Origin of the sequence: Ilyomonas limi, assembly GCF_005233845.1 — a bacterium.
In the GTDB taxonomy this organism is placed as follows: domain Bacteria; phylum Bacteroidota; class Bacteroidia; order Chitinophagales; family Chitinophagaceae; genus Ilyomonas; species Ilyomonas limi.
The window spans coordinates 57672-173014 of the sequence record NZ_SZQL01000013.1 but is presented as its reverse complement, the minus strand read 5'-3'; the positions used below and the strand labels follow the sequence as shown (position 1 = coordinate 173014).

The window sequence follows — 115343 nt, the reverse complement described above, 5'->3', positions numbered from 1 at the left end:
CAGGAGGATACCTATTTGAAACTTGCAGAAAGGCTCATAGATATACGAGGAACAGTAACCGGTACAGATGATAACTCAGACCGCCAACCTTTCCGCGATATGGATCATGTGGTTGGTCATGCGGTAAGAGCCAATTATTTATTTGCCGGTGCGGCTGATGTGTATGCCGAAGATGGCGATAAAACATTGCTTACTGCACTCAATACATTGTGGGATGATGTAACGCATCATAAGATGTATATAACTGGTGGTTGCGGTGCTTTGTACGATGGCGTTTCGGTAAACGGTACTTCCTATAACCCGGATACGGTGCAAAGAATTCATCAGGCATATGGTCAGCAATACCAATTACCTAACTTAACCGCCCACAACGAAACCTGCGCAAACATTGGTAATTTATTATGGAACTATCGCATGTTGAATATAACTGGCGAAGCGAAGTATGCCGATGTGATGGAACTGGAATTGTATAATAGCATTTTAAGTGGCGTGAGTTTAGGCGGAACAAAATTCTTTTACACCAATCCACTGACGTCATCTGCTGATTATCCATATCATTTGAGATGGGAGGGGGGACGGCAGCCTTATATTGCTTTATCCAACTGCTGCCCGCCCAATGCGGTACGCACCATTGCAGAGGCTGGCAGTTATATGTATAGCTTATCAGATGCTGGTTTGTATGTGCATTTATACAGTGCCAACAATTTAAATGCAAAGCTGAAAGATGGCAGTGTGCTTCGGCTTGAACAACAAACCGGTTATCCATGGAATGGCAATGTTGTTATTAATATACAACAGGCGCCTGCAAAGGCATTCAATATTTATTTGCGCATTCCCGGTTGGTGTCATCACGCATCTATAAAAATTAATGGTAAGATGGTGTATGATAATGTGAAAGGAAGTATGTATAAAGCCTTAAATAAACAATGGAAAGCAGGTGATAAGATCGAACTGGTAATGGATATGCCTGTGCAACTCATCGAAGCTAATCCGCTGGTGGAAGCCACACGCAACCAGGTTGCTGTAAAGCGCGGTCCTGTTGTGTATTGCCTGGAGTCTGCAGACATCAATAATGATGAAAATGTTTTTGATGTTGCCATTCCTGTTAACATACGGTTTTCACTTCAATCAAAACAGATTGATAACAATCATATGATGGCATTAACAGGAACAGCGCAGTTGATGCAGCACGGCAACTGGAACGGGGCATTGTATCATGAAATAAATAATAAAACAGCGCCTGTAAATATTACATTGATTCCTTATTATGCCTGGGCAAACAGAGGTAAAACCGATATGGCTGTTTGGATGCCTGTAATAAGATAGAGTTGAAAAGAATTATTGGATTATAAGTGTTCGATGGTATTAATTACACAATCATTAATGAAACTTTTTAGCGTTTTTATTCCCTTTTCAGTTTATACCATCCTTTCTACTGAAGGGAGAACCCCAAAGCCACCTGCCAATAAATTGCTGCAATACTAAATATAGTAAAAATGCTTCTGTAGCATACTGAGCTAAAGGCATAGTTGGCAGGAAGGATTCAAAGGTTGATTTCTTTAGGATTTATAACTCCAAAATGGTTCAATCATATAAATAATTCACATTAATGAAAGGAAGCTTTATTGCAATATTACTTATCTGTTTCAACTTACCTGTATTTGCGCAATTGGTTGATAAAACACCTGCGGCGATCCCTGCCGTACCAACCATCTATGACAGGAAACCGTATGAAGATCCATTGGTGAGTGGCATCAACAGGGATAAATCGAGAGCCACTGCTTATTCATTTACAAACACAGAAGATGCTTTAACATGTAACCGCGATAAAACATCCCGCTATATGAACTTGAACGGCGAATGGGATTTCTCTTTTGCATTAAAGCCGGATGATGCACCCTACAATTTTTATAAAAGCCGTGTGCATGGATGGAAGAAAATTATAGTACCTTCCAACTGGGAGATGCAAGGCTATGATAAACCGATTTACAAAAGCGCCGTCTATCCTTTTCGTCCGGTAAACCCGCCAAATGTGCCTAAAGATTATAACGGTGTTGGCTGCTATCAACGCACCTTTAATTTGCCTGCATCCTGGAAGAATATGAATGTTACACTGCATTTTGGCGGCGTAAGTTCTGCCTATAAGCTATGGATTAATGGAAAATTTGCGGGTTATGCTGAAGATAGTTTCTTACCTTCTGAATTTAATATCACGCCTTATCTGCAGGATGGTGAAAATGTTATTTCGGTTTGGGTGATACGCTGGAGCGATGGCAGTTTCCTGGAAGACCAGGATCAATGGCGATTAAGCGGCATTCATCGCGAAGTATATTTGCTGGCTGAACCAACGTTACGCATTGCCGATTTCTTTTATCAAACAAAACCTGGTAAAGCATATAAAAATTGGACATTAAGCATTCGTCCGCGCATTGATAACTATACCGGCAAAGAAGTGAATGGTTATGTGTTGAAAGTACAGTTGTATGATGATGATAAACAAACTGTTTTATCCAGCTCATTATCCGTTACTGTTGATTCTATCGTGAATGAAATTTATCCGCGCCTGGATAATGTGAAGTTTGGTTTATTGCAAACAACAATCATCAACCCAAAAAAATGGAGCACCGAAGAACCCAATTTATATACATTGGTTTTATCGCTGCAAGATGCTGCAGGTAATGTGCTCGAAGCAAAATCGTGCAGGCTGGGCTTTCGTTCTATTGAATTTTCAAAGGAGAACAGCAAACTGCTTATTAATGGAAAGCTCACGTATTTATATGGTGTTAATCATCCCGATCATCATCCCACAAAAGGCAAAGCAATAAGCAGAGAAGATATGTTGCAGGATGTAAAAACCATCAAACAGTTCAACTTCAACTGTATTCGTTTCAGCCATTACCCACCTGATCCTTATATACTTGATTTGTGTGATGAATTTGGTATTATGACGATTGACGAAGCCAACTTAGAAACGCATGGTTTGGGTGGTAAACTGAGCAATGATCCAATGTGGACAGGCGCTTATCTGGAACGTATTACACGCATGGCATTGCGTGATAAAAATCATCCTTCCATTATTTTCTGGAGTTTGGGAAATGAGGCCGGTCGCGGACCCAATCATGCGGCAATGGCTGGCTGGATACATGACTTTGATATAACCAGACCGGTGCATTACGAACCGGCAATGGGCAGCCCTAAAGATTCCGGTTATATAGATCCTTCAGATCCGTGTTATCCGAAATCAAATGACCATTCGCATCGTTTACAAAACCCACTCGATCAGTATTACGTGGATGTGGTGAGTCGCATGTATCCAGCATTATACACAGCGCCTTTGTTAATTAATCAGCCGAATGGCGATAAACGCCCTATCTTTTTTTGCGAGTATGCACATGCTATGGGCAACAGCGTTGGCAACATCAAAGAGTTCTGGGATCAGTGGCGCAGTTTGCCAAGAGTAATTGGCGGTTGTATATGGGAATTTAAAGATCAGGCATTGGTGAAAAGAGATAGTTTGGGCAGAGCCTATTATGCGTATGGTGGAGATTTTGGTGGAAAATATCACGACAACTTCACTATAAAAGGCTTGGTTGCGGCGGATGGCAGACCCAAATCGGGCATGTATGAATGTAAGCGTGTTTTCCAGGGAATAGATGCCGATTGGAAAGACAGCACGAAAGGCTTAATTCATTTGATAAACCGTTATGCCGTGATGAACGCAAATGAATTGGTGCCACATCTTATTATCCAAAAAGATGGAAGAGTGATTGTAGATAAAGAGCTAAAGCGTATTGATTTGCCTGCCGGAAAAGACAGTGTACTTGATGTGGCAACCCACATTCCAAAGCTGGATGAACAGGCGGAATATTTTGTTGAACTGCATTTTCTGTTAGCAGCAAATAAGCCTTGGGCAAGTGCCGGTTTTGAAGTGGCTGATGTGCAATTACCATTGAATCATCCGCATTATACCATTAACAAAATACCTGCTGGAAAAATAGATTTGAAGCAGAACGACAGGAGTTATATAATTAACGGTAAAGACTTTACTATACAATTCAGCAAAAGCAACGGTGCTTTATCATCGTACATTCAAAATGATGTACAACAAATTTTTCAACCATTATTACCACATTTTACAAGACCATTAACCGACAATGACAGAAGAGGCTGGAAGCCGCAAAAGCTGTTAAAACAATGGTACGATGCAAAGCCGGAATTGATGAATATGAAAGCGGAGCAGACATCCGGTAATCTTATAAAAATTACAAGTAACTACAACACCATTAAAGATGCTGCTTCGGTAAGAGTTGTGTATTCCATTACAGGCAATGGTATAATAAAAGTGAATTACACACTTAATGCCAATGATAGTTTACCCAACATTCCGAAAGTGGGTATGCAATGTGGCATCAGTCATGCCGATACAACGATACAATGGTACGGCAGAGGTTTGTATGAAAATTATATTGATAAAAATTATGGATTTAATGTGGGTGTTTATCAATTGCCTTTATCGGAATTTGATGAACCGTATGTGGTGCCGCAGGAGAATGGCAACAGAACAGATGTACGCTGGATGTATTTAAAAGATTCGGTAGCTAATAGTGGTTTGTTGATTGTTGCTGACAGTTTGCTTAGCATGAGTGCATGGCGATATACAGAAGGAAACATGAACAATGCAAAGCATACGATTGATCTGAAAGATCCTGGTTTTATTACGCTGAATATTGATTTGATACAGATGGGCGTTGGCGGCAATGATAGCTGGAGCCAGGTGGCAGCACCGTTGGAACAATATCAGATTAAAACAGAAGATTATCAGTATAGTTTTTATATACAACCATACAGCGCTATTAAAGGCAGAGAATTACCTATTCAACAAATAAAGTTTTGATATAGTCTTATTTACATAAAAATATAACATTTATAATGCTGTTGTAATTTCTTCAGGCGTCAAAAAAGATAAATAAGCATTGCATTAAAAATACGCGATAGAAATGAACATGTCCGTAATGAAATGAATAAGCGTGTTTTATTATATGCAGAGGCGCACTTGACGTATATAATTAACGAAAACGTTTACGTAAATAAAGTGTAAGAAGTTGATTTATTTCTGCCAAAATCTGCATAGCATTGCTTTATAAGATGAACTACTGAATTGTAACTATCATCTTTTAGTACATATTCATTCACTGTAATAAGGTCAGGTTGAATAGCTATTGCCGGGGCCTTGATATATGAAAACACTAACAACGATGTTATGCCTTTCGCGCTTCATTGATTGGAATAATTCCTCTTTTAAAAATGATGGAACGGCTGGTATGTGAATAAAATTAAGTTGCTGCCTTTTAACAGGTGTATGTAACAATAAACTTTGGAGTTAATTAATAGAAATACAGCAGTAATGCTATAAGTGCTTTACTAACCATATCATTTCCTATTCATATACAAAAGTAAACATACCGTATGTGTAAAAAGCGACTCTTGCAAAACATATTGCTTATTAGTATGCTAATAACCTTTCTTCAACTACACGCGCAAACCCAGGTTATTTCGGGTAAGGTGCTGGATGATTCTACTCATCAGCCTTTGCCGGGTGTAACCATTAAAGTAGAGAATGAGCAATCATCCACTGCCACTAATGAACAGGGTAAGTTTACCATTGCTGTTCCATCGGATGGCGCTACGCTCCAGTATTCTTCTGTAGGATATGCCAGCGGAGAAATAAATGCGACGACCAACAGCCCGGTAATCATATATATGAAAAGAACCACTGCAAAGCTGGAAGATGTAGTGGTGGTGGGGTATGGTACCCAAAACAGGAGAGCAGTTACCGGCTCTATAGCCACTGTAAAATATGATGATTTTAAAGACCGCACCAACAGCAATATCACGCAATCATTAGCCGGTCAGCTTCCTGGTGTGAGTATCACACAGGCACAAGGTGCACCTGGTTCGTCGCCCATTATAAAAATTCGTGGAACCAGCTCCATTACTGCAGGTACCAACCCTTTGTATGTGGTAGATGGCGTGCCGCTTGAAAATTTTAATCTGAATTACATTAACCCGCAGGATATTGCATCGGTAGATATTTTAAAAGATGCTTCTTCTGCTGCCATTTATGGTTCGAGGGGCGCAAATGGGGTTGTAATTGTAACTACCAAACTGGGTAAAAGCGGGCAATCCGTTGTAGGTGCTACTATCGAATATGGTACGCAGGAAGTAGCACAGCGGGTAAATATGATGGATGCGCAACAGTTCATTCATTATTATGTGGATGCTCATAATAATGCCTGGGTTGCTTTGGATCCGACTACACATTCAGTAGCCGATCCAAATGATGTCAGAACTTCAGCTTACAAAATCCCTGAAGATTTTATCAATAATCCCCAACAATTTGGTAAGGGTACCAATTGGCAGGACGTAATGTTTCGCACGGCTCCTTTGAAAAATGCAATGGTGTCTGTATCCGGTGGTTCAGAAAAAACACAGTTCCTGGTATCTGCGGGCTACTTAGACCAGGATGCCGTTTTAGATGCTAACTACTATAAACGCCTTACGGTGCGTACGAATCTAAGACACAAAATATCTGATCATTTTACTGCGGGTACCAACCTTTCGCTGAGCGGCATATTCGACAGAACCAATGGCACTGCGGGTAAAAGCGATGTGGTAAGCCTGGGCTTGCAAAGCGATCCTGTTTTTCCGGTATATACAGAAACAGGAAGCCTCGGTTTCAGAGATCCTACTTCCACCTGGTACCGGTTTATACCATACAGCGATTTAATTGAGTGGCATCCTTATTCTCTAACAAGAGAAATTGCTCAGAAAAATAAATCGTTTAACACGCTGGCTACCGGTTATCTTGAATATAACATTGTTAATGGTTTAAAATTTAAAACCAGTATCAGTGCTAATTTGAATAACAGTAAGTACGACTCTTATGCCAATGCAGGCTTAGGATATGGTTATTCTTCTGTGCCGCCGGCCCAGGGTGTAACAATAACAAATTATAGCCTCAACTGGTTATCTGAAAATTTGCTTACTTATGATAAAAAGTTTGATCTGCATACGTTCAACGTATTATTAGGTTATACTGCACAGCATGAACGTACAGAATATAGCTCTTTAACTTCCAATAATTTTCCTAACGATTTAGTACCTACATTAAATGCGGGCACAGTTAGTTCCGGTACTTCAACAGCCAGTGAATGGGCATTGCTATCTTATCTTGCCAGGATTAATTATAATTACGCCAACAAATATTTCTTATCAGCCGCCATTCGCCGCGATGGTAGCTCCAGGTTCGGGCTTAATCATCAATTCGGGTATTTCCCGTCTGCATCTGCAGGCTGGTTAGTATCCAGTGAGAAATTTATGGATGATGTACATTTTATCAGCAATCTTAAACTAAGAGCCAGTTATGGTGTTGCCGGTAACAATCAGATTCCTAACTATGGTCCCATCAGCTTACTTACCGCATCCAACTATGTAAGTGGCAGTAACTTAAGCAGCGGACTTACAGTTGCCAATATCAGCAACCCCGATTTGCGCTGGGAAAAAACAAACCAGTTTGATGTGGGTGTTGAAATGGGACTCTTCAAGAACAGGATTTATGTAACTGCAGACTATTATAATTCCATTACTAATAATTTGTTATTAAATGTTCCGGTGCCTGATATTACTGGTTTTTCTACCCAGCTAACGAATATAGGAAGGGTAAGAAACAGAGGATTCGAATTTAGTTTTACTTCCAAAAATCTGGTCAATAAGTTTGAATGGACTACCGATTTCAACCTCTCTCTTAACAGGAATAAAGTATTGCAATTAGGACCCGGCAATGCGCCCTTATTATTTACTGATTATGTGGTGCAGGTGAAAACAGAGGTAGGCCAGCCGGTATCTAATTTTTACGGTTATATTTTCGATGGAGTATATAAAAATCAGGCACAAATTGATGCCTCGCCACATGTGGAAGGTACTACGCCCGGTGAGCCTGTTGTGCGCGATGTGAACCATGATAAAGTAATTGATGCTAACGACCAAACTACATTGGGTAATGCGCAAGCCAATTTCAATGCAGGCATCGTCAATACGTTTAATTACAAAGGCTGCGAGTTTTCGTTTATGTTTCAGGGATCATTTGGTGGAGAAATTACCAACCAGCTCACCCGCTATCTCGGTATCTGGAACGGCGGCCGTAATGCGTATGCAGGTGTTGCCAATTACTGGCGTTCTGAAAGCGATCCTGGCGATGGCATTCATTTCAAACCTTCTATTAACCCAACTGCTATGGAGCAAGGTTTTTCGAGCTATTGGGTAGAAGATGCTACATGGGTGCGTTTAAAAAATATAAGATTAAGCTATGCACTTCCGCAACAGTGGCTTAACAAGCTACCTGTAAAGGGTATAAGAGTGTATGTAAATGCTGAAAATGTATATCTGTGGAGTAAGTACACCAACTACGATCCGGAAAATACGACTTACCCCGCAACGGTTCCTTCTTCCACCTCCACCAATGCATTGCCTACAGGTGCTTTCTATGGAGTGGATTATGGCTCTTACCCGGTACCACGCGTTGTTACATTTGGAGCAAAGCTCAATTTTTAATTAGTAAAAGAGTAATGATAATGAAAGCTAAAAATATAGTACAGATTATTATAGCAGCGGTATGCACCTTAGCATTTAGTTGCAAAAAATCGTTTCTTGACCTTAGTCCTATATCTAATGCCAATGCCAACAATTTTTATAAAACAAAGGCAGATTTTGAGAATGCCATTCATGCTGCTTATGCAACATTGTATGTGATTTACGATCCCGAAGAAGCCGTGTCGTATGGAGAGATACGCTCGGATAATGCAACGCTATATGCCGTAGCAGGTACACAGGCAGATAAATGGGCAATAAGAGATCATACAGAAACGCCAAGCAACACGATGGTGTATCAGTATTGGCGGGACTATTACAAAGCTTTATTTAATATCAATAATGTGTTGGAAAAGATTGATGTTGCGGGCCTGGACGAGGCTTATACCAACAGTGTAAAAGCAGAGATGCTATTTTTACGTGGTTTGTATTATTACAATATGGTGCAGCTTTGGGGAGAAGTACCCATCGTTACAAAAGTAGTAAGTGCAGAAGAAAGCTATAAAATATTACGCTCGCCCGTTGCCGATGTATATGCGCAGATAGTATCCGATTTAAAGTTTGCAGTAGATCATCTTCCGCAGGCAGATGCTGTACCGGCGCCTGGTCGTGCTTCAAAAGGTGCTGCCGAAACAGTGCTGGGCAAAGTATATCTATCCATGGGTGATAAAACGAATGCTGCTGCCGTATTAATGGATGTGTATAACAGTCAGCAATACGAACTATTGCCAGACTATTCCTCCTTATGGGGACCTACCGTTAAAAACACGAAAGAATCCATCTTTGAGATACAGTTTATAGGCGGCTCTGCCAGTACGCCTTACAGTCCTTACTGGACAGCATTTGCGCCTGTTACCAATGGCGTAATTACTGCGTATGGCGGTGGTATCAACCAGGTGACTGATGATTTGTATAATGAGTATGAAACCGGTGACCCCAGGCGGGATGCATCTATAGACACCGGATATACCAATGCAAGCGGCGATTTTGTAGCTATTAAATTCCCTAAAAAATGGGAAGATCGTGGCGCGCCTACCAGTGGCACGCAGGAATTGAGTAGAAATAATTTTATGGTGTTGCGTTATGCAGATGTGTTGTTATTGTTAACCGAAGCCACCGGCGATCCGCAATATATGAACCAGGTTCGAGCCCGCGCAGGTTTAGCTTTATATGGTACAGCCGGTTATCCTTCTGCAACTTATCCCACGTTAGATGCAGCGCTCGAACATGAAAGGAGAGTAGAGCTTGCGTTGGAGTTTCACCGGTATTTCGATCTGATGAGAACAGGCAGAGCCGTAGCTGTACTAACAGCAAAGGGCAAACTGGTTACTCAAGACAGGTTGTTATTTCCTATACCGCAATATGTCATTACTCAAAATCCGGCCATCACTCAAAATGAAGGGTATTAGTAAATAAATACGTGCGATTATCCATATAAATTATTCTAAAAATTAACTATTAAAAATGCGCTCTTTTTATCAACCCACTTTGGGTATTATTATCGGTAACAGGGATTTTTTTCCTGATAGATTAGTAGCTGAAGCAAGGGCAGAGTTGATTGACTTTTTAAAGCAGTTACAAATAAAGCCGGTCATGCTTAGTGATGCAGACACGAAGTTGGGCGGCGTAGAAACCTTTGCCGAAGCACAAAAATGTGCCGCTTTATTTCGTGACCATGCCCGTGAAATTGATGGTGTACTGGTAGTGCTTCCCAATTTTGGCGACGAAAAAGGAGTAGCAGAAACATTGAAGCTTGCCAACCTCAATGTGCCGGTATTGATTCAGGCATATCCTGATAATCTGAATAAACTGGATGTAGTAAACCGCCGCGATTCCTGGTGTGGTAAGATTTCTGTTTGCAATAACTTATATCAATATGGCATTAAATATTCGCTTACTACAAAGCATGTAACATCGTTAAACGACGAAACTTTTAAAAAAGACCTGCTTGATTTTGTAGCTGTTTGTAAGGTAGTAAATGGATTAAGAAGTGTGCGTATTGGCGCAGTAGGTGCCAGGCCTACTGCATTTAATACTGTTAGGTATAGTGAGAAAATATTACAGCGTAATGGCATATCTGTAACGACGGTTGACCTTTCAGAGATTTTGGGCAATGCTAATAAGCTTACCGCAAATGATCAATCGGTAAAAGATAAATTGGAAAAAATTCATGCCTATACATCAACAGGTAAAACGCCGGGTGATAAGCTAATTCAAATTGCAAAACTGGATGTAGTGCTGAGGGAATTTATGGAGGCTAATGCGCTGGATTGCACCGCTATTCAATGCTGGACTTCCTTACAACAAAACTATGGCTGTAATGTATGTACCAGCATGAGCATGATGAGCGAGAATATGCTGCCAAGCGCCTGCGAAGTAGATGTTACAGGTACACTCAGTATGTATGCTATGCAATTGGCCAGCGGCTCTCCCAGTGCTTTGGTTGATTGGAACAACAACTATGCAGACGATGATACCAAGTGCGTTTTATTTCATTGCGGCAACTGGGCTAAATCTTTTCTGCCCGATATACAAATAAGTACGGCGCCTATATTGGGTACTACCGTTGGTACAGAAAACACCTATGGTGCGTTGGACGGGCGCACACCTGCCATGCCACTCACTTACGGGCGCATCAGTACAGATGATTGTAAAGGCATTATTAAAGCTTATGTGGGTGAGGGTGAATTAACAAATGATGAATTAAAAACTTTTGGCAACCGTGCCGTAGCACAAATAAACAATTTACAGGGATTGATGAAATACGTATGCCGTAATGGTTTTGAGCACCATGTGGTAATGAACGCCAGTAAAACTGCCGGTATTCTTAAAGAAGCGCTTGAGAACTATTTAGGCTGGGAAACCTATGTGCACGAATGACTTTTATACAAACTCTAAAGGAGATGATTTTGAATAACAATATACAAGCTACAGGTGTTCGAAACCTGAATGTTGTGTTTGAAAGTAAAGTAATCTCCGTCATTGCGAGCGGAGCGAAGCAATCAGTGGCTGGTAGTATAATCAAGATAAACCATTAGTATTTGCTAACTGCGTAAATCTTGTTATAAAATTCAAACCAAGCTATTAATAATGGTTTACAGCATAGCACAGATTGCTTCACTCCACCCGCAATGACGAGGGATTTGAACACTGATGGTATACAAACTCCTAAAGGAGTTCAATTGGAACAGCCTGATGTGAACCATCAGGAAAAAGTGATAATAAAATGACAACAAAAGAGCTTAAACAAAAATCTATTGAGTATCGTAAGAAAATACTCCAATACATTGTAAAAGCAAAAGCAGGACATACGGGCGGTAGCCTTTCCTGTACCGATATTTTAAATGTTTTGTACAATGAAATCATGAATGTATCACCGCAAAATTTTACTTCGCCAGACCGCGACAGGTATATCCAGAGTAAAGGACACACGGTAGAAGCATTGTTTGTGGTATTGGCAGATAAAGGCTTTTTCCCGGAAGAAGATTTGAATACGTTATGCCAATACAAATCCCATTATATCGGGCATCCAACACGCAAAGTAAATGGGGTGGAACAAAACACAGGTGCATTAGGGCATGGCTTGCCCATTGCCGTGGGTACCGCAATTGCCGCCAAATTGGATAATAAAGATTTCAGAGTATTTACCTTATTAGGTGATGGCGAAATGCCCGAAGGCAGCAACTGGGAGGCTGCTTTAAGTGCCGCACATTATAAGCTGGATAATCTTTGTGCTATCGTGGATAAAAACAATTTGCAGATAACCGCTACTACGGCAGATGTATGTAATACGGATCCGCTGGATGAGAAATGGAAAAGTTTTGGCTGGGCTGTAAAAGAGGTGGATGGCAATGATGTGGAAGCGTTGAAAAACGTTTTAAGTAATCTTCCGTTTGAAGCAGGCAAGCCGAGTTTTTTAATTGCGCATACTACCAAAGGAAAAGGTGTAAGCTACATGGAAAATACTTTAAAATGGCATCATGGTGTTCCTTCCAATGAAGAGTACAAGCAGGCAATACGGGAATTAGAAGAATCATTATTAACTATTTAAAGATGATGTAATAAAGTCCCTTTTTAAGAGGGATTTAGGGAGGCTCTTATGGCAGAACAAGTAAACGCATTACCTTATAAAGCTAATCTGGATATTTATTCCGAAACATTGCAACGGCTGGCGGAAACAGACAGCAATATTATTGCTGTAACCAGCGATAGTCGTGGCTCCGGCAAACTGGTGCCCTTTGGAAAAAAATTTCCTGCACAAATTATTGAAGTAGGCATTGCAGAGCAAAACCTGGTGGGTGTAGCGGCTGGTCTTGCTTCCTGCGGAAAAAAGGTGTTTGCCACCTCCCCGGCTTGTTTTCTTACGGCAAGGGCATTAGAGCAAATTAAGAACGATGTGGCATATAGCAACAATCCTGTAAATGTCGTTGGTATCAGCGCCGGCGTAAGTTATGGCGCTTTGGGCACTACGCATCACAGCCTGCACGATTATGCGGCTTTGAGAGCCATCAACAATATTATCATCGTAGCACCCGCAGATAATTATGAAACAGAACAGGCAATAGAAGTGGCTGCCAAAACAAATGCACCGGTGTATTTGCGCTTTGGCAAAAAGCCTATGCCTCCTTTGAAGGAAACAACTGGTGAAGTGTTTCAGTTTGGTAAAGGGCGTGTAATAACGGAAGGAACGGATGTGGCAATAGTAGCATGTGGCGAAACTGTTTATCCTGCATTGGAAGCTGCACATCTGTTGAAAGAGAAGAACATTACAGCTACCGTTATCAGTATGCATACCATCCGGCCATTGGATACGGATTTGCTGGCGCATGTTGCCCAACAATGTAAAGCGGTGGTTACTGTGGAGGAACATAGTGTATATGGTGGATTAGGAGAGGCCTGCGCTGCTTATTTATTGCAACAGGGTATTTGCAAACCTTTTAAAATCATAGGCATTCCCGATGAATATACCGTTACAGGTTCTCAGGCAGACATTTTTAATCATTATGGAATAAATAAAGAGGGCATCGCAGCACAGGCAATGAAGCTATTGCAATGATTAATGAAAGTCTCATAATTTATAATATAAACATATTTATCTGTTCAATGTACAACCGCAAAGAACACCGGGAATACAAAGAAAAACTACGTGTACGCTGTGGTTAAAAAACAAGCTGTACTTTTCTCATGACGCATACTTACAACATATCACCTGTTTACTCAGTAAAACAAAAAACATTTTTTGTTATTTGTAAAGTATGCCTGTTTATTTTGTTGCCATCCATCTGTTATTGCCAGCAAAAAATTGAGCAATGGAACAGGTTTGAAACATCTTTTACCTACAACTGTAAAACAAACCCTTTTACAGATGTGAAAATCACTGCAACATTTATACACCAGGATACAACACTTACAGTAGAAGGATTTTATGATGGTAATAACCGGTTTGCCATACGTTTCATGCCCGAAAAAACAGGAGCCTGGCATTATGTTACTGCAAGTAATATAAAATCATTAGATAATCAAAAAGGGCAGTTTGAATGTGTAAAAGCCGACAGCAACAATCATGGCATTGTACGGGTTAGCAATACGTATCATTTTAAATATGCTGATGGAACGCCGTTTTATCCGGTAGGCACTACTGCTTATGCCTGGAATCACATGGGTAAACAATTGCAACAAATCACATTGCAATCCTTAAAAGGATCTGGTTTTAATAAATTACGCATGTGCGTCTTTCCAAAGAATTATGACCTCGTAAAAGAAGAACCCGAAATCTTTCCTTTTAATGCAACAGGTGCTGAAAAAAATGCGGAAGGGAATCAACGAAGGAAATGGGACTTCTCTACTTTTAATGTTGCTTTTTTTCAAACATTAGAAAAACAAATTGATTCATTAAATGCTATCGGTATTCAGGCAGATCTTATTCTTTTTCATCCTTATGATAAAGGTCGCTGGGGTTTCGATTCGCTTCCGATGGATGTAAACAAGCGGTATCTTGAATATGTTATGGCAAGGCTTGGTTCATTCAAAAATGTATGGTGGTCTGTTGCTAACGAATGGGATTTGGTTAAGTACAAAACGCATGACCAATGGCTTGATCTGGCTAAATACATTTATGAAAACGATCCCTATCATCACCTTAGCTCTATACATGGCAGCACTGCAAAATATATTGAGTATTGGCTGCCTTATTTTACACATGCCAGTATTCAGGATGAAGCATCCGTAATGCACTGGGGTGCTGCAAGCATCCTGCGCAATGCCTATCAAAAGCCAGTGATATATGATGAAGTAGGTTATGAAGGAAACCTGTTGCAACGTTGGGGACGTTACAGCGGTGAAGAAATGACATACCTGATGTGGATGGGTGCCATTGGCGGCACGTATGTTACACATGGAGAAGCGTATATGTTTCATGATGCGGGCGATACTATTTTTTGGGCAAAAGGCGGAACGTTTAAAGGCACCAGTTGGAAGCGGGCTGCATTTCTTAGAAAAATATTGGAAGCAGGTCCTGGTCCATTAGAGCCTGCAGATATCAGCAGAGATATGCAAACGGCAACGGCCGGTGCAGGGTATTACCTGGTTTATTTTGGAAAAGAAATGAATAAAGATTGGTTTTTTAACCTGCCTGCAAAAAACGGTTCTTACGCAAGGCCAGTTGCAGGCAATCAGTATAAAGTAGAAATTATTGATACCTGGGATATGACTGTTACGCCTTATCCGAAACTATTTACGACAGGTGCAGAAGACGATTATCGTTTTTATGACAAAGACATGCAAAAACTGCAATTGCCCATGAAACCCTATTTGGCTTTGCGCATCACCCAAATACATTAAACATGAAGAACCGCCTTTATATCATTACATGCTTACTGCTGTGTAGCGTATTGTTGGTGCAGTGTGGCAGAAAAAACAATAGCAATAATAAGCAACAGAAAATAGCAGTAGTGATCTCTACCTTAAATAATCCATGGTTTGTTTTCCTGGGAGAGCAGGCTTCAGCAAAAGCACAATCACTGGGTTATGAAACCAGATTGTTCGATTCTCAAAATAATACGGCATTGGAGAGCGATCATTTTGATAACATTATTGTAGAAGGATTTGATGCTATCCTGTTTAATTCTACCGATGCGGATGGTTCGGTTGCCAATGTTCAGAAAGCCAAAACAGCCGGCATCCCTGTATTTTGCATGGACAGGGAGATCAATTCACTCAATGCAGCCACTTCGCAGATATTGTCTGATAGTTATTCCGGCGCTGTATCTATAGGAAAATGTTTTGTGCAGCAGCTTAACAAAAAAGGTAATTATGTGGAACTACTTGGTTTAGTTGGCGATAATAATACATGGGCAAGATCAAAAGGTTTTCATAGTGTGGTAGATAATTATCCCGGTTTAAAGTTAGTTGCCCAGCAAAGTGCCGATTTTGACCGCAACAAAGCCATGGAAGTGATGGAATCTACATTGCAGGCACACCCGGATATTGATGGCATTTTTTGTGGTAACGACGCAATGGCTATGGGCGCTTACCAGGCGTTGCTTTCTGCGGGCAAAGCAGATAAAGTAAAAGTGTTTGGCTTTGATGGTGCTGCTGATGTAATTAATGCCATCAAAGAAAATAAGGTATGTGCCACCGGTATGCAGTTTCCGCTAATCATGGCGCAAACAGCAGCAACATTTGCAGATGAATACATAAAAGGCAAGAGAGACTTTCCCCGGAAAGTACCTGTTGCGGTAGAACTGGTTACAAAAAAGAATGTGGATGACTACATTGCTTATGGCAAAAAATGATAAAAAAGTGGCAATGAATAAGTGGATAAGATATGGTTTATTGGTGCTTGTTATTGCATTGCTGGGATATAATTCTATCTATATCAAAAAACTAAGCGATATAAAGCAGGATACAAGCGGAAAGTTCGGCGTAAAAGCGTTTGTGCAAAAGCTTTGGAAGGAAAAGCTGCCTGCAAAATTGCAAACTGCAGTTACTATAGATACGCTGCAAACTGCCATTCAATCAAATCCTGCAACAGCATTTGAAAAATATACACATGCACTGGCGTTAGGCAATTATCGGTATGCTTTAATAAAAACTATCGCCATTGTTAATGCCGTGAATGAAGATAATGTTGCTATCACTCTTTCAGCTGCGACACCTGTTAAAGCTACATTAGTTACTGAATTTGTATATGGTAATGCTTTGCGCGATGCTTCAGGTTTGATTAGCCTGAAAGATTTTCCCAACACCACAGATTTGAATAGTATTTCGGAAGAACTAAATAAAATTATCAGGCAACAAGTAGTGCCTTCTTTCAAATCTTCTTTACAACCGGGCAATAAAATAGAATGTATAGGCGCAGTGCAATTAAATAAAGAACATATTCATTTTAATGACCTGGAAATAATACCGGTAAGTGTAAAAGTTATATCGTAATGCTGATAGCTAAAAACATAACCAAGAAATTTTCCGGTGTAACGGCACTCAATAATATTTGCCTGGAATTGCACCCTGGCAAGGTAAACGCCATCATCGGCGAAAACGGTGCAGGCAAATCTACCTTAATGAAAATATTCTCTGGCGTACACACGCAATACGAAGGAGACATTATTTATAACGGTAATAAAGTACAGTTTGCCAGTACTAAAGATGCTGAAGAGGCAGGCATTGCCATTATCCATCAGGAATTAAACCTGGTGCCACATTTAAGCATTACGGAGAATATTTTTCTTGGCAGGGAAATAACCAATGCTTTCGGTATACTGAATAAAAAGAACATGTGCGAGCAAACAAAATTGTTGTTGAAGAAGGTAAACCTAAACCTACATCCTGATACACTTATTTATAAATTAAAAGTAGGGCAGCAGCAATTGGTGGAGATAGCAAAGGCGCTGCATACCAATGCCGAAGTGATTATAATGGACGAACCCACTTCAGCCATTACCGACAAAGAGGTAGATAATCTTTTTGCTATTATTGATGAACTCACTGCGAACAATAAAACCATCGCTTATATTTCTCATAAATTAAATGAACTTTTTCAGAAAGCGGATAGATATACAGTTTTAAGAGATGGTGCTACAATAGGTGCCGGTGAAATGAAAGATATTACACATGATGAATTGGTGGAGAAGATGGCTGGCAGAAAAATAATGATTGAAAGAAATACAATGAATGCAGCCAGTAACGAGCCATTACTTCAGCTAAAGAATATTTGTCTGCAAAACCCTGAAAACAGTGGTGATAATGTAGTGCATAATGTATCCTTAACGCTGCATAAAGGAGAAGTCATTGGTGTGTATGGGTTAATGGGAGCAGGGCGCACAGAATTAATGGAAACTATTTTTGGTTTGCATCCTTCACTAAGTTCAGGTGAGTTGTACATGGAATCAAAAAGTAAAAAATTTAAATCACCGGCAGATGCCATCAAAGCCGGTATTATGCTCATTCCCGAAGATCGTAAGTCGCAAGGACTTTGCCTTGACCTGACTGTTCGTGATAATATATGCATCACCGTGTTAGACAAGCTACAGCAATGGGACATTTTCTTAAATAAAAGAAAAGAAACAGCGCTTTCCAAAGCGTATATTCAGCAATTATCCATAAAAACAGCTTCGCAGGAAACACAGGTTCGTAATCTTAGTGGCGGTAATCAGCAAAAAATTGTTTTGGCAAAATGGCTTGCTAAAACCCCAAAAGTATTATTGTTGGATGAGCCTACCCGTGGTATTGATGTGGGTGCCAAATCGGAAATATACAAGTTAATAAAGGAGATGGCTGCCAAAGGGTTAGGCGTAATAGTGGTTTCTTCCGAAATACCCGAAATACTGGCTTTGGCTAATCGTGTGCTGGTAATGTGCGAAGGCAAACTTACCGCCGATATGCCTGTCGCGGAAGCTACAGAATCAAACATGCTTACATACGCTCTTCATCGTAATTAAATTATTAAAATGCTGGCAATAAGTTCTTCCTATTCTTTAAACACTCAACGCCTTAAACGATTTCAATCGCTGATAGCATTATTGTTATTATGTGTGATATTAACTGTGCTATCAGACAAGTTTTTTTCTTCGGAAAACGGCTTAAATGTCTTACGCCAGACTGCGGTGAATATCTGCATAGCTACCGGCATGACGCTGGTTATTCTTACCGGCGGCATTGACCTTTCCGTGGGGTCTATACTCGCGCTGTGCGGAGCGGCGACGGCGGGCTTGCTTAAAAACGGTATGGTGTTACCATCATTAGACATCTTTATAGGCTTTACTGTTTTAGGTGCTATACTGGCTGCCATGCTCATTGGCTGGTTAATAGGATTATTCAACGGCTTTGTTATCACCAAATTCAATGTACCACCTTTTGTAGCAACTTTAGCTATGCTTACCATTGCACGCGGCTTTACTATGTTGTACACGCAAGGGCAGCCTATCAGCAATTTGGGGCAGCAGTTTGTGTACATAGGCGCCGGCTCTTTTTTAGGAATACCTGTTCCGGTATGGATTGCGGCACTGGTGGTGTTGATAGCTGCTTTCATCACACAAAAAACAAAACTCGGGCGCTATATCTATGCTATTGGCGGCAATGAAACGGCTGCAAAATTCTCCGGCATTAACGTTTCAAAAGTGAAGATGGTGGTGTATGCAATGGCTGGTGCAATGGCAGCTATCGGCGGTATCATTGTTACATCACGCTTAGATTCTGCGCAGCCAAATGCAGGTATCAGTTATGAGTTGGATGCGATTGCCGCCGTAGTGATTGGCGGTACTTCTTTAAGTGGCGGGCGTGGCACCGTTTGGGGCACTGTAATGGGCGCCATTATTATTGGTGTGTTGAACAATGGATTGGTATTGCTCAATGTATCGCCTTTCTGGCAACAGGTGGTTAAAGGGGCGGTTATATTGCTTGCTGTAATTATTGATAAGTTAGGCGATAAGAAGGAATAAGGATTGTCTTTATGGATTTTGGAATAAACTGCTTGTCAAAAAGCCAAATGCACGTATGCCTTTATACAAGATGTCTATAAAATATAAATGTCAACGAATAAATATATATTAGCCATAGACCAGGGAACCAGCTCTACCAAATCCATCATATTTGATGAGAAAGGGAAAGCCGTTGCCAAAGGTGTTGAGCCACTGAACACCCGCTATCTGGAGCATGGTTTTGTAGAACAGGATCCTGAAGAAATTTATCAGAATGTATTATCATCGCTAAAAAAATGTTTACAGGATTTTACTGCCAAAGGAAATGTAGTGGAATCCATTCAGGCAGCTGGCATTTCCAATCAAAGAGAAACGTTTGTAGTGTGGGATCAAAACGGCGAACCGCTGCACCCGGCAGTAGTTTGGCAATGCAAGCGCTCTGTAAAGGTTTGTGAAACCCTGCAACAAAAAGGGTTAGCAGATACGGTGCAGCAAAAAACAGGGTTAATTATTGATCCCTATTTTTCAGCTACCAAATTAATATGGCTTTTTCAAAATGAACCACAGGTAAAAAAGGCTATCAAAAATGGCGAAGCTTATTTTGGCACGATAGATACCTGGCTCTTGCATAAATTTACAAATGGCGCATCGTATGCCACTGATCATACCAATGCCTCACGTACTTTATTTTTTAATATTCATTCGCTCACCTGGGATAAAGAACTTATAGCTGCATTTGGATTAACTGGCATTCATTTACCGGAAGTAAAACCTTCTGCTGCATCATTCGGTACCTCCACATTTAATGGATTATTTCAACAGCCCATACCAATTACCGCAATGATAGGCGATTCCCATGCAGCCGCATTTGGTGAAGGTTGTTTTGACTCCGGCACTGCCAAAGCTACAATGGGCACAGGTTGCAGCATATTAATGAATATTGGTGATAAACCGCTGGCTTCTCAAAACGGAATGGTTACTACTATTAACTGGAGTATTGAAGGAAACATTAATTATGCTTTAGAGGGTGTGATTGTTAGCTGCGGCGCCACTATAGAGTGGCTGAAAAATGAATTGCAATTATTCAGCAACAGCAGCGAAACAGAAGTGATGGCAGGTGCAGTAGACGACAATAGCGGTGTTTATCTTATCCCTGCATTTAGTGGGTTGGGCTCGCCATATTGGCAAATGGAAAGAAGAGCTTCCATTACTGGAATGAGCTTTGGTACCACAAAACAACATATCGTTAGGGCCGCTTTAGAATCAGTGGCATATCAAATTAAAGATGTGATTGCTGCTATGCAAAAAGATACTGGTATTAATTTAAAAGAATTGATGGTGCACGGTGGTCTTACAGCCAATCAGTTTATAATACAATTTCTTGCTGATGTTTTAAATAAGCCTGTTCATATTAGTACGATGCCTGATATTTCTGCATTGGGCGCTGCTTATATGGCTGGGCTTCAGATAGGTGTGTATGATAATATGGATGCTTTACGTACGTTGGCTAATACCAAAAAGCAATACGCACCCCATGATACTTTTTTGGCAGAAAGATCTTACAAAGGTTGGTTAAATGCAATCATGAATAATGTTTGATACCCTTACTATTTTTTATTCAAACATTAAGATATTGATGTTATCTGGTTCGTATAAAAATACTCTTAATAATCGCAATACACGTGCTTGTTGTAATGTGCTGTATGGTGTATGTGAAGAAAAAAAGTCTGGTAGGCTACCCGATAAAAACAACATGGAAGAGCAAAACAGTAAAACACTAATAACATTTTGGTTCGATAAGCAATAACACTATGAAATTAATATCTTATTTTTTACACAGGCAGGCACAATTAAAATTCTGGATAATTGTATGTGTTTTAATTGCAAATAAATGTATAGCGCAGCCAATAGTATCTGTGCAACAGCCGTCTTTTAAAACAGATACATTCAACATCTTGAGCTATGGTGCGAAAGCTGATGGACTGATACTCAACACTAAAAGTATTAATGATGCAATAACGGCATGCAATAAAAATGGTGGCGGAGTGGTGCTGGTGCCAAAAGGATTTTGGTTAACGGGCCCATTGGTTTTATTATCCAATGTAAACCTCCATGTTGCTAAAGATGCATTGTTGCAATTCACCTCCGATAAAGATCAGTACGAATTAGTAGCAGGCAATTATGAAGGGTTGCCTGCATACAGAAATCAGTCGCCGCTTTCAGCAAACGGCGCAGAAAACATTGCTATTACAGGTGAAGGTATTGTGGATGGAAATGGAGGCGCCTGGCGTGCTGTAAACCATAAAAAACTTTCCGAGATGGAATGGAAAAAACTAATTGCATCGGGCGGTATTGTAAATGCAGATAGCACACAATGGTATCCTTCAAAAAATTATTTACAGGGTTCACAAACAAAAAACGCTGGGGTTATCGTCTCCGGAAAAACGGCTGCGGATTATGCAGATATTAAAGACTTCTTAAGACCTAATTTACTGGTATTTACCAAGTGCAAAAAGGTGTTGCTCGAAGGCATTACCTTTCAAAACTCCCCGGCGTGGTGCTTGCATCCTTTAATGTGCGAAGATCTGACAGTAAGAAATGTATATGTAAAAAATCCCTGGTATGCGCAAAACGGCGACGGTATTGATGTGGAAAGTTGCAGTAATGTATTGATTGAGAGTAGTACATTTGACGTAGGTGACGATGGCATTTGTGTAAAATCGGGTCGTGATGAAGAAGGCAGAAAAAGAGGCATGCCCACGAAAAATATGGAAGTTAGAAATTGTGTGGTGTATCATGCACATGGTGGTTTTGTTATTGGCAGCGAAATGAGTGGTGGTGCAAAAGATATTTATGTGCATGATTGCACATTTATTGGTACTGATATAGGCTTACGGTTTAAAACAACAAGAGGGCGCGGCGGTGTGGTAGAAAATATTTATGCTTCCAATATCAACATGAAAGATATTGTAAATCAAGCCATACTTTTCGACATGTATTATGCCGGCGACCCATCAATGAAAGACGGTATTCCGCAGGTGGAAACGAAGCCCGTAACAGCAGCTACCCCTGTTTTTAAAGATTTTTATATTGATAATGTTGTTTGTAATGGTGTTTCAAAAGCTGTATTTATTAGAGGGTTGCCTGAAATGCATATCTCCAATATTAACCTCACCAACCTGGTTATGCAGGCAGACAAAGGCATTGATTGCAACGAAGCATCTAACATCCATTTTAAAAATGTTCAGTTAGTAACAAAAGAAACTTCTCCGGTTATTAATGTATTTAATAGCGATACTGTCCTATTTGATAGTATAAGCTACAATAACAATGCAGCCGTATTGTTAAAGCTATCCGGTGGAAAAACAAAGAATATTCATCTTATAAATACGGATACAAACAATGCTCAAAAAACGGTAACGTTTAATGCCGGTGCAAAAGAATCCGCATTAATAAAATAAAGGCTATTTCTTCCTCTTTTTTGACGATTCTCTTATCAGCAATTCCGGTTGTAAAATTTTTCTTTCAAAATCAACAATAGGTCTTCTAGCTTCAATAGTTTTTATTAAAAGCTCTGTTGCAATTCTTCCCATTTCAAATGCAGGTTGCCGTATAACAGAAAGGGAGGGCACAAGCAGATCTGTAAGATCAAGATTGCTGAATCCTATTAATCCAAGCTCGTCGGGGATTTTTATTTTTTTTGCCGTGCAGTAGCGCACAAAATTCGTGGTGAGTTTATCTGAGGCTGCAAAGAATGCATCAGGTGTATTGCTCAACTGCATTGCTTCGTTCATGCTCTGTTCAACTTCTTCGTATATCATTCCGCCATGCCTGCAATATTTAATGAGCGAATTATCCACAGCACATCCGGCATCGGTCAACGCTTTTTTATAACCTGCAAGCCTTTCCTGTGTTATGGATAAATGTTCAGCATTTGCAAGCATGGCAATACGTTTAAAACCACATTTGATTAATTCTGTAGTTGCATCATAAGCACCTTTGAAATTATCAATAGAAATTTTATGTGTTTTTATTTCTTCGACCACGCGATCAAAGAAAACGACAGGAAAACCATTTTTATATAGCTTAGTTATATGATCATAATTACTCGTTTCAGTAGATACTGTAATCAGGCAACCATCAACGGAGTGGGAAGCTAAAAAATTGATATTGTTCAATTCGCGTTCATAGCTTTCCAGGCTTTGCGTAATGATAACGTTATACCCTTTAATGAATGCAACCGACTCAATACCATTAATTATCTGCGAGAAAAAACTGTTCGCAATTTCTGCAATGATGACACCGATGGAACGGGTTCTTTTTTCTCTTAAACTTACAGCTATAGGATTCGGACGATAATTAATACTTTCGGCATAGTCCCTTACCATTTTTTTTGTTGCCTCGCTTATTTCATGACTGTCGTGCAAAGCGCGGCTTATGGTGGAAACTGATAACCCCAATGCTTTAGATATATCTTTCAATTTGGCAGCTTCATACTTCATTTAATAAAATTATTGATTTTATAACTCATAAGGCTTTGTTACATGGATACAAGGTGAAGTGTATTAAATAATCAAGAGAACAGCAAGACATTAAAGTATAAAAAAAACAACCGTTCTAAAAATTGACAAAAATGGATTTGCAATTCCCGGTCATATCTTTCCGCTAATGGTAAAAACAAAAGGGCTTTTAGAACGTCATGGACATACAGAGGTAGCAGTAGATCTGGCCCGTTTGGCAGGTTTGAAATCTTCTGCTGTATTGATTGAAGTTTTAAGTGAGGATGACTTTATAGCTCGTATGCCAGGATTAAGGGGGTTAGCTGATCGTTTAATGTAAGGCTGGTAGTATCAAAAATATACTTGAGTATATGACCACCTCGGAGAGCTAAGACATTATTTGTAGTACTTAATCTTACTGATTATTTTTTATAAATGAGAATAAAAATGATTGTTGTTTAAAGCGGTTGGATATTGGTCAACAGCTTTCTTATTTCCGTTCATCAGGCTACTCTTGATGGTTGCTTTTCAGTAGTCCCTGTTTTCTTTTCATTTAACAGTTTAAAGATAGTGGATTAAATGAATATATTGCTTACATCTTTAGCTTGTGCTAATTCCTTACTGTCTTTGAATTTTTGATGGATGTGTTACCAAAGCCATACCTGCCGCTTTGTGCCCGTTCCCGGCTGTAAAATTGCAACCACTATTCAATATGTGTTTGTAATTTTTAGGATGAGCTGTATATTTTTTATTCTAAACTTCGCAAACATAAAATATGCTAGATAATATGGTTCTGTTTTGAAGTAGTTATCGAGTTAAGATTAAAATAAGTGCGGAATGGGTTTTTAAAAGTAAATATGAAAGGATATATTGTTATTAGTAAAATAAGGAACAAAAATGAGATTCGAACGAACTTAATTCAGCTGAAAATACAATTAAAAAGAAAGACCGTTGAAAATCAACGGTCTTAAACAATTTCTGTGATCCCGCTGGGACTCGAACCCAGGGCCCCAACATTAAAAGTGTTGTGCTCTACCAACTGAGCTACGAGATCAAATCACCCGTTTTGGGGAGTGCAAAAATAGTAGAATAAAAATGCCTACCAAATTTTTTGCCTATAATTTCCGTTCTGCATATCCTTTTATGCTGCAAACATTTTTGAATGCTTATTTTTGAGCCATTAATTGCAGAGGGATATGTCGTACTTTACAGATAAAGTTGTGGTCGTTACAGGTGGCTCTGAAGGTATTGGCAGGGCACTGGTAGAAGCGTTGCTAAAACTGGGCGCTAAGGTATCTACCTGTGGTAGAAATTTTGACAAGCTGTATCAGTTGCAAACGCATTGCGCCGGTAAGCCGCTGTTTATTAAAAAAACCGATGTGAGCAGCGAACTGGAGTGCAAAAGCTTCATTAATGATACCCTTAAAGTATATAACCGTATAGATATGCTCATCAACAACGCAGGCATCTCTATGCGGGCTATGTTTGCCGAAACGGATCTCGAAACCCTGCATCGGCTGATGGATGTAAACTTTTGGGGTGCTGTATATTGTACCAAATATGCGCTGCCATATATTACTGCACAGAAAGGCACTATTGTAGGCGTGTCGTCTATTGCCGGTTTCCGGGGCTTGCCCGGACGCTCGGGTTATTCGGCATCCAAGTTTGCCCTTAATGGCTGGCTCGAAGCATTGCGCACCGAATTGCTGCATACCGGCGTACATGTAATGTGGGTATGTCCCGGCTTTACGGCTTCCAATATACGCAACGTAGCGCTCAATAAAGATGCAGAGCCCCAGGGCGAGTCGCCACTGGATGAATCGAAACTGATGAGTGCTGAAGAGTGTGCAGCACATATTTTGAAAGCCATTGAAAAAAGAAAACGCACGCTCGTGCTTACTGCCAATGGCGTACAAACAGTCTTGATAAATAAATATTTTCCGGCGCTCGCAGATAAGCTTGTTTATAACTTCTTTTTTAAAAACGGAAAGCTGGCCAAATAAGCTGTTTTATCTTGCAGCCCTTGAATGTTTATGCCTATCGCTACTTTATCAACAGATATTGGCACCATTGATTATCTTTCGGGTGCTATAAAAGGACAATTATTAACCGCCCATCCGGCATTGAATATCGTTGATGTTACCCATACTTTATCGCCATCCAACTATCAGCAAACGGCTTACATCTGCAGCAATGCATACAAGTATTTTCCGCCAGGTACATTGCATATACTTATTATCAATTTGTTTGAAACATCGCCGGATAAAGTGCTTTTTGCCGAGTATAATAATCAATACATCATTTGTCCCGATAATGGCATTCTTACTATGATTACCGGCGCCAAACCGGAGAAAGTGTATGCTGTAGCAGTGCAGCCGGGTAGCAATATCGGAACACTCCATTATACCCAAACCGTTGCTAAGGCAATAGGTAAGATATTAGGTGGAACCAGCATAACAGATATTGGACAGCCGGTAAATCATATTGTAGAAAAATATCCGCTACGCTCCACCATTGGCACCAACTGGATAGAAGGGCAAATTATTTTTATTGACCATTTTGAAAATGTAGTAGTCAATATCACCCGCGAAGAATTTGAAGAGCATCGCAAGGGGCGCGATTTTAAAATAGAGTTTATGCGCGGCGAAGTTATTAGTTCATTAAGCGAAAATTATGCGGCGGTATCGCCCGGCGAAAAGCTGGCCTGGTTTAATGCTTCCGGTTTATTAGAAATCGCCATTAACAAAGGCAATATGGCGGGCTTGTTTGGTTTGTACAGTTATGCTTCCGAAGCAGCACAAAGTGCCGCGATGCACCATAAATATTTCTATCAAACCGTAAGGATTTATTTTGAATCGCAAAGGCTGGAAGAATAGAAGCGGTATATAAAGAATACTGGTTAAAGTCAGGTTACTTTTATAAGCAGCCGGTGGTGAGGAGAAGGTGTAATGTGCTGCTTGCATGAAAATAGTATAATATTTATTTACAAAAGACCGGTTCCGGACTTTTATAAAAATCCGGAACCGCTCTTATTTTCTTTAACCTGATAAGTCATTAAAATTGTCCCAAATCCTGGTTCAGATATTAATTCTTTTTACTTTTTTTATGCCTTGCAATTATATCAACCACCTGATTATTTTGCAGCACGGCCGGATTCAATTCCACAAATTTCTTTAGCAGCTTAGGAGCTCTTTCCATTGCACGTTCCAATTGCAGCATGGCTTCTTTCCATTTGCCTGCGCCGGATAGTGCAGCGGTATAATAAAACAAAAATACCGGTTTACCTTCGGTTGCCTGCAGTGCTGCAAGACATTGCGTACAAGCCTCTTCAAACAACTCCTTTTGATACAAACACTTTATCAATGCTTCCCAACCGTTTACATTGCGTGGTCTTTGTTTTACAACCAAACTAAAATATTGTATGGCTTCTTTATAATGATCTAAATTCATTTTGCACTCACCCATAGCCAGGTTGTACTCCGGCACATTGCGATGGATACGCATGGCATTCTCCAATTGCTTTACGGCTTGTTCCCACTGCCCTTCATCAATGTAGGTAAGCGAAATTTTATAATAGAGCTTACTATCATCGGGATTCATGTGGCTTGCTTTACGGTAGTGAAAGCGTGCCTGCGCATAATTGTGCAGCCGGTGAAAGCAATGACCAATCGCTTCATAAATCACTTCTTCCGGCCGCGTAAGCTCTACTACCTTTTCCAGCACTTCTATGGCTTCTTTGTATTGCCGCAGGCGTATGTATGCGTCTCCCATATTGCGGTATGCATAGTCGAATTTTTCATCTATTGCAATGGCATACTGGTAGGCATCTACCGCTTTTTCGTACAGCTTTAAACCCTGATAAGCAGCACCCAGGTTGAACCATGCTAATTCACAATAAGGGTGTTCATCAATAATATGCTGGTGCAGCCGTATGCTTTCTTCATTGCGACCGGTAAAGTCGGTCCAGAAACATATTTTGTACAAAGCCTCTTCGTTGGTAAGGTCTTCTTCCAGTATTAGTTTGAGACAGTCAAACACTTTATCAAATTCTTCGTAGTCATCATATACGTCTGCCAGCTCAAACAGGAGCTCCTGCCGGTCTTCGCCTTCAAAACGGTGCAAGGCTTCCTCCAGTATTTCCACGGCTTTTTCCTGCTGGTCAAGCGCCAGGTAAGCATCCGTTTTAAGAATAGGAATGTTGATGTCGCTGCTGTCAAACAGCAATGCACGGTCCAGCAGTTCCAATGCTTCCTGGTATTTTCGGGTTACAATCAGCAGGTCAGCATTTTTTATCAGTAACTGTGATGAAAAAGGAAAATACTCCAAACCTGTTTCCGCCACTTCCAGTGCTTTTGGAAAATCATCTATCTCATCAAAATGGTCAATGATGCGCTCAAACGCTTCTTCTTCCAGAAAAGCGTGCACTTTTCCGGCGCGTAAATTTTCATATTGACGCAGCAGTTCTTTTAGTTCTTCCCGGTCTGCATGATAATCTTGTTCTTTCATGCGGTATTGGTTTTATGAAAGGTAATCATCAAATCTAAATCCACCGCTCATTTTTTCGGTAATTATTTTTCAACGCTAAAGAAAAAAAATGTTAATTAAAAAAAGTATGTACATTTGTAGTCGTGAATTTAACAATGAGATATCGTAAATTAATTGCTGTTATAGTGTTTATCTCCATGGCGCACATGGCTTTAGCTGCTTTTGCAGGCAGTGCAGATGACCGCAATAAAGATAAATACAGCCTTAAGAATCTTAACAAACTATCTAAGAATTATTCGCTTTCCTCATTGCGTACTAGCACATTCCAATTTAAAGGTTTTTATCAGGTTGAACCAAATTCCGGCAATCCTGCCAATTCTTACCTTAGCCTGCAAAGAGGCAATATTACGTATGTATATCCATACAAATACAAAGTAAAAGTGCCCCGTTTTGCAACGCCTACACCGCCGCAGCGTTAGAGTGGCTCTAATATTCTGTATCCTGACGTTGGAATCTCAAATTTGGCAGCCGGCACAGGGCTGAAATTTATTTTTGTTGCCTTAAACATAATGTTTTTGCCTTCACCCGTTTCCGACTCGTACTCCAGTATCAGTCCAGGAATATTTTTAAACTGGTAAGGATTTTCTGAGGCAGAAGGTGCAAAAGCGGTAGTATAGTACATTACAAAACTTCTTCCTGTCTTCGTAGCGGCTACTGCTTTTTTGCAGTTATATCCTAATATTGTTTTACTTTCGTTCGTCAACTTTACCTTAAGTCCTTCCCACATCTTGTTTTTTTCCTTCCATTGGGCAGCATTAAATGTAGATAAATATTTTTCGCCGTTCAATTCTCTTAATATTGTTGCTTCGCCTGTTTTGTTATCATAAATGATAGTTTGCGTAAAGGAAGGACTCTCTACTTCGGAGCGTGTTTTTTTGCCTTTTATATACAACGTTTTAATGGCATCGCCGGTATCATTTGCTATTTTAATTGTGTACGTGATGGTACATTCTCCTATGGTCTTTGCCGGCTGCGCAAAAACAAAAGAAGTAATTATTAAAAAGAAAAACAACAAGTAATATCGTTTCATACTGTAAATATATAATTATAAAAAAAACTCCCTATAAATAATCAACGCAAAAAAACTACTACGCAAGTAGCGCTAATCAATGTAGCTGCGTTCAAAAGCATTTAATATTGTTGAGCGCTTTTTCTGTCATTCATTTATCAGTAAGTTTGTTATATGCTAAACCTCCAGGACATGACTGTATTGATAAGTGCCATTTTGCTGACTGCTGCCGTAGTATGGCTGATTATGCACTTTGCCACACGCAACAAATACATAGTATTAAATCAAAAGCTGCAACATTGCGAACAGGCTTTTGCACAGGCACAACAAATACATCAAACAGTATTAACGGAGAAAAACAATTTGCTGCAGCAATGCGCCAAACTGGAAAGTCAATTGCAGTTTGTAACCGAGCAGAACAAGGTTAGCCAGCGTTATCATAAGGAAAACGAACAGTTATACCAGGAACTGGCAACTACAAAAGCAAAGCTTGCCTCGGCCGGGGAAAAGCTCCTCTTGCAAAAAAGTGAAATGGAAGATTTGGGCAATCATTTTCGTTATGAATTTAAGCATTTAGCACAAGCTATATTAGAAGAGAAAACGCAGCGTTTTACAGAGTTGAATGAAGAGAAAATGAATGCTGTGCTGGAACCGTTAAAAGCGCAATTGGGCGAGTTTAAGCAAAAGGTAGAAGAAACGTATGATAAGGAAAGTAAGGAACGCTTTTCGCTTGGGCGCGAAGTGCAGCGATTGATAGAAATGAGCCAGCGCGTTAGCGAAGAAGCGAACAATCTTACCACCGCTCTTAAAGGCAATGTAAAAGTGCAGGGCAATTGGGGCGAAATGATACTGGAAAGCCTGCTTGAAAACAGCGGGCTTACCAAAGGCCGCGAATACAAAGTGCAGGAATTTTTAAGAGATAATGCAGGCAATATCATCAAAGATGAATGGGGTAAAGGCTTACAGCCCGATATTATCATTTATTATCCCGACAACCGCAAAGTGATTGTGGACAGCAAAGTATCGCTGATTGCATGGGATGAATTTGTTGCATGTACCAGCGCCGATGCACAACAGGAATGTTTGCAACAGCTTATCCGCTCGATACGTGCGCATATAGATGGATTGAGCAGGAAGAATTATCCGAAATATGCACTGGCACTTGATTATGTATTGTTGTTTATACCGATAGAGCCAGCTTTTTTGGAAGCCGTGAAAGCCGATGTGCACTTGTGGAAATATGCTTATGAAAAACGTATATTACTGGTAAGTCCAACCAATCTTTTTGCAGTATTGAAAATTGTTGCTGATTTGTGGAAAGTGGAAATGCAAAACAAACATGCGCTGCACATTGCTGCTAAAGCCGGTGACCTGTACGATAAGTTTGAAGGTTTTATTACCAATCTGGAAACTGTAGGAAGAAAACTATCCGATGCAAATGCCGCATACGAAGCAGCATTCAGCCAGCTTGCTACCGGCAGAGGCAACATCATGAACAGGGTGGAAGAACTAAAGAAAATGGGTGCCAATGCCAAAAAGCAGTTACCAGCGCGGTTGCTGGAAGAAGAGTAAAATTGTATTTACAGTATTATTCAAAGGTGTAAACAGTTATCCTTTCAGTTTTCTCAATTGCTGCAACAAAGCACGTAAATCCTTTGGCAGCAGAGCTTCCAACGAGTATGCTTGGTTATCAAATGTAAATTGAAGCAAAGCCGAATGTAAAGCGAGCCGCTTTAAAATGGGTTGCTCCTCCAATTCATTTTTCGATAGATTATATTTACGTTTGAGTTTGGAAATATATACTGGTTCGGGGTTGCCATAAAGTTCGTCACACACAATTGGATGACCAATACTTTGCATGTGCACACGTATCTGGTGCGTGCGCCCGGTGTGTATCCTGAATTTTATCCACGAATAAATTTGAAAGTTTTCCAGCACTTCATAATCTGTCAAAGAAGGTTTGCCTTTGGCGTGTGTAATCATCTTTCCATTCTTTGCAAAATGCTCCATGATAGGTGTATCTATGCTGCCTTCCGGCGGAATAGGTACACCATTTACCAAACCATAATAATATTTGGCAACTTCACGCCCTTGAAATAGTTGTGATAGTTGCTTATGGGCTGTTTCATTCTTTGCAAAAACAATTACGCCACTCGTTTCTCTGTCCAGCCGGTGCACGGTAAAGATGTTGCCATATTGTTGTATCAAAAAATCCTTCAGCGAAGGCTCAGATTGTTTTCTGTCGGGAATGCTTAACATGCCTGCCGGCTTATTGATAGCGACAAAATCTACATTTTCTAAAATAATATGTGAGTGAAGCTTAAACATGGAATTAGTATAGCAGAGATGATATTATAAATGATGTGATCATGTGTACAGTATTCGTTTCATTAACCCGGTATTTCATTTTATACAACACCGTAAGTAGCAGGCTTTAACTACAGTGTGTACTTCAGCTAAAGCTCCGCTTGCTAATTGTGTTTATAATCCCAAAACTGAGGTTTTAGGTCATGATCTCTTTGTACATGGATGTCTAACTGATTTTATTTGCTTACCTATGTTTAAAGTGCCTTATTGGCAGCGGCGGTTGAAGGTAATAAGTTTACGTATAAGAACATTAGAGTAAAGCAATTTTGTAATATGCCATACTATTTTTCAACTGTTCTTTGAGGATACTAACAGCGCCGCATGTGCATAGCACATGCGGCGCTGTATTGTTGTAAAAGGTATATAAGCTTATTTCAACTCCCACACCAATGCGCTCGCACCCAGTATAGCAGCATCGGCTTCTTTCAGCTCACTATAAATAAGTTTTACTTTGTTTTGAAAAATAGTAAGCAGGTTTTTTTCCATGTGTTCTTTGGTAGGAGCCATGATTAAGTCGCCTGCTTTGCACAAACCGCCAAACAAAATAATAGCAGCCGGCGAAGAAAACATGACTGCATTTGCTAACGCCAATCCCAGTATCTCGCCGGTATAACGATACACTTCTTTAGCCATTTCATCGCCCTGTATGGCACAGTCATATACCACGCGGCTATCAATCTGGTTTTCGGGATAATTTCTCAGCAGCGTATCAGTCTCCGGATTTTTCTCCATCAGTTCCAAAGCAGTGAGGCGCACGCCCGTAGCAGATGTATATGCTTCCAGGCAGCCATGCACACCAGTGCTCCAGTGCTTGCGCCCGCCCGGTATGACAATGGTATGCCCAAGCTCGCCGGCAAAACCATCATGACCATATACTAATTGTCCGTTAATTACAATACCACTGCCCACGCCGGTGCCAAGTGTAATCATAATAAAATCTCTCATGCCTTTGGCTGCGCCATACATCATTTCGCCCACAGCGGCAGCATTGGCATCGTTGGTGAGTGCAGCAGGCAGATTAAATTTATCATTAATAATCTTTGCCAGCGGTATAATACCTTTCCAGTTGAGGTTTGGCGCATAATCAATAGTACCGGTGTAATAGTTGCCGTTGGGCGCACCAATGCCCATACCCTTTATGTGTTCTACGCCACCTACATGCTCAATAGCAGGTGCCATAGCCACATACAACTCATCAATAAACGTGTCAATGGTTTGGTGTTTTTTGGTAGAAATAGCACCTCTGTATTTTATTTCGCCGCGGTGGTCAACGATTCCAAACACGGTATTGGTGCCGCCAATATCAATTCCTATAGCCAATTGTTGCGAAACGGGGATCATGTAATGTATTAAAATGTTTATTCAAAACAATTTGGAAATGCAGGCAAACTTTACTGCAAAATTAAAGCCTTTCAATAAATTTCTAATGTGCAGCTACACCTGCAGGTTTATCATAATCAATACCCTGTGCTTTTAAAACAGCCTTGCCGCGGATAGCAAAGAAAGCAAGATAGGCAAAGCAACAAACGCCTACAATATAACTGTACTGAATACCCAGCAATCTATCCGATGCCAGCCAGCCTTGCAATGCTGCAATAAAGCCGCCACCCATAATCATCATTATTAAATAACTGCTACCCTGGTTGGTTTGCTTGCCCAAGCCGGCTACCGACAAGGTAAAAATGCATGGCCACAAAGTACTGCAAAACAACCCCACACTTATAAATGCAAAGGCGCTTAACATTCCGGTAGTAAGCATTCCAATCACCAGGGCGGTTATGCCCATAAGCGAAAAAATAAGTAACATTCTTGCCGGGCTGCCTTTACTTAAAATATCACCAATAATCATGGCAATAATTACAAAGGCATATACATAAAACGGCTTAATATCGTGCTGGGCAATTAAATTCACTATCAGGAAAATAGCAAATGCGAGATATGGCATTAAGAAATTGAGTACTTTTTTGGTGCCGGCGCTTACATCAAAAGCATCTACCGAGTTGGTCCATCTGCCCATCATCAGGCTTGCCCAATATAATGATACAAACGGCGCTACTTTATCCGTAGAGATATCGCCATGCAGGCGTAAATACTCGGGCAGGTTGCTGGCAGTAGCCACTTCCACACCCACATATACAAATATGCCAATCATGCCCATTACCAGTTGCGGATATTTAGTGGCGCTGCCACGGTCGGCATTTATTACTTTCTGGTCGGCAACAAACGTGGGCGATTCCTCTATTTCATTGGCAGGTTCTGCTGATTCTATATGCTCCAAATCTATTTTGTTGGGAATAGAAGAGAATTTAAAAAAGATAGCTACCAGTATAAATAAAACACCTAAAACAAGATAAGGTGTTTTTACATCGCTGATGCTCGCTTCGGTATTGCCACTGCTCACCGAACCAAAAATAGCAAAGCTTACAAGTAACGGCCCTATAGTAGTTCCAAAATTATTGATGCCGCCTGCCATACTTAAGCGTTGCGAGCCGGTTTGCGGGTCGCCAATCACAATAGCTAAAGGGTTGGCTGCAATTTGCTGCAACGAAAAACCCAGTGCCACAATAAACAAGCCTGTAAGCATCAACGTAAATGATGCAGTATTAGCTGCCGGATAAAATAATAATGTGCCTATGGCAGAAATAATTAACCCAATAGCAATACCGTTTTTGTAACCTGTTTTGTTTAATAAATCGCCGCCAATGGCTCTTGAAATACCTATATAAATAATAGAGCCAACGGTATAAGCAATATAAAATGCAAAGGCTACCAACTGGCTTTGCAATTGTGTAAGCGTAAATGCCTTTTTAAAAACAGGGATTAAAATATCATTGCTGGCTGCAACAAACCCCCAAAAGAAAAATACGGTGATGAGGGTTCCAAACTGAGACCAATTTGTTTTTTTATTCATAACGGCAGAAAAAAGAATGGTAAATTAAGGCGGGTGAAAATAGTTAGTTTTTACATGTTACCAAATAAATATTTAATCATCAGCTTTTTTAGCTAATGTTGAGGTTGATATTGCAGCCACCACTTTGCAATGCCTGCAAAGTACTTGCTAACCTGCTATGCTGTAGTAAAATAAGCGGATAATAAGGTTCTGAACAATACAGGAACTATTATTGTATAATAAACCATTGAAAAGCTAACAGAGAAAAAACGTAAAACTTTTTAAGCAGTTTATTTTTATTGTTAATTTGGCAAACCATTTAAACACAACACCTTACTCATGGAAATAGTTCACGTGAGCGCAGAATGCTATCCTGTGGCAAAAGCCGGCGGACTCGGCGATGTGGTAGGCGCCCTACCGAAGTACCAAACCAAAATGGGGCATTACGCCAAAGTGGTAATGCCTATGTACCGCACCAAATTTTTGTACGATAATCAATGGGTGGTAGACTTTAAAGGTCGCGCCAACTTAGGAGGCTGGTACTTCGATTATACTATTATTAAAGAAGCTACTTCCAAGCTGGGCTTCGATTTGTTTCTTGTTGATATTAATGGATTACTCGACCGTGAACGCATTTATGGTTATGACGATGATGTGCAGCGTTTCGTGGGTTTTCAGATAGCCGTATGCGACTGGATTAGCCACTGGCAGCACCATCCTGATGTGGTGCATGTGCACGACTATCATGCAGGCCTGATACCTTTTATGTTTAAATATTGTTATCGCTTTAATAATCTCGCTGGTGTGCCTACAGTGCTCACCATACATAATGCACAATACCAGGGCTGGATGGGTTGGGATCAAAGCTATCTCATTCCACATTTTGATGAATGGAAATCGGGTATGCTGGAATGGAAAAATACCATTAATCCATTAGCTTCGGCAGTAAAATGCGCCTGGAAAGTAACTACCGTAAGCTGGAGTTATTTGGAGGAATTGCGGTATAATTCCAACGGGTTGGAAGCGCTGTTTGAATATGAGCGCGGTAAATGCGTGGGTATATTAAATGGTATAGATACCGATGTTTGGAACCCTGCCACAGATACTTTTCTTACCAACCATTTTAATTTTGAAACGGCAACGGACGGCAAGCAAAAAAACAAGCAGCAATTATGCGCACAGTTTGGTTTAGATGCCGGTAAACCACTTATTATTTTTATTGGTAGGCTGGTGGGAGAGAAGGCTGCCGAAATATTACCCGATGTAGTATTATCGGCAATGTATGCTTTTAACAACGCTATTTCTTTCTTGATACTTGGCAGTGGCGAGCAACATATTGAGTGGCGTTTAAAACAATTGATCAGCCATTTCCCCGGCAGCTATAATGCTATGATTGGCTATAACGAAGCCCTGAGTCACCTGATGTATGCCGGCGCCGATTTTTTGCTGATGCCGAGTCGTGTGGAGCCGTGCGGATTAAACCAAATGTATGCCATGCAATACGGCACTGTGCCAGTGGTAAGGAGCACCGGCGGACTGAAAGATACCGTAAGGGATATGGGTGATCCGGACGGCTGGGGCATCCGTTTTACCCATCCGTCTGTAGGCGATGCCATGCATGCTGTTGGCAGGGCTTTTGAAGTGTATCAAGACAAAACACATCTCAACTCGATGCGTAAGCATATGATGCAGATTGACAATAGTTGGGAAAATGCGGTACAGCAGTATATCGACTTGTATAAAAGTATAAAGTAAGGAATGGATGCATCCGCTTTATTGTCCTCTAAGTTTTTCCGGCTTGCTGTTTTTTGTAATTAGCATACCTGGATGAATACATTAAAATAAGGTCACACTATTTCTCAACTACTAAATATAACCTGAACATGTTTTCACTTTCTAACTCCGTTGTAGCTGTAATATTGGGCGGCGGTGCCGGTACCCGTTTATATCCGCTTACTGCCAGCCGTTCAAAACCTGCTGTACCTATTGCCGGTAAGTATCGCCTCGTGGATATTCCCATCAGTAACTGCATTAATTCCAACATCAGCCGCATGTTTGTGCTTACACAGTTCAACTCGGCTTCACTTAACAAGCATATTAAAAACACGTATATTTTTAGCAATTTCAGCCGCGGCTTTGTTGATATACTGGCTGCCGAGCAAACACCCGATAACCCCAGTTGGTTTCAGGGTACAGCCGATGCGGTGCGCCAGAGTTTGCGCCACATTGGCAACAACGATTACGAATATGCATTAATACTCAGCGGTGACCAGTTGTACCAGATAGACTTTGCCGAAATGATTGGTAATCACCGGGATAAAGGCGCCGATATTACCATTGCCACCATCCCCGTAACTTCTGATGATGCTACCGATTTTGGCATATTAAAAACGGATAGTGAGAACAATATCACCTCATTTATTGAAAAGCCCGCCAAAGAACTGCATAAAGATTGGGTAAGCGATACCGGTGAAGAAATGCGTAAAGAAGGTAAAGAGTACCTGGCGTCAATGGGTATTTATATTTTCAACCGCCAGGTGATGGAAGACTTGTTGAAAGACATATATCCTGATGCAAAAGATTTTGGTAAAGAAATTATTCCTAACTCTATTTCCGAATATAAAGTTGTCTCTTACCAGTACGAAGGCTACTGGACGGATATTGGAAATGTACCAGCCTTTTTCGAAGCTAATATTGCGCTAACGACAGATATTCCGGTGTTCAATTTATTCGACCGTGAGAAAACCATTTATACGCGTCCGCGTATGCTGCCGCCGGCAAAAATCAGCGGCACTTTTATGGAGAAAACAATGATTGCCGAAGGTTCTATTATTCTTGCAAACCGTATAGAGCAATCCCTGATAGGCGTGCGTTCGCGCATTGGCTATGGCAGTACTATTATATCGAGCTATATAATGGGTAACGATTTTTATGAAACATTGGAAGTGCTGGAAGAAAATCGCAGCCGCGGCATTCCAGAATTGGGCATTGGCGAACGCTGTTTTATTAAGAATGCTATTATTGATAAAAATTGCCGTATTGGTAATGACGTACGGATTAATGGCGGCAAGCATCTGGAAGATACTGACCATGTTTTATATACTATTAAAGAAGGCGTAATAGTGGTGAAAAAAGGCGCGGTACTTCCGGATGGATTTTCGATATAAAAGAGTTTGTTTTATTATTTATACATACAAAAGGCTGCAATATGCAGCCTTTTGTATGTATTGCGGTAAAGATATAAATGCTGATTTAGTGAGTAACAGATGGGCATTTTTACGGTCTTATTTACCCATATACTACACTGGTACTTTTTGTACAGCCAATTGCGAAAGCCTTGCCCTGTTGATAGTTTGCCATTTGCCACTGATTAAAGAGCGCCAAACATATTCCAGCGGGCCCATTGTAAAGCGCTTTAACCACCATGTACTATAAAATGCTTGTACCGCAAAGTATATGATACCAATACTAAAGGCAACAGACGGACGGTATTTGCCTATTAGCCCTAAGCCTACACCATTAAACAGAAACACAGCCATCACCGAATGCATAATATAATTGGTGAGCGACATACGCCCAAGCGGAATAAGCAACTGCAGCCTGTACCGGAAAGTTGTATTGGAGTATAAATAAATGATTGCACACATATTGAACAAAGCAATTGCCTGCTGACTTACCTTATACAAAATGTCCAGCGCATCCAGATAAGCTACCGGCAACGTAAATTCCGGAATATGTAATACTTTTTCTACAAGCACATGAATGAAAGTTACACTGCAAACAACACCAATAAGTAAGCTGAAACCTAAATATTTATAAAGTAATGTTTTGTTGGCTGCCAGCTTATTGAACAAGTTGCTTCTGATGGCCCACAAACCCAGCATAAAATTGCCTAATATTTCGGACATATAGCTGGTAATGCCATACGGGTTGAAATTAATAGCGGCATCGCGCAGGCGGTTGGCAGTAAAAAGATCTATATACCTGGTGCTTGAATAATCTTCGAACATGGCAATCTTTTCGGCATCGGTAATGCTGCTGTACGGAAAGTGCTGTTGCATAATACCAATACAGGTGGGCAGCAAAAACGAAAACAGTAGCCCAACCTTCAAAATATTTTTTATATCCCATTTGTAAACGAGCAGGAGCGAAAAGCCGCACACGGCATACATGCGCAGTATATCGCCCGACCACAGCAGGTAAGCGTGCAACAAACCAATAAGCATCAGTGCGCCCATGCGCCTTGCAAACCACCCTTTTAGTTTGGCCTCTTCGCCTTTAAAGCTATTTAGTTGGTAGTAAAAACTAACGCCGAATAAAAAAGATAATAACGCCCGCGACTTGTTGACCAGGAAAAGGGTAATAAGATAATTGAGTCCCTTGTCGGCAACAGACAATTGATCGGAATGTAAAGCATTAGGATTGGTGTACACCGATCCCCAGCCTGCAAACTCATACGAGATGTGAACGAGCAAAACGCCCATCAGTGCAATGGCACGCAAAATGTCTATCACTTCTACACGTGTGGAAGGCGTTTGTGGATTCTTCATAACCGGATACAATAGCTATGCTTTGATGATATTGGATGAAAACTATTGGATTCGACTGCAAAGTATATTAATCAATGGTTATGACAAATTATTATAATTGATTATAATGGAATTTTAAACACCTGAATAAATAATAAAAAGAAGATTAGAATAGCATAAAAAACCTGCGTTTTAATGCAGGATAACAGTAAGCAGGCATAATAATTTACGGGCTTTAGCCCCGATTATACAACATCAGATCGCGTAATTATGTATTGGGTTGTGTTGCCATCCTATTATTAAAGTCTTCACTTTTGCCTTTGGGAATGCTTAGCGGTTGCCAGGCTGCACCTTTCAGCATTTTACCAATATATTGTATTTGCCCCACATGATTGGGATAATGTGCCAATTGCCGCAGCAACGCATCATACACCAGCAATGGTTCGGTACGGATGTAAATAGTCTTCATCAAATCGGCCGGCTGCAACGATGCTAATGCGTTCATCAGGCAAGCCCAGCCTTCGTTCCAGAGTTGTACAACTGCCGCTTTGGTTAAAATAATTTTATCAAATTCACCATCGCGTTTACGCCAGGGCTTTTCGCCATCTTCGGTTAAGAAGTTGGTAAAGCGGCTCAGCATATTGCCATGCAGGTGCTGCACAATAATAGCAATGCTGTTGCTTTGTTCGTTGGGTTGATAAACAACATCTTCATCATTCAGTTGCGCCAATGTTTTATCTCCCAGTTCTTTGTACATCTTAAAGCGCTTGATAATGTCTTTCAAAAAAACTTCTTCCAGTTGCATACACTGTTTTTTATAAAATTTTAAAATCGGGATTTCAAACAGTTGAAAGTATTTTATATTTTTTATCCTTTCACTTTTACAAATAAGTTTCTGATAACTTGTCTTCCCTCACATTCGTTCTTTATTTCTTTTTCCCTGTATTGTTTCTCCCTGTAACCTGTATCTTGTTTTATCCTCCTCAATATCCGGCTGCACTATCATTACCTCTTACATCGGCAGCCGCTTCTATGCAACCTTTATTTACTTTAATCACTTCTGTTCTGCCAATGGCGCCACGTTTTGCAAAAGTATATCCCATTCCTTCCAAAGCTTTTTGCGTATCAACCGGAAAAGCAGGTTCAATCATCACTTCATCGGGAAGCCACTGATGGTGAAACTTTGGATTGTTCACTGCCTGTGCTGCACTCATATCAAAGTCAATGATATCTACAATAGTTTGGAAAACCGAAGTAGGAATAGTGGTACCACCGGGCGTACCCACTACTACATACGGCTGATTATTTTTTAATACTAAGGTAGGCGTCATAGAACTCAACATCCGCTTGCCGGGCGCAATAGCATTGGCTTCGCCACCAACGGCGCCATACATATTAGGCACACCAGGCTTAGAACTAAAATCATCCATTTCATCATTCAGCAAAAAGCCAGCGCCACCTACTACTGTTTTGCTGCCATAACTATTATTGAGCGTAGTGGTAATAGCTACCATATTACCATCTTTATCCATAATGCTGATGTGCGTGGTTTCTTCGCTTTCGTGTATTACGCCTGCTGCTATGTTTTCGCTTTTAGAAGCGCGCAGCGAATCATAATCTTTCATGCGCTGCTGCAAATAGGCTTTGCTTATGAGTGTTTTAACGGGCACTTTCCAAAAGTCGGGATCCCCCATATAGGTTGCACGGTCAGCATAGGCGCGGCGTTCTGCTTCAATCATCAGCTGCGTACTACGTACCGTTTCAAAACCATATTCGTGCATGGGGAATGATTCTATCATGCCCAGCATTTCTGCCAGCAATAAGCCACCACTGCTGGGCGGTGGAAAGCTTACAATTGTATAACCACGATAATTGAACTGTATTGATTTTCTTTCCATTGCCTGGTAATTTTTTAAATCAGTATAATCCACCAGACCATTACCACGCTGCATCTCTTCCACTATCAGGCGCGCTGTTTCGCCTTCATAAAAACCGGCTGCACCGCTATCTCTTATGCGCATAAGCGTTTGTGCCAGTTCTGGTTGTACCAAAGTATCGCCTGCTTTCCATAAACTATCTTTTACAAAAGCAGTTGGTCTGGTATTAAATTGTATAAAATCCTGTTTAGTATGATTTAAACTGCCAGCTTCTGCCTCAGTGATAGCAAAGCCCCTTTGGGCTAAATCAATTGCTGGTTGAATTAATTCTTTCATGGGCAATTTGGCATATTGGTGCATGGCAAACAAGCCTGCCACCGTGCCGGGAACGCCAGCCGAAAGATGACCGTTAATCGACAAGTCGGGGATTACATTGCCTGCACTATCGAGGTACATATTGCGACTTGCTTTGGCAGGTGCTTTTTCGCGGTAATCCAATGCAATTAATCTACCATCGCTTTGGCGTGCCATCAAAAAACCGCCGCCACCAATATTACCTGCACCGGGATATACCACTGCCAAAGCAAAGTTGACAGCAATACCGGCATCAAAGGCATTGCCGCCCCTTTTCATAATCGCAACACCAATTTCACTTGCCAGCGGATGCGCGCACACCACAGCTGCTTTTGAATATACTTTTGATTTGGTAATGGAATAAAAGAAAGGATTGACTTCGTTACCTATGATGGACTTTTGCTGTGCCAATACCGATGTAAAACTGAACAGAAGTAGGAGAAAACAAACGCTGCTTTTCATGCTGTAAAAGTAAACAATGAACAGCAAGAAAATTGCCGTAATTCACTGCATCCATTTTACAAAAAGTAGATAAAAAGTATAAAGAATTCAAAAAAATAAAGGCCGCTGTTAGATAACAGGCAGCCTTTACTTAAATCCAATATTGAAACCGTTGTTGCTTGTTCAAGCATACATGCTTGTTGTTTGTAGCATCAGATAGCTACACACCATGCTTATTTACTAAGCGTATAAGTAGTAGTAAGCGTATCTTCTACTATTGCCTCCTTTGCTTCAAATACAAACTGGCTGCTGCTCAGTTGCTTGATTACTGCAGTATCGCCATCTACTACCAATTTTGTGTCGTTCACTACCGAGTATGCAGTAGTATCTTTTTCACCAGCAACATTGGTATATACTTTCCCATCGGTACGAAAGTCAATATAATCAGCCGCTACACCTGTATAAGTGGAGTCTTCTTCACCAGCATCCAGCTTAATGGAAGTTACATTCCATTTCGCCTGAATCTTTTGAAGCGTCGTATTTGCTGGTTTATCATTATCCTTATCGCAAGACACTACCATTACCACAGCAGCGAGCATGGCTGCCGGTACCATTAATTTTTTCATTTGTACAGAATTTTGTTTTGTTATGAGTTTCAGATTGCAAAGAAGATCTTCCTGCTTGCTGTATTATATGATACGATAGGATTAATGAACGTTGCCTGAAGAGAAAAATATTTCCAGATACAACAGGCTGTCAGTAGTCATTAAATATAGTGATAAAGTTGCCAGCTATGTCATTCGCATGTAATAATGTGTTATATACTTTATATTACGAATGCTATACAACTACACCGATGTAATTTTGCAGCCCTTGCTTGTATATTATTGTATAACTATTAATAGTGTTGCAGATGTATTTACAAAAACGAAACAGGATATTAAGAACCAATGCCGCTATCAGAAGCCTGGTGACAGAAACAACATTAACACCCAACGATTTTATCGTACCGCTTTTTATAGATGAAGGAAAAGATGTTCAACATGAAATTCCTTCTATGCCCAACTATTTTCGTCGCTCACTCGACCTTACCATACAGGAAGTAAAGGATTTGTGGAGCATGGGCATTAAAAGTATTTTGTTGTTTATAAAATGTAAAGACGAATGGAAAGACAACACCGGCAAAGAAGCATGGAATGAAAATGGTTTGATGCAACGCAGCATAAAAGCCATCAAAGATGCAGTACCCGAAATGCTGATTATGACAGATGTGGCATTGGATCCATACTCTTCTTATGGTCATGACGGGATTGTAAAAAATGGTGAAATAGTAAACGATGAAACCGTAGAAGCCTTAGTAAAAATGAGTGTAAGCCACGCGCAGGCAGGCGCCGATTTTGTGGCACCGAGCGATATGATGGACGGTCGCATTGGTGCTATCCGCAAAGGACTGGAAGAGAGTGGCTTTACTAAAACAGGTATTATGGCATACAGCGCCAAATACGCATCATGTTTTTATGGACCTTTCCGCGATGCATTGGATAGTGCGCCCGGCTTTGGTGATAAAAAAACATACCAGATGAATTATGCCAATCGCCGCGAAGCTATCAAAGAAACATTGCAGGATGTAGAAGAAGGTGCAGATATTGTAATGGTAAAGCCGGCATTGAGTTATTTGGATATTATACGTGAAGTAAAAGATGCGGTGCATGTGCCTGTAAGCGCTTATAATATCAGTGGTGAATATGCGATGATAAAAGCGGCTGCAAAAATGGGCTGGATAGATGAGAACAAAGCCATTATAGAAACATTGACCTCTATGAAGAGAGCAGGTGCCGATTTGATAGCAACGTACTTTGCGAAAGATGCAGTGGCGTTGTTGTGAGTGGTTATTTGTGAATAGTGAATTGTCAATTGCGAATATAAAACATTGAATTTATGTTTCTTAAATTAAACCATCAGAAATTAGACATTTATGCTTATTCCAGATCGTTTGTATTAGAATGTTATAAACTAACTAAAGTACTGCCTGCAGATGAAAAATTTGGAATGATTTCGCAGATACGAAGAGCTGCACTATCTGTTCATTTAAATATTGCAGAAGGTGCCTCAAGAAAGTCGCATGCAGAACGTATAAGATATTATGAGATTGCAAGAGGTTCGATTATTGAAATTGATGCAGCTCTGGATATAGCAACTGGTTTAGAGTATTTATCAAACTTTGATAATCAAAAGTTAGGCGAGTTAATGATTAATACATTTAAATTGTTATCTGGATTAATCGTTTCTACTTCCTCTAAATAAAATCCATGTCTCATTTATTTTACAACATTGACAATTCACTATTCACAATTCACAAGCAAATATGAATATTAATAAAAGTATAGAGCTATTTCAACGCGCACAATCCTCCATTCCCGGTGGTGTTAATTCGCCCGTACGTGCCTTCAAAAGTGTAGGTGGTAATCCTGTATTTATTAGTAAAGCAAAAGGTGCTTATTTATATGATGCTGATAGCAATCAATACATAGATTATATTGCTTCGTGGGGACCAATGATATTAGGTCACGCACAGGGTGATGTGGTAAAAGCTATAACAGAACAAGCCGTTCACTCTACTTCTTATGGTGCACCTACAGAGCTGGAGATTGATGTAGCAGAACTAATAAAAAGTATGGTGCCGAATGTAGATTTAATCCGTATGGTGAGCAGCGGCACCGAAGCTTGTATGAGTGCCATTCGCGTTGCAAGAGGCTACACCGGCAAAAACAAAATCCTCAAGTTTGAAGGCTGTTATCATGGTCATGCCGATTCCTTTTTGGTAAAAGCTGGTAGCGGTGTTGCTACTTTAAACATACAAACCGTTCCTGGTGTAACTGCCGGTGTTAGCAACGATACACTCACCTGTGCTTACAACGATCTGGATGCGGTACAGCAATTAGCAGCGACGCATGGACACGAATTAGCCGCCATTATTGTGGAACCAATAGCCGGTAATATGGGGTGTATTTTACCAAAGCCCGGCTTTCACGAAGGCTTGCGTTCTTTGTGCGATGAGCATAATATTGTGTTGATTTTTGATGAAGTGATGACTGGCTTTCGGCTGGCAAAAGGTGGCGCGCAGCAAGTATTAGATATTGATGCAGATTTGGTAACTTATGGTAAAGTAATTGGTGGCGGCTTGCCCGTGGGCGCATTTGGCGGTAAAAGACATATCATGGAAATGGTGGCGCCACTGGGTAATGTGTATCAGGCGGGCACATTAAGCGGTAATCCGGTAGCGATGATTGCCGGCTTTAACACGCTTAGTATTTTAAATGAAAACCCATCCATTTATAAAGAACTGGAAGAAAAAACAATATATCTAAAAGATGGCTTGCAACAGGCATTGTCTTCATCCGAAATCCCTTTTGTTATCAACCAGTTTGGCTCTATGATCAGCGTGCATTTCAGCGCACACGAAGTAACTGATTTTGTAAGTGCTGCCAGCGCAAACAACGAAGTATTCAAGCAGTTCTTTCATGCCATGCTCAACCGTGGTATTTACTTGCCACCATCACCATTTGAAAGCTGGTTTTTAAACAATGCACTTACCACAGCAGATTTGGATAAAACAATTCATGCAGCAGCAGAAAGCATGAAGGAAATAAAGGCATAAAACGTATTCTAAAATGAATTAGAATATTATCATCCTCATTCCGTTCACCAAAGGAATGAGATGAAGGAATTTAACTCTAAAAGTTATTCCTGCAACTGTTTAGGCTTGGCAGTAATCAGCTTAATAAAATGATTTTTGATAGTTGCCGCCTGCTCTGGTGTTACTTCCAGGTATTGCCTGTTGCCAGCCGGATTTGCAGTAAATGAAGTGTATCCTTTCCCGTCTACCCGTATTATTCCCGGCTTGCTGATAGTGAAGTACGGTTGCTCACCTTCTATTGCATACAACACCGCTGTTAAATCCCAGGTCGGACGATCATAAGGCATGGGTAAATAGCTTTTATAAGCAATTACCACAGGATGTGCGGCGGTCCAGTTAAAATCTTTTTCTATACTGCTGGCAGGGTACAGAATCTGGTTGCCCAATTCAAAGGGGCTCGTTACTACTTTGGTAGGAAAATGTTCAAATACTTCTTTAGCAGCAGGCACATCGCGCAGCACATTGTATTCAATCATCGTATCACCTTCAAAATTGCCAGCCATCATACTCAGCAATTTTACCTTTTTTGCTACCAGGTCTTTACCATCCAGGGGCGAATAGGTATCTCCTTTAGAATCCAGCAAACGTGCAAGATTGGTAGAAAATCCTGTTGAAATAATAATAACTGCCTGATCAGGCTGGCTTGCTAACACTTGCCTGTACAAAGCCACCGATTCGAGGAAGGTATCTTTAGTGTGCCTAAAAGCTGGCGTGTATTCACAAACAGCTTGCGCATAATCTCGGGAATCACCTTGCGAATTTGCACCATTTTTAACTTCTCCAACTGCAATATCAGGATAGCCGTACCATGTGTTTAAAATGTCAATATAGCGCGCAGAATATGGACTGTTTTTGTTGGTGCTAATGAGGATTAATTTAATCAATCCACTGTCCTGATATTTATACAGCATATCGAGTGCAAGTGCATCATCTACATCGTTGCCCATGTCTGTTTCAAAAATCACCGGTACCGGCAATTTGCCGGCAGTTGCTTTTTTTGTTTGTGCACAAGCCATTAGCGTTATGGCAATGGCTAAAAATACAAGAATGAGCTTACGGCGGTTATTTCTATCCAGGTTCATGCGGCAGGCGTTTTATCGTTAGAGTAAGAAGCATCTAAATTAAGAAGATGATGGCATAAATGAATTTAAAACAAGTTTATTTAAAAACTTTATTTTAGCCACCATTCAAACTTCTCCTATGGCGCTCAACATTGTGTGGATGGCTTTCTTCATTATCGCTTTTTTCATTGCTTTATATAAATGGATTTGGCTTGGCGATACTACTATTTTTAAGACCCTTACAGATGGCTTGTTTGATGCAGCCAAAACATCCGTTACCGATGTTGCTTTTCCACTCGCAGGCACGATGGTTTTCTTCCTGGGTTTAATGAATATTGCAGAGAAAGCCGGTGCTATCCGCTGGATGGCTCGTTTACTCAACCCGTTTTTAAAGCGTTTATTTCCGGAGGTGCCCGACAATCATCCGGCAATGGGAGAGATGGTGATGAACTTCAGTGCCAACATGCTTGGCTTGGATAATGCTGCTACCCCATTTGGATTGAAGGCAATGCAAAGTTTGCAATCGCTTAATCCTTCTGCAGATAAAGCAAGCGATGCGCAAATCATGTTTCTGGTGTTGCATACAAGTGGCTTAACCTTAATTCCTTTATCTGTTATTTCTTACCGCGTGGCGGCCGGCTCTACCGATGCAACAAGTGTTTTTATTCCTTGTGTGGCAGGTACAGTGGTAGCTACTTTAGCTTCTATTATTATAGTTGGAATAAGGCAAAAATTAAAGTGGGATGCGGTGTTGCTTGCCTGGTTGCTGACTATTGCAGCTATTATTGCAGCACTTTTATTACTTGTAAGTACATTGAGTGATGCTGCGCGTAATATCTTCACCAATATCTCCGGTAATCTGATATTGCTTACTATTATTATCCTCATTATTGCAGGCGGTGCCTACAAAAAAGTATCGGTGTTTGATACATTTATTGATGGTGCCAAAAACGGCTTTGATGTGGTACTTAAAATCATACCCTACTTGGTTGGAATGCTGGTTGCCATTCGTGTGTTTCGCGATAGCGGTGCATTAGGGTATCTTACCGATGGCATTGCTTATATCATTCATTTAGCTGGCTTGAATACCGATTTTGTACCGGCATTGCCCGTATCTATCATGGTGCCCTTTAGCGGCAGCGGCGCCCGCGGACTGATGCTGGATATTTTTAAAAACCCGGCGTATGGTCCCGATTCTTTCGTGGGTAAAATGGCAAGTGTATTAAGAGGTTCTGCCGATACTACTTTTTATATTATTGCTTTATACTTTGGCAGCGTAGGTATCAAGAATGTGCGCTATGCAATATGGGCAGGCATTGCAGCCGATTTGATTGGGGTAATTTCCGCTATTTGTATCGGGTATTTATTCTTTCATTAATGATATTGCCACGAAGGAACAAAGGCACAAAGTTGTATCAACTGTATTATTTACGTGCTTTGTATTCTTGTATCGCAGCGTAAATATTTAAATATAATTAACCTTATCATCTTCGTGGCTAAACAGATTAAAAACAAAAAGTGAGGTCTGCAGCCTCACTTTTTACTTGCTATGTATGTGAATATTTATTTGGTAAGTGTGTAAGTAATATCTTCGGGTTGTCCTTCGTGTGCCGGATCAAGCATTACCAGTTTACTATTTGTTAATTCCTTTACTTCGGTAACACTGCCATCTACTTTTACGTGTGTAGCATCTATTATTTCATAATCTACCGTTTGCTCGTAGCCATCCACACTCGACGACATGGTGCCGTCTTCTTTAAATTCTACAAAGTCACCATTTTGTCCGGTGTAAGTATAAGGCTCGGCGTCGGGCTCAATAGTAAGTATAGAACTTACATTCCATCTGCCTTTGATAGAGGCATTATCGGCAGGCTTGTCGCCTTTGTCTTTACTGCACGAAGCTGCAAAAAAGATAACTGCTATTGCCAGCACCAACATTCTAACATGTTTCATAATCTGTGTGTTTTTTTCAGGGTTTAGGTTGAATTGTGTACTGCAAAAATAGATGGCTGATGAAGCTGTTTCAATAGCATAAATATGTGATGCCGGAGCAGGAGTATTGCTTTTATAAAGAAGTAAGCGTTCAGAGATATTAATCTGAAATTGGTAAATAGCTATGTATTTTACCAATAAATTTTCATTACCTATCAAACAGGATTTACGTGGAAATAATGATAATTGTGAAGGCGCAAAGACACCAGGAAGAATAAAGCTGTATTATATCTTATTTTTTAAACAACTAAATTTTAGGTAGCGCCTCAGTTTGAAATTTAATACTTGACCTCACAATAAAGAATAATATCTGTTACTCCTACGATGCAGGACAATCTATTGAGCTAAGAGTTTCATAGGTAGAGAAACGTACAATTCTAATCACCTGATGACCTTTTTAGGGGTATGGTAAAGTAAAATGTAGATCCCTCTCCAACCATGCTTTCTACCCATATACGTCCATGATGGCGTTCAATTATTTCCGCGGCAATAAATAGCCCAACCCCTAAGCCGGGATAATGAGTTGTTTTCTCAGCCTCTCTGTAATACTTCTCAAAAATATTCTTTTGATTATTGGGGTGAATACCAACACCATGGTCTCTTACTGAAAACAGTAATTCATCATTGCTATCCCCAACATGTATTTCAATCTTTTCAGACGATTGAGAATACTTAACAGCATTAGTTAATAAATTGGTGATCACCTGTTGCAGGCGTTCATAATCTGCATGTATTGTAGTACCGGCATTACCTGTAGCCGTTATATTGTATTTAGGGTGTGATGCACGTATAAAGTCAATTGTTTCAATAAACAGGTCTTCAAAATTGAATTCAGTGATATTCAGGGTCATTTTGCCATTCTGCAATTTGGTCGTATCCAGCAATTGTCCAATCAACTGGTTTAGCTTTTCAATGGAGACCTTGGTTTTATGCAAAAATGTAATGATCTCTTCGTTGCCGTTTTCTTTAAGAAGGTCTTCTAATAACTGCACATAAGCTTTTGCAGTGGTTAAAGGAGTCTTTAATTCATGGCTGGCAATAGTTATAAACTCATCTTTTTTTTCTGCTATTTTTTTCTGGTCATCTATATCTGTACAGGTGCCAATATATCCGGTAAAATTACTACTTCCATCATAAGTAGGTTTTCCCTGATTAAGCACCCATCTGTAAACGCTGTCATACCGTTTCAAACGATATTCTATGGTGAACGGCTGTTGACTATCAAACGATTCATTATATGCTGTGAGATAACGCTCTACATCTTCCTTTTGAATAGCCTTCATCCAATCATTTTCCACGTTTTCGGAAGCGGTATTGCCTGTAAAGGCATACCAGGTATTATTGAAGAAAGTTATTGTCTTATCCTTTCCCGCCACCCAGATCATCACCGGAGCATTATTAGCCATATTGTTAAACCATTCCTCTCTTTCCCGGATTATTTTCTCTGCCTCCACATGCGCAGTAATATCCTGTATAGCTAAAAAGATCAGTTCCTGGCTATGTATCTTTTGCGATAACAACTTTGCATTGAGCATCATAATTTTATTGCCTATGCGGGGAAACTCATGTGTTACTTTAAAATTATAGATTTCATTTCTCTGTGGTATAACCTGTAGCAACAATTCTTTTAGCCGCGGTATCTTCCATTGACCATTACCCAAATCAAACAGGTAAAAGCCTTCTGTTTCTTCCGGGCTGGTTTTAAAAAGGGCATAAAAGCTCTGGTTAGCTGATCTCACTACCAGGTTTTTATCAAGCACAATCATCGCTTCAGCAATAGTTGCTACGATGCCATCTGTATAATTCTGTAATTCATTCAACTGCTCATTGCGCAGCATCAACTGGTCGTTAATGGTAGCAAGCTCTTCATTGGTTGATTCCATTTCTTCCTTTGAAGTATGCAACTCTTCATTAATTGTTTGCAGTTCTTCATTGGTTGAAATAATCTCCTCATTAGCCGTTTGTAATTCTTCTATAGCACCTTCCCGCTCTTCAATAATGGTGGTCATGTCTTCCTTTATAACCAGAAGCTCTTTTTCCAGTTCCTTTTCTCTTCCGCTTTTACGTTTATTAGTAGCAGGTTCTGACAAGGCACTGGCTGGTGTATTTTTGAATAATACCAAATAATACTTTTCATCGGGAACGATATGTAGCGGTACTACTTCTATATCACACTTGTAGCTAACATCCTGGAATTTAAATTCCAGTCCTTCCTTTTTAGCAGCCTGACCGCTTCTCATAGATTTAAAAACAGCATTCCTGAGTTCAACTTTTAGCCCGGTACGTGCCATTTTCAACAGGTTAAAGGAGGCTGCTCCCTGTGCTGGTTCCAGGTACAGGCTGGTTGACCCCCGGAACTGCAATATTTCCATTTCTTTGTTGATGACCACGTTGGAAGGAATAAATTGTGTCAGCAGCAGGTGATCTACAGCCAGGTTTAAAGGAGCTGCACCTGGAATGCTGTTTATTTTCTGCTTTTCTTCGCTATCCTGTACCCGTAAATTATCGTTTAAAAAGGTTTGGTTTAGTAACAAAGCCCGTTTGTAAAACTCTTTTATATAAATATTTGCCTTGAATTCATTACCTACATATTTAAAGTATTTAGTAGCGTTGCCAATGGTTTCAGATTTGCCTAATACCAGGTAGCCATCGTTTTGCAGCGCATAATGAAAAGTATGTATTACTTTGTGTTGTCCTTCCGCTTTTAGATAAATCAGGAAATTACAGCAGCTAATGAGATCCAATCTTGAAAAAGGAGGATCAGTCAAAACATTATGCCTGGTAAACAAACATAGTTCCTTGATTGTTTTTTTAACCCGGTAGCCTACATCTATGGCATCAAAATACCGCGTAAGCAGTGGTGGCGGAATATTGTCCACTTCATTTTTTGAATAGACGCCTATTCTTGCTTTTTTTATACAGTTTTCGCTTAAATCACTTCCAAAAATTTGTATCACAGGTTTCTGCTTATGGGTATTTGTTGTTTCTAACAACAGCATAGCCAGCGAATACACTTCCTGACCTGCTGCGCAGGCAGGCACCCATATTCTGATAGGTTCGTTATTCTTTTTATTTTTTAGTATGTGTGGCAGTAAAGTGCTGCTTACATATTCATTTGTTTCAGGTTCTCTGAAAAACCTGGTAACATTTATCAGTAAGTCATCGTACAGAAGGTTCAATTCTTCCCTATGCTCTTTAAGATAGTTGTTGTAATCTTTAAATGATTGCAGGTTTATAATCAGCATGCGGCGTATCATGCGCCTGTATACACTTGTCTCTTTGTAAAAATTAAAATTAACGCCTGCATATTCTTTCAGTTGTTTAAAAATATGCTGCACCTCTTCATCGTTGTTATCCTTCTCTTCACCAGCATCGTCCAGGCTTTTCCGTGCAAAAGGATTTCTGCTAATCTTTATTAATTCTTTGGCAATGTCTTCGGGGCGGAGCACCAAATCTACTACCCCTTCCGCAATAGCACTTTTAGGCATGCTCTGGAACTTGGCGGAATCATCCTGAACAATGGTTAATCCGCCTGCTTCCCTGATTGCTTTCAACCCTGCTGTGCCATCTGTAGCAGCGCCGGAAAGCACTATTCCAATAGCGTCGCTGCCTTTTACTTCAGCCAGTGAAATAAAGAATTTATCAATGGGCATGTTCAGCTTTGCAGTCCTGGGAGCTAATGTAAGATGACCATCTATAATTTCCATGTCTTTACCGGGCGGGATGATATAAACAACATTAGGCTCCACCAGTACCCGGTCTGTTACTTCCTGTACCGTCATTTTGGTATGTTTACCAAGAATGGAAGACAGCATGCTCTCATGCGTGGGGGCAAGATGCTGGATGATTACATAAGCCATGCCTGTATCTGCTGTAAGCACACTGAGTAATTGTACGATGGCATCTAAACCTCCGGCAGAAGCGCCCAAAGCAACAACAGGAAGGGCAGCATGATTGGTAATAGGTTGTTTTTCCGGTTGATCGTTAGGTGTGTTCATAAGATTAGGTAAAGAAACGTGGAAACAAAATTGAAACCGAATTTAATTTATTATCAAAATCGCGGATACCGGAAGTTGATTTATTAATAAATATAAATGATTTTATCTGTGTCTATGAGAATATAGATATTAGTGGTGTTCGCAGCAGCATTAAAACTTAAACTCCCGTTAAAATAAACAGTATATAAATGTAAAATATGTTTATAAGAATGTTGCATCAGTTGTAATAAACAAAGTGCAGGGCTATTGCGCGGTCGAGCATTAAATTTCAAACTGAGACACTACCATATTAGCCTTACTACACGGTTACATAAATTAATTTCAACCTTAGTAGGGAATACACCGATGCTCCTGGAATCATTGCCAGCCAGGCCATTCATCTAAAACAGAGATGCAATTAGTGTAAGTGGAGGCGCATGCCCGGACGGATGCGCGGAGCGATCATGCAATCCTTGAACCCACGGAGTGGCTCATTGAGGCAAAAGAAAATAGTAGTTCACGAAATAACTAAGCGCAGCGCTCTTATGAATACCATTGGTAAAACATCAGTACATTCATACTTTTTGGTTACTTTTTTATCAAGAAAAAAGTGACAAATAAGAACTCACTGTGAGAAGTCAAACTTTCAAAACCTTTAGTGTGTACACCTGCTCATAAAGTGAACAATTTTCTGTAACAGTGTATATAAACAGTGCAAAAATCAGCCAAACATCAGAATACCTTTCTATAACGTAATGCCTCCACGGTTTAAAAGAAATTTTTAGCAACAAATCATTTGTTTTACAGCAAAATCATTTTACATTTGCAGCCCTTGTACGGAGATTGTAGCTCAGTTGGTTAGAGCGTCGGATTGTGGTTCCGAAGGTCGTGGGTTCGACCCCCATCAGTCTCCCACACATAGTAAAAGCCTTGTAAATACAATATTTGCAAGGCTTTTTTACTGAATGCAATTATTTATGACAAATACTTTGTTATACTTATTACCCATTATTTCAGCCTTCACCGGCTGGCTGATAAGCCGTTTAGGAATCAGTTTATTCTTCAAACGTTTGCAGGCGCAGCAAAAAACGTTAGCAATGCAGGCAGGGAGTTACGTGGCTGCCGGTTTTTCGTTCGATGAGATAGCGGCCAAACTCACCAGCAAAGAAGCGATTGAAAAAATACTGCCTGTTGCCGAAGAGCACATTGACCACTTTTTACGGGTGAAATTGCCTGCTGCCATGCCTATGCTCACTATGTTCATCAGCGACAAATTAGTGGCAGATATGAAAGCCATATTTATGGCCGAATTGAAAGAACTTTTTCCAACCATTATCAATCAATATTTATCCAATGCAACGTCGGCAATAGCGATAGATAAAATAGTTGCAAACAGGCTGGAAGCTATTGATATCAATAAAGTTAAATATGCATTGCGAAGCGAATTGAACAAAATAGCGTTTTTCGGTGCGCTTATCGGCTTCGTTACCGGCGGCATTCAGATTTTCTTAACACGGATTGCCTAAACTAAGCAGGGTATAGCCGAAAACTTTCATACAGCATTATCCGTTGCTCAAACTTTGCGGTGATTCTTGTATGATGGCTAAAGTTATATAAGTAATCACTATAAAGAAACCCTGTATGAAATACCTTTTATTACTCTTCTTATCCCTTTCCTGCCTGCTTTCCATTGCGCAGCCTCCGGGCGGCGGGCAACCCAGAGGCAACTTTGCGCCTATGGCTAATAACGGACATTTTTTTGGTAAAGTAGTGGATGCCAAAACCAATAAAGGTTTAAATGGCGCTACCGTATTGCTGATTGCTTCCCGGAAAGACAGTACGGGTAAAACGCACGACATGCCCGTAGCTACTGTACTTACGGAGCCTAACGGCGATTTTAACCTCGACAAACTGCCGGTTCGCGGCAATTTTACACTGCATGTATCCAACATCGGGTACACCGATTTTACAGATAAAGTTTCTTTTTCAGCCGGCTCCTTCGATAAGGACTTGGGCAACATCAAACTCGAACCTTCTGAAACCAATTTGGCCGGTGTTACCGTTACTACGAGTGCCAAACCATTTTTTGAAATGGGCGTGGACAGAAGAGTATTTAATGTGGATAAAAACATCGTTACTACCGGACAAACAGCTACCGAAGTAATGAAGCAAATACCATCTTTAAACGTGGATATTGATGGCAATGTAACGCTGCGCAATGCCGCACCAACCATATTTGTGGATGGTCGCCCGACAACCTTAACGCTCGACCAGATACCCGCAGACATTATTGACAAGGTAGAACTGATCACCAATCCTTCTGCCAAGTACGATGCTTCGGGTGGTAATGCCGGTATATTGAATATTGTATTGAAGAAAAATAAAAAGATAGGCTACAATGGTAATATACGTGTAGGTGCCGATTCGAGAGGAAGAATGAACGGCGGTTTCGATATCAATGCCCGCCAGAATAAGGTGAATTTTTTCCTAAGTGGAAACGTAAACCAGCGCAAATCTTCTTCTACCACAGATGTCTTGAGAAACAATTATATCAATGGCACAGCGGATAATATTCATCAGTACAGCGATGGTACGATGAATGGTTCGTTTGCCTTTGTGCGAGGCGGATTTGACTATTTTATCGATAACAGAAATACGCTCACCGTTTCGGGCAGTTATGTAAATGGCAATTTTAATAACGCTGAAAACCAGACTATTGATAGTGTGGTAAGTGACGCATTTACTACCAAAAGCCTCCGCGATGCCATTACAAAAAGAAGCTTTCATAACACAGGCGCGCAACTGGGGTATAAACACAATTTTGCAAAAGATGGTCACGACCTTACTGCCGATGTTAATTACAATTATAGCAACAGCAACAGCGATGGCAACTACGATACGCGCTATTTTGCACCCGATGGTGCCCAGAAATATACGCCTTACCTGCAACGCATTGGTGGTGGTGGGTATAACAGATTTGTAACGGTACAAAGCGATTACGAAAATCCGGTAACGGACAAAATAAAAATAGAAGCCGGCGTGAGAGGTGCTATCCGCAATTACGAAAACGAGAACATACAGGAATACTATGATACGAGTGTAAAAGGGTATGTAACGCTTGCCAACATTAGTAGCCGCTACAAATACACCGACCAGGTGTATGCAGGTTATGCTACTTATAGCATGAAGCTAAAGAACTTCAGCTATCAGGTTGGTTTGCGGGCTGAAAGCTCTAACTACAACGGCACTTTGCTGGGCAAAGATTCCGGGTTTAAAGTGAGCTATCCAATCAGCCTTTTCCCAAGTGCATTCCTTACGTTCCGGTTGAGCGATAAACAGGATATGCAGGCGAATTACTCACGGCGTATCAACCGCCCCAACTTTTTCCAGTTGCTGCCGTTTATAGATAATACCGATCCGCTGAACCTTTCTGTTGGTAATCCGGCACTAAAACCTGAGTTTACCAATGCTTTTGAAGTGAATTACAGCAATGCTTATACAAAAGGTGCCAACCTGCTCATTTCAGTTTATTATAAACATTCCGATAATCTCATCACCAACTATATTTACCGCGGATTGAACCCGGATAAAACAATTAATAAAGCAGATAGCGTTTATTTCAGCACGTTTGTAAATACCAATAGCAGCAGTACTTACGGACTGGAATTTACCAACAAAATTTTGCTGGCAAAAGTTTGGGACATGACTGCCAATATCAATTTGTTTAACTCCAAAATTAATGGCAGCAACCTAACGAATGATGTAACGGTAGAGCGCTGGAGCTGGTTTGCCAAGCTAAACAACAACATCAAACTGCCTGCAGGTTTTTCTATACAACTCTCCGGCAATTATCAGTCTAAAACAGTATTGCCGGCTTCTTCGGGTAGCGCACGCAACGAAGGCTCGGGCGGTCGTGGTTGGGGACCTCCACCCATGACCTCGGCACAGGGCTATATTTATCCGCAATACAGCTTTGATGCAGCGATACGCAAAGACTGGAACTGGAAAGGTGGCAGCGGTGCTTCCATTACACTTAGCATCAACGACTTTGCACGTACGCAACGCTTTAAAACCTATTCTGAATCGTATTTTTCGCCTACCGAATACTTTTCGCAAATTGCAACCCGCCGCAGAGACCCGCAGGTGGTGCGGCTTAACATTAATTATCGTTTTGGAAAGTTTGATGCTTCCTTATTCAAGCGCCGCAATGCGCCGTCAGGTGCTCCTGCCGGCACGGAAATGATGGGAGGTGGATAAGCAATATTTTCATTAAAATTTGTTAGATTATTAAGCCTTGCAGGGTAATGCAAGGCTTATTTTTTGTGGTAAGGTATTTATCTTCTTTGATGTTCTTGCCGGCATTATAATTATTTAGCGTTCTCGCCGCCGTTGATGTTCCCCACCAACAGCAGATTATTTGCCCGCGAAGGACACCGCTAAAGGCGGAATATATTGTTGATAACAGAGCGGGCTCTTTAGTTAGTATAACTGTTTGTGAATCTACCAAAGCGCCTGTTCTGTTATTGTATAATTTTATCTATTAATGCAGCTTTCACGGGTTGAAATGAAGTACAGGATCATTGTTTTTTAATGCCTGATAAATGGCTATTGTACTGGCAAAAGAGGTCCAGCCAAGCAGCGGTAAATAGAGTAATGAGAAGCTCTTATTACTTTTTCTGCTGATAATAAAACTGCTGGTTGCAAGTGCTGCATCAGTTATGGTCCATAAAGCAGCAAGCACCGTACTTTTCCTGTTGAAATAGATATAGTTGAATGAAAAGAAAATGATCCAGATGATTGCCTGTTCAATCAATAGCTTTTTCTTTTTATCAATATCCTTACGGTGTAGTAGTTGCTCTAACGCTTTTAAGAGAAAAAAATTGTTGATTGTCCATGCCGGTGCAAACAACCAGCCCGGTGGCGCCCATGGAGCTTGTTTTAGTTCTTTTTCATATAATTTTCTTTCTTGGCTATTGGGTTTTCCCGACGATAGTCCACCAATTGCAGAAACCACAACAGATGCAAATGCTAACTGCCACCACGAAAATCTTTTATTGTATCTCATTTTTGTTTTTATGGAAGTGGATTAAAAACAATGCCAGATGAAATACCGTTATATAAAGCAGGCATTAAACAATAACTATTATCTCAATTATCTTAAGAGAAGAAGTAGTTACCTTTAATTTTACTGCTTAGCTTTATTTTAAGCATTAACATGAAAACAGTCATCATCACAGGTGGTACAGGATTGATAGGAAAGCAGCTCACTGCGTTGCTCATTAAAAAAGGATATAATGTTATCATTTTCAGCCATAGCCGGCAAGATAGCAATATGCAAAGCAACCCTTCCATTGCACATTGGAATATACACACCGGTGAGATAGATACAACAGCCATTGCAAAAGCAGACTACATCATTCATCTTACTGGTGCGGGCGTAGCAGATAGGCGCTGGACAAAAGCCAGAAAAAAAGAAATTGTAGAGAGCCGTACAAAGAGCAGCGCTTTACTGGTAAAAGCTTTATCCGAAACCGATAACCATATCACTGCCGTTGTAGCTTCCTCTGCTATTGGCTGTTATGGGCCAGATAGTTATACTTCACGCAAAAATGGCTTTACTGAAGATGAACTTTCTTCCAATGATTTTTTGGGCGAAACCTGCCGTCTTTGGGAAGAAAGCATAGAGCCTGTGAGAATGCTTGGCAAGCGATTGATTAAGCTGCGCACGGGTATTGTATTAAGTAACGAAGGCGGTGCTTTGGCAGAATTTAAAAAGCCTTTAAAAGCAGGTATTGCAGCTATATTGGGCAGTGGCAGCCAGGTAGTAAGCTGGATACATATTGAAGACATTTGTCGCATGTATCTTGCCGCCATACAAAACGAAAAAATGAATGGCGTGTATAATGCAGTGGCACCAGCGCCTGTAACTAATAAAGAACTCACGCTTGCGCTGGCAAAAAAGATGCGTGGCAATGCTTATTTACCCATACATATTCCGGCATTTGCACTCCAACTGACGCTTGGCGAAATGAGTGTGGAAGTACTTAAAAGTACAACCGTAAATGCTGATAAAATATTGCAGAGTGGCTTTTCATTTTCTTATTCCACCATTGAGGCGGCGTTGGTGCAATTGATCCAAAGAAAGTAATATTTATTACGTATTACAACTCTACTTCTGCTACTAGAAATACGCTGCCGCAAACCAGTACTAAATCATCTTTATGCGCATGAGTCAGCACTTCCTGTAAGGCTGCATTAACGTTTGGATACGTTGCACCATGCAAGCCTAAGGAAGCTGCAATAGCCTGCAATTCTTCTTCGGGCAAAGCGCGCGGCGTTTGTGCTTTGGTAAAACAGTAATGCGCGGTTTTGGGTAAGTAAGATAATGATTTACTTATCTCTTTATCTTTTACCATACCAACAACGATATATAACTGACGGTAGGTTGCCAGTTCTAATTGTGCTGCCAGCTGCTTCATACCATCTTCATTATGCGCCACATCCACAATAACGGCAGGCTGCTGATGAACCACTTCCCAGCGGCCATGCAAGCCGGTTAATTTTTTTACATGCTGCAAAGCCGTTGCAACGTGTTGGTGTGTGATAGAAAAGCCTTGCAATTGTAACTGATGAACTGCTTCTAAAACAGTAAGAAGATTTTTTCGTTGATAGATACCTGGCAGATCAAGTAAATAGGTATTATGTTCATCCGTTTTCTTGTCTGCTACGGTTAGTTTCAATTGATGATGCTGATAAGTAAATTCAGTGATAAATCTTTGGTCTTCAGCATATAGGATGGGTGCAGCTTTTTGCGCAGCCATTGTATCAAAAACAGCCTTGGTTTCACTAACAACTTCACCAATTACTACCGGCGTATTTTGCTTGATAATGCCTGCTTTTTCAAAAGCAATTTCGGGCAAGGTATTGCCCAGAATATTCATGTGGTCATAGCTGATATTGGTGATAATACTGAGTATGGGCTGAATAACATTTGTACTGTCCAACCTTCCGCCGAGGCCGGTTTCAATTATGGCAATATCCACCTGTTGCCGGGCAAAATATTCAAAAGCCATTGCTACCGTAATTTCAAAAAAAGATGGTTGAATACTTTCAATTAACGGCTTTACTTTTTCTGTGAATTGTACCACGAAATCTTCTTCGCACAGTTGCCCGTTTACTTTAATTCTTTCCCTGAAATCTTTTAAATGTGGTGAAGTATATAAGCCCGTTTTGTAGCCTGCTGTTTGCAATATGGCTGCAAGCATGTGGCTTACCGAGCCTTTGCCATTAGTACCGGCAACATGAATGGATGTAAACTGCTGTTGTGGGTTGCCCAGCGCTTCGCAAATTTGTACCGTATTGGTTAAATCTTTTTTGATAGCTGTAGCACCCAACCGGCTGAATAGTGGCAACTGATGATATAAATAAGCAATAGTTTGCTGATAATTCATGTTCGCAAAGATGCAACTATTAGAGCTTATCCACGCAACCTGAAATCGAAAACGATGGTGCCGGTTTGTTCTTCGGCAGTACTGCTGTTGAGTTTTAGCTGACGGGCTTTGGTAACAGCAATACTTCTGATGTTCTGATTAGTAGTGGTGGTGCCGCGCGGGTTTACCATTGCCTGAATTACATTGCCACTGCTGTTTACAGTGATGTCTACCGCTACCTTTGCGTTTTGGTTGAAATCATCTGTAAAAGAAGGCAGGTGTGTAAATCTTCTGCCACTCAAACCACTACGGATGCTTACGCCACTTTTACCCGTACCTCCATTACCCGTATAACTATCGGAGTTAGGATTACCATTGGGATTGCCCTGATCACCATTACCGCCGGCGATGCCCTGATTACGCACGCCATTGTATGTGTCGCCGCCATTACCACCGGAATTATTTGCTGAGGTTCCGCCCTTGTAAACCGCCTTTGGTGCGGGAGGCTTGGGCGTGGCAGCAACTACCGGTTGTGTGGTGGTTTTCTTTGCTTTAGGTAATTCTGCTGCCGGTGCCGGCTTTTTTTCGGGCTTGGGTGATGTATGAATAACCGGTACATCGTTGTCGTTGTTTTCGGCTACTTCTTTCGCCTCTTCAGGTTCGGCCTGCGCGGAGGCTGTTTTGGGCGATTGAATAGTGGTTTCATCGCTATTGCTCATTTCGCCGGGTATTTCCGGCGCAATATTGCCCATTCCTACATCACTGTTGCCGAGGTTTACTTCGATGCCTTCGTCCGCAACAGGTTGCTCGGGCGCTGGCAGTGTCCAGCTAATCAAAAACATCAACAAGAAAAGAATAGCGCATACGGCTATTGTTAAGCCCAATGCTTTTAAATTTTTTTGTCTTTCAAACTCCTGATGTGTAATTGTGGAAGCCATACTTTACAAATGTAACGGCAGAATAAAAAAAGTATTGTTACAAAAATGCAAACAAGCCTTCATTATAGCATTGCTGTGCATAATTTTTAATAAGAAGTAAAGGTGTGTGAATAGTTTAGCATGTGCTTGTTAAAATATGCAACTGAAGTGTAAGGTTGTAAGTCTTGCTAAAGTGAGCAAAGGTGTAGCAGTGAGTGATTGGCGCTTGTAGTGCCAAAGGTTATACCAGCCGCCGCATAGTAGCCCTGGTGTTCGTTCCATACAACAACAAATGCCACTTAAAAGTGGCATTTGTTGTTGTACAATATGTTGTAAGCTACGTTATCGGACGGTACAATCAAACGAACCCGCTATCAGCACAAGGATACCATCGGACCGTTGTGCATAAACGTGAAATGAACCGGCTAACTGACCGTTGCTGTAGCTGGTGATTGTTATGTAAGAATTACCGTTGGGAGCACCGGATGCTGCAGTTTGATCATTAGCACCATATATTACTACCGGGTTGTTGGGATCTGTTACTATTTGCAAGCCAACAATATTGTTTGCAGTAACAGGATATATTGTACCCGGAACAATATTTTGAGCTGGTACTACCAATTTTAATCCAAACAGCGTATCAGTTGTGCTGGACTGACCAACTACAAATAATGTATCATTCTGCAAAAAACCGCCTTGGGGATCATTAATGTTGGTAACATCAAAAATGCCGCTATAGGTTTGATTGGAGGTTGAATCGGTAAAATGCCACGTGTTGGTAGCAGCCGGAGCCGGATCTACAAAACTGCTATCACCTACAATCACACCACCGGCATCTCCGCCTAGGCCCGTACCGGTGCTGTCCTGCACATTAATGGTAAAGCCGCAGGTAGAACTATCCAGCGTGAGTGTAAAATCTGTCGGAACGTTCAGGATAGGTGTACCATAAGCATGCAACAAAAGCGTATCTACACCCAATTTGGCAAAATAGCCGCTATCACTAAATCCAAAACCGTTCTTCAAACCCGTGTTTAATTCGTAAGTGCCTGTTTGCGTAATGGTAACTACCACTTTTACATAATTGGTATCCCTGCTGGCAGATACACCATTGTAATAAGTACCATTCGGAACCATGGGTTGGCATGAGTTGGCAGTATCATACAATGTACCGTGTCCGGTGCTTTGGTCTGCCTCATAACTTAATTCTTTCTGGCACGACATGATAACCGAAGTGATCAGAATAAAAAGAAATCCGAACAACAATAAACGCTTCATAATGAATAGTTGTGGTAAATAAAAGATGCGTATGAACCTATTAACGTTGCCCGTAAAATAAAATTGCCTGTACCTTAAAAAGGGTTTAAAATTTTACTGGTTCAAATCGCCCACCATATTTGCCGGCACTACCCACTGGTCAAATTCTTCGGGTGTGAGATAACCAAGCTGCACTGCCATTTCTTTGAGTGTAGTGCCTTGCTTGTGCGCCTTTTGTGCAATTTCGGCAGCTTTGTAATAGCCAATTTTTGGGTTCAATGCTGTTACCAGCATCAGGCTGTTATCCACGTGTTTTTTAATGTTGGCTTCGATCGGTTCTATACCTGCGGCGCATTTATCATTAAAGCTTACGCAACCATCGCCAACTAAGCGGGCACTGTGTAAAAAGTTATAAATAATCACCGGCTTAAATACATTCAGTTCAAAATGCCCCATGGAGCCGCCTACATTTATAGCAACGTCATTGCCCAATACTTGCGCGACAATCATCGTTAATGCCTCGCATTGGGTGGGATTTACCTTGCCGGGCATGATAGAAGAACCAGGTTCGTTATCCGGAATAAATATTTCGCCAATACCACTACGGGGACCGCTCGATAGCATACGGATATCATTCGCAATTTTCATCAGGCTTACAGCTACTGTTTTCAATGCGCCATGTGCCTCTACTATTGCATCGTGAGCAGCCAACGCTTCAAACTTATTTTCGGCAGTTATAAACGACAGTCCGGTGAGTTGTGCAATGTGTTTGGCTACCAAAGCAGCATAACCTTTTGGTGTATTAATGCCAGTGCCCACCGCCGTGCCACCCAACGCTAATTCGCTTAGGTGTGGCAGCGAATTTTTAATGGCTTTTAACCCATGATTCAACTGCGATACATAGCCGCTGAATTCCTGCCCGAGCGTGAGCGGCGTGGCATCCATAAAGTGCGTGCGGCCAATCTTCACCACGTGCATAAATTCACTACTTTTTTTTGCCAGTGTATCACGTAGTTTTTCAATGCCGGGAATGGTTGTTTCTACCAGCATTTTATACGCTGCAATGTGCATCGCGGTAGGAAAGGTATCATTGCTCGATTGCGATTTATTCACATCATCATTCGGATGCAGGAACTTGTCTTTATCGGTCAATGCACCGCCATGCAATACGTGTGCACGATAAGCAATTACTTCATTCGCATTCATATTGCTTTGCGTACCGCTGCCCGTTTGCCATACTACCAATGGAAACTGATCATCCAGTTTTCCTTCCAGTATTTCATCACAAACCTGTGCGATGGCATCGGCTTTTTCCTGCGAGAGTACGCCGAGTTCAAGATTGGTTAATGCAGCCGCTTTTTTGAGATAAGCAAACGCTTTAATAATTTCCTTTGGCATTTTATTGATGTCCTGCGCAATCTTAAAATTTTCGATGCTGCGTTGCGTTTGTGCACCCCAATATACATCGGCGGGCACCTGCACTTCGCCCATCGTGTCTTTTTCTATACGGTAATTCATATCGCGTAATTTAAGATGGGCAAAGATAGCCTGATAAAACAATGATGCCACCTGCATGTTTATTTTTATGTGACTGACTGCTGTGCTGCTATGGAACTTCCCTTGTGTCACATTCGCAGAATCACATGGACACTGCAACTGAAGAATATACATAGGTTTTTTGTGCGAGCACGTGTTTGTTTAACCACAGATATTTGTATGTAATTTCACAGGGTAGCACAGAGAAAATAAGCCCTTCTATCAGGTTAATCAGCCAAATCTCCCCAAATCCCGGTTCAAGCTCCTGCACCTTTGCAGTATATCTATTTATGTTTGAAAATCCTGCTGCTGCATGTATTTATAATCCACTTTAATTCCTAACATTTGCTGCATGAATTTTAAGAAATTACTTACTCAAAGCATTGTATGGCGCGGCTTGTACTTCGCTACTTTGTTTTTGGTGAATGTAGTTTTATCGCACTATTTGCATGCCGATGGCGTGGGTAAGATTTATTTCATCTCCAACACTTTTGCACTCATTCATCTCATTGCCGGTTGCTGCCTCGAAGGTGGCATAACTTATTTTATTGCATCTAAAACCATCCAGGCTAATAAAATATTATGGCTTTGCCTGCTGTGGACTTTGATGATCATACTTTGTTTTCTCTTTATTTTTTTTATAGGGCACCATGCTATCAACAGCTTGTTTGAAGGATTGGATGTAGCAGTATATGCTTTTTGTTTCATCGTAGGATTGATGCTTACCAATTATGCTTGCAATCTCTTTTATGCGCATGGCAATTTTTTACTGCCTAATGTTATACTCGCTGTTATTAATATTTCATTTGCTGTTGTAGCAAGCATTATTTACACACAACGGCACGATGGCAAGTTAATAACCGATGTTTATTTTTGCATGTTTCCATTGCAAGGTGTAGCAGTAATAATTGCTTATATATTGCAACATAAAAGCTGGCAACAATTTCAATTGCCCCGCTGGGCAGAGACAAAACGGTTTTACTACTATTCCCTGCAGGTACTGGCTTCTAATGTGCTGTTTTTTTTTGTATATCGCGTAGATTATTATTTTGTGCATGCCAGCCCGGTGTGCACCGATACTGATTTAGGTAATTATATGCAGGTATCTAAGCTGGGACAAATGCTGATCATTATCCCGCAAATCATTGCCAGTGCGGTATGGCCGCAAATGTCTTCGGGCGAAAACAGAGCACTGGTAAGTGAAACTATTATGCTGCTGGCGCGGTTATTTTCTATTGTTTTTTTATTCCTGATGATTGGTGTTGCTTTGGTGGGCGGATGGTTGTTTCCTTTTGTGTTTGGTGCTACCTTCAATAAAATGCAGATGCCAATGTTGTTGCTGTTGCCAGGCATTTTTTGTGTATCGGTACTGGTAATATTGGGTTCTTTTTTTTCGGGTAAAGGCAATGTGCGGGTGAGCATGTATGCCGCATTGCTGGCATTAATTGTAGTGCTCGCAGGCGATTATTTGTTTGTTCCGGTATATGGTATTATTGCAGCAGCAATTGTAAGTACTGTTGGCTATGCAGTACATCTTGGTTATTATTTAGTACAGTTTAAAAAGGAGTATAACTTAAGCGTAAAGGATTTTTTTACATGGCACAAAAGTGATGTGGAGTTGGTAAAAGCGTGGCTAAAAAAGCGATAGGCTAAAATCTGCAGAATATTACGAATAATCTGACAAATAGATTTTATTACTGTAAAGAACAGGAATGTAATAGATTTAGTCTGTTAATGCAAAAAACTTCAAATACATTAGCATAGCATACAATAAAATCTATGAAAGCAATCTGGAACAATCAGGTAATTGCAGAAAGTAACGATACGATTGTAGTAGAAAATAATCATTATTTTCCACCGGACGCGGTAAATAAGGAATATTTGCAACTTTCTGATACACATACTACCTGTTTGTTGAAAGGATTGGCTTCCTATTATACACTGCAGGTAAATGACACAATCAATAAAAATGCGGCATGGCATTATCCCAAACCGAAAGAAGTAGCTAAGGAAATAAAAAACCGGATTGGTTGCTGGAAAGGAGTAAAGGTGGAATTACAAGAAAACTACTTACAGATTGTATAAATAAGCACAAAAAATTTTAAGCTTTTAACATTCGTTGGAAGTAGTTATATAGTAAACCTGTAACAAAAAGTGAATTTAAATTTTACAGATGTTTTTATCTGTATCATTTGTAATCAATGTATTCATGCAATGACTAAAACACGATGATTGAAGTGCAGCAGCTTACTAAAAAGTATCAGCAAACAGTTGCGGTAAGTAATGTGTCTTTTACTGTACATGCAGGGCAAACATTGGTATTGCTGGGCACCAGCGGCTCGGGCAAAACCACTACGCTACGCATGATTAACCGGCTGATTGAACCTACCTCCGGCAGCATCTTTATTAATGGTAAAAATATTCTTTCGCAGCCGCCAGAAATACTACGAAGAAGCATTGGTTATGTATTACAAGGTTATGGTTTGTTTCCACATTACACCGTAGCCGAAAATATTGCCATTGTACCCAGGTTATTGAAATGGAATAAGGGAAGAATCGAACAAAGAACAGATGAATTACTACATAAATTACAGTTGTCACCGGCGAAATATCGCCATGTATATCCATCGCAATTAAGTGGCGGGCAAATGCAACGCGTAGGCCTGGCAAGGGCATTAGCTGCTAACCCACCCATACTCTTAATGGACGAACCTTTTGGTGCTTTAGATCCGCTCACGCGTACAGCGGTAAGAAAGGAGTTAAAAGAATTAGATGAATTAAAAAAGAAAACCATCATTCTTGTTACACATGATGTGCAGGAAGCTTTTGAACTGGGCAATATAATTGGTTTGATGGACAAAGGCTGCATACAACAATTAGCAACACCAACTGAATTATTATTTCAACCGGCGAATGATTTTGTAAAACAGTTTTTACAGCAGCAGTTGTTTCAATTAGAATGGCAATCCCTGCGTTTAATAGACATCTGGAATGATTTGCCGGTAGCTGAAAACGATGCTGCCATTACATTAACCAGCCAGCAAACATTGTGGAATGCATTGGCCGAACTAACAAACAGTACATTACCCGTAGTTGCCTTTGATAAAGCAACAGCAACTAAAAAGGTATTTAATTTTTCGCATTTAACGACTGCCATTCAACGCCAAAAACAACCAGCCTGACATGGAAGAACAGCAAAACCTTTGGCAGTTTATGGTACAGCAGTCAGACAAGCTTTGGCAGCAAACCATTACGCATATTGGACTTACGTTTATTGCATTATTTATTGCTGTTTTGGTTGGACTTCCGCTAGGCATTCTTATTGCCCGCAAGCACAAATGGGCAGGCGTTGTACTGGGTTTTGCCGGCGTGCTGCAAACCATTCCTTCCATTGCATTATTAGGCTTTTTAATTCCGCTTTTTGGCATTGGTGCTATACCGGCTATTGCAGCTTTGTTTTTATATGCTTTATTGCCTATCATCCGTAATACATACACGGGCATAAAAGAAGTAAATAGTGCTGTTGTGGATGCTGCCAAAGGTATGGGTATGACCAATAGACAGATACTTTTGCAAGTACAACTACCTTTGGCTATGCCGGTTATTTTAGCAGGCATTCGCACGGCAACGGTAATTAATGTGGGCGTAGCTACATTGGCTGCTTACATTGCTGCAGGCGGCTTAGGCGAATTTATTTTTGGTGGTATTGCACTCAACAATACCAACATGATTTTAGCAGGCGCTATTCCTGCTGCATTGCTTGCTATCCTGTTCGATTTTTTGCTTTCACTGGTGCAACGGATGAATATAAAAAAGCTACATAAAAGTTTTATTTTTTTACCTTTTATCTTGCTCCTGCTTTCTTCATTTTATATCATTCCCGCAACAGACAAAAGTTTGCTTGCAGGCTTTGAGCCGGAGTTTATGGGAAGAGAAGATGGTTATTTGGGGTTAAAATCCAAATACCATTTAAGCATCCGTAATGTGGTGATTAGTGATGCGATGATGTATAAAGCCGTATATGAAAAAGAGCTGGATATAATAGGTGGTTACAGCACAGATGGCAGATTGAAAGCTTTTGACCTGGTGACTTTGCAGGATGATAAAACTATTTTTCCGCCGTACTATGCAGCGCCTTTTGTACGCAATGAGGTGTTGAAAGAATACCCCGAAGTGGCACCCGTATTGAATTTGCTGGCAGGAAAGATCAACGATAGCATTATGACGGAGCTAAACTATCGGGTAGATTATCTGAAGCAATTGCCACAAAAAGTAGCACGCGATTTCTTAGTATCCAAAGGCTTGTATAAGGAGCCGCAAAACGGACGGAAAGGTGTAATACGTTTGGGCTCAAAAGTGTTTGGTGAACAATATATTCTCATCAATATGTACCGCATGTTACTGGAAGGTTATACCGCTTTGCAGGTAGAAACAAAGACTGGCCTTGGTGGCACAAAAATTTGTTTTGATGCGTTATTGCATAATCAGATTGATATGTATCCTGAATATACCGGTACTGGTTTGCTGGTGATTTTGCAACCACCTAAAGAAAGAGTAGCGCAATTGATAAGCAACCCGGATAGTGTGTATCAATATGTGAAAAAAGCTTTTACAGAGAAATACAATCTTACCTGGTTGCAATCTATAGGTTTCAATAATACCTATGCGTTAATGATGCGAAGAAAACAAGCCGGGCAGTTGCACATCAATACCATATCCGATTTGAAGCGTTATACAGATGGGAGGATTGTCTCTAACAGATAAACACCGATAAAATATTGTATTTTTTGATTATTTATTCTCATTTATACGTTGCATCTACGGAAGAATTTTATTTATTTTTCTCTACAATAAAATGGAAAATGCATAAGTGATTTGTGGCACTTCTTCTATCTCCATCTGTGCTCATCTGCGTTATTTGCAAGGCACCAGTCGCGATTATTTTTAACCAATATCTTCTCTGCTGTTCTTTCGTATATAAAATACAGTATCTTCATTTTCCTATGAAAACAACCTTAGCAAAAGAACCATTAATCACGCATCCATTTGCTAAAGTGCCGCACATAATGGAGCAGGAATTTACAGGCAAAATGAATGATTTGCGGAGCAGTTATAAGACCATCCGGCAACATTCAGAAGCCATTTGCAAACCGCTAAAAACCGAAGATTATGTAGTGCAGCCGGTAGCAGATGTGAGTCCGCCCAAATGGCATTTGGGACATACTACATGGTTTTTTGAGACTTTTTTATTGAAGCCTTATGCAAAGGACTATCAGGAATTTGATCCTGCTTTCAACTTTGTTTTCAACAGTTATTACGAAAGTGTGGGTGCAAGGGTGATACGTACTGACAGAGGTAATTTGAGCAGGCCAACGGTGGATGAAGTTTACAGTTACCGCCGCTATGTGGATGATGCCATGGATGTGTTTTTAAGCAATGAGTTATCGCCGGAAATAGAAGCAGTAGTTATTCTTGGATTCAATCATGAACAACAGCATCAGGAACTGTTATACACCGATATTAAATACATTTTAGGTCATAATCCTTTATTGCCTGCTTATGATGATAAAGGAATAGAGAATATTGCGGTTGAGCAAAATGAAAGTTGGATAAGCATTGAAGAAGGTGTGTATGAAATGGGTTTTGCAGGTGATGGATTTTGTTTTGATAATGAGCTGCAGAGGCATAAAGTGTACCTGCAGCCTTATCATATATGCAACCGTTTGGTGACGAATGCAGCATACTTACAGTTTATTAATGCAGGTGGTTACAACAACTTTCGCTACTGGCATGCCGAAGGTTGGGAATGGGTAAAAAACAGAAAAGTAATCGCACCTTTATATTGGTTTTTGATTAATGATGAATGGCATTATTACACACTCAGCGGGTTACAAAAAATAGACCCGCAGCAACCTGTTACACACATCAATTATTTTGAAGCAACCGCCTTTGCTGCATGGAAAGGGGCGCGCCTGCCCACCGAAGCAGAATGGGAAGTGGCTGCAACAAAATTTGTCTGGGGACAACGATGGGAGTGGACCGAAAGTGCGTACCTGCCTTATCCTGATTTTTCAAAAGCCGAAGGTGCTATAGGCGAATACAATGGCAAATTTATGGTGAACCAAATGGTGCTCCGTGGCGCATCGGTAGCTACACCCGAAGGACACAGCAGAATTACTTACCGTAACTTTTTTCAAACCCACTTACAATGGCAATTCACAGGCATCAGGCTGGCACGGTAGAGCTAACGGCAAAGGAACGGTTTTATAGAGAAGTGATACACGGGCTTTCTTCCACGCCAAAATACCTGCCGTCTAAATATTTTTACGACGCAGCCGGCGACCGTTTGTTTCAGCAGATTATGCAGTTGCCGGAATATTATCTTACACGATGCGAGCATGAGATATTTGTGAAGCAAACCAAAGCGCTGGCTGCACCACTATTACAGCAGTTTGAAACGTTTGATGTATTGGAGTTAGGTGCAGGCGATGCAACAAAATCCACACACCTGTTGCGTTATTTGAATGACAGTGCAAAGGACTTTACGTATTATCCAATAGATATTTCGGAGAATGTAATCCGGCTTTTAGAAAACGAAATGCCACAGCGTATTCCAGGTTTGGAAGTGCACGGATTGAATGGCGATTATTTTGATATGTTGGCTAAGAGTTATGATCTATCCAATCGTAATAAATTAGTACTTTTTTTAGGCTCCAATATTGGCAACTTTAAAAGGGATGAAGCTGAACGTTTTTTGCAGGCACTTAACTATCATTTACAGCCCGGCGACATGGTGTTGATTGGCTTTGATGTAAAAAAAAATCCCAAAGATATACTGGCTGCATACAACGATGATTCGGGTGTAACCAAGGCATTTAATTTAAACCTGCTTAAGCGCATTAATTGCGAATTAGGAGCTGATTTTAACCTTACAAAATTTGACCATTATCCAACCTATAATCCAATCAGCGGCGCTTGTAAAAGTTATTTAATCAGTTTGCAAAACCAGCAAGTAACCATTGGCGAAGAATCATTTTCATTTTATAAAAATGAGCCCGTCTGGACAGAGCTGTCGCAAAAATATGCAGAGCGCGAAATAGATGAATTGGCAATGCGCGCAGGCTTTAAACCCATTGCCAAGTATTACGATAGCAAAGATTGGTTTGTAGATGTTTTGTGGGAGCGGATATAGCGATATTTTACAATAGATTAGTGTACAATCGCCTATTTTGTTTCTTAATTGCAGTGCAATCGCCAGAGGGGGTAAATCTTTGACAAATAGTTCATCTGCACAGTCATTCTCTTTCTTCGTCAACATACTATCCTCCTGTGTATCCGTATATCAAGCAATTATTTTTTGCTGATAAGGTACCACGTGCAAAATACCCTACGCGGCCGGGCGTTTTTCAGGTAGTATGCGCCCTCCTTGTCCCATAGTTTTGGTGTGCAAATGAAAAGATAATAACCCTAAACCTTTTCCCATGAAAACACCATCATTCTTCCGTACAGCGATAATGCTGATAGCAGTACTTACTGCAGTATTGCTACGAAATAATGCCAACGCCCGGCTGCTAATAGCAGTGCACCATACATCTCTTGTGCATTCTGTAATTGATGAAGATAGCAACACGCAGTATGTCCCATTTACAGGAACTAAAAAAATGCGATTAAATAACATCAGCATACATGCAATGCGTGATTTTATGATTAAATATAAAGATGTGGATGATGCAAGCTGGTATGAAGTAGATAATGGTTTTGTAGCTAGGTTTACTGCCGGTGAAGCAACGACTACTGTTACTTACAAAAAGAATGGCGAATGGTTGTACACTATTACGAGCTATGGTGAAATGAAAATGCCTGAAAATATAAGAGCACTTGTAAAAGGAACCTATTACGATTACAGCATTGTAAATATTGAAGAAGTACAAATTCCGTATAAAGAAAACAATATTTTTCTTGTAAAAATGCAGGATGCTACCACCATAAAAGTAGTAAGAATATACGAAGGTGAAATGGAAGTTATTCACGATTATACCAAAGGCTGACTTGTTGGTTTTTTCTCGATGGTTTTTGAAAATATAGACAAGCACGAGGCTCGTTTTTACGAGCCTCTTTATAGTGTTTGCATGTCTTAATATGCACTTCAACTCTTAACGCACGATACTTTTATTCCTCCGGCTGATGGTCTCTCATATACTCCTGCTCTTCCTCCGTGTCACTTTTGCCCTGCGATCTTTTTTCATAATAATCTGCACGGTTACTGCCTGCCAAGCTGTGATTACTTATATAACCCGGCACATCGTGAAAATCAGTATCTAAAGTCTCTATCACTGATCCGTCATTATTGGTTATTTCACCTTCCGTATGTTCTGCCGATAAGATTTGATCGTTATAAAATTGAGTAGCCTCCGTGCCTATTTCTGACGCACTGTTGTTTGCTGTTCCGGGTGCTAAAGCGTCTTCATTTTCTTTATCCCATTTGTCTGAAGCATTTTCTTGTTTTATTACCATTATTATATGTTTTATTGTGTGTATATAATGCCAAGACTATGCCATGGAAGTAAGTATTTTATCTCCGTTTTCAGGATTGCTGCTGTTATTCAATAATATAATATCATTCCCTGATAAAACATTATCATAAAAAGTGTATAAAAAATTCTTTACTTTAACCGCACAAAATAATAGTTACGCTAACTAAAACATCGCCGTATGATTCGCAAATTGATTTGCTTTGCATCGTTTATTTGTATTACTCATTTTGCATCTGCACAACAGGTTACTTTAACACCCGACCAGATAAAAGCGTTAACGCCCGACTGGAAAGGAGAGCGCCTTGCCGATGGCCGTCCTAAAACGGAAGACCGTTTTTTAAATCGTTTGAAAAATATATCCCTTGAAGAGGCTTGGGGTTACCTGCGCAACAAAGGCTATCAAAACCAGTTTGAAGGTGATTGGATGGTTATACGCCCCGACTCTGCAATGGTAGGCCGTGTGGTAACAGCCCAATATATGCCACTGCGGCCAGATTTGAATAAGTTAATTACAGACAAGGGCAAAGCAGAAGGTCGCATTGGTGCCACCAACTCCTGGCCAATTGATGTGTTGCAAAACGGTGATGTGTATGTTGCCGACAGCTATGGAAAAATTGTAGACGGCACTTTGATTGGTGATAACCTGGGTAATGCTATTTATGCAAAATCGCATACCGGCGTTATCTTTTATGGTTCGGTGCGCGACATTGAAGGACTGGAAGAAATACAAGGCTTTAACGGCTGGATAAAAGGCTACGACCCTTCGTATATACAACAAATGATGCTGTCAGGCATCAACGTACCCATACGTATTGGCAGAGCTACCGTATTGCCCGGTGATGTAGTGCTGGCAAAGAAAGGAGGCATCGTTTTCATCCCTGCACAATTCCTCGAAGACTTGGTATTGAACTCCGAATTTGTAGAGTTGAGAGATGCTTTTGGACATCAGCGTTTGCGCGAAGGCAAGTACACACCAGGTCAAATAGATACACAATGGACCGATGAAATAAAAAAAGATTTTTTACAATGGATTGGCACGCAGAAAGATTTGCCGATGACTAGGGAAGAACTGGATAAATATATGAAAGACAGAACCTGGTAGTTTTTCACCGCTAAGAGCAAAGAGGCAGAGGTTTCGCAGAGAAAACAGCCTTTGTGAAACCTCTGTTTACTCCTGTTCCCTGTTTGCGATGAAAGAAAAGCATTTTTTCGTTAGGAGTAATAAAAAGAGATTTATCCCGATTGCTTAACCATAAAATAAACAACTAAGACATGACTCCCTCTCAAAAGTATTTACAAAAACTTGGCTTGAAAGACCAGGATACTACTGCCGAAACAGCTACTGAACACAAGGAAGCTGTACCGGAAAACCCACGCCGTTCTTTTCTTAAAAAATCAGCCTTAGGCGGCATTACTTTAGGCAGTGCTTTTATGTTTTCGCCGGTGGAAGATTTAATAGCGCAAAGCACGCAAAATGTAAGGCGTTATTCATCGCCTTCCGACTTAAAAATTACGGATATGCGTTATTGCGTAACGACTGTTTTAGGCCGTACTGCCATTATACGCATAGATACTAACCAAGGCATTTATGGTTTGGGTGAAGTAAGAGATGGCGCCGACGAACGCTATGCCCTGATGCTGAAAAGCAGGATATTAGGACAAAATCCCTGCAACGTAGAGCAGGTATTCAAATCCATTAAGCAATTTGGCGGACAAAGCCGGCAGGCTGGTGGCGTATGTGGTGTAGAAATGGCGTTGTGGGATATTGTGGGTAAAGCTTATAATGTACCAGCATGGCAAATGCTGGGCGGGAGATATAGAGATAAAATAAGATTATACGCCGATACCCCCGAAGCCGGCTCGCCCGAAGAACAAAAGAAACTTATGGATTACCGCATCAACGACCAGGGTTATACCTGGCTGAAGATGGATTTGAGTATTGGTGAGTTGAAAGGCATTCCGGGCACTTTGGTAAATGATAAATTTTGGCGAAATGATAAGGGAGATTTGCAACAATGGGGCGACCAAAGCAATTACATGGGTTATGGCAATACGGCGCATCCTTTTACTCAAATACAGATAACCGAAAAAGGCTTGGACGAACTGGCTAAACTGGTGGAAAATGTAAGAAATATGCTGGGGTACGATATTCCGCTTTCTACCGATCACTACGGGCATTTTGATGTAAATAACGGCATTCGCCTGGGCAAAAAATTAGAACAGTACCGGCTGGCGTGGCTGGAAGATGTCATTCCATGGGAATACACAGATCAATGGAAAATGCTGTCGGATGCATTGGAAACGCCCTGCCTTACCGGCGAAGATATTTACCTGCTGAAAAGTTTTAAGCTGCTGATTGATGCGCATGCAGTAGATATTATTCACCCGGATCTTGCTTCTTCGGGCGGACTGCTGGAAACGAAAAGAATTGGTGACTATGCTGAAGAACACGGCGTTGCTATGGCCATGCACCAGGCAGGTACCCCTGTTTCGTTTATGGCAAATGTGCATTGTGCTGCGGCTACGCAAAACTTCCTCGCGCTTGAGCACCATTCCATTGATCTGCCATGGTGGGAAAGTTTGGTAAAAACTACCGATGGCAGGCAATTAATTACAAAAGGCTTTGCCAATATTCCACTGTCTGCTCCGGGGCTGGGCATAGAGTTGAACGATGATGTGGTAAAACAACACCTGCATCCATCAGACAAAAGCTATTTTGAGCCAACGCCGCAATGGAATGACAGGCGTTCGCACGATAGGATATTTAGCTAAAGAATTTTACTAAAGATGATTGAAAGCCACAGCATTACAAGGAGTTGAATCACGTGTAAACAGGGTAAATAACTTTGTGTGACTCCGTGTATATAGCTCTTTTTCTGCTGTGGTTTTATTGTTCAGTGCTGTTATTTTTAGAATAACAGAAAGAATAAATAAAATGTAAGCGAATCCATGAGAAATACAATTGCACCGCAGCGCTGGTATCGCCTTATTCCTGTGGCTTTTATCACTTACAGCCTTGCTTATCTCGATAGGGCAAACTTTGGTTTTGCTGCAGCAGGGGAGATGGCGAAAGATTTACATATTACTGCCGCTACCTCTTCTTTATTAGGTTCGCTTTTCTTTTTAGGCTATTTCTTTTTCCAAATACCTGGTGCACATTACGCTGCAAATAAAAGTGCCAAAAAACTCATCTTCTGGTCGCTGATATTATGGGGTGCACTGGCAATGGCAACCGGTATGGTCAGTAATATTACTTTACTCATTATTATCCGTTTTATGCTCGGTGTAGTAGAGAGTGCGGTAATGCCGGCAATGCTTATTTTATTAAGTCGTTGGTTTACCAAAGCAGAACGGTCGCGTGCCAATACATTTTTAATTCTCGGCAATCCCGTTACCATTCTTTGGATGTCTATCGTATCCGGCTATCTGATTAATTCGGTGGGCTGGCGCTGGATGTTCATTTGGGAAGGGTTACCTGCAATTATTTGGGCGTTTTTTTGGTGGCGTTTGGTCAATGATAAACCCGCAAATGCAGATTGGTTAACAACAGATGAAAAAGAAGCTTTGGAAACTGCTCTGCAAAAAGAGCAGCAAGGCATTAAGCCGGTAAAGAATTATGCAGCAGCATTCCGGTCGGGTGTGGTTATTTTGTTGTGTTTGCAATATGCGTTGTGGAGCATTGGCGTGTATGGCTTTGTATTGTGGCTGCCTTCCATCATTAAGGCAGCGCCGCAAATGAATATCATTGAAACAGGCTGGTTGTCTTCGTTGCCTTATGCGTTTGCAATTATTGGTATGTTAACTGCTTCTTATTTCTCCGACAAAACATTGAACCGCAAAGCATTTATATGGCCATTTTTGCTTGTTGCGTCCTTAGCATTCTATGGGTCGTATTTAACAGGTACCAGCAACTTCTGGCTGTCGTTTGTACTGCTTGTGATTGCAGGCACTGCCATGTATGCACCTTACGGACCTTTCTTTGCCATTATCACCGAAATATTGCCTGCTAATGTAACGGCTGGTGCTATTGCACTCATCAATAGTTTGGGTGCACTGGGCTCGTTTGCAGGTTCGTATATGGTGGGGTATTTAAATGGAACTACCGGTGGTTTTAGTGCATCTTATATTTTTATGGCAGGCTCGTTGTTGTTATCGGCTGTTATTACAATAGTTGCGGTAAAAAATAAAAGTGTAATGCAAAAACAGTTGCTGAAAGAAGCGATGGCGTAATAATTTTGGTTTATTTATTTCAGGTATATTTAAAATAAAAACATGAAAAGAATTTCGTTGCCATTTATAGCATTTCTATTGTCATTATCAGCTTGCCACGTTACCGCACAGCAAAGTGCCAACAAACAATCTGCTCAGGAAGCAAATCAATGGTTTCAGCAAAAAAAATGGTTAAACGGCTTATCCATGCAGCCACACGAATCTATAAACAAAGCAACATTTGCACGGCAATATCAGCTCAATAAAGATTATTGGGACAAAGCGTTTGCCTTTTTAAAAAACAACAATCTGCAAACTATGGCTTCCGGCAGGTATGCAATTGACGGCGATAACGTGTATGCAATGATCACGAAAAATCCTACCAAGGATGTAGATAGTGCCAAGTGGGAATCACACCGCAATTATATAGACCTTCAGGGCGTTATTTCGGGTGAAGAAAAGATAGGGGTGGCACCCATTTCCAGTCTCACGGTTACCATGCCGTATGATGCTGCCAAAGACCTCATCAATTATTCTGGCGAAGGCACTTTTTACACAGCTACCCCCGGCACTTTTTTCCTGTTTTTCCCTGCCGATGCACATATGCCAAACATTACCACCGGCGGCAATAAGCCTGATAAAAAACTGGTGATTAAGATTAGGTATGCGGAGTAAAGGGTAATAGAAACGTATCTTAAATAGCTTCTGCAAAATAAAGAGGGAAGAATAGTGCTCTTCCCTCTTTATTTTCTGCTATATAGCCCTACTTAAATATCACACTTCTAAGGCTTTATGCCAAAATACCTGCAGTATTCGCGCATCATTATTTGATCTCCGCGAAGTACTATTTCCTCGTGATAATAAGTTGCTACTTTTGCCTTCAACATTGCCAGTTCCGATTGCAGGTCGGCTATTAAATGGATACTGTTGTATGCCTGAGAAAAATCAGGCTGCACGATGTGCTGAACATTAGATGGATTTACTGTCATAAACAATAGTTTTGGTATATTTTTTATAACTGCTAACCTACTCAAAATATTTTCACATTCCCTTCTTTTAAATTGTATTTAAGGAATTTTAAGGTATTATAAGGGGCGTTTGCATTTATCAATTCAAAAAGTAAGCTGCTGCAATTATACTAACATACCATCCAATACTGAACGCCTTAATACGCATGTAAATAATTGGTTACATACATAAGAACGATTGGCTCGACTTTGAAAACCATCCTTAAAGTAAGACTTAACAAGTTAAAGCTCACGAATCAGAAACCAGTGGTATATCTTGTAAATAATTCTCGTTTATCTATTTCAACTTACTTAATGCATGAAATTCATCTTTCAATTTTGGATATAAAGATTGAAAAATAGTAAAGAGTGCATCGTATTGCCGGCGTCCTTTTTCCTGCGGCTCATATACCTTTTCTGTTTTAAAAAACTGTGCTGAATCATTCAGGTTTTTAATAAAGCCCAATGCATATAATCCTATAATGGCAGCTCCCGCAGCCGAAGCATCTGCGCTATTGTTAATGCTTATTCGCTTTCCCAAAATATCAGTAAGCAACTGCAACCAAAATGGCGATTGTATAAAACCACCGCTTGCATATAAATTGCTGATGTTGCCGCTTGTATCTTCAATAGCAGCTACCACGTTGCGCATGGCAAAGCAAATGCCTTCTATCACCGCACGTGCAAGGTGTTGCTGTGTATGCTGACTGCTCAGGCCAAAGAACACACCTTTAACATCGGCATCCCACATGGGCGCACGTTCGCCTAAAATATATGGTAAAAACAAGAGCTTGTCTGCACCTGCCGGTGCAGTTGCTGCCTGTTGCAGCCAATAATTAAAATCCGCAGTTTTGTCATTATCCGCCATCATTTTTCCAAACCATTCCAGTACCACGCCGCCATTGTTGATGGCGCCGCCGGTGATTATCATGTCATCGGTAAGCAAATAGCTGAATAAACGTTGTGTATCATCGGTTTGTTTGGTAGTACAAGTGGTGCGCACCGCACCACTTGTACCAATAGTAAGTGCTGCATCGCCGGGGTGAATGGCACCGCAGCCTAAATTGGCTAAGCAACCATCGTTACCGCCAATAATAAACGCAATATCATTTTCTGCCTTAAGCAGTTGCTTGCCGGTTGAGGTGAGTGCTTTTTCAATATGTGTTATTACAACCGGGGTGGATAATTTATCTGCAGCAATGCCTGCAACTTCCAGTGCTTCATTACACCAGGCAAGGGTATGTATATCAAACAAGCCGGTAGCAGATGCAATGGAATGATCAATAATATATTTGCCAAAGAGCTTATAAAAAATATATTCTTTTATGGAAATAAATTTATAGGCTTCGCTAAAAATCTGCGGCATTACTTCTTTCATCCACAGCAGCTTGCACAGTGGCGACATAGGATGAATGGGGGTGCCTGTTTTTTGATAAATAATCGTACCTGTGTCACTATTCCTGAGATTGACTGCCTGCTTACTGCTTCTTGTATCTGCCCAAATGATAGCGTTGGTAAGGGGCTTGCCTTCTTTATTTACTGCGATAATGCTGTGCATGGCTGCGCTGAAACAAACACCTTGTATTGTTGTGTTTGCCTGTAAAGATTGGGTAATCAAGGTGGCTACCTGTTGCAGTATTTCATCGGGGTTTTGCTCATTCTGCCCCGGTTCGTCATTAATGGTTTCGTAGGTTGCTTTTAATGAATGAACAGCCTTGCATTGTGTATCAAACGTGATGGCTTTGCAATGGGTAGTGCCGATGTCTATAGCTAACAGGTAACTCATGGTGTAAAAGTAAGTGTGCAGCGAAAGATATGAAAGTAAGATGTTAAGTATGTTTTTGCTATCTTTTATAAATAGAACTGGAGCTGCAGCTAATGGTCTTTTATATGGGTAAATCTATTGCACTTGTTTGACTGCGACAGAGATAATTCTGTCTGGCTCATTCGTTCAAAATACCTTTTCATTTATAAAGCCTGCGCATTCTTCTTTATTAACAGCTTCTTGTTTTACTTTAACCAATAAAACAGTATCACGGGCGAATAAAAAAATCACTTTACGTTTACAGGTTATGTCCTACATTTAGCCCTCCGAATTATAAAAAATTGTTTGCTTTATGGGTGATTTCCAAATCAAGAAAAATGCTAAGAAATACGATGCCGTAATTGTAGGTTCCGGCGCCGGTGGTGGTATGGCGGCTTATGTATTATCAAAAGCTGGCCTCAAGGTATGCCTGCTGGAAGCGGGTCCTATGTATGACCCTAAGAAAAATTCTTTACAGCTTACCAAACCCTGGGATTCTCCAAGGCGCGGTGCCAGTACCAAGTATCGTCCGTTTGGCGATTTCGACGGCTGCTACTGGGGCTGGGAAATAGACGGCGAGCCTTACACACAGGCAGAAGGTACGCAGTGGGACTGGTGGCGTGCGCGTATGCTGGGCGGACGTACCAATCACTGGGGCAGAATTTCGCTGCGCTTTGGACCAAAAGATTTTAAAGGAAAAAGCAGGGACGGTTTGGGTGAAGATTGGCCGATTGGCTATGAGGATATAAAACCTTACTACGATAAAATAGACCGGCTGTTAGGTATTTTTGGTACCAATGAAGGTCTGGAAGATCATCCTGATGGAATTTTTCTGCCGCCGCCCAAACCGCGCCTGCACGAGCTGATGATTAAAAAAGCGGGAACCAGTGTTGGTATTCCCGTTATTCCATCGCGTTTATCTATTCTTACCAAACCAATTAATAAGGAAAGGGGCTCCTGCTTTTTTTGCTCGCAGTGCGGACGTAGCTGTAAAGCTTATGCCGACTTTTCTTCTTCTTCGTGCTTAGTGATACCGGCATTAGCTACCGGCAATGTTGACCTGGTAACCAATGCAATGGCGCGGGAGGTATTAACTGATAAAAATACAGGGCTGGCTACCGGTGTATCTTATGTAAATAAGGAGGACATGCAGGAATATCAGGTGAGTGGCCGCACGGTTATCCTTGCTGCCAGTGCGTGCGAATCTGCGCGTTTACTGCTTAATTCCAAATCGCAGCGGCATCCAAATGGCGTGGCAAATTCCAGCAATGTAGTTGGTAAATATTTGCACGATTCTACCGGTTCGGGTATGGGTGGTATTATTCCGGCGTTATTTGACAGAAAACGCTATAACGAAGATGGAGTAGGAGGGATGCACGTTTATACGCCATGGTGGCTGGATAATAAAAAGTTAGACTTCCCGCGTGGCTATCATATCGAGTATGGTGGTGGTATGGGTATGCCTTTGTATGGCTTTAGCTGGGGGATAGAAAACCTCAACGGCAAGTACACAGTAAAAGGCAAACAGAAAGAAGGCGGCGGCTACGGCGCTTCTTTGAAGGAAGATTATCGCTTTTTCTACGGTGCTGGTGTAGGCATGGCTGGCAGAGGCGAGTCGATTGCATTAGAGAGTAATTATTGTGAAATTGATCCCAAGGTGGTGGATAAATTTGGTATTCCGGTGCTGCGTTTTCATACAAAATACACCGATTATGAAATTAACCAGGCAAAGCACATGACAGAGACGTTCTCCGAAATATTACACTCGATGGGAGCCGTGATTACCTGGGGGGCAAATAACAGTAAGGAAAACAACTGGGGACTGGAATCACCAGGTAAGATTATTCACGAAGCGGGTACGGTGCGTATGGGCGATAATCCTAAAACATCGGCTTTGAATAAGTGGAGCCAGGCGCACGATTGCAAAAACGTATTTTGTGTAGATGGCGGCCAATTTGTATCGCAGGCGGATAAAAATATTACCTGGACGATACTTGCTTTAAGTATGCGTGCCAGTGAACATTTGGTGGATGAAATGAAAAAACAGAATATATAAATGGGAAAGGATCACAGATATTACTGATAAGAACTGACTTTGCTGATATTCAGTTAATAAGAAAACATCAGTAATGTTTGTTATCATAAAGCAAGTATAGATATTTTAATATAGATACTAATGAAATTAAAACGTCAGATTCACTATCAGTTAAATCATTATTAATAGATTATCAGTAATATCTGTGATCAAAAAAAAACAATATTATGGACAGAAGAGATTCCCTTAAAGCTTTGGTTACCGGTGCCGTTGCTACCGGCGTAGTGCTTGAAGCCTGCAATAGCGGCAATGATGATATTCAAACGGATAACACTAAAAAAGTACCGAGTAAGAAAGCGGTAGAAAGTCAGGGTAAGGACTTCGACCGTATGCCGGAAGAAAGAAAGCATTACGAAGAAGTAACTTCTTATACTTTTTTTGATGACCATGAAATGAAAACCATTGCAGTGCTGGCAGACATTATCATACCCAAAGATGATGTAAGCGGCAGTGCCACCGATGCCAAGGTGCCCGATTTTATTGAATTTATTGTAAAAGATTTTCCTGAGCACCAGACGCCTATGCGCGGTGGTCTCCGTTGGCTGGATATGCAATGCCTTAACCGCTACGAGAAGACTTTTGTGGATTGCGATGATAAGCAACGCATCGCGATGGTTGATGAAATTGCTTATCCGGCAAAAGCAAAGCCTGGCATGGCGCCTGGCGTGTCTTTCTTCAATCTGATGCGCAATTTGACGGCTACCGGATTTTATACCTCGGAAATTGGTCTAAAAGATATCGGTTACATGGGTAATACGCCTAATCAATGGAATGGTGTGCCGGCAGATGTATTAAAGCAATACAACCTGGCTTATACAGATAAAGAATTGAAGGAGTGTGCAAGCTATTAAATCAATGGGCGGCAAGTCTTAATAAAATTGAATAAGGCAAGTAACAATTTATAAGGCATTGTCTCAAAATATACCTAACAAGTTATTATAAAATAAAGTTTGGCTGTTCTTCCAAATCATCTTACTTTTGCCGTCCTTTAAAAATTTGAGCCATGAACGCAGCAGTTCAATTTGTACACGACCAGCTTACGACAAAAAAGCAATTTCCGAAGTTCAAAGCCGGTGACAATGTTACTGTCAACTATAAAATCATTGAAGGTGGTAAAGAACGTATCCAGGGTTTCCGCGGCGACGTGGTAAAAATCCAGGGCGAAGGTGCAACTACTACTTTTACTGTTCGTAAAATATCGGACAGCATAGGTGTGGAGAGAGTATTTCCTTTCTTCTCGCCCAATATTGATGCAATCATTCTGAACAAGGTAGGTAAAGTGCGCCGTTCCAAACTGTACTACTTGCGCGAGCGCAGTGGTAAAAGCGCCAGAATCAAGGAAAAGCGCATGAAATAAATACTTTAATAAAAAAGCAGAAGATTTTTTCTTCTGCTTTTTTATTAAAGTATTAACCCTTTCTTGTGCAAAAACTTCGTATTTATTTTAACTTTGTTTCTCATCATCATCTTAAAATCATTTTATGGGCAATTTAGGTTTCCAGGAAATTCTGCTGATAGCAGTTGTAATCTTAGTACTGTTTGGCGGTCGTAAAATTCCTGAGTTTATGCGCGGTCTGGGCAAGGGCATCCGCGAGTTTAACGATGCTAAAGACAATGTGAAGAAAGAATTGGAAGAAGGCATGAAAGAAAAAGACCGGGTTGCTGCCAATGGAACAACTGCCGCACCTGCTTCTAATAACACTGCCGCCACTACCACACAGCCGTAATTATTTCTTTCACATAAATAAGGATTAGCCTTTGTTTAGTTTCACCTCTATCAAAGACTATCATGCTGATTTATTGCACGGCCGCACCACCTGTGTGGCAGCCGTGCAATATTTTTTAGCGCAGATAGCAACGAAAAAACACCTGAACGCTTTTTTAGAAGTGTATGCTGAAGAAGCTTTAGCACGCGCAGCTCAACTTGATGATAGCCTTACAGAATCGGGCAGCCTGCAAGGCCCGCTACATGGCGTGGTAATAGGCCTGAAAGACGTTATTTGCTATAAAGACCATGCAGTAACTGCTGCTTCCAAAATATTAGAAGGTTTTACCAGTATATACAATGCTACGGCTGTTGAGCGGTTGCTGGCAGCCGGCGCTGTTATTATTGGCCGGCAAAATTGCGATGAGTTTGCTATGGGCAGCAGCAACGAAAATTCTGCCTATGGTAATGTATTGAACGACGCTGATAACGATAGAGTACCTGGCGGTTCTTCGGGCGGCTCGGCAGTTGCTGTGCAGGCAGGATTGTGCATGGTAAGCCTGGGCAGCGACACAGGTGGCTCGGTAAGACAGCCTGCCGACTTTTGCGGTATTGTAGGCATGAAGCCTACCTATGGACGAATTTCCCGTTACGGATTAATTGCTTATGCCTCCTCCTTCGACCAGATTGGCATTTTTGCCAGGTCGGTGCCCGATTTAGCAATTGTTTTGGAAATAATAGCCGGGAAAGATGCCTACGACAGTACAGCATCAGCTACGCCTGTAGAAAGTTATTCACACCTGCTACATCAAGTAGCGACTCCAAAGCGCATTGCTTACTTCAGGCAGGCACTTGAGCATGCTGCGCTTGACCCCGAAATTGCTGCTGCTTTCAGGAGTTTTATTAAAACATTAACTGACAACGGCTACGAAGTAGAACCAATTGATTTTGAATACCTTGATTATGTGGTGCCTGCTTATTACGTTTTAACAACTGCTGAGGCCTCCAGTAACCTTTCGAGGTATGATGGGGTAAAGTATGGCTACAGGAGTAATGGTAATGATGTAAGCCTGACACAGATGTATAATAAAACCCGTACAGAAGGTTTTGGCAAGGAAGTACAACGCCGCATATTATTAGGTACTTTTGTGTTAAGTGCAGGCTATTTTGATGCATATTTTACTAAAGCTCAAAAGGTTAGGTATCTACTGGTGGAGAAAACAAAAGAGATTTTCAGCCAGTTCGATGCAATTATCTCACCTACTGTACCATCGCCTGCATTTAAGTTTGGGGAAATTTCAGACCCGATAGAAATGTTTCTCGCTGATATCTATACTGTATTTGCTAACCTTACCGGCATCCCGGCTATTTCGCTGCCCCTTTTTATTCACAGTAATAACATACCTTTTGGGATGCAGGTAATGACGTTTCAGGAAAATGATCTATGTTTGCTTTCTTTGTCGGAGCAAATGATGCAACTGGCAAGTAAAAAGTAGGTTCTACCCCCTTAAATTACCAGGTATTTTAAGCGCTTATAAGCCGCTTTATTTTTTAACTTTTAAAAAAATAAAACGAAATTGATGCAAATAAGAAAACTGGCAAGTGCACTTATTGTAAGTGTTTTTTGTTTCTTTAGTGTCGCTCTTATGTCTTTTACTGGCAATGGCCGTACCAAAACCGGCGGTCCCAAAAAAGACAGTTCTAATGCTTCCAAAAACTTTGATGATGTTTTAGGCGAAATGCCAGGTACTTACTCTGTAGGCGATGGTTTGCTGAGAGTTCCTTTAAATCCGAATGTAGTTTCTTTTGTAAAAAGTTTTATTAAAAGAGAAGGCGATGATTACAGCAGTATGAAAAACTGGGGTAAATCTTATTTTGCATTATTTGATAAAATACTTACTAAATATGATGTGCCCTGCCAACTGAAGTACCTGGCGGTAATAGAAAGCAGTTTGCGGCCAGCTACAGTATCTAGTGCAGGTGCAGTAGGTCCCTGGCAAATAATGCCCGATGAGGCAAGAGCGTATGGCTTGAAAATAGGTAAACATGACGAGCGTAAAGATTTTGCAAAGAGCACTACAGTTGCTGCAAAACTCTTAAGCAAATTATATGACCGTTTTGGCGATTGGCTGCTGGTAATAGCCGCTTACAATGCTGGCGAAGGCAGAGTAAGACAAGCCATTAAAAAGGCAGGCAGCAGTAGTTTTTGGGTATTGCAAAACTTTTTGCCTGCAGAAACACGCAACCATGTGAAGAAGTTTATTGCCACGCAATATTATTTTGAGGGTTCAGGCGGCGTAACGACCATGACGGCAGAAGAAGTGAAACAATACATGCCATTGGGGATTCCTAAAATAAAAATTGATGATTTGGAGCATACTGCAATTGTAGAAATCCAGGGCAAATACAATTCTACAATTATGGCGAAATATCTACAAATGGATGAAGGCTTACTTAACCGCCTGAATCCGGGACTGGATGATGCTTTGAATGCCGGTACAACGTATAACCTCCGCTTGCCAACGGATAAAGTGGAGCCATTTAAACAAGCAAAGAATACGATTTTGAAAGAAAGCGTAGAAATGTTGCTTTCAGACGTACAAACGGTTAAAAATTAATAAGTTTATATACTGTGGAAAATCAAACCTTTTATTTATCTTTGTTAAGAGTTTGATAAGTACATATCTGTAACGATTGATTAACTTTTTTTCTGTGGCATGTTACTGATATTTGCATAGCGAAAGCAAGAACAACGAGGTGACCAAATAATTGATAACTTTTTCTGGCACTTCGTTTGTTGAACTTAAGATAGAATATAAGTAGTCAATTTTCTCATAAGCAGTTAGTTTTGGTTGCGGCCCCTGTTTCTACAGGGGCTTATTTTTTTCTGCTATTTTCCTGGCTACATATCTTATTGCCATATAGCCCAATAAAGAGCCGAATGCGTCTGCAATCATATCGGAGATATCAAACGATCTGTCGCTCGCAAAATATTTTTGTACATATTCCAGTGCAATGCCATACACGACAGCAAAAACAGTAATGCTGATGAATAAACTATGTTGCATTGGGTACTGTTTTCTGAAGGGCCAGCAAAAAAGAAACACCAGCATGGCAAACAAGCCGGTGTGTACCCATTTGTCAAAATAAATAGCGTCCAAAAAATTTACTTTTGGTATATCGCTGCCGGGCAATGTAAGCAGCATATAAATAAGTACCAACCAGATAACCGGTGGCAAAAAAGCAATTGGGCGAGGTTTCAAGCGTATATTTTTTGTAAATGGAAAAAGACTTTAAAAATTAATCCTGTTTCATCATTTTCTCGGTATTTTCTGCTACCTGAAGTGCTTCAATAAATTCATCAATATCGCCGTTGATCACCGCATCGAGATTATAGGAAGTGAGCCCAATGCGATGGTCAGTTACACGGCCTTGTGGCCAGTTGTACGTCCGGATTTTAGCACTACGGTCGCCGGTACTTACCAATGTTTTGCGGTGCCGCGATATTTCTTCTTCCTGCTTACGTACCTGCTCTTCGTATAGTTTGGTACGCAGCATAGTCATGGCTTTTTCGCGGTTGCCAAGCTGGCTGCGTTCTGTTTGGCACACGACTACCGTGCCGGTAGGAATATGTGTCAGCATCACTTTTGTTTCCACTTTATTTACGTTCTGTCCACCGGCGCCGCCGCTTCGGGCAGTTTCCATTTTTACATCGGCAGGATTTAGTTCAAAGTCCACTTCTTCTGCCTCGGGCATTACAGCCACGGTTGCCGCCGAAGTATGTACCCGGCCCTGCGTTTCGGTGCTGGGTACGCGCTGTACGCGGTGCACGCCGCTTTCAAATTTCAAAGTGCCGTACACATCTTCGCCCTGCACTTCCACAATCACTTCTTTGTAGCCGCCTACAGTGCCTTCGCTTTCAGTAACGATGGCTGTTTTCCAGCCTTTTTTGGCGCAATAGCGGAGATACATGTTCAGCAAATCACCGGCAAACAAACTGGCCTCATCACCGCCGGTACCGGCACGTATTTCAAGCACGGCATTTTTATCATCTTGCGGGTCCTTAGGTATTAATAATTTGGTGAGTTCTTTCTCTAAAACCTCTTTCTTTTCTTCCAGTTCCGGCATTTCCATTTTTGCCAGCTCGCGCATTTCTTCATCATTTCCATTCAATGCTTCGTGCGTAAATTCATAATCTGCTACTACGCGCCGGTATTCTTCATAAGGTTTTACTATCTTTTCAAGATCGCGGTATTCCTTACTCAATTTACCAAACTCTTTCTGATTACTTATGATTTCAGGGTTGGTAAGTGCTACACCCACTTGTTCAAATCTTGCTTTTAATGCGTCTAACTGGTCTGTCAACATACATCAATATGCTATTATTTAGCGGCGCGAAATTAAGTCAATTAGTTTAGCGGTGCGCTACCAGCCACAGGCAATTCGCTTTTATAACTTTTTTCTCTATTCGTTTCTTTTTGTGCCCTACTCGTATTACTTTTCACCCTTTAATATTTTAGCATGAGGAAGATTAAGTTTTTCGTATTAATTGTTTTACAAATAATTATTTGTACAGTTTATGCGCAGCCTCCAAAAGGATTGCACTGGGCTGCTGATGGCAGCAGTTTTTACGAAGCAACCGATAATGGTATTGTGCAAGTACAGCTACCGGCTTTTACGTCCACGCCCGTAATTACACATGCACAACTTACACCAGCCGGCGTGCAGGAACCATTGTCGGTGGAGAACTTTTTCTTTTCGGAAGATGGCAACAAAATGCTCGTATTTACCAATAGTAAAAAAGTATGGCGTTATCATACGCGCGGCGATTACTGGGTGTACGATAAAACGAATAATAGCCTGAAGCAACTGGGTAAAAGCTTGCCCGCCTCATCGCTCATGTTTGCTAAGTTTTCCCCCGATGGCAACAGCGTGGCATATGTGAGTAGGCATAATATTTATACAGAAGATATTGCCAGTGGTAATATTAAACAACTCACTACCGATGGCACTGACCGTATAATAAACGGCACTTTTGACTGGGCATACGAAGAAGAATTTGACTGCCGTGATGGCTTTCGCTGGAGCCCCGACAGCAAAAACATTGCTTATTGGAAGATAGATGCACGACAGATCCCTAATTTTTTATTGATAAATAATACCGATTCTATTTATTCTTTTACCAAGCCGGTAGAATACCCCAAGGTGGGTGTGAGTCCTTCTTTTTGCTATATCTATGTGGTAGATGTGGCCAATGGTACTTCTGTCAAAATGGATGTACCGGGCGATGCACAGCAACATTATATACCGCGTATGGAATGGGCGGCTAACAGTAATGAACTGGTAATACAGCAACTTAATCGCAGGCAAAACGAAAGCAAGGTGATGTATTGCAATGCTGCCAGCGGCAATGTGCAGGAGATATACAGTGAAACGAGTAACGCCTGGATAGATGTTAAGGCACGCTGGAGCGATGATCCTACCGGCTGGGAATGGATAAAAAAAGGCACCGCTTTTTTGTGGGTAAGCGAGAAAGATGGCTGGCGGCATGTGTATATGATAAGCCGCGATGGTAAAAAAGAAACGCTCATTACCAAAGGCGATTACGATATTATTACCATTAATGGTTATGATGATAAATCGGGTTACATCTATTTCACTGCATCACCGCAAAATGCTACGCAAAAATATTTATATCGTATAAAAACGAGCGGCGGTCAGCCCGAGAAGTTATCGCCTGCCAACGAGCAAGGTACACACGAGTATGATGTTTCTCCAAAGGGATTATATGCAGAACACCTGTTTTCTAATGCCAATACGCCGCGGATAACAGATTGGGTAAGCTTGCCAACCCATAAAGTATTGCGGAGCGAAGAAGCGCGTACTGCTAAAGAACACAACAAAATAGAATTTTTCCAGGTGACAACAGCCGATAACATCGCGATGGATGGCTGGATGATTAAGCCTGCCAATTTTGATTCTACCAAGAAATATCCGGTAGTATTTTATGTATATACCGAACCGGCGGGAGCTACGGTAGAAGACCGCTGGGGGGTGGCAAGAAGCCTGTACAACGGCAACATGGCTAATGATGGTTATATTTATATAAGCGTGGATGGACGTGGTGCGCCGGCGCCAAAAGGTGCTGCCTGGCGCAAATCCATTTATAAAAATGTTGGTATCATCAACATCAGAGACCAGGCGATGGCTGCAAAAAAAATCATGCAATGGCCATTTGTAGATACCAGCCGCATTGCGGTATGGGGCTGGAGTGGCGGCGGCTCTACTACGCTTAATCTTCTGTTTCAATATCCCGATATTTATAAAACCGGCATAGCTATAGCACCGGTAGCTTACCAGCTTACGTACGATGATATTTACCAGGAACGTTATATGGGATTGCCGCAGGAAGATATGGAGCCTTTTATAAAAGGTTCACCCATTACGTATGCTAAAAATCTACAGGGCAATTTATTGGTCATACATGGCACCGGCGATGATAATGTGCATTATCAAAACACAGAGTTGTTGATTAATGAGCTGGTAAAATATAATCGCCAGTTTTCGCTGATGAGTTATCCCAACCGCACGCATAGCATTAACGAAGGGGAGGGCACAACTGCGCACCTGCATACTTTGTTCACTAATTATCTGAGGGAACATTGCCCGCCGGGCGGAAAGTAAAGTATTAGCTTTTAAGGTATTATTTATACTTTTTACAAAAATGTAAAACCCGCTTTAAAAGCGGGTTTATTTTTATGCAACATCACCATCGAAACCTTTATCTTTTAAACGGTTGAAGCGTTTACTTATACTGATTAAAACACAAAAATACAAGTAGAAAACAGGGTTGTCAACCGCATAAAGATGCGATAGGATGTTATAGATAAATAGTATTGAATTTATTCAGATAGCCAGAATTCAACATTATACTCCGTTTCACCGAGGTAACCGGATTTGCCAAATATTACCGGCTGCTCCACTGCAGGTGCATCATGATCATCGTGACGATTATCGAGCAGTAAGGTTTTGCCGGGATACACAGCTTTTATGGTATATTTTCCTATCGGAATATCTTTGGCCATAAACGTACCAGCAACATCTTCCACTGTTTTTTCTATAGTTGTGGCTGGACTGCCATCAATTAAGGTGCTTTCTGTTGGTGTAAAAATCAGCTTTATTTTATCCACCGGTGCATCCGTGCCAAACTGATACAGGTCAACATGTGCACCGTAATAAGTGCCTGCAGCCGGCTTTTCGCCACTTAGCTTCCATGTAAAATTTCTGGTTACAGCATCATTTACAGTGAAAGCATCGGTGCTGCCAGGCGCTAAGTCAAATGTATAATCTTGACCGTAAGCCGACTTTTTTATTTGGGCTTTTGCCGTCCAATCTCCGGCGGGTTCTGCAGGGATAGCTACTTTATAATTACCGTTATTATCAGTAGTTGCAAATACATACGAGTTTGCCCAAACCGTATGCTCTATAGTTACTTTCACACCTGGCAGCGGCTGTCCGCTTGCATCAGTAACCTTACCGGTTACATAGCCTGCCGAAGAAGGTGGGTGTGTGTCTTTTTTACAAGCCGGAAGCGAATAGCTGAAAAGTAGCAACAGCATCATTAAATACATTGAAGTTTTCATAAGGGTTTTGTTTGAATACGGTGCAAGATGTTGCTGCAAAAGCTGCAAGGCAATCTTTATTTACATAAGCTGCTTAAATGTTTTTATGAAATGGAAAAAGATAGGAATGAGTTGAAAAAAAATGTGGTTTGTAATTGCCTCAACAAAAAATCGGAATGTCTTTCAAAGACATTCCGATTTTTACTATCGTAATACACTGCCTACAGTTCTTTTATTTATGCATTTCTGCCAATGCAGTTCAAATCTTTGAATGCTTCTTCCAAACGCTTAACAAAGTTTTCTTCGCCTTTGCGCAGCCATACGCGCGGGTCGTAGTATTTTTTGTTGGGTTTTTCTGCTCCTTCGGGGTTGCCCAACTGACCTTGCAAATACGCTTTATTTTTTTCGTAATAATTAAGCACCCCTTCCCAAAAAGCCCATTGCATATCGGTATCCAAATTCATTTTGATAACACCATAATCCAATGTTTCCTCTATCTGGTTTTTGGGTGAACCGCTGCCGCCGTGAAATACAAAATACACTGGTTTGTCGGTAGCGGGCCTGCCTAATTTTTCAGCAATATAAGCCTGGCTGTTCTTCAATATATCAGGACGCAACTCTACATTTCCCGGACTGTACACACCATGAACATTACCAAATGCTGCTGCTATAGTAAAGAGCGGTCCTATTTTTCTCAATTCAGCATAAGCCTGATATACTTCTTCAGGCTGTGTATATAATTTACTGTTTTCAACGCCGGAATTATCAACACCATCTTCTTCGCCACCGGTTACGCCCAATTCAATTTCTATACTCATGCCCAGCTTTTGCATGCGCTTGAAAAAGCCAACCGAAGTTTCTATATTTTCATGAATGGGTTCTTCACTTAAGTCGAGCATGTGCGAGCTATACAGCGGATGCCCAAACCGTTGATAATGTTCTTCACCGGCAGTGAGCAATGCATCTATCCACGGTAACCATTTTTTTGCAGCATGGTCGGTATGCATTACTACGGGTACACCATAATATTTGGCTACATTATGTACATGCAGTGCGCCGCTGATGGCACCTGATATATTTGCCTGCAATTTATCGTTGGGCATGCCCTTACCTGCAAAAAACTGTGCGCCGCCATTGCTGAACTGGATAATTACCGGAGAGTTCACCTTTGCCGCTGTTTCCAGCACGGCATTGATGGTATCGGTATTCGTAACATTTACTGCCGGCATTGCAAACTTGTTTTGCTTGGCATCTTCATATAAAGCTGCCAGCTCATCGCCAAATAAAATGCCTGCGCGGTACTTTGCCATTGTTATTGTATTTTGTTGTAATGAATTTATGAGGGCGCAAAATTACTCATTCTTGATAGAAACGGAGCAGAAAATGTTTATGACACATGCCTGCCTGCCGGCAAACAGGGATTGCCGGCGTCGGGAGCACGAATTATTTGGATGTATGAATTAACATATACCATTTAATGGTGTAGTGCTGAGTGCCACCTGATGGTGCTAAGTGTGAGGCTATATACGAAGTATGGTGTACAATGTTCCTTATACCCTTCGTTCCTACGGTAAAAACAACGTTGTAGGTATTTTCATTTTTCCAGTCCAAACTATACACTTCGCAGTGGTTTCCCGTTATGATACTGTAAACTCCTTACATTTGCTTTCCTGTTATATATTCAATAGCCGAAATTATGGAACAGAACGACGAAAATTATTTAGGCATTACCGGTAATACCCCTTCATCCGGTCAGCCACAGGCAGAAGGAGGCGAACAGCGGAGATGGTTCAGGCGATTCAGAAAGGGCATTACTACCTCTACTGCCGAAAAAAAAGAAACACCGGAAGGATTATGGAATAAGTGCCCGGAGTGCAACTACATTACTACCACTACCGAGCTGGAAGAAAACCTGTATGTGTGTCCCCGGTGCAACTATCACCACCGCATAGGCAGCGATGAATACTTTGCCATTTTATTTGACAATAATACCTACACTGAGCTTTTTGGTAATATTAAAAGTAAAGACTTCTTAGGCTTTACCGACCTGAAACCTTACCGCCAGCGTTTGGATGAGATTTATGCCAAAAGCGACCTGAAAGACAGTATGCGTGTGGCGGTAGGCAATGTAAATGGCAAGGAGATAGTGATTGCCTGTATGGATTTTGAATTTATTGGCGGCTCGCTGGGCAGTGTGATGGGAGAGAAATTTAGCCGTGCCGTGGATTATTGTATAGAACACCGTTTGCCGTTTTTAGTCATCAGCAAAAGCGGTGGCGCGCGTATGATGGAAAGTGCTTTTAGCCTGATGCAACTGGCTAAGACCAGTGGCAAATTATCGCAGTTGAGCGATGCCAAACTGCCATTTATATCCTTGCTTACCGATCCTACTTTTGGTGGCATTACTGCTTCTTTTGGTATGCTGGGCGACTTAAATATTGCAGAGCCGGGCGCACTCATTGGCTTTGCTGGTCCGCGCGTGATAAAAGAAACCATTAAGAAAGACCTGCCCGAAGGTTTTCAGCGTAGCGAGTTTTTATTAGAGCATGGTTTTCTGGATTTTATTGTAGATAGAAAACAACTGAAAGATAAAATAAGCTTGCTGATAGAACTGTTTGAGAAGTAATTGATCGCAGATTATACTGATTGTTTGAATGCATTTACTGCCGATTTTAATAACTGCTTATACGGATGATTAGCTAATCCTACGTTTTATCGCTTACCGATGTAAGTAATACAAAACTGTTTTGAAAGAACAGTTGCCGATAAGGTAAAAGTGTACATAGTATTAACGATTGCTGTACTTATACTGGTCGGAATCGTATGGTATTGCACAAAACTAATTTTAGACAACCATTACTTGTCTAAGGAAACGAAATATTTGATAATGATAAGTATTGTCATGGCTGGCACGGATGGTAGAGGTCATACATTTAGAGTTTGTGATTTTGTTGTTAATTCAAAAAAATATGCTGGTCAAGCTGGTGGTAGCTACAGTATTGATAAAATTTACTTCGTCAAATTCTACCCGCCTGATCTATCCAAAAATGAAGCAGTCCATATTCAGGCAACTGATTATGAAATACAAAATTTACCACCCGACGGATATAAAGCATTGCCTCATCACTAAATAAAGATCTGCAGGCTTTTATAAGAACTTTCGATACTTCTGAGCCACTTCCCAAAACTTATTTTCTCCTTATCACAGAAAGAAATATTACATTCCTAAAAACGTTAATAAAGCATATGCGCTGGTACGGTTTGGAAACTGCACTAGGTTGGTGTTAAAAACTTTACTGATGCAAAAAAGTTAATGCTGTTGAAAAACTCAAACTTTATTTCATCTTTGTCGTTGTACAGGGTATATGTATATGGCGAAGGAAATGAACAATCGGCAGGCTTATTTTAATTACCAGATAGATGATAGATATGTGGCAGGCATTGCATTGCTGGGCACCGAAGTAAAGTCTGTTCGCGAAGGAAAAGTAAGTTTTAATGATAGCTTTTGCTTATTTGATAAGGGCGAACTATGGCTGCGCGGATTATACATTGCCGAGTATGCTTTAGGCACCACTAACAATCATATAGCCGTGCACGACCGCAAACTGTTGCTTACCGCGCGCGAATTGAAACGGTTGCAGGCAAGTACTAAAGAACGTGGCTTTACCATTGTGCCGCTGCGTGTTTTTTTTAATGATAAAAACCTGGTAAAAGTAGAGATAGGACTGGCGCGGGGTAAAAAAACACACGATAAGAGAGAGACTATTAAAAAGCGCGATACGGACCGTGAGATAAAACGCTTCTTAAAATAACGGATTGTAAATATTGGGTATCTGATTGTCATGAGAAAAGGAAACTACAGGCACATTCTTATTTGCATTGCTGTATGCTTGATAGGCAATGTTTTTACTGCCAGGGCGCAAAGCGTTACGGGTAAATGGTATGGCATTGGCAACCCCGACATACCAGGTAGCAGCAACAGTTACTTATGCGAGTTTATCATTACGCAAAACGGCAGTAATGTAACCGGCTATTTCAACTACTTTTTTCGTAATGGTTACTTCAGCAATAAGCTCGTGGGCAGGTACGATGCTTCAAAGCGTTTGCTGGTGCTAAAACCGTTGCCCATTTTGTATCACCTGAGCGCTAATGTAGGCAATGGCGTAGATTGCATTATGACCGGTGTATTTAAGCTGAAGGTGGCAAAAGTAGAATCTACCTTAAGCGGCGAATTTTTAAGTGATGAGCTTCATAAATACACTTCGCCGCCGGTGAAGGTAAATTTCCGCAAGCTGGGCAAAGATGAGCCGGAACTGAAAGAACGTATTAAAATGAAAGACCTGGTGCTGGAAGAAGCGCCGGAAGTGCAAACACAGGCAGTGCCGGCGCAGCAAACAACTGCACCTGCTATAGTAAGTACCCAGCCAACAACGCCGCTCGTGTTGCCTTCGCCTACAGTGAAAGCAACAGAAGATGCAGTGAAGATGCGTACCAATACGTACATCCGTATTTTAGATGTAGTCACCGATTCGGTAGATGTGGATCTGTATGACAACGGTGATTTTGATGCTGATTCAATTTCCATATTTTACAACAACAAACTAATAGCCCACCGGCAGGAACTTAGCACACGCAAACCTATCAGTCTCAGGGTATTTGTAGATTCCATCGAAAAGCACAACGACCTGCTCATGTTTGCCGAAAACTTGGGCACTATTCCGCCCAACTCGGCTATTATGATTGTGAAAGACGGCAGCAACCGCTATGAAATTCCGCTGCAAAGTAATTATCAGAAAAATGGCGCAGTGCGGTTGCGGAAAGTGCAGCGAACGACACTAGCAGGGCAGTAGGTAAACCGAATCAATTAAATACTAATTTTTGATTTAAGATCTTTTGTCACCATTCTGGCAATAGTGTCGGTGGCATGTGTATAATCGTGAAACCAATTGCTGTTTTGGTAACTGCATTTATAATCAAAAAACAGTACCTCATTTTGCTGGCAGAAGTTATGGATAAACTGGTCAAACTCCTGCGAATCCTCGTGCTCACAGTTGAGTATAGGCATCCGGTACAGGTATAGTTTGATGTTGTGCTTTTTGCAAAGCCTAACCAGTTTGTCAAAATAAGCTACATCATCTGCTTCCAATATGTGATGTTGCCGTGTTTTGGATTGTACAGGCAGCACTTTTGCCGGATCGGTAAGGGGCACATATCCTTTGCTAAAGGCATATACATTTACCAGCTTATTGTAGGTGTCTTGTAACGATTGGGAATAGGCTTTAAAAACAAAAGGATAAGCTTTAAGGAACTGCGAAAAATCGTTATAAAGAAGACCACCAGCCTGCGGAAAAATATGAAGCAGTGAGGCATATACCGGCCCTCTGTATCTCTTTGTTGCATCATAAATTTCCGGGTCATTGAGATGATAATAAAAATTATCATCCCTGAACTGTCTTGAAAAACCTGTAGATCCATTGAAAGAAAATTCATCTACTTCCAGCAGCAACGTTTTTATTTGTAGTCCGTAATTTTCTGTAAGCAGTTTAAGCATAATGTAGTTTGACGGCATTCCATTGCCTTCTTCCCCCATGTTGAATATATTTTTGGTGGTATCCAGCAGGGTAGGCAAAATGCTGTGTTCTGCACGTGAAGAGCCTAATATCAGCAGATCAAAATCTTTAGAATGTGCGTTTTCCAGATAAACAGCTTTTTTATCTGCAAATACTTCCTTATTAACCGGATACAGCAATACAATAAAGCAAAGTAAGACGCTTGCTATCCAGAGTGATGTTTTAAATAAAAATTGTTTCATTTATTAAAATTGAAAATAAATAAACTCTGCCCGGTTGATAAAGTTGAAGTGAAAGATGATGAGCATGGCAAATACAAAATAGACAAACCGCCGCACGTACTTGTTCTTAAACTCCAGTACGCATCTTTCATTACGCCGCTGCATCCAATCGAGCCACAGAAAAATAAAAACATACACCAACTGATTGTAATATGCCGGCACTGTAAAGAAACTGTCTCCTATACCGCCGATATAATCGAATGCATCGTAAATATTGGGCGATCTAAAAAATATCCATGCAATTGTAACGAGCGAAAACGTAAGCAGCATCTGCAGCAATTCTTGTGCGCCCGGTATTTTCTTATCGGCTGCTACTATGTGTCCGGTATAGTTTCGGTTTTTATTGCTAAGCAATAGGGGTAAGAAAAGCAGCGCGTGTATTAATCCCCAAAAAATAAATGTCCAGTTGGCGCCATGCCAAAAGCCACTTACGAGAAAGATAATAAACGTATTTCTTACCGCTTTCCATTTGCCTTCTTTAGAGCCACCAAGCGGTATGTACAAATAATCTTTGAACCATGAGGATAATGAAATATGCCATCGGCGCCAAAACTCTGCAATATTGCGGGAGAAATATGGAAAGCGGAAGTTGGTTAATAACTCAAAGCCAAACAGTTTGGCGGCGCCTAATGCAATGTCGGTATAACCGCTGAAGTCGCAATAAATCTGTATTGAAAAATAGATGGCGCCCAGCAGCAGTGTAGAGCCGTTATATTCTTTATAGTTATTGAATATAAGATTCACATCTGCTGCTAAAGTATCGGCTATTACTACTTTTTTAAAAAATCCCCAAAGCATCAGGCGCATACCTTCTACAGCCTGCCCATAGCTAAAGATTCTTTTTTTCTCCACTTGTGGCAGCAGGTGCGAAGCCCGTTCAATAGGCCCGGCAACCAGCAGCGGAAAAAAACATACAAACACGGCATAATGGATAAAGTTTTTTATTGGTTTTATTTTGCCATTATAAATATCAAACACGTACGACATGCCATGGAATGTATAAAATGAAATACCTACCGGCAGTGCTATACTTAAAAAATAAGGATTTGTTTGAAAGCCCATCTGTCGCAACAATTCGCTGGCAGAATCTGCAAAAAAATTGTAGTATTTAAAGAATCCTAAAATGGATAAATTGTTTACCACACTCAGCCAGAAGTATAACTTTTTATGGCGCGTTGAAGCTAATAATAACCCAAAAGCATAATCGAGCAACGTGGAGAGAATGAGTAGCAACAGAAAACGCCAGTCCCACCAGGCATAAAAAAGATAGCTAACTGCAAGAATAAAAATATTCTGGGTAAGCAGGCTCTTTTTGAAAACAAACCAGTATAATAAGAATACTGTTGGTAAAAAAATTAAGAATCCAAGGGAATTAAACAACATACAGCCGTTAAAAAAATAAGTGATTAATTTGTTTGAACAGGAACAAATTAAAAGTCAGATAATAACAGTTAATTTTGGTAAAGGCGGCTTAGTGGGGACGTGAAACCGGGGACGATTCTTTACGCAGGAAAAGTACAACAAAAAATAATAAGCTTGAAATAAGCTTACTTTAACTTCGTTTTTATTTTTGTTATGAGATACCCACAGCTACTGCTTTTCTCTATATTTATTCTGTTGGGCTGTACGCACGTGCGGGCACAATTCTTCCGCCCCAGAATTTACTCCAACGAATTTTTAAACATTGGTTCTGGTGCACGTGCATTGGGCATGGGCAGCACTTCGGTAGCGTCTGTATCCGATGCAACGGCTGGCTATTGGAATCCTGCAGGTTTATCTTACAACAGCGATAATCCATCTATCACGGCTATGCATGCAGAGTATTTTTCGGGCATTGGTAAATACGATTACGCCGCCGCAGTATTCCCTTTAAACACCGATCTGCCATCTTCGTTTGGCATTTCAGCTATCCGCTTTGGTGTAGATGATATTGCCAATACGCTTGATCTGGTACAGCCGGATGGTTCTATCAATTACGATAATATTACTACTTTTTCTTCGGCTGATTATGCGTTGTTGCTTTCTTACTCGCGCATGTTGATAGATGAAGACGACCGGAGCCTGAATATTGGTGGCAATGCAAAAATCATTTATCGCAAGGTAGGTTCATTTGCCAATGCTATTGGGTTTGGATTTGATGGCGGCATTATGTATCGCACCGGCAATTGGCAACTGGGTGCAGTAGCAAGAGATGTGACGACCACCTTTAATGCCTGGCGTTTTAGTTTTACCGATAGAGAAAAAGAAGTGCTCTATCTTACTGATAATGAAATACCGGTAAAATCTACAGAAACTACCTTACCGCGATTGATCCTCGGCGGTGCTTACAACTTTGAGTTCAGTGATAAATTTCATTTGCTGGCCGAAGCCGATTTGGATGCCACGTTTGATGGCAAAAGAAACACTGTTATCAGCGGCAATCCCGTCAGTATAGACCCGCGCATTGGGTTGGAAGCAAACATCAATAATACCGTTTTTATTCGTGCCGGTGCTTCCAATTTTCAGCGCACCATTGACGATGCCGATACATTAAACCAGCAAAAAGTATGGATTTTTCAGCCGGGTGTTGGCGCGGGCTTCAAGTTGGGCAATGTAAAAATTGATTATGCCTTTACCAATTTAACCAATCAGTCAAATCCGCTTTATACACACATTTTCTCTTTAACGGTGGATTTGGTGAAGAAGGACTATTATTAAAGGATTGTATTTTTAAATGATAGAAGAAAAGGAAAAAATTATACAGCTGATTCGTAACAATTAGCCCAAGGCTTCAACACGATATCGTGTAAATAAAAAGTATATTGAAGCTTCATAGGAGCGATAGGTTAGTAGTAAGCATTGATAAATGGCTTAGCCTTCATAGGAGCAATACATTGATGTATTAATTATAAATATATCACTCCTGCGGAGGTTAAGCATATAACTTGAATCAGCGTTTAAAAATCATCCCTTTAATAAACACAAAAGAACTGGCTATATACAGCGTTTGCAGCAGCACAACGCCAAACAACCAAAAGAGTTGATGTATGAGAAAATATGTTTTGATTGCCTGTTTATTGTTGATGGCTGCCGCTCATGCGCAGTACAATAATGAATGGATAGATTACTCCAAAACCTATTATAAATTCAAAGTTGGGAAAACGGGTTTGTACCGCATCAATCAGGATGCATTAAGTGCACTTGGATTGGGCAATACACGAGCAGAGCAGTTTCAGCTTTGGCGCAACGGGCAGGAAGTGCCGGTGTACACTTCGGTTGCAAGCGGCGCTTTGCCGGCGGGTAGTTATATAGAGTTTTGGGGCGAAATGAATGATGGAAAGCCAGACAGGGCTTTATATAAAAATCCCGCTTACCAATTAGCCGATACGTACAGCTTGGAAACCGACACCGCCGCTTATTTTTTAACGGTGAATACCGCCTCCCGCAACAAACGAATCGCTGATGCTACCAACGATGTAGCTAACAATACTTTAGCACCGGAGCCTTATTTTTTATACACTTTCAGGCAGGATTATAAGCAAACTATCAACGAGGGTAAAGGTGTTTATTTTGGTCAGGTAGTACATTCTTCTACCTATGATATGGGTGAGTTTTGGACAACCAACGACGTTTACGGCAACGATGCGGTAACGGCTACTGCAACTAATTTATTTGTTGCTACCAATGGTCCCGCAGCAGTATTAACTACTGCTGTAGCCGGCAATTCTTATACCGGCAACGACCGGCGTATCAAAGTAAGCATCAATGGTACGAATTATATAGACCAGCCATTAACCTTGTACAATGCGCAGGTATTAAGCAATAATAATATTCCTTTGACTGCCATCAGTTCTAATACTGCAACCATTAAGGTTTCAAAAACCAGTGCAGATGCGGGTGATCATTTTGCTGTAGGCTATATTCATCTTACGTATCCGCGCTTGTTCAACTTTGGCGGGGTAAAAAATTTTACCTTTCAATTGCCTGCTGCTGCCAACGGGAATTATTTGGAAATCACTAATTTCAACAGCGGTGCGGCAACACCTGTTTTATATGATATTTCCAATGGAAAAAGATATATAGCCAATACCTCAGCAGCCAACGTTTTAAAGTTTGCATTAGCGCCGAGCAGTGTAGATAGAATACTTATTTTGGTGAATGAAGAAGCATCTAACATTACACCTGTAACAGCTTTTACCAAGCGCAATTTTATCAATTATGCCTTATCTGCTAATCAGGGTAATTATCTTATTATCTCCAATAAATTATTATTCACCGGTGATAATGCCGTAGAGCAATACCGTGCTTACCGCGCAAGTGTTGCAGGCGGCAATTACAATACAAAAGTTTACGACATTGATGAACTGGTAGATCAGTTTGCTTTTGGTATCAAAAAGCATCCGCTAAGCGTAAAAAACTTTTTACAATATAGCCGGGATCAATTTTCTGTAAAGCCGAAGTATGTATTTATTATAGGCAAAGCGGTTACGTACGATCAATATCGTTACAACGAATCTTCGCAGTATGCAGACCGGCTTAACCTCGTGCCTACTTTTGGTTGGCCTGCATCCGATAATATTTTAGTTTCCAACAATCTTGATCCGGTTGCTGCTACACCTATTGGTCGTTTATCTGCTATTAGTAATGAGGAAGTAAACATTTATTTAAGTAAAATAAAAGAATACGAGCAGGTACAAAAAGACAACACACAAGCCATTGATAACAAAGCCTGGATGAAAACAGTAGTGCATGTGGTGGGTGCAAGCAACGACTTTGAGGATGTGTACCTTGGCAATTATTTAAAAACATACGAGAATATCTTGAAAGACACCTTGTATGGTGCGCATGTTTATACCTTTAGTAAATCCACTACCGGCGCTGCCACACCTATTACCAATGCATTGATGTCGCAGCTTTTTGCCGATGGCATCTCTATCATCAACTACTTCGGGCATTCTTCTTCTATTACTCTAAACTACAATCTCAACGATCCGGAAGCGTATAACAATCAGGGTAAGTATCCGTCCTTTTTAGTAAGCGGTTGCGATGCCGGCGATTTTTACGGTTACAGCACTACGCGGTTAAACATCATAAGTTCTATTGCTGAAAAGTATGTACTGGCAAAAGAACGCGGCTCTATATGCCTGGTGGGCAGCACGCACTTTGGTGTTGGAGATTATCTCAATTATTACAACCTTGGATTTATTAATACGTTAAACAGTTCTGTTGGTTATAATAAGGATATTTCTGTGAGTATGGCGGGTGGCATCCGGAACCTGTTGAACAGCGGAACCGATTCCACGTCCAAATATTTACATGCAGAACAAACCGTATTGCATGGCGACCCGGCATTGAAAATTTATGCCTTTGATAAGCCCGACTTTGCTATAGAAGAACCGCAGGTGGTTATTAATCCAAGTTTTGTATCGGTTGCGAGCAACAGCTTTAATGTAAAAGCATATTTTTATAACATCGGTAAGGCTACCGGCGATTCTGTTTCAATAAGCGTCAAGAGGCAATATCCTGATGGCAGTATTGTAACATTGTTGTCCAAAAAAATCAAATCGGTCCGCTACGAAGATTCCTTATCTATGGATGTGCCTATCATCGCTTCGCGCGATAAAGGCCAAAACAAGTTGATTGTTTCCATAGACAATTTGAATAAATATGACGAATTAAGCGAAGGGAATAACACCGTTACTAAAGCATTCTTTATCTATGAAGATGAGCTAACGCCGGTATATCCTTATAAATATTCTATTGTTAATAAAACCAACATCAAGCTCAGTGCTTCTACTGCCGATCCTACTGCGCCCATGCGGCAATACGCCATGGAGATTGATACAACAGCATTGTTCAATTCTCCTGTAAAAGCAACTAAAACAGTTTCCTCATTAGGCGGTATTATTGAGTTTGATCCGGGTATTGCTTTTAGAGATAGTACTGTGTATTACTGGCGTGTGGCGCCGGTACCAACAGATGGCAGTGCTTATCGCTGGAACAGCAGCAGTTTTGTGTATATAAATAATAATTCTTTTGGGTATAATCAATCGCATTTGTACCAGCATTTGCAATCAACAACAGACCGGGTTTATTTAGATAGTACAAGTCGTATATGGAACTACGAAGACCGTAATTCAGCCATGGAAGTTATCCATTCTGTGTTTGGTGTGTCGGGTTTTGAGGATGTAGATCAAAGTGTGCGCATTAATGGTGAATTAATTACCAGTTCTGCCTGCTTAGGACATAGCGTTATTTATAATGTTTTTGATCCGGTTACGTTAAAGCCTTATTTCAATCAGGCTATTCCTTCGGTAAATGGCAGCGGCAGGTATGGCAATTTCATGGGCAGTGCTTCCAGTTGCCAGCACGAAGGCGTAGAGCATAATTTTGAATTTAGTTATCAGGATACCGCCAGCCGCCGCAAGATGCGCGACTTTATGGACTGGGTACCCAACGGAGCCATTGTGGTTGCCCGTTTTTGGATGGATCCGCCCTATCAGCAAAATGCCTTTGCGCCCACCTGGAAAGCCGATGCGCAATATTATGGCGCGGGCAATACGTGGTACGACAGATTGGTGAGTGCGGGCTTTACCAAAGTAGATTCGTTTAGTTATCCACGCATTGCGGTATTTATTTATCAAAAAAACAATACTTCTTTTGAAGCTTCGCAGGTGTTTAGTGCCGGGCTGGAAGATAGAATTGATTATATCAGAAATATTGCCTCGCCCGATAGCCTGGGCTTTATTACCTCGCCGCAGTTTGGCCCTGCAAAAGCCTGGAAACAAATTAAATGGCGTGGTAGATCATTGGATGCAACAGCAGGTGATGAGCCGGTAGTGAGCGTTATTGGTATTACCAGCAGTGGCGCGCAACAGGTATTATATAATTTGAACAGTTCGCAACAAGACGTTGATATCAGCAATGTAAATGCTGCTACTTATCCTTACCTGCAATTACAACTGCGCAATGCCGATAGTATTCACTTTACACCCTATCAATTAACATACTGGCGTATCTTGTACGATCCTGTGCCCGAAGGCGGTTTAAGCGCCAATATTGCATACAGCTATAAAGATACGTTGGAGCCTGGTGAAACATTGAAAGGTGCCATTGCTTTTAAAAATGTGAGTGATGTGGCATTCAGCGATAGTATTAAAGCAAATCTTGTGTTGTATAATAAGAACAATGCGGCTACTACGTTGTCCCTTGATCCGAATCCATTGAAAAAATTAGTGCCGGGCGATACAGCAATCATTCATTTTAATATCAATTCAAAAGAGTATCCGGGTTTAAATACGATATATTTAGATGTTAATCCTAATAATGCGCAGCAGGAGCAAACACATATCAACAATTTTATGTACAAATCGTTGTATGTAAAAGAAGACATTTATAATCCGGTGCTGGACGTAACGTTTGATGGCGTACACATCCTTAATAATGGTCTGGTTTCGGCGAAACCTTTCATTACTATTAAGATGAAAGACGAATCGAATTATTTATTGTTGAACGATACTTCACTAGTAAATGTACAACTCATTTATCCTGATGGTTCGGTACGGCGGTTTACGTTTAACTCCGATACGCTGCATTTTACACCGGCGACCAAAGGTGGCGCAGACAATGAGGCAACGGTTGATTTTACACCCTATCTTACCGATGATGGTCAGTATAAACTGGTGGTAAGCGGCAAAGACCAAACTGGCAACACGGCAGGCAACACCCAATATAGTGTTGCTTTTATGGTCGTTAATAAGCCAATGATTTCTAACATGTTCAACTATCCCAATCCGTTTACGACTTCTACGTCGTTTGTGTTTACCGTTACCGGCAGCGAAGTGCCGCAAAACCTTCGCATACAAATATTAACGATTACCGGAAAAGTAGTAAAAGAGATTACCAAAGAAGAATTAGGACCGTTGCACATTGGCCGCAATATCACCGAATATAAATGGGACGGTACTGACCAATACGGGCAACAACTGGCGAATGGTGTGTACCTCTATCGCGTTATCACCAACCTGAATGGAAAGAAGTTGGATAAGTATAATATACCAGATGCCAATGGACAGACCATCAACACCGACCAGTATTTTAATAAAGGGTATGGTAAAATGTATCTGATGCGGTAAATAGAATAAGATATAAGAAACAAGATACAAGACTGCAAGACTCAAGAGATAATTAGAAGATGGGCATAGCTTCGTCATTGCGAGCAGCGCGAAGCAATCTGTGCTATGCTGTAAATCGTTATTGATGGCTCATTTTGACTCTGCTACAATTCGCAGATTGCCTGTCTGCCGTCAGGCAGGCATCCTATGCAATAGCGAAGGTTGATAATCTTGTGTTTATAAATGAATCAATGTTGCGGTTTGGTGCGTATAAGCCTTATTTCTCTTCTTATAATTGTGCTGCCTTTATTTTGATCTTGTACAAAATAATTCTTCTCCAAAAGTTGTATAGACCTTTTATTATCTGGTTGTGTGTAAGCTTCTATTGTTTTTAAGTGCAGTGTAGTAAAGCCATAGTCTATTATTTTCTGCAACGCTTCATTCATTAATCCTGCGCCTTGAAAATGTGGATGCAGTTCGTAGCCAATTTCTGCGGTTGTATTATCATTGGAGAAATGCCATAAGCAAATAGTGCCAATCAGTTGTTGTGTATTTTTTAAAACCATTGCCCAGTACAGCCACTCCTTGTTCTCAATGCCTTCATTAATGGTACTTATGAAGTCGTGCGCATCGTTGATATTATTCAATAAAGGTCTTTGTATGAATGCATTTACCTGTTCATTATTACGCAGCAAAAAAATAGCTTTATCATCTGTAAGTTGAAGTTGTCTTAAGAGGAGACGTTCGGTTGTTAGTGATGGCAAAAATCGTTGCTGCATGAGAGGGGTATGGTTTCGGTGTAAGTTAAATGATAAGAGTACAACAGTTTGATGTTATAATTAAAGCAAAGTAGAAAGATTTTGCATCCTTTCTATTTATTAACGCTGATGCGGTTTAGCACTCTGTCAGCATTTAAAGGTTAAAGGTCCAAGCCTTGCTGAACAGCGAACAAGATGTACAAAATGTCCACAGAATTCTGTGAATGCGACCACCGCCTTTAACAGTCCTAAGTAACCACCGCCTTATACTACAACCCATTGTCAAAAATACAAAAAGCCCTGCCAGCGGCAGGGCTTTTTGTATCTATATCAAATTAATTAACCTACTTCAAATAGCTCCTGATAAACCATGCCCATTTCTCATGTTTTTGCATTAGTTGCGTAGCAAAATCGGCGTTGCCTGCATCTTTCAATTGCTCCTGAAAAACATCAATATCATTACGCAGCAAACGGATAATTGTTTCATGGTCGTTAAGCAGGTTTTGCAATTGGGTTTTCTGGTCGTTGGTATAATCCTGCTCTACCAGGTCGGTGGCTTCTATAAAATCTTTCAGCCTGCCTTGTGAATAATGCCCTAACATACGGATGCGCTCGGCCACTTCGTCAAACACCTCGTCCAGCTCGTTATACATACGCTGGTAAAACTCGTGCATGCCTACAAAGTTGTTTCCTTCTACATTCCAGTGATAATTGCGGGTTTTTGTGTACAGTAAAAATTCGTTAGCGAGGGTGCGTTGCAGTAGTTGCGCAGCTCTTTGCTTGTGTTCTTCGGTTATACCAATGTTTGCGATCATAATATGTGTTTAGAATACTACAAACTTAGCGCTTTAATCCAACAGTGCTGCCAGCTTTAATAGTTCCTCCTGCTTGTATTGCACCTTTGGCGCCATAAAGCACTTGGCTAATTCTTCTACCAGCATTTGAATAATGCGCTTATTGCTGATCGGGCGAAAATAAAACGATGCAATGGGCACCGAAATACGTTTGAAGTACAGTTCAATATCTTTATGACTGAAAGGTTGCCCCGTTGTAGCATCTACATAAAACTGTATGTATTGTTGTGGGTTGCCTTTGTGCACAGCCGCATCATAATCTTTTTTGAAATAAGCCAGTACAAAATGCTTGGGTACGTTAATTGCTTTTACCGGTATATCCAGCAAAGCAGCCAGCACCAGGTACAACACGCCATTGGATAGCGTATTGCCTTTTTTGGTTTGCAATACTTTATGCAAAAGGAAATCGTCTGGGTTGGCATAGGTAATTTCGGCACCTTTCAGATTGTAATAATTATAAATAATGCTGGTAATGACGTTCGCTTGCTCTAACGGCGTCAAAAAACTATTCAACTCCAGCCATACATTACGTCTTATTTTTTCTATTTCCTGCAACACCGGCGTGGTTTGCAGCTCGGGATACTGAAACTTGGATACGAGCAGCGCACCAAACAACAAGTCGTTATAAGCGCTGCTGTTCCACTGCGCAATATCGTTTACCAGGTCGGAATAGTGCAGCTTATGAATTAAGATTTCTATGCGCTCCTGCACATCTTCCCGCAGCGTATTTTCCCAAAGGTTTTCGAGGTTGGGGATAATATTGGTGCCAAAATCGGTAATGCGTTGCGAAACGGTAGAGTACACTTCCTCATCCGGATCGTCAATCAGGTTGAACAAAGCAGCTATTTCTTTAGTTTCGAGCATTAAGTTACGCATACAAACTACGTTCTAATTTTAAAGCAGTTGTTAAAAATTTATTCAGTAAGTGTGGATATTTATCAAAATATCTCATCAGCGACTTAAAGATAAAACTCTTTATACATATTAAAAAAATTGTGGAATAAAAAAGGAGCCTTTTAAAGCCCTCTTTTTATTTATTTTCATTTCTTTTTCCGGGCAACTTTTTTAGGCGGATTTGCTTTGAGATTGTCAATAATGGCTTTTACTTCCTCTATTGTTAAAGAAGCAGCTTTTTCCTGCTGCTCTTTGGTTAGCTTGTAATTGCGCAACCCTTGCTTTATATATGGGCCGTAAGGGCCTTTCAATATTTGAATTTTTTCTTTTTCAAATACTTTAAGGGTACGCTCGTCTTTTGCCTGCCGCTTTTCTATAATAATGGGGGCTGCTTCTTCCAGCGTAATGCTGTATGGATCTATGTCTTTGCTTAAAGAGTAAAACTTTTTGTCGTGTGCTATATATGGCCCGAAGCGACCAATATTTACCATTACCTCGCTGCCTTCAAACAAACCCAACTGGCGCGGCAGCCTGAAGAGATCCATTGCCTCCGCATACGTAATGGTTTCAATGCTTTGGGTAGATTTTAGCTTGGCAAAGCGGGGCTTTTCTTCTTCATTGGCATCGCCTATTTGCACCATTGGGCCAAAACGCCCCATTCGGGCTACTACTTTTTTGCCGGTTTCGGTGTCGGCGCCCAATTCGCGCTCGCCTTTAATGCGCTGCGCGGTTTCGAGCGTATTGGCAATATCCTGCTTAAAAGGTTGATAAAATTCATCCACCATTTTTGTCCACTGCTCTTTACCGTTGGCTATTTCATCAAACTCACTTTCTATTTTGGCAGTAAAGCCGTAGTCCATAATGTCATCGAAATGCTGATTCAGAAAATCGGTAACAACTAATCCGAGATCAGTGGGAAAAAGCTTCGATTTTTCGGCGCCGGTATTCTCGTTTTCTACTGTTTTATACAACTGGTTGTTGCGTAGTACCATTATTCGCAAGTCCCGTTTTATACCCTCTTTATCCCGCTTTTCTACATAGCCTCTTTTAAGTATGGTGGAAATAGTTGGTGCATACGTCGAAGGACGGCCAATACCCAGTTCTTCCAGTTTTTTTACCAGCGATGCCTCGGTATAGCGCGGTGCGGGACGGGTAAAACGTTCGGTAGCTTTCATCTCTTTAAAATGCAGTTGCTGCCCTTTTTGCAGCGGCGGCAACACACCTTCTTCATCGTCGCCGTCACCCATATCTTCGTCGTCGCGGCCTTCGTAATACACTTTCAAAAAACCATCAAACTTCAGCACTTCGCCGGTTGCAGTCAATTCGGCATTATTGGTAGAGACAGCAATTTTTGCAATGGTTTTTTCCAGCTCTGCGTCTGCCATTTGCGATGCCATCGTGCGCTTCCATATCAGCTCGTACAAGCGTTTGGAATCGGCATCGTTCACCGTATGATGATTCATGTAGGTGGGGCGAATCGCTTCGTGGGCTTCCTGTGCGCTTTCGTTTTTGTTTTTATACTTGCGCATCTGCACGTACTTATTACCAAACTGGTTATTAATCTGCCCTTGAATATCCTGCAATGCTGTATCGCTCAAATTTACACTATCGGTACGCATGTACGTAATGTGCCCGGCTTCATACAGTTTTTGGGCCAGCAGCATGGTCTTGCTTACGCCGTAGCCCAGCTTGCGGCTAGCTTCCTGCTGCAGGGTAGAAGTGGTAAATGGCGCTGCCGGTGAGCGTTTGGTAGGTTTTACCTGAATGTCTTTTACCGTGTAACCGGCGCCCATACAGCTTTGCAAAAACTGCTCGGCTGCCTGTGCGGTATTTTGCCTGGCACCTTCGGCTTTAAAGGTTACCGGCCTGCCCTGTGCATCTTTTTCGGTAAAAAAAGCTTCAATTCTAAAAGAACTTACCGGCTTAAAAGCGTTGATTTCCCGTTCGCGCTCGGCAATGAGGCGAACGGCTACACTTTGCACACGACCGGCACTCAACGAATTGCCCATGCTCATTTTGCGCCATAAAACGGGACTGAGTTCAAAACCTACAATACGATCCAATACGCGGCGTGCCTGTTGTGCATTTACGAGGTTCATATCCAGCAGGCGCGGCTTTGCCACTGCCTGTTTAATAGCAGGTTTGGTGATTTCGTGAAAGACAATGCGCTTGGTGTTTTTGGGATCCAGCCCTAATACTTCGCACAGGTGCCAGCTAATGGCTTCGCCTTCGCGGTCCTCATCCGTAGCCAGCCACACTTCGTCCGACTTTTTTGCCAGTTGCTTTAGTTCTTTTACTACTTTTTGCTTGTCTTCGGGCACTATATAGCGGGGCTTGTAATTGTGCTTTATGTCAATGCCCATGTCATCTTTTTCAAGATCCCGTATATGTCCGTAACAGCTTTTTACCTCAAAGTCGTCGCCTAAAATCTTTTCAATCGTCTTTGCTTTTGCAGGCGATTCTACTATCAATAAATTTTTTGCCATTGCTTTTTTTAAAAATTTACACGGTCTGCTATCTGCTTGCCCTATATCTTCACAAAAATGTTTGGCTAAATACCTGCCAAACATTTTTTTCTTCAGCATCCATGGCTGCAATATTAAACCAATACTTATAAAACTAAGAAATTTCGCTTTTTTTACCTAAAAGCAAAAGCCGGTTTTTTGTTAAAAACCGGCTATATTTTGCAAAATAATAGTGTATTATTTATTGAATTTCTGGCGAATAATATTCAATGCTGCACCCGCCTTAAACCATTCTATCTGCTGCTCGTTGTAGGTATGGTTTACCGGAAAACTGTCGGTGCTGCCGTCTTTGTGATGCAATACTACCGTAAGCTGTTTGCCGGGAGCAAATTCAGTTAATCCCAAAATATCAATTCTATCATCCTCCTGCACTTTATCGTAATCGTCTTTGTTATCGAAAGTGAGCCCCAGCATACCTTGCTTTTTCAGGTTGGTTTCGTGAATGCGGGCGAAAGATTTTACCAGAATGGCACGAACGCCTAGGTGGCGCGGCTCCATTGCCGCATGTTCGCGGGAAGAACCTTCGCCATAGTTTTCATCGCCGACCACCACACTGCCGATGCCGGCGGCTTTATACGCTCTTTGCGTAGCCGGCACATGACCGTATTCACCGGTCAATTGATTTTTTACAGAGTCGGTTTTTTCATTAAAATAATTCACTGCACCAATCAGCAGGTTGTTGGAGATATTATCGAGATGTCCGCGATAGTTGAGCCACGGACCAGCCATTGAAATATGGTCGGTAGTACATTTACCTTTTGCCTTTATTAGCAGCAGCAAGCCTTTAAGATCGGTGCCTTCCCATGCAGGAAACACTTCGAGCAGTTGCAAACGGTCACTATCCGGCGATACAATTACTTCTATGTCTTTGCCATTAGCGGCAGGCGCCTGGTAACCGGCATCATCCACTGCAAAACCTCTTGGCGGCAGTTCGTAACCCGTAGGCTCATCCAGCATTACCTCTTCGCCTTTAGTGTTTTTCAGCTTATCGGTGAGCGGATTAAATGTAAGATCACCGGCTATTGCAAAAGCGGTTACTATTTCGGGCGAAGCTACAAACGCGTGCGTGCTGGAGTTACCATCGTTACGCTTTGCAAAGTTTCTGTTGAAAGAGGTGATGATGGAATTTTTACGTGTAGGATCGTCCATGTGGCGCGCCCACTGACCAATGCAGGGACCGCAGGCATTTGCCAAGACTACCCCACCAATTTCATCAAATGTTTCGAGTAAGCCATCTCTTTCAATGGTGTATCTTACCTGTTCCGAACCGGGTGTGATGGTAAATTCTGCCATCGTTTGCAAATGCTTTTCGGTAGCCTGCCGCGCTATAGATGCCGAGCGCGTGATGTCTTCGTAAGAAGAGTTGGTACAAGAGCCGATGAGGGCAACTTCCAATTTTTCAGGCCATTCATGTTCTTTTACCGCTTGTGCAAATTTAGAGATCGGCCAAGCCAAATCGGGCGTGAACGGACCATTTACATGCGGCTCCAGTTCATCTAAATTAATCTCAATTACCTGGTCGTAATATTTTTCAGGATTTGCATATACATCGTCATCGGGGCGCAGGTGGTCTTTTATTCCATTTGCCAATTCTGCTATATCGGCACGTTCGGTAGCACGGAGGTAATCGGCCATTTTTTCATCATAAGCAAACAGCGAACAGGTAGCACCAATTTCGGCGCCCATGTTACATATCGTTGCTTTACCGGTAGCGCTCAGGCTATCGGCGCCCTCGCCAAAATATTCTACAATAGCGCCGGTACCACCTTTTACAGTAGTAATGCCCGCTACTCTTAAAATTACGTCTTTAGGTGCTGTCCAGCCGCTCAGTTTGCCGGTGAGTTTGATGCCAATCAGCTTTGGCCATTTTAGTTCCCAGGCAAGGCCTGCCATAACATCGCACGCATCGGCGCCACCCACACCAATGGCAATCATGCCGAGTCCGCCTGCATTTGGCGTGTGGCTGTCGGTGCCGATCATCATTCCACCGGGGAAAGCATAATTTTCTAAAACAACCTGGTGGATAATGCCTGCGCCGGGCTTCCAGAAGCCGATGCCATATTTATTGGAAACGGAAGCAAGAAAATCATACACCTCTTTATTTTTATCCAGCGCAGTGTCTAAGTCTTCTTTTGCACCTACTTTGGCTTGTATCAGGTGGTCGCAATGCACGGTAGAAGGCACGGCCACCGTTGGCCGGCCGGCCTGCATAAACTGCAACAGCGCCATTTGTGCCGTGGCATCCTGCATGGCTACGCGGTCGGGCGTAAAATCAACATACGTTTTTGCACGCTCAAAGTTTTGCAACGGTTGATCGCTATGTAAGTGTGCAAATAAAATCTTTTCTGCCAGCGTAAGCGGACGACCCACGGTTTGACGGGCGGCTGCTATCTTGCCCGGCAAGGCGTCGTACACTCTTTTTATCATGTCAATGTCGAAAGCCATAAGGTATATTTAATAGGTAAAAATTTGCTCTTCTAAAAAATTGCTGCAAATTTAGGTTAAAACAGGGGTTGTTAGGAAAGGTAAAATAAAGATTTCGGGAAAGTTATTAAATTGCAGGTATGAACAAGCTGAGAGAATTCATAGAAATGCAGGCTTTTGGTGTATGCTCGGCTATTGGCGAAAAGCTGGGTATTGCCACCTCGCGCATCCGAACATGGTTTATTTACATCTCTTTTCTTACAATGGGCTCGCCGGTAATTATTTATATGATTCTGGCATTTTGGATGAATATCAAACGTTATATTCTTTCTGCTAAACGGAATCCGCTGAAGTATTTGTAGAATGGCTTATGCTGCCTGCACAAAAAGCTGATAAAAACAGTATGCTATTAAAAGGTTGACTTAATGAGTCAAATTAACTTTGTTATATTATTGAGCTGCATTATAACTGTTGCTCATTATTTCATCAGGCATTCTTTATAGAAATGAATTTGTTGCTACAGCTTTTATTTATTGATTGTGCTTTTCTGTTGGGTGTAAACAGTTGTTAGCACTTATGATATACTTTTATTATCCTTGTTGAAGTTGCGTAATTTTGTACGATTAAAGTGTATAGATACCAATAACAATTTTGATGAACGAACCACTTTCCTTTGATGTTTCCTTATTGCTGGGTGAACATTCAAATTTAACTGATGATGTCATTTTTGCTTTTCAGCCACAGGAAAATAAGCTGCTCTTTTTGAGTGCTGCATTTGAAAAGGTTTGGAATATGCCGCGTGAAGCCGTTGACTCTGACTTATCACTATTAATAAATACGGTGCATCCCGATGACCGCTTATTTATTATAAATGCATTTACCGCTATACAGCAAACCAAACAAAAACAAAGGATAGAAGTGCGTTTGATGCTGACAGACCAACAGGAAAAATGGATAGGTGTAAACGCTTATTTAACTCAATATAATGGTATAAATACGATTATAGGCACCGCTACCGATATTACTGCATATAAAGAATATGGCAATATTTTATACAAGTTTGCCAATAAAAAGAATGCCATTTTAGACATCCTGTCTCACGATCTGGTAAGCCCTATCGGTAACATTCAGGCGTGTGCACGGTTGCTGTTGAAACATGCAGGACCTGATGGGGATGAAATAGTAAACAAGATGTTGAATATTATAACAGAGAATAGTGAGCGGAGCATAAAAATGATACGCGATCTGGTAAATAAAGAAGTGCTGGAATCAAGCGAGGTTCCGCTGATTATGCAGCGAACCGATATTATTCAAAGGATTGCAGAAGTTATAGAACAGTATAAACGGTCTTACCACACCATCAAACAGCAGATAGCGATGGTGAGTAATGTAAATAGTTTGTACATAAATGTTGATGAAACAAAGTTTATGCAGGTAATCAACAACCTGTTGTCTAATGCGCTCAAGTTTACACGCGATACCGATGAGATTAAAGTAATTGTTGAAGATGGAGAAGCAGCCGTACTACTAAAAGTGGTGGATACCGGCGTAGGCATACCTGCAGATATGCAGCCATTTATTTTTGATAAGTTTACCAAAGCGCGAAGACCTGGTATCCATGGCGAGCCTACCACGGGTTTAGGCTTGTCTATTATTAAAACTATTGTTGAATGGCATAAGGGGCACATCTGGTTTGAAAGTGCGGAAGAAAAAGGTACTACTTTTTTTGTACAAATACCGAAGAACAACCAGTAACTCTTTCGTAGCAACAGCATTCTCATAATGCACATAACGGTTGGAAGCTTTTGTTAGTAACACAAATGAATTTATAATTTGAGCGGACTTTACTTGTCCCATCGGTTATCAGGGTAAACATTTTCATTATAGGATAAATAATGCAGTAAAATTTCGATGCTTATCATACAATCCTGCAAGCCCTTGTTCTTTTTAACAACTCTCGCCTGTCAACTGTTATCTTCACAGCAACTTAGCACTAAGCGCCAATTACCAAATAACCTGTTTATTACACGTATTATCATTTCTTATTCGTAAGCTGCTTATTACACAGCTAAAAAGGAAATAAGTAAGATAATAAAGAAAGATAGTGCAACAAACAAAGCCATCAATAAACTGCCTTTTGCATACTACAATCCAACGGTGGAAGAATTAGTACGCTGATGTGGTTTCTTTATAAACAATAAAGAATTGTACATACACTGCATATAAAAAGAGATAGCTATTATAGAATAACTGTTGCTTTATTATAGAGCATCCTTTGGCCGCCTTTTTGCGATAGCTGTGGCTACAATTTTAATTTACACAAAACACCCATGCAAAAACTTAAAGCGGTTATTTTTGATATTGATGGAACCTTAGCTAATACTGTCCCACTTTGCATACAAGCTTTCCGGCAAGCTCTGGAACCGCAGCTGCATCGCCCGCTTTCCGATGAAGAAATTAAAGCAGCTTTTGGCCCTGATGAAGAAGGTACTATTGCATCTTTTAACCCACCCGATGTAAAAAATGCAACAAATAATTTCATGCGTTATTATGAGGCTTTACATGAGGAAATGTGTCCCGAACCATTTAATGGTATTAAAGATTTGCTGCGTACATTAAAAAGTAATGGCGTGCGCCTTGCCATAGCTACTGGTAAAGGAAAAGACTGCAGTCTGCTTTCACTACAGCGTTTTGACATTTTACTGTATTTTGGTATCATTGAAAACGGTGCTCGCGAAGGCTCGCGTAAGCCGCAGGCTATTCAGCAAATCGTAAATGCATTTGGTGTGCAAAAAGAGGAAACTTTGTATGTAGGCGATGCTCCCGGCGATATTAAAGAAAGTCGTAAAGCAGGAATTCATGTAGTAGCCGCTGCATGGGCAGGCTCGGCAGATAAGAAGAAATTAGAAGAAGAACATCCGGATGGAATATTTGATAGTGTGAAAGATTTTGCAAGGTGGTTGTACGAAAAAGTATAAATTGTAAAGGTTAATATTCCGGATATGAGAGGAAGTGATTTGCAGTGTCAGAG

The 115343-nt window shown here is 41.0% G+C and carries 87 protein-coding genes and 2 tRNA genes (1 of these 89 only partly in view); 56 read left to right on the top strand and 33 right to left on the bottom strand.

Annotation, left to right across the window (positions count from 1 at the left end; genetic code table 11):
- The 14 genes from FC093_RS16140 to FC093_RS16075 all read left to right on the top strand — a co-directional run.
- A protein-coding gene (locus FC093_RS16140; protein WP_137262839.1) for an aceric acid hydrolase crosses the window boundary here: on the top strand, nucleotides 1–1326 show its 3' portion. 690 nt of this gene lie to the left of the window's left edge; only the last 1326 of its 2016 coding nucleotides appear in the window; its start codon lies beyond the left edge, outside the window; the stop codon is at nucleotides 1324–1326.
- A gap of 283 nt (nucleotides 1327–1609) precedes the next feature.
- Entirely contained in the window at nucleotides 1610–4894 is a 3285-nt protein-coding gene (locus FC093_RS16135; RefSeq protein ID WP_137262838.1) for a glycoside hydrolase family 2 TIM barrel-domain containing protein, read from the top strand.
- Between the two features lie 614 nt (nucleotides 4895–5508).
- Nucleotides 5509–8610, top strand: coding sequence for a SusC/RagA family TonB-linked outer membrane protein (locus tag FC093_RS16130; protein ID WP_206106593.1), 3102 nt, complete (start codon nucleotides 5509–5511; stop codon nucleotides 8608–8610).
- Nucleotides 8611–8630: 20 nt separating this feature from the next.
- Entirely contained in the window at nucleotides 8631–10055 is a 1425-nt protein-coding gene (locus tag FC093_RS16125; protein ID WP_137262836.1) for a RagB/SusD family nutrient uptake outer membrane protein, read from the top strand.
- A gap of 55 nt (nucleotides 10056–10110) precedes the next feature.
- Complete coding sequence (locus FC093_RS16120) at nucleotides 10111–11526, top strand: L-fucose/L-arabinose isomerase family protein (RefSeq protein WP_137262835.1); 1416 nt, start codon at nucleotides 10111–10113, stop codon at nucleotides 11524–11526.
- Between the two features lie 346 nt (nucleotides 11527–11872).
- The gene (locus FC093_RS16115) at nucleotides 11873–12697 is read left to right on the top strand and encodes a transketolase (RefSeq protein ID WP_137262834.1); all 825 of its coding nucleotides are present in this window, start codon (nucleotides 11873–11875) and stop codon (nucleotides 12695–12697) included.
- 48 nt (nucleotides 12698–12745) lie between these two features.
- Nucleotides 12746–13702, top strand: a complete 957-nt coding sequence (locus FC093_RS16110; RefSeq protein ID WP_137262833.1) for a transketolase family protein — start codon at nucleotides 12746–12748, stop codon at nucleotides 13700–13702.
- Nucleotides 13703–13830: 128 nt separating this feature from the next.
- Complete coding sequence (locus tag FC093_RS16105; protein WP_137262832.1) at nucleotides 13831–15486, top strand: DUF5060 domain-containing protein; 1656 nt, start codon at nucleotides 13831–13833, stop codon at nucleotides 15484–15486.
- 2 nt (nucleotides 15487–15488) lie between these two features.
- On the top strand, nucleotides 15489–16439 hold the full coding sequence (locus FC093_RS16100) for a D-ribose ABC transporter substrate-binding protein (protein ID WP_137262831.1): 951 nt from the start codon (nucleotides 15489–15491) through the stop codon (nucleotides 16437–16439).
- Nucleotides 16411–17079, top strand: coding sequence for a DUF2291 domain-containing protein (locus FC093_RS16095; protein WP_240743330.1), 669 nt, complete (start codon nucleotides 16411–16413; stop codon nucleotides 17077–17079). Before FC093_RS16100 ends, FC093_RS16095 begins: the two co-directional genes overlap by 29 nt.
- Nucleotides 17079–18584 (top strand): sugar ABC transporter ATP-binding protein, encoded by a 1506-nt coding sequence (locus FC093_RS16090; protein WP_137262830.1) that lies wholly within the window; start codon nucleotides 17079–17081, stop codon nucleotides 18582–18584. Before FC093_RS16095 ends, FC093_RS16090 begins: the two co-directional genes overlap by 1 nt.
- A 9-nt stretch (nucleotides 18585–18593) precedes the next feature.
- Nucleotides 18594–19583: an ABC transporter permease gene (locus FC093_RS16085; protein WP_137262829.1), complete on the top strand. Its 990-nt coding sequence runs from the start codon at nucleotides 18594–18596 to the stop codon at nucleotides 19581–19583.
- Between the two features lie 87 nt (nucleotides 19584–19670).
- Nucleotides 19671–21161, top strand: a complete 1491-nt coding sequence (locus tag FC093_RS16080) for an FGGY family carbohydrate kinase (RefSeq protein WP_137262828.1) — start codon at nucleotides 19671–19673, stop codon at nucleotides 21159–21161.
- A 212-nt stretch (nucleotides 21162–21373) separates the two neighbouring features.
- Complete coding sequence (locus FC093_RS16075; protein WP_137262827.1) at nucleotides 21374–23023, top strand: glycoside hydrolase family 28 protein; 1650 nt, start codon at nucleotides 21374–21376, stop codon at nucleotides 23021–23023.
- Nucleotides 23024–23026: 3 nt separating this feature from the next.
- On the opposite strand, the gene FC093_RS16070 is transcribed toward FC093_RS16075, so the two are convergent.
- Nucleotides 23027–24064: a LacI family DNA-binding transcriptional regulator gene (locus FC093_RS16070; protein WP_137262826.1), complete on the bottom strand. Its 1038-nt coding sequence runs from the start codon at nucleotides 24062–24064 to the stop codon at nucleotides 23027–23029.
- 97 nt (nucleotides 24065–24161) lie between these two features.
- Here FC093_RS16070 and FC093_RS16065 point away from each other — a divergent pair, with 97 nt between their 5' ends.
- Nucleotides 24162–24401, top strand: coding sequence for a 3,4-dihydroxy-2-butanone-4-phosphate synthase (locus FC093_RS16065; RefSeq protein ID WP_317129050.1), 240 nt, complete (start codon nucleotides 24162–24164; stop codon nucleotides 24399–24401).
- Between the two features lie 641 nt (nucleotides 24402–25042).
- On the opposite strand, the gene FC093_RS16060 is transcribed toward FC093_RS16065, so the two are convergent.
- A tRNA-Lys gene (locus FC093_RS16060) sits at nucleotides 25043–25115 on the bottom strand.
- Between the two features lie 142 nt (nucleotides 25116–25257).
- Here FC093_RS16060 and FC093_RS16055 point away from each other — a divergent pair.
- Nucleotides 25258–26064 carry an SDR family oxidoreductase gene (locus tag FC093_RS16055; protein ID WP_137262824.1) on the top strand — a complete coding sequence of 269 codons (807 nt, stop codon included), beginning with the start codon at nucleotides 25258–25260 and terminating at the stop codon, nucleotides 26062–26064.
- 30 nt (nucleotides 26065–26094) lie between these two features.
- Complete coding sequence (locus FC093_RS16050) at nucleotides 26095–26937, top strand: SAM hydrolase/SAM-dependent halogenase family protein (RefSeq protein WP_137262823.1); 843 nt, start codon at nucleotides 26095–26097, stop codon at nucleotides 26935–26937.
- A gap of 208 nt (nucleotides 26938–27145) precedes the next feature.
- Here FC093_RS16050 and FC093_RS16045 read toward each other — a convergent pair whose 3' ends face one another.
- Nucleotides 27146–28567: a tetratricopeptide repeat protein gene (locus tag FC093_RS16045; RefSeq protein ID WP_137262822.1), complete on the bottom strand. Its 1422-nt coding sequence runs from the start codon at nucleotides 28565–28567 to the stop codon at nucleotides 27146–27148.
- Nucleotides 28568–28701: 134 nt separating this feature from the next.
- Here FC093_RS16045 and FC093_RS16040 point away from each other — a divergent pair, with 134 nt between their 5' ends.
- The gene (locus tag FC093_RS16040) at nucleotides 28702–29025 is read left to right on the top strand and encodes a hypothetical protein (RefSeq protein ID WP_137262821.1); all 324 of its coding nucleotides are present in this window, start codon (nucleotides 28702–28704) and stop codon (nucleotides 29023–29025) included.
- Here the strand turns inward: FC093_RS16040 and FC093_RS16035 are convergent.
- The gene (locus tag FC093_RS16035) at nucleotides 29022–29636 is read right to left on the bottom strand and encodes a GLPGLI family protein (protein WP_137262820.1); all 615 of its coding nucleotides are present in this window, start codon (nucleotides 29634–29636) and stop codon (nucleotides 29022–29024) included. The genes FC093_RS16040 and FC093_RS16035 overlap by 4 nt on opposite strands.
- Nucleotides 29637–29807: 171 nt before the next feature.
- Here FC093_RS16035 and rmuC point away from each other — a divergent pair, with 171 nt between their 5' ends.
- Nucleotides 29808–31187, top strand: coding sequence for a DNA recombination protein RmuC (gene rmuC, locus FC093_RS16030; RefSeq protein ID WP_170971118.1), 1380 nt, complete (start codon nucleotides 29808–29810; stop codon nucleotides 31185–31187).
- Nucleotides 31188–31223: 36 nt separating this feature from the next.
- Here the strand turns inward: rmuC and FC093_RS16025 are convergent, their stop codons facing one another.
- The 3 genes from FC093_RS16025 to FC093_RS16015 all read right to left on the bottom strand — a co-directional run bounded on the left by FC093_RS16025 (nucleotide 31224) and on the right by FC093_RS16015 (nucleotide 34893).
- Complete coding sequence (locus FC093_RS16025) at nucleotides 31224–31943, bottom strand: RluA family pseudouridine synthase (protein ID WP_137262818.1); 720 nt, start codon at nucleotides 31941–31943, stop codon at nucleotides 31224–31226.
- Between the two features lie 408 nt (nucleotides 31944–32351).
- The gene (locus FC093_RS16020) at nucleotides 32352–33323 is read right to left on the bottom strand and encodes an ROK family protein (RefSeq protein WP_137262817.1); all 972 of its coding nucleotides are present in this window, start codon (nucleotides 33321–33323) and stop codon (nucleotides 32352–32354) included.
- Nucleotides 33324–33405: 82 nt separating this feature from the next.
- Nucleotides 33406–34893, bottom strand: a complete 1488-nt coding sequence (locus FC093_RS16015; RefSeq protein ID WP_137262816.1) for an MFS transporter — start codon at nucleotides 34891–34893, stop codon at nucleotides 33406–33408.
- 318 nt (nucleotides 34894–35211) lie between these two features.
- Between FC093_RS16015 and FC093_RS16010 the strand changes: the two genes are divergently transcribed.
- Nucleotides 35212–36627, top strand: a complete 1416-nt coding sequence (locus tag FC093_RS16010) for a glycogen synthase (RefSeq protein WP_137262815.1) — start codon at nucleotides 35212–35214, stop codon at nucleotides 36625–36627.
- 128 nt (nucleotides 36628–36755) lie between these two features.
- Nucleotides 36756–38039 (top strand): glucose-1-phosphate adenylyltransferase, encoded by a 1284-nt coding sequence (locus FC093_RS16005; RefSeq protein WP_137262814.1) that lies wholly within the window; start codon nucleotides 36756–36758, stop codon nucleotides 38037–38039.
- A gap of 132 nt (nucleotides 38040–38171) precedes the next feature.
- Here the strand turns inward: FC093_RS16005 and FC093_RS16000 are convergent, their stop codons facing one another.
- The 4 genes from FC093_RS16000 to FC093_RS15985 form a co-directional block, all read right to left on the bottom strand.
- Complete coding sequence (locus tag FC093_RS16000) at nucleotides 38172–39422, bottom strand: DUF418 domain-containing protein (RefSeq protein ID WP_137262813.1); 1251 nt, start codon at nucleotides 39420–39422, stop codon at nucleotides 38172–38174.
- A 247-nt stretch (nucleotides 39423–39669) separates the two neighbouring features.
- The gene (locus FC093_RS15995) at nucleotides 39670–40206 is read right to left on the bottom strand and encodes a DUF1572 family protein (protein ID WP_137262812.1); all 537 of its coding nucleotides are present in this window, start codon (nucleotides 40204–40206) and stop codon (nucleotides 39670–39672) included.
- Nucleotides 40207–40384: 178 nt separating this feature from the next.
- A complete protein-coding gene (gene ggt, locus FC093_RS15990) occupies nucleotides 40385–42094 on the bottom strand; it encodes a gamma-glutamyltransferase (RefSeq protein ID WP_137262811.1) in 1710 nt (569 codons plus the stop codon).
- A 212-nt stretch (nucleotides 42095–42306) separates the two neighbouring features.
- Nucleotides 42307–42699, bottom strand: coding sequence for a hypothetical protein (locus tag FC093_RS15985; RefSeq protein WP_137262810.1), 393 nt, complete (start codon nucleotides 42697–42699; stop codon nucleotides 42307–42309).
- Between the two features lie 287 nt (nucleotides 42700–42986).
- Between FC093_RS15985 and hemB the strand changes: the two genes are divergently transcribed.
- From hemB to hemL, 3 genes are all read left to right on the top strand, one after another.
- Nucleotides 42987–43958: a porphobilinogen synthase gene (gene hemB, locus FC093_RS15980; protein ID WP_137262809.1), complete on the top strand. Its 972-nt coding sequence runs from the start codon at nucleotides 42987–42989 to the stop codon at nucleotides 43956–43958.
- A 53-nt stretch (nucleotides 43959–44011) separates the two neighbouring features.
- The gene (locus tag FC093_RS15975; protein ID WP_137262808.1) at nucleotides 44012–44377 is read left to right on the top strand and encodes a four helix bundle protein; all 366 of its coding nucleotides are present in this window, start codon (nucleotides 44012–44014) and stop codon (nucleotides 44375–44377) included.
- A 61-nt stretch (nucleotides 44378–44438) separates the two neighbouring features.
- Nucleotides 44439–45731 carry a glutamate-1-semialdehyde 2,1-aminomutase gene (hemL, locus tag FC093_RS15970; RefSeq protein ID WP_137262807.1) on the top strand — a complete coding sequence of 431 codons (1293 nt, stop codon included), beginning with the start codon at nucleotides 44439–44441 and terminating at the stop codon, nucleotides 45729–45731.
- 83 nt (nucleotides 45732–45814) lie between these two features.
- Here the strand turns inward: hemL and FC093_RS15965 are convergent, their stop codons facing one another.
- A complete protein-coding gene (locus FC093_RS15965) occupies nucleotides 45815–46852 on the bottom strand; it encodes a nucleoside hydrolase (RefSeq protein WP_137262806.1) in 1038 nt (345 codons plus the stop codon).
- 118 nt (nucleotides 46853–46970) lie between these two features.
- Between FC093_RS15965 and FC093_RS15960 the strand changes: the two genes are divergently transcribed.
- Nucleotides 46971–48209, top strand: coding sequence for a nucleoside recognition domain-containing protein (locus FC093_RS15960; RefSeq protein ID WP_137262805.1), 1239 nt, complete (start codon nucleotides 46971–46973; stop codon nucleotides 48207–48209).
- Nucleotides 48210–48394: 185 nt separating this feature from the next.
- On the opposite strand, the gene FC093_RS15955 is transcribed toward FC093_RS15960, so the two are convergent.
- Both FC093_RS15955 and FC093_RS15950 read right to left on the bottom strand, forming a co-directional pair.
- Nucleotides 48395–48784, bottom strand: coding sequence for a hypothetical protein (locus FC093_RS15955; protein WP_137262804.1), 390 nt, complete (start codon nucleotides 48782–48784; stop codon nucleotides 48395–48397).
- A 416-nt stretch (nucleotides 48785–49200) separates the two neighbouring features.
- Complete coding sequence (locus tag FC093_RS15950) at nucleotides 49201–52821, bottom strand: chemotaxis protein CheB (RefSeq protein WP_137262803.1); 3621 nt, start codon at nucleotides 52819–52821, stop codon at nucleotides 49201–49203.
- Nucleotides 52822–53639: 818 nt separating this feature from the next.
- Here FC093_RS15950 and FC093_RS15945 point away from each other — a divergent pair.
- The 3 genes from FC093_RS15945 to FC093_RS15935 all read left to right on the top strand — a co-directional run bounded on the left by FC093_RS15945 (nucleotide 53640) and on the right by FC093_RS15935 (nucleotide 57057).
- Nucleotides 53640–53713, top strand: a tRNA-His gene (locus FC093_RS15945).
- A 64-nt stretch (nucleotides 53714–53777) separates the two neighbouring features.
- Complete coding sequence (locus FC093_RS15940) at nucleotides 53778–54326, top strand: hypothetical protein (RefSeq protein WP_137262802.1); 549 nt, start codon at nucleotides 53778–53780, stop codon at nucleotides 54324–54326.
- A 115-nt stretch (nucleotides 54327–54441) separates the two neighbouring features.
- The gene (locus FC093_RS15935) at nucleotides 54442–57057 is read left to right on the top strand and encodes a TonB-dependent receptor domain-containing protein (RefSeq protein ID WP_240743329.1); all 2616 of its coding nucleotides are present in this window, start codon (nucleotides 54442–54444) and stop codon (nucleotides 57055–57057) included.
- Nucleotides 57058–57352: 295 nt separating this feature from the next.
- On the opposite strand, the gene FC093_RS15930 is transcribed toward FC093_RS15935, so the two are convergent.
- Entirely contained in the window at nucleotides 57353–57865 is a 513-nt protein-coding gene (locus FC093_RS15930; protein ID WP_137262801.1) for a TspO/MBR family protein, read from the bottom strand.
- A 150-nt stretch (nucleotides 57866–58015) separates the two neighbouring features.
- On the opposite strand from FC093_RS15930, the gene FC093_RS15925 reads away from it, so the two are divergent.
- A complete protein-coding gene (locus FC093_RS15925) occupies nucleotides 58016–58948 on the top strand; it encodes a TIGR01777 family oxidoreductase (RefSeq protein WP_137262800.1) in 933 nt (310 codons plus the stop codon).
- Between the two features lie 13 nt (nucleotides 58949–58961).
- Here the strand turns inward: FC093_RS15925 and FC093_RS15920 are convergent, their stop codons facing one another.
- From FC093_RS15920 to fumC, 4 genes are all read right to left on the bottom strand, one after another.
- Entirely contained in the window at nucleotides 58962–60251 is a 1290-nt protein-coding gene (locus FC093_RS15920) for a bifunctional folylpolyglutamate synthase/dihydrofolate synthase (protein WP_137262799.1), read from the bottom strand.
- A gap of 26 nt (nucleotides 60252–60277) precedes the next feature.
- Nucleotides 60278–61168, bottom strand: coding sequence for a hypothetical protein (locus FC093_RS15915; RefSeq protein WP_137262798.1), 891 nt, complete (start codon nucleotides 61166–61168; stop codon nucleotides 60278–60280).
- A gap of 321 nt (nucleotides 61169–61489) precedes the next feature.
- A complete protein-coding gene (locus FC093_RS15910) occupies nucleotides 61490–62422 on the bottom strand; it encodes a hypothetical protein (protein WP_137262797.1) in 933 nt (310 codons plus the stop codon).
- Between the two features lie 93 nt (nucleotides 62423–62515).
- A complete protein-coding gene (gene fumC / locus FC093_RS15905) occupies nucleotides 62516–63919 on the bottom strand; it encodes a class II fumarate hydratase (RefSeq protein ID WP_137262796.1) in 1404 nt (467 codons plus the stop codon).
- Nucleotides 63920–64289: 370 nt separating this feature from the next.
- Here fumC and FC093_RS15900 point away from each other — a divergent pair, with 370 nt between their 5' ends.
- From FC093_RS15900 to FC093_RS15870, 7 genes are all read left to right on the top strand, one after another.
- On the top strand, nucleotides 64290–65585 hold the full coding sequence (locus tag FC093_RS15900; RefSeq protein ID WP_137262795.1) for a lipopolysaccharide biosynthesis protein: 1296 nt from the start codon (nucleotides 64290–64292) through the stop codon (nucleotides 65583–65585).
- 131 nt (nucleotides 65586–65716) lie between these two features.
- On the top strand, nucleotides 65717–66022 hold the full coding sequence (locus tag FC093_RS15895) for a DUF427 domain-containing protein (RefSeq protein WP_137262794.1): 306 nt from the start codon (nucleotides 65717–65719) through the stop codon (nucleotides 66020–66022).
- Nucleotides 66023–66165: 143 nt separating this feature from the next.
- Nucleotides 66166–67119 carry an ABC transporter ATP-binding protein gene (locus FC093_RS15890; RefSeq protein WP_137262793.1) on the top strand — a complete coding sequence of 318 codons (954 nt, stop codon included), beginning with the start codon at nucleotides 66166–66168 and terminating at the stop codon, nucleotides 67117–67119.
- 1 nt (nucleotide 67120) lies between these two features.
- Nucleotides 67121–68701, top strand: coding sequence for an ABC transporter permease/substrate-binding protein (locus FC093_RS15885; protein ID WP_137262792.1), 1581 nt, complete (start codon nucleotides 67121–67123; stop codon nucleotides 68699–68701).
- Nucleotides 68702–68940: 239 nt separating this feature from the next.
- Nucleotides 68941–70179, top strand: a complete 1239-nt coding sequence (gene egtB, locus FC093_RS15880) for an ergothioneine biosynthesis protein EgtB (RefSeq protein WP_240743328.1) — start codon at nucleotides 68941–68943, stop codon at nucleotides 70177–70179.
- On the top strand, nucleotides 70146–71129 hold the full coding sequence (gene egtD, locus FC093_RS15875) for an L-histidine N(alpha)-methyltransferase (protein ID WP_137262791.1): 984 nt from the start codon (nucleotides 70146–70148) through the stop codon (nucleotides 71127–71129). Before egtB ends, egtD begins: the two co-directional genes overlap by 34 nt.
- 289 nt (nucleotides 71130–71418) lie before the next feature.
- Nucleotides 71419–71985 (top strand): hypothetical protein, encoded by a 567-nt coding sequence (locus FC093_RS15870; protein ID WP_137262790.1) that lies wholly within the window; start codon nucleotides 71419–71421, stop codon nucleotides 71983–71985.
- A 121-nt stretch (nucleotides 71986–72106) separates the two neighbouring features.
- Here the strand turns inward: FC093_RS15870 and FC093_RS15865 are convergent, their stop codons facing one another.
- The gene (locus FC093_RS15865) at nucleotides 72107–72451 is read right to left on the bottom strand and encodes a hypothetical protein (RefSeq protein ID WP_137262789.1); all 345 of its coding nucleotides are present in this window, start codon (nucleotides 72449–72451) and stop codon (nucleotides 72107–72109) included.
- A 198-nt stretch (nucleotides 72452–72649) separates the two neighbouring features.
- Between FC093_RS15865 and FC093_RS15860 the strand changes: the two genes are divergently transcribed.
- From FC093_RS15860 to FC093_RS15845, 4 genes are all read left to right on the top strand, one after another.
- Nucleotides 72650–73573, top strand: coding sequence for an RraA family protein (locus tag FC093_RS15860; protein ID WP_137262788.1), 924 nt, complete (start codon nucleotides 72650–72652; stop codon nucleotides 73571–73573).
- 170 nt (nucleotides 73574–73743) lie between these two features.
- Nucleotides 73744–75243, top strand: a complete 1500-nt coding sequence (locus FC093_RS15855) for a mandelate racemase/muconate lactonizing enzyme family protein (RefSeq protein WP_137262787.1) — start codon at nucleotides 73744–73746, stop codon at nucleotides 75241–75243.
- A gap of 177 nt (nucleotides 75244–75420) precedes the next feature.
- A complete protein-coding gene (locus FC093_RS15850; RefSeq protein ID WP_137262786.1) occupies nucleotides 75421–76701 on the top strand; it encodes an MFS transporter in 1281 nt (426 codons plus the stop codon).
- 42 nt (nucleotides 76702–76743) lie between these two features.
- The gene (locus FC093_RS15845) at nucleotides 76744–77355 is read left to right on the top strand and encodes a YhcH/YjgK/YiaL family protein (RefSeq protein ID WP_137262785.1); all 612 of its coding nucleotides are present in this window, start codon (nucleotides 76744–76746) and stop codon (nucleotides 77353–77355) included.
- Between the two features lie 107 nt (nucleotides 77356–77462).
- Here the strand turns inward: FC093_RS15845 and FC093_RS15840 are convergent, their stop codons facing one another.
- Entirely contained in the window at nucleotides 77463–77669 is a 207-nt protein-coding gene (locus tag FC093_RS15840) for a hypothetical protein (RefSeq protein ID WP_137262784.1), read from the bottom strand.
- A 316-nt stretch (nucleotides 77670–77985) separates the two neighbouring features.
- Nucleotides 77986–79473 carry a gluconokinase gene (locus FC093_RS15835; RefSeq protein ID WP_137262783.1) on the bottom strand — a complete coding sequence of 496 codons (1488 nt, stop codon included), beginning with the start codon at nucleotides 79471–79473 and terminating at the stop codon, nucleotides 77986–77988.
- Nucleotides 79474–79804: 331 nt separating this feature from the next.
- Between FC093_RS15835 and FC093_RS15830 the strand changes: the two genes are divergently transcribed.
- The 6 genes from FC093_RS15830 (at nucleotide 79805) to FC093_RS15805 (ending at nucleotide 85909) form a co-directional block, all read left to right on the top strand.
- On the top strand, nucleotides 79805–81547 hold the full coding sequence (locus FC093_RS15830; protein ID WP_137262782.1) for a GMC family oxidoreductase: 1743 nt from the start codon (nucleotides 79805–79807) through the stop codon (nucleotides 81545–81547).
- Between the two features lie 206 nt (nucleotides 81548–81753).
- Entirely contained in the window at nucleotides 81754–82437 is a 684-nt protein-coding gene (locus tag FC093_RS15825; RefSeq protein ID WP_137262781.1) for a gluconate 2-dehydrogenase subunit 3 family protein, read from the top strand.
- Between the two features lie 152 nt (nucleotides 82438–82589).
- A complete protein-coding gene (gene rplS, locus FC093_RS15820) occupies nucleotides 82590–82943 on the top strand; it encodes a 50S ribosomal protein L19 (RefSeq protein WP_137262780.1) in 354 nt (117 codons plus the stop codon).
- Between the two features lie 124 nt (nucleotides 82944–83067).
- Entirely contained in the window at nucleotides 83068–83313 is a 246-nt protein-coding gene (locus FC093_RS15815; protein WP_137262779.1) for a Sec-independent protein translocase subunit TatA/TatB, read from the top strand.
- A gap of 31 nt (nucleotides 83314–83344) precedes the next feature.
- Entirely contained in the window at nucleotides 83345–84787 is a 1443-nt protein-coding gene (gene gatA / locus FC093_RS15810) for an Asp-tRNA(Asn)/Glu-tRNA(Gln) amidotransferase subunit GatA (RefSeq protein WP_137262778.1), read from the top strand.
- An 84-nt stretch (nucleotides 84788–84871) separates the two neighbouring features.
- The gene (locus FC093_RS15805; RefSeq protein ID WP_137262777.1) at nucleotides 84872–85909 is read left to right on the top strand and encodes a lytic transglycosylase domain-containing protein; all 1038 of its coding nucleotides are present in this window, start codon (nucleotides 84872–84874) and stop codon (nucleotides 85907–85909) included.
- A gap of 249 nt (nucleotides 85910–86158) precedes the next feature.
- Here the strand turns inward: FC093_RS15805 and FC093_RS15800 are convergent, their stop codons facing one another.
- Nucleotides 86159–86554 carry a VanZ family protein gene (locus FC093_RS15800; RefSeq protein ID WP_137262776.1) on the bottom strand — a complete coding sequence of 132 codons (396 nt, stop codon included), beginning with the start codon at nucleotides 86552–86554 and terminating at the stop codon, nucleotides 86159–86161.
- Nucleotides 86555–86591: 37 nt separating this feature from the next.
- Entirely contained in the window at nucleotides 86592–87659 is a 1068-nt protein-coding gene (gene prfA / locus FC093_RS15795) for a peptide chain release factor 1 (RefSeq protein ID WP_170971117.1), read from the bottom strand.
- 153 nt (nucleotides 87660–87812) lie between these two features.
- On the opposite strand from prfA, the gene FC093_RS15790 reads away from it, so the two are divergent.
- On the top strand, nucleotides 87813–89975 hold the full coding sequence (locus FC093_RS15790) for a S9 family peptidase (RefSeq protein ID WP_137262775.1): 2163 nt from the start codon (nucleotides 87813–87815) through the stop codon (nucleotides 89973–89975).
- A 218-nt stretch (nucleotides 89976–90193) separates the two neighbouring features.
- Here FC093_RS15790 and FC093_RS15785 read toward each other — a convergent pair whose 3' ends face one another.
- Together FC093_RS15785 and fbaA are read right to left on the bottom strand one after the other, a co-directional pair.
- On the bottom strand, nucleotides 90194–90934 hold the full coding sequence (locus FC093_RS15785) for a carboxypeptidase-like regulatory domain-containing protein (protein WP_137262774.1): 741 nt from the start codon (nucleotides 90932–90934) through the stop codon (nucleotides 90194–90196).
- A 215-nt stretch (nucleotides 90935–91149) separates the two neighbouring features.
- Entirely contained in the window at nucleotides 91150–92223 is a 1074-nt protein-coding gene (fbaA, locus tag FC093_RS15780) for a class II fructose-bisphosphate aldolase (protein WP_137262773.1), read from the bottom strand.
- A gap of 386 nt (nucleotides 92224–92609) precedes the next feature.
- Here fbaA and accD point away from each other — a divergent pair, with 386 nt between their 5' ends.
- The 4 genes from accD to FC093_RS15760 all read left to right on the top strand — a co-directional run bounded on the left by accD (nucleotide 92610) and on the right by FC093_RS15760 (nucleotide 95763).
- Nucleotides 92610–93539, top strand: coding sequence for an acetyl-CoA carboxylase, carboxyltransferase subunit beta (gene accD / locus FC093_RS15775; protein WP_137262772.1), 930 nt, complete (start codon nucleotides 92610–92612; stop codon nucleotides 93537–93539).
- Between the two features lie 261 nt (nucleotides 93540–93800).
- On the top strand, nucleotides 93801–94043 hold the full coding sequence (locus tag FC093_RS15770) for a hypothetical protein (RefSeq protein ID WP_137262771.1): 243 nt from the start codon (nucleotides 93801–93803) through the stop codon (nucleotides 94041–94043).
- 241 nt (nucleotides 94044–94284) lie between these two features.
- The gene (gene smpB, locus FC093_RS15765; RefSeq protein WP_206106592.1) at nucleotides 94285–94725 is read left to right on the top strand and encodes an SsrA-binding protein SmpB; all 441 of its coding nucleotides are present in this window, start codon (nucleotides 94285–94287) and stop codon (nucleotides 94723–94725) included.
- A gap of 30 nt (nucleotides 94726–94755) precedes the next feature.
- Complete coding sequence (locus FC093_RS15760) at nucleotides 94756–95763, top strand: hypothetical protein (RefSeq protein WP_137262769.1); 1008 nt, start codon at nucleotides 94756–94758, stop codon at nucleotides 95761–95763.
- A gap of 14 nt (nucleotides 95764–95777) precedes the next feature.
- Here FC093_RS15760 and FC093_RS15755 read toward each other — a convergent pair whose 3' ends face one another.
- Together FC093_RS15755 and FC093_RS15750 are read right to left on the bottom strand one after the other, a co-directional pair.
- Nucleotides 95778–96725 (bottom strand): hypothetical protein, encoded by a 948-nt coding sequence (locus tag FC093_RS15755; RefSeq protein WP_137262768.1) that lies wholly within the window; start codon nucleotides 96723–96725, stop codon nucleotides 95778–95780.
- 3 nt (nucleotides 96726–96728) lie between these two features.
- Entirely contained in the window at nucleotides 96729–98147 is a 1419-nt protein-coding gene (locus FC093_RS15750; protein WP_137262767.1) for an MBOAT family O-acyltransferase, read from the bottom strand.
- 192 nt (nucleotides 98148–98339) lie between these two features.
- On the opposite strand from FC093_RS15750, the gene FC093_RS15745 reads away from it, so the two are divergent.
- Nucleotides 98340–99461 (top strand): putative type IX sorting system protein PorV2, encoded by a 1122-nt coding sequence (locus FC093_RS15745; RefSeq protein WP_137262766.1) that lies wholly within the window; start codon nucleotides 98340–98342, stop codon nucleotides 99459–99461.
- 329 nt (nucleotides 99462–99790) lie between these two features.
- The gene (porU2, locus tag FC093_RS15740; protein WP_137262765.1) at nucleotides 99791–104878 is read left to right on the top strand and encodes a putative type IX secretion system sortase PorU2; all 5088 of its coding nucleotides are present in this window, start codon (nucleotides 99791–99793) and stop codon (nucleotides 104876–104878) included.
- A gap of 227 nt (nucleotides 104879–105105) precedes the next feature.
- Here the strand turns inward: porU2 and FC093_RS15735 are convergent, their stop codons facing one another.
- From FC093_RS15735 to FC093_RS15715, 5 genes are all read right to left on the bottom strand, one after another.
- Complete coding sequence (locus FC093_RS15735; protein WP_137262764.1) at nucleotides 105106–105636, bottom strand: GNAT family N-acetyltransferase; 531 nt, start codon at nucleotides 105634–105636, stop codon at nucleotides 105106–105108.
- 323 nt (nucleotides 105637–105959) lie between these two features.
- The gene (locus FC093_RS15730; protein ID WP_137262763.1) at nucleotides 105960–106430 is read right to left on the bottom strand and encodes a Dps family protein; all 471 of its coding nucleotides are present in this window, start codon (nucleotides 106428–106430) and stop codon (nucleotides 105960–105962) included.
- Nucleotides 106431–106463: 33 nt separating this feature from the next.
- Complete coding sequence (locus tag FC093_RS15725; RefSeq protein ID WP_240743327.1) at nucleotides 106464–107345, bottom strand: transglutaminase-like domain-containing protein; 882 nt, start codon at nucleotides 107343–107345, stop codon at nucleotides 106464–106466.
- 164 nt (nucleotides 107346–107509) lie between these two features.
- Nucleotides 107510–109849, bottom strand: coding sequence for a type I DNA topoisomerase (topA, locus tag FC093_RS15720; protein WP_137262762.1), 2340 nt, complete (start codon nucleotides 109847–109849; stop codon nucleotides 107510–107512).
- Between the two features lie 216 nt (nucleotides 109850–110065).
- The gene (locus FC093_RS15715) at nucleotides 110066–112333 is read right to left on the bottom strand and encodes an aconitate hydratase (RefSeq protein WP_137262761.1); all 2268 of its coding nucleotides are present in this window, start codon (nucleotides 112331–112333) and stop codon (nucleotides 110066–110068) included.
- 119 nt (nucleotides 112334–112452) lie between these two features.
- On the opposite strand from FC093_RS15715, the gene FC093_RS15710 reads away from it, so the two are divergent.
- The 3 genes from FC093_RS15710 (at nucleotide 112453) to FC093_RS15700 (ending at nucleotide 115290) form a co-directional block, all read left to right on the top strand.
- A complete protein-coding gene (locus FC093_RS15710; RefSeq protein WP_137262760.1) occupies nucleotides 112453–112674 on the top strand; it encodes a PspC domain-containing protein in 222 nt (73 codons plus the stop codon).
- A gap of 292 nt (nucleotides 112675–112966) precedes the next feature.
- The gene (locus tag FC093_RS15705; protein WP_137262759.1) at nucleotides 112967–114067 is read left to right on the top strand and encodes a PAS domain-containing sensor histidine kinase; all 1101 of its coding nucleotides are present in this window, start codon (nucleotides 112967–112969) and stop codon (nucleotides 114065–114067) included.
- Between the two features lie 575 nt (nucleotides 114068–114642).
- Complete coding sequence (locus FC093_RS15700) at nucleotides 114643–115290, top strand: HAD family hydrolase (RefSeq protein ID WP_137262758.1); 648 nt, start codon at nucleotides 114643–114645, stop codon at nucleotides 115288–115290.
- Nucleotides 115291–115343: the final 53 nt, after the last annotated feature.

Excerpts from the sequence above, each read along its gene's own strand:
- FC093_RS16025 (WP_137262818.1), bottom strand. The coding sequence starts at position 31,943 with ATGTTTAAGCTTCACTCACATATTATTTTAGAAAATGTAGATTTTGTC.
- FC093_RS15705 (WP_137262759.1), top strand. The coding sequence starts at position 112,967 with ATGAACGAACCACTTTCCTTTGATGTTTCCTTATTGCTGGGTGAACAT.
- FC093_RS15860 (WP_137262788.1), top strand. The coding sequence starts at position 72,650 with ATGATTCGCAAATTGATTTGCTTTGCATCGTTTATTTGTATTACTCAT.
- FC093_RS15785 (WP_137262774.1), bottom strand. The coding sequence starts at position 90,934 with ATGAAAACTTCAATGTATTTAATGATGCTGTTGCTACTTTTCAGCTAT.
- fumC (WP_137262796.1), bottom strand. The coding sequence starts at position 63,919 with ATGAATTACCGTATAGAAAAAGACACGATGGGCGAAGTGCAGGTGCCC.
- FC093_RS16015 (WP_137262816.1), bottom strand. The coding sequence starts at position 34,893 with ATGAATAAAAAAACAAATTGGTCTCAGTTTGGAACCCTCATCACCGTA.
- FC093_RS15755 (WP_137262768.1), bottom strand. The coding sequence starts at position 96,725 with ATGAAACAATTTTTATTTAAAACATCACTCTGGATAGCAAGCGTCTTA.
- FC093_RS15825 (WP_137262781.1), top strand. The coding sequence starts at position 81,754 with ATGGACAGAAGAGATTCCCTTAAAGCTTTGGTTACCGGTGCCGTTGCT.
- FC093_RS15910 (WP_137262797.1), bottom strand. The coding sequence starts at position 62,422 with ATGAAGCGTTTATTGTTGTTCGGATTTCTTTTTATTCTGATCACTTCG.
- FC093_RS15895 (WP_137262794.1), top strand. The coding sequence starts at position 65,717 with ATGAAAGCAATCTGGAACAATCAGGTAATTGCAGAAAGTAACGATACG.
- FC093_RS15960 (WP_137262805.1), top strand. The coding sequence starts at position 46,971 with ATGGCGCTCAACATTGTGTGGATGGCTTTCTTCATTATCGCTTTTTTC.
- accD (WP_137262772.1), top strand. The coding sequence starts at position 92,610 with ATGGAACAGAACGACGAAAATTATTTAGGCATTACCGGTAATACCCCT.
- FC093_RS15925 (WP_137262800.1), top strand. The coding sequence starts at position 58,016 with ATGAAAACAGTCATCATCACAGGTGGTACAGGATTGATAGGAAAGCAG.
- FC093_RS15835 (WP_137262783.1), bottom strand. The coding sequence starts at position 79,473 with ATGAGTTACCTGTTAGCTATAGACATCGGCACTACCCATTGCAAAGCC.
- FC093_RS15725 (WP_240743327.1), bottom strand. The coding sequence starts at position 107,345 with ATGCGTAACTTAATGCTCGAAACTAAAGAAATAGCTGCTTTGTTCAAC.
- FC093_RS15845 (WP_137262785.1), top strand. The coding sequence starts at position 76,744 with ATGAAAAGAATTTCGTTGCCATTTATAGCATTTCTATTGTCATTATCA.
- FC093_RS16095 (WP_240743330.1), top strand. The coding sequence starts at position 16,411 with ATGACTACATTGCTTATGGCAAAAAATGATAAAAAAGTGGCAATGAAT.
- FC093_RS15790 (WP_137262775.1), top strand. The coding sequence starts at position 87,813 with ATGAGGAAGATTAAGTTTTTCGTATTAATTGTTTTACAAATAATTATT.
- FC093_RS15865 (WP_137262789.1), bottom strand. The coding sequence starts at position 72,451 with ATGGTAATAAAACAAGAAAATGCTTCAGACAAATGGGATAAAGAAAAT.
- ggt (WP_137262811.1), bottom strand. The coding sequence starts at position 42,094 with ATGAAAAGCAGCGTTTGTTTTCTCCTACTTCTGTTCAGTTTTACATCG.
- hemL (WP_137262807.1), top strand. The coding sequence starts at position 44,439 with ATGAATATTAATAAAAGTATAGAGCTATTTCAACGCGCACAATCCTCC.
- FC093_RS16035 (WP_137262820.1), bottom strand. The coding sequence starts at position 29,636 with ATGAAACGATATTACTTGTTGTTTTTCTTTTTAATAATTACTTCTTTT.
- FC093_RS15995 (WP_137262812.1), bottom strand. The coding sequence starts at position 40,206 with ATGCAACTGGAAGAAGTTTTTTTGAAAGACATTATCAAGCGCTTTAAG.
- FC093_RS15930 (WP_137262801.1), bottom strand. The coding sequence starts at position 57,865 with ATGAGATACAATAAAAGATTTTCGTGGTGGCAGTTAGCATTTGCATCT.
- FC093_RS15770 (WP_137262771.1), top strand. The coding sequence starts at position 93,801 with ATGATAAGTATTGTCATGGCTGGCACGGATGGTAGAGGTCATACATTT.
- smpB (WP_206106592.1), top strand. The coding sequence starts at position 94,285 with ATGGCGAAGGAAATGAACAATCGGCAGGCTTATTTTAATTACCAGATA.
- FC093_RS16085 (WP_137262829.1), top strand. The coding sequence starts at position 18,594 with ATGCTGGCAATAAGTTCTTCCTATTCTTTAAACACTCAACGCCTTAAA.
- topA (WP_137262762.1), bottom strand. The coding sequence starts at position 109,849 with ATGGCAAAAAATTTATTGATAGTAGAATCGCCTGCAAAAGCAAAGACG.
- FC093_RS15840 (WP_137262784.1), bottom strand. The coding sequence starts at position 77,669 with ATGACAGTAAATCCATCTAATGTTCAGCACATCGTGCAGCCTGATTTT.
- FC093_RS16020 (WP_137262817.1), bottom strand. The coding sequence starts at position 33,323 with ATGATCCCCGTTTCGCAACAATTGGCTATAGGAATTGATATTGGCGGC.
- egtD (WP_137262791.1), top strand. The coding sequence starts at position 70,146 with ATGGCAATTCACAGGCATCAGGCTGGCACGGTAGAGCTAACGGCAAAG.
- porU2 (WP_137262765.1), top strand. The coding sequence starts at position 99,791 with ATGAGAAAATATGTTTTGATTGCCTGTTTATTGTTGATGGCTGCCGCT.
- FC093_RS16040 (WP_137262821.1), top strand. The coding sequence starts at position 28,702 with ATGAGATATCGTAAATTAATTGCTGTTATAGTGTTTATCTCCATGGCG.
- FC093_RS15850 (WP_137262786.1), top strand. The coding sequence starts at position 75,421 with ATGAGAAATACAATTGCACCGCAGCGCTGGTATCGCCTTATTCCTGTG.
- FC093_RS16135 (WP_137262838.1), top strand. The coding sequence starts at position 1,610 with ATGAAAGGAAGCTTTATTGCAATATTACTTATCTGTTTCAACTTACCT.
- FC093_RS15750 (WP_137262767.1), bottom strand. The coding sequence starts at position 98,147 with ATGTTGTTTAATTCCCTTGGATTCTTAATTTTTTTACCAACAGTATTC.
- rplS (WP_137262780.1), top strand. The coding sequence starts at position 82,590 with ATGAACGCAGCAGTTCAATTTGTACACGACCAGCTTACGACAAAAAAG.
- FC093_RS15745 (WP_137262766.1), top strand. The coding sequence starts at position 98,340 with ATGAGATACCCACAGCTACTGCTTTTCTCTATATTTATTCTGTTGGGC.
- FC093_RS16110 (WP_137262833.1), top strand. The coding sequence starts at position 12,746 with ATGGCAGAACAAGTAAACGCATTACCTTATAAAGCTAATCTGGATATT.
- FC093_RS15830 (WP_137262782.1), top strand. The coding sequence starts at position 79,805 with ATGGGTGATTTCCAAATCAAGAAAAATGCTAAGAAATACGATGCCGTA.
- FC093_RS16100 (WP_137262831.1), top strand. The coding sequence starts at position 15,489 with ATGAAGAACCGCCTTTATATCATTACATGCTTACTGCTGTGTAGCGTA.
- rmuC (WP_170971118.1), top strand. The coding sequence starts at position 29,808 with ATGACTGTATTGATAAGTGCCATTTTGCTGACTGCTGCCGTAGTATGG.
- FC093_RS15940 (WP_137262802.1), top strand. The coding sequence starts at position 53,778 with ATGACAAATACTTTGTTATACTTATTACCCATTATTTCAGCCTTCACC.
- FC093_RS16000 (WP_137262813.1), bottom strand. The coding sequence starts at position 39,422 with ATGAAGAATCCACAAACGCCTTCCACACGTGTAGAAGTGATAGACATT.
- FC093_RS16055 (WP_137262824.1), top strand. The coding sequence starts at position 25,258 with ATGTCGTACTTTACAGATAAAGTTGTGGTCGTTACAGGTGGCTCTGAA.
- FC093_RS15715 (WP_137262761.1), bottom strand. The coding sequence starts at position 112,333 with ATGGCTTTCGACATTGACATGATAAAAAGAGTGTACGACGCCTTGCCG.
- FC093_RS15805 (WP_137262777.1), top strand. The coding sequence starts at position 84,872 with ATGCAAATAAGAAAACTGGCAAGTGCACTTATTGTAAGTGTTTTTTGT.
- FC093_RS15885 (WP_137262792.1), top strand. The coding sequence starts at position 67,121 with ATGGAAGAACAGCAAAACCTTTGGCAGTTTATGGTACAGCAGTCAGAC.
- FC093_RS15900 (WP_137262795.1), top strand. The coding sequence starts at position 64,290 with ATGAATTTTAAGAAATTACTTACTCAAAGCATTGTATGGCGCGGCTTG.
- FC093_RS15975 (WP_137262808.1), top strand. The coding sequence starts at position 44,012 with ATGTTTCTTAAATTAAACCATCAGAAATTAGACATTTATGCTTATTCC.
- FC093_RS15935 (WP_240743329.1), top strand. The coding sequence starts at position 54,442 with ATGAAATACCTTTTATTACTCTTCTTATCCCTTTCCTGCCTGCTTTCC.
- hemB (WP_137262809.1), top strand. The coding sequence starts at position 42,987 with ATGTATTTACAAAAACGAAACAGGATATTAAGAACCAATGCCGCTATC.
- FC093_RS16005 (WP_137262814.1), top strand. The coding sequence starts at position 36,756 with ATGTTTTCACTTTCTAACTCCGTTGTAGCTGTAATATTGGGCGGCGGT.
- fbaA (WP_137262773.1), bottom strand. The coding sequence starts at position 92,223 with ATGGCAAAGTACCGCGCAGGCATTTTATTTGGCGATGAGCTGGCAGCT.
- egtB (WP_240743328.1), top strand. The coding sequence starts at position 68,941 with ATGAAAACAACCTTAGCAAAAGAACCATTAATCACGCATCCATTTGCT.
- FC093_RS15965 (WP_137262806.1), bottom strand. The coding sequence starts at position 46,852 with ATGAACCTGGATAGAAATAACCGCCGTAAGCTCATTCTTGTATTTTTA.
- FC093_RS15700 (WP_137262758.1), top strand. The coding sequence starts at position 114,643 with ATGCAAAAACTTAAAGCGGTTATTTTTGATATTGATGGAACCTTAGCT.
- FC093_RS16090 (WP_137262830.1), top strand. The coding sequence starts at position 17,079 with ATGCTGATAGCTAAAAACATAACCAAGAAATTTTCCGGTGTAACGGCA.
- FC093_RS16125 (WP_137262836.1), top strand. The coding sequence starts at position 8,631 with ATGAAAGCTAAAAATATAGTACAGATTATTATAGCAGCGGTATGCACC.
- FC093_RS16080 (WP_137262828.1), top strand. The coding sequence starts at position 19,671 with ATGTCAACGAATAAATATATATTAGCCATAGACCAGGGAACCAGCTCT.
- FC093_RS15855 (WP_137262787.1), top strand. The coding sequence starts at position 73,744 with ATGACTCCCTCTCAAAAGTATTTACAAAAACTTGGCTTGAAAGACCAG.
- FC093_RS16115 (WP_137262834.1), top strand. The coding sequence starts at position 11,873 with ATGACAACAAAAGAGCTTAAACAAAAATCTATTGAGTATCGTAAGAAA.
- FC093_RS15985 (WP_137262810.1), bottom strand. The coding sequence starts at position 42,699 with ATGAAAAAATTAATGGTACCGGCAGCCATGCTCGCTGCTGTGGTAATG.
- FC093_RS15760 (WP_137262769.1), top strand. The coding sequence starts at position 94,756 with ATGAGAAAAGGAAACTACAGGCACATTCTTATTTGCATTGCTGTATGC.
- FC093_RS15920 (WP_137262799.1), bottom strand. The coding sequence starts at position 60,251 with ATGAATTATCAGCAAACTATTGCTTATTTATATCATCAGTTGCCACTA.
- FC093_RS15915 (WP_137262798.1), bottom strand. The coding sequence starts at position 61,168 with ATGGCTTCCACAATTACACATCAGGAGTTTGAAAGACAAAAAAATTTA.
- FC093_RS15955 (WP_137262804.1), bottom strand. The coding sequence starts at position 48,784 with ATGAAACATGTTAGAATGTTGGTGCTGGCAATAGCAGTTATCTTTTTT.
- FC093_RS16050 (WP_137262823.1), top strand. The coding sequence starts at position 26,095 with ATGCCTATCGCTACTTTATCAACAGATATTGGCACCATTGATTATCTT.
- FC093_RS15890 (WP_137262793.1), top strand. The coding sequence starts at position 66,166 with ATGATTGAAGTGCAGCAGCTTACTAAAAAGTATCAGCAAACAGTTGCG.
- FC093_RS16075 (WP_137262827.1), top strand. The coding sequence starts at position 21,374 with ATGAAATTAATATCTTATTTTTTACACAGGCAGGCACAATTAAAATTC.
- FC093_RS15870 (WP_137262790.1), top strand. The coding sequence starts at position 71,419 with ATGAAAACACCATCATTCTTCCGTACAGCGATAATGCTGATAGCAGTA.
- FC093_RS15710 (WP_137262760.1), top strand. The coding sequence starts at position 112,453 with ATGAACAAGCTGAGAGAATTCATAGAAATGCAGGCTTTTGGTGTATGC.
- prfA (WP_170971117.1), bottom strand. The coding sequence starts at position 87,659 with ATGTTGACAGACCAGTTAGACGCATTAAAAGCAAGATTTGAACAAGTG.
- FC093_RS15730 (WP_137262763.1), bottom strand. The coding sequence starts at position 106,430 with ATGATCGCAAACATTGGTATAACCGAAGAACACAAGCAAAGAGCTGCG.
- FC093_RS16010 (WP_137262815.1), top strand. The coding sequence starts at position 35,212 with ATGGAAATAGTTCACGTGAGCGCAGAATGCTATCCTGTGGCAAAAGCC.
- FC093_RS16105 (WP_137262832.1), top strand. The coding sequence starts at position 13,831 with ATGACGCATACTTACAACATATCACCTGTTTACTCAGTAAAACAAAAA.
- FC093_RS16130 (WP_206106593.1), top strand. The coding sequence starts at position 5,509 with ATGCTAATAACCTTTCTTCAACTACACGCGCAAACCCAGGTTATTTCG.
- FC093_RS15815 (WP_137262779.1), top strand. The coding sequence starts at position 83,068 with ATGGGCAATTTAGGTTTCCAGGAAATTCTGCTGATAGCAGTTGTAATC.
- FC093_RS15950 (WP_137262803.1), bottom strand. The coding sequence starts at position 52,821 with ATGAACACACCTAACGATCAACCGGAAAAACAACCTATTACCAATCAT.
- FC093_RS16045 (WP_137262822.1), bottom strand. The coding sequence starts at position 28,567 with ATGAAAGAACAAGATTATCATGCAGACCGGGAAGAACTAAAAGAACTG.
- FC093_RS15735 (WP_137262764.1), bottom strand. The coding sequence starts at position 105,636 with ATGCAGCAACGATTTTTGCCATCACTAACAACCGAACGTCTCCTCTTA.
- FC093_RS16120 (WP_137262835.1), top strand. The coding sequence starts at position 10,111 with ATGCGCTCTTTTTATCAACCCACTTTGGGTATTATTATCGGTAACAGG.
- FC093_RS16070 (WP_137262826.1), bottom strand. The coding sequence starts at position 24,064 with ATGAAGTATGAAGCTGCCAAATTGAAAGATATATCTAAAGCATTGGGG.